This is a genomic window from Microbacterium imperiale (assembly GCF_017876655.1).
In the GTDB taxonomy this organism is placed as follows: domain Bacteria; phylum Actinomycetota; class Actinomycetes; order Actinomycetales; family Microbacteriaceae; genus Microbacterium; species Microbacterium imperiale.
Map to the genome: position 1 here is coordinate 2946782 of NZ_JAGIOK010000001.1, position 110707 is coordinate 3057488.

General features: G+C 69.1%; 120 protein-coding genes and 3 tRNA genes (2 of these 123 cut by a window edge). 57 read left to right on the forward strand and 66 right to left on the reverse strand.

Annotation, left to right across the window (positions count from 1 at the left end; translation table 11 throughout):
• Both JOF37_RS14190 and JOF37_RS14195 read right to left on the reverse strand, forming a co-directional pair.
• Nucleotides 1-201, reverse strand: the start of a protein-coding gene (locus tag JOF37_RS14190; RefSeq protein WP_210007410.1) for a Gfo/Idh/MocA family protein. 927 nt of this gene lie to the left of the window's left edge; 201 of the gene's 1128 nt are visible here — the first part of the coding sequence; its start codon is at nt 199-201; its stop codon lies off the left edge, out of view.
• Nucleotides 198-962 carry a sugar phosphate isomerase/epimerase family protein gene (locus tag JOF37_RS14195; protein WP_210007834.1) on the reverse strand — a complete coding sequence of 255 codons (765 nt, stop codon included), beginning with the start codon at nt 960-962 and terminating at the stop codon, nt 198-200. The genes JOF37_RS14190 and JOF37_RS14195 overlap by 4 nt, the downstream gene beginning before the upstream one ends.
• A gap of 164 nt (nt 963-1126) precedes the next feature.
• Between JOF37_RS14195 and JOF37_RS14200 the strand changes: the two genes are divergently transcribed.
• The 4 genes from JOF37_RS14200 to JOF37_RS14215 all read left to right on the forward strand — a co-directional run bounded on the left by JOF37_RS14200 (nt 1127) and on the right by JOF37_RS14215 (nt 5070).
• Nucleotides 1127-1729 (forward strand): TetR/AcrR family transcriptional regulator, encoded by a 603-nt coding sequence (locus JOF37_RS14200; RefSeq protein ID WP_210007411.1) that lies wholly within the window; start codon nt 1127-1129, stop codon nt 1727-1729.
• A gap of 52 nt (nt 1730-1781) precedes the next feature.
• Nucleotides 1782-2177, forward strand: coding sequence for a hypothetical protein (locus JOF37_RS14205; protein WP_210007412.1), 396 nt, complete (start codon nt 1782-1784; stop codon nt 2175-2177).
• Nucleotides 2178-2248: 71 nt separating this feature from the next.
• Nucleotides 2249-4453 (forward strand): MMPL family transporter, encoded by a 2205-nt coding sequence (locus JOF37_RS14210; protein WP_271174967.1) that lies wholly within the window; start codon nt 2249-2251, stop codon nt 4451-4453.
• 32 nt (nt 4454-4485) lie between these two features.
• Nucleotides 4486-5070 carry an isochorismatase family protein gene (locus tag JOF37_RS14215; protein ID WP_210007413.1) on the forward strand — a complete coding sequence of 195 codons (585 nt, stop codon included), beginning with the start codon at nt 4486-4488 and terminating at the stop codon, nt 5068-5070.
• A 2-nt stretch (nt 5071-5072) separates the two neighbouring features.
• On the opposite strand, the gene JOF37_RS14220 is transcribed toward JOF37_RS14215, so the two are convergent.
• From JOF37_RS14220 to JOF37_RS14240, 5 genes are all read right to left on the reverse strand, one after another.
• Nucleotides 5073-6608 carry a serine/threonine-protein kinase gene (locus JOF37_RS14220; RefSeq protein ID WP_210007414.1) on the reverse strand — a complete coding sequence of 512 codons (1536 nt, stop codon included), beginning with the start codon at nt 6606-6608 and terminating at the stop codon, nt 5073-5075.
• Nucleotides 6609-6716: 108 nt separating this feature from the next.
• Complete coding sequence (locus tag JOF37_RS14225) at nt 6717-8039, reverse strand: ABC transporter permease (protein ID WP_271174966.1); 1323 nt, start codon at nt 8037-8039, stop codon at nt 6717-6719.
• A complete protein-coding gene (locus JOF37_RS14230; RefSeq protein ID WP_210007415.1) occupies nt 8036-8761 on the reverse strand; it encodes an ABC transporter ATP-binding protein in 726 nt (241 codons plus the stop codon). The genes JOF37_RS14225 and JOF37_RS14230 overlap by 4 nt, the downstream gene beginning before the upstream one ends.
• A complete protein-coding gene (locus JOF37_RS14235; protein WP_210007416.1) occupies nt 8758-10356 on the reverse strand; it encodes a coiled-coil domain-containing protein in 1599 nt (532 codons plus the stop codon). The genes JOF37_RS14230 and JOF37_RS14235 overlap by 4 nt, the downstream gene beginning before the upstream one ends.
• The gene (locus tag JOF37_RS14240) at nt 10353-11201 is read right to left on the reverse strand and encodes a hypothetical protein (RefSeq protein ID WP_245338178.1); all 849 of its coding nucleotides are present in this window, start codon (nt 11199-11201) and stop codon (nt 10353-10355) included. The genes JOF37_RS14235 and JOF37_RS14240 overlap by 4 nt, the downstream gene beginning before the upstream one ends.
• A 451-nt stretch (nt 11202-11652) precedes the next feature.
• Between JOF37_RS14240 and JOF37_RS14245 the strand changes: the two genes are divergently transcribed.
• The 3 genes from JOF37_RS14245 (at nt 11653) to JOF37_RS14255 (ending at nt 13590) form a co-directional block, all read left to right on the forward strand.
• Entirely contained in the window at nt 11653-12204 is a 552-nt protein-coding gene (locus JOF37_RS14245) for a CGNR zinc finger domain-containing protein (protein ID WP_210007418.1), read from the forward strand.
• Nucleotides 12205-12249: 45 nt separating this feature from the next.
• Nucleotides 12250-13119: a WcbI family polysaccharide biosynthesis putative acetyltransferase gene (locus JOF37_RS14250; RefSeq protein WP_210007419.1), complete on the forward strand. Its 870-nt coding sequence runs from the start codon at nt 12250-12252 to the stop codon at nt 13117-13119.
• Between the two features lie 168 nt (nt 13120-13287).
• Nucleotides 13288-13590 carry a hypothetical protein gene (locus tag JOF37_RS14255; protein WP_210007420.1) on the forward strand — a complete coding sequence of 101 codons (303 nt, stop codon included), beginning with the start codon at nt 13288-13290 and terminating at the stop codon, nt 13588-13590.
• 38 nt (nt 13591-13628) lie between these two features.
• Here the strand turns inward: JOF37_RS14255 and JOF37_RS14260 are convergent, their stop codons facing one another.
• Nucleotides 13629-14297: a TetR family transcriptional regulator gene (locus JOF37_RS14260; RefSeq protein ID WP_210007421.1), complete on the reverse strand. Its 669-nt coding sequence runs from the start codon at nt 14295-14297 to the stop codon at nt 13629-13631.
• A 53-nt stretch (nt 14298-14350) separates the two neighbouring features.
• On the opposite strand from JOF37_RS14260, the gene JOF37_RS14265 reads away from it, so the two are divergent.
• Nucleotides 14351-15838 carry an MDR family MFS transporter gene (locus JOF37_RS14265; RefSeq protein WP_372445471.1) on the forward strand — a complete coding sequence of 496 codons (1488 nt, stop codon included), beginning with the start codon at nt 14351-14353 and terminating at the stop codon, nt 15836-15838.
• A gap of 76 nt (nt 15839-15914) precedes the next feature.
• Here JOF37_RS14265 and JOF37_RS14270 read toward each other — a convergent pair whose 3' ends face one another.
• Entirely contained in the window at nt 15915-16946 is a 1032-nt protein-coding gene (locus tag JOF37_RS14270) for an NADP-dependent oxidoreductase (RefSeq protein WP_210007422.1), read from the reverse strand.
• 79 nt (nt 16947-17025) lie between these two features.
• Nucleotides 17026-17415, reverse strand: coding sequence for a DUF1304 domain-containing protein (locus tag JOF37_RS14275; RefSeq protein WP_210007423.1), 390 nt, complete (start codon nt 17413-17415; stop codon nt 17026-17028).
• A gap of 92 nt (nt 17416-17507) precedes the next feature.
• Between JOF37_RS14275 and JOF37_RS14280 the strand changes: the two genes are divergently transcribed.
• The 4 genes from JOF37_RS14280 to JOF37_RS14295 all read left to right on the forward strand — a co-directional run bounded on the left by JOF37_RS14280 (nt 17508) and on the right by JOF37_RS14295 (nt 21664).
• Complete coding sequence (locus JOF37_RS14280; protein WP_210007424.1) at nt 17508-18098, forward strand: TetR/AcrR family transcriptional regulator; 591 nt, start codon at nt 17508-17510, stop codon at nt 18096-18098.
• Between the two features lie 109 nt (nt 18099-18207).
• Nucleotides 18208-19107 (forward strand): SDR family oxidoreductase, encoded by a 900-nt coding sequence (locus JOF37_RS14285; RefSeq protein ID WP_210007425.1) that lies wholly within the window; start codon nt 18208-18210, stop codon nt 19105-19107.
• Nucleotides 19104-20120, forward strand: a complete 1017-nt coding sequence (locus JOF37_RS15815; RefSeq protein ID WP_210007426.1) for a gluconate 2-dehydrogenase subunit 3 family protein — start codon at nt 19104-19106, stop codon at nt 20118-20120. Before JOF37_RS14285 ends, JOF37_RS15815 begins: the two co-directional genes overlap by 4 nt.
• Complete coding sequence (locus JOF37_RS14295; RefSeq protein ID WP_210007427.1) at nt 20117-21664, forward strand: GMC family oxidoreductase; 1548 nt, start codon at nt 20117-20119, stop codon at nt 21662-21664. The genes JOF37_RS15815 and JOF37_RS14295 overlap by 4 nt, the downstream gene beginning before the upstream one ends.
• Nucleotides 21665-21685: 21 nt before the next feature.
• Here JOF37_RS14295 and JOF37_RS14300 read toward each other — a convergent pair whose 3' ends face one another.
• From JOF37_RS14300 to JOF37_RS14310, 3 genes are read right to left on the reverse strand one after another with little or no spacing between them, the layout of a single operon-like run.
• The gene (locus tag JOF37_RS14300; RefSeq protein ID WP_210007428.1) at nt 21686-23203 is read right to left on the reverse strand and encodes a tripartite tricarboxylate transporter permease; all 1518 of its coding nucleotides are present in this window, start codon (nt 23201-23203) and stop codon (nt 21686-21688) included.
• Nucleotides 23204-23206: 3 nt separating this feature from the next.
• Nucleotides 23207-23788 (reverse strand): tripartite tricarboxylate transporter TctB family protein, encoded by a 582-nt coding sequence (locus JOF37_RS14305; RefSeq protein ID WP_210007429.1) that lies wholly within the window; start codon nt 23786-23788, stop codon nt 23207-23209.
• Nucleotides 23785-24807 (reverse strand): tripartite tricarboxylate transporter substrate binding protein, encoded by a 1023-nt coding sequence (locus tag JOF37_RS14310; protein ID WP_210007430.1) that lies wholly within the window; start codon nt 24805-24807, stop codon nt 23785-23787. Before JOF37_RS14310 ends, JOF37_RS14305 begins: the two co-directional genes overlap by 4 nt.
• Before the next feature lie 160 nt (nt 24808-24967).
• On the opposite strand from JOF37_RS14310, the gene JOF37_RS14315 reads away from it, so the two are divergent.
• The 4 genes from JOF37_RS14315 to JOF37_RS14330 all read left to right on the forward strand — a co-directional run bounded on the left by JOF37_RS14315 (nt 24968) and on the right by JOF37_RS14330 (nt 28272).
• Nucleotides 24968-26242, forward strand: coding sequence for a sensor histidine kinase (locus tag JOF37_RS14315; RefSeq protein ID WP_245338179.1), 1275 nt, complete (start codon nt 24968-24970; stop codon nt 26240-26242).
• Nucleotides 26239-26997: a response regulator gene (locus tag JOF37_RS14320; RefSeq protein WP_210007432.1), complete on the forward strand. Its 759-nt coding sequence runs from the start codon at nt 26239-26241 to the stop codon at nt 26995-26997. Before JOF37_RS14315 ends, JOF37_RS14320 begins: the two co-directional genes overlap by 4 nt.
• Nucleotides 26998-27017: 20 nt before the next feature.
• Entirely contained in the window at nt 27018-27872 is an 855-nt protein-coding gene (locus JOF37_RS14325) for a PhzF family phenazine biosynthesis protein (protein ID WP_210007433.1), read from the forward strand.
• A 67-nt stretch (nt 27873-27939) separates the two neighbouring features.
• On the forward strand, nt 27940-28272 hold the full coding sequence (locus JOF37_RS14330; protein ID WP_210007434.1) for a hypothetical protein: 333 nt from the start codon (nt 27940-27942) through the stop codon (nt 28270-28272).
• A gap of 25 nt (nt 28273-28297) precedes the next feature.
• Here the strand turns inward: JOF37_RS14330 and JOF37_RS14335 are convergent, their stop codons facing one another.
• The 9 genes from JOF37_RS14335 to JOF37_RS14375 form a co-directional block, all read right to left on the reverse strand.
• Entirely contained in the window at nt 28298-28531 is a 234-nt protein-coding gene (locus tag JOF37_RS14335; protein WP_210007435.1) for a hypothetical protein, read from the reverse strand.
• A complete protein-coding gene (locus tag JOF37_RS14340; RefSeq protein ID WP_210007436.1) occupies nt 28528-28845 on the reverse strand; it encodes a hypothetical protein in 318 nt (105 codons plus the stop codon). The genes JOF37_RS14335 and JOF37_RS14340 overlap by 4 nt, the downstream gene beginning before the upstream one ends.
• Before the next feature lie 81 nt (nt 28846-28926).
• The gene (locus JOF37_RS14345; protein WP_210007437.1) at nt 28927-29271 is read right to left on the reverse strand and encodes a histone-like nucleoid-structuring protein Lsr2; all 345 of its coding nucleotides are present in this window, start codon (nt 29269-29271) and stop codon (nt 28927-28929) included.
• A gap of 80 nt (nt 29272-29351) precedes the next feature.
• Nucleotides 29352-31007 (reverse strand): catalase, encoded by a 1656-nt coding sequence (locus JOF37_RS14350; protein ID WP_210007438.1) that lies wholly within the window; start codon nt 31005-31007, stop codon nt 29352-29354.
• A 532-nt stretch (nt 31008-31539) separates the two neighbouring features.
• Nucleotides 31540-32901, reverse strand: a complete 1362-nt coding sequence (locus tag JOF37_RS14355; protein WP_210007439.1) for a hypothetical protein — start codon at nt 32899-32901, stop codon at nt 31540-31542.
• On the reverse strand, nt 32894-34630 hold the full coding sequence (locus tag JOF37_RS14360; protein ID WP_210007440.1) for a hypothetical protein: 1737 nt from the start codon (nt 34628-34630) through the stop codon (nt 32894-32896). Before JOF37_RS14360 ends, JOF37_RS14355 begins: the two co-directional genes overlap by 8 nt.
• Before the next feature lie 211 nt (nt 34631-34841).
• Nucleotides 34842-35042: a hypothetical protein gene (locus tag JOF37_RS14365; RefSeq protein WP_210007441.1), complete on the reverse strand. Its 201-nt coding sequence runs from the start codon at nt 35040-35042 to the stop codon at nt 34842-34844.
• 229 nt (nt 35043-35271) lie between these two features.
• A tRNA-Lys gene (locus JOF37_RS14370) sits at nt 35272-35344 on the reverse strand.
• 175 nt (nt 35345-35519) lie between these two features.
• The gene (locus JOF37_RS14375) at nt 35520-36185 is read right to left on the reverse strand and encodes a fasciclin domain-containing protein (RefSeq protein ID WP_210007442.1); all 666 of its coding nucleotides are present in this window, start codon (nt 36183-36185) and stop codon (nt 35520-35522) included.
• A 252-nt stretch (nt 36186-36437) separates the two neighbouring features.
• Between JOF37_RS14375 and sigK the strand changes: the two genes are divergently transcribed.
• The 4 genes from sigK (at nt 36438) to JOF37_RS14395 (ending at nt 39759) form a co-directional block, all read left to right on the forward strand.
• Nucleotides 36438-37037 carry an ECF RNA polymerase sigma factor SigK gene (gene sigK / locus JOF37_RS14380; protein ID WP_210007443.1) on the forward strand — a complete coding sequence of 200 codons (600 nt, stop codon included), beginning with the start codon at nt 36438-36440 and terminating at the stop codon, nt 37035-37037.
• Nucleotides 37034-37876, forward strand: a complete 843-nt coding sequence (locus tag JOF37_RS14385; RefSeq protein ID WP_210007444.1) for an anti-sigma factor — start codon at nt 37034-37036, stop codon at nt 37874-37876. The genes sigK and JOF37_RS14385 overlap by 4 nt, the downstream gene beginning before the upstream one ends.
• Before the next feature lie 134 nt (nt 37877-38010).
• Nucleotides 38011-38649, forward strand: coding sequence for a DNA-directed RNA polymerase subunit beta (locus JOF37_RS14390; protein WP_210007445.1), 639 nt, complete (start codon nt 38011-38013; stop codon nt 38647-38649).
• Nucleotides 38650-38874: 225 nt separating this feature from the next.
• Complete coding sequence (locus JOF37_RS14395) at nt 38875-39759, forward strand: aminodeoxychorismate lyase (protein WP_210007446.1); 885 nt, start codon at nt 38875-38877, stop codon at nt 39757-39759.
• Nucleotides 39760-39840: 81 nt separating this feature from the next.
• On the opposite strand, the gene pstB is transcribed toward JOF37_RS14395, so the two are convergent.
• From pstB to JOF37_RS14415, 4 genes are all read right to left on the reverse strand, one after another.
• On the reverse strand, nt 39841-40620 hold the full coding sequence (pstB, locus tag JOF37_RS14400; RefSeq protein ID WP_210007447.1) for a phosphate ABC transporter ATP-binding protein PstB: 780 nt from the start codon (nt 40618-40620) through the stop codon (nt 39841-39843).
• Between the two features lie 35 nt (nt 40621-40655).
• On the reverse strand, nt 40656-41762 hold the full coding sequence (gene pstA / locus JOF37_RS14405; protein ID WP_210007448.1) for a phosphate ABC transporter permease PstA: 1107 nt from the start codon (nt 41760-41762) through the stop codon (nt 40656-40658).
• Nucleotides 41762-42730 (reverse strand): phosphate ABC transporter permease subunit PstC, encoded by a 969-nt coding sequence (pstC, locus tag JOF37_RS14410; protein ID WP_210007449.1) that lies wholly within the window; start codon nt 42728-42730, stop codon nt 41762-41764. The genes pstA and pstC overlap by 1 nt, the downstream gene beginning before the upstream one ends.
• A gap of 79 nt (nt 42731-42809) precedes the next feature.
• A complete protein-coding gene (locus tag JOF37_RS14415; RefSeq protein WP_210007450.1) occupies nt 42810-43925 on the reverse strand; it encodes a phosphate ABC transporter substrate-binding protein PstS in 1116 nt (371 codons plus the stop codon).
• Between the two features lie 181 nt (nt 43926-44106).
• Here JOF37_RS14415 and JOF37_RS14420 point away from each other — a divergent pair, with 181 nt between their 5' ends.
• From JOF37_RS14420 to JOF37_RS14430, 3 genes are read left to right on the forward strand one after another with little or no spacing between them, the layout of a single operon-like run.
• Entirely contained in the window at nt 44107-44778 is a 672-nt protein-coding gene (locus JOF37_RS14420) for a Rho termination factor N-terminal domain-containing protein (protein ID WP_245338180.1), read from the forward strand.
• Nucleotides 44775-48764: a Pls/PosA family non-ribosomal peptide synthetase gene (locus tag JOF37_RS14425; protein WP_210007452.1), complete on the forward strand. Its 3990-nt coding sequence runs from the start codon at nt 44775-44777 to the stop codon at nt 48762-48764. The genes JOF37_RS14420 and JOF37_RS14425 overlap by 4 nt, the downstream gene beginning before the upstream one ends.
• The gene (locus JOF37_RS14430) at nt 48761-50062 is read left to right on the forward strand and encodes a M1 family metallopeptidase (protein ID WP_210007453.1); all 1302 of its coding nucleotides are present in this window, start codon (nt 48761-48763) and stop codon (nt 50060-50062) included. Before JOF37_RS14425 ends, JOF37_RS14430 begins: the two co-directional genes overlap by 4 nt.
• Here JOF37_RS14430 and JOF37_RS14435 read toward each other — a convergent pair.
• Genes JOF37_RS14435 through JOF37_RS14450 form a run of 4 tightly spaced genes read right to left on the reverse strand, consistent with a single transcriptional unit; the run spans nt 50013 to nt 54428 of the window.
• Nucleotides 50013-50576, reverse strand: a complete 564-nt coding sequence (locus JOF37_RS14435) for a 4'-phosphopantetheinyl transferase family protein (protein ID WP_210007454.1) — start codon at nt 50574-50576, stop codon at nt 50013-50015. The genes JOF37_RS14430 and JOF37_RS14435 overlap by 50 nt on opposite strands.
• Nucleotides 50576-51514 (reverse strand): NUDIX hydrolase, encoded by a 939-nt coding sequence (locus JOF37_RS14440; protein ID WP_210007455.1) that lies wholly within the window; start codon nt 51512-51514, stop codon nt 50576-50578. Before JOF37_RS14440 ends, JOF37_RS14435 begins: the two co-directional genes overlap by 1 nt.
• Nucleotides 51511-53679, reverse strand: a complete 2169-nt coding sequence (locus tag JOF37_RS14445; RefSeq protein ID WP_210007456.1) for an RNA degradosome polyphosphate kinase — start codon at nt 53677-53679, stop codon at nt 51511-51513. The genes JOF37_RS14440 and JOF37_RS14445 overlap by 4 nt, the downstream gene beginning before the upstream one ends.
• A 50-nt stretch (nt 53680-53729) precedes the next feature.
• A complete protein-coding gene (locus tag JOF37_RS14450) occupies nt 53730-54428 on the reverse strand; it encodes a winged helix-turn-helix domain-containing protein (protein ID WP_210007457.1) in 699 nt (232 codons plus the stop codon).
• A 109-nt stretch (nt 54429-54537) separates the two neighbouring features.
• Between JOF37_RS14450 and JOF37_RS14455 the strand changes: the two genes are divergently transcribed.
• From JOF37_RS14455 to JOF37_RS14480, 6 genes are all read left to right on the forward strand, one after another.
• On the forward strand, nt 54538-54828 hold the full coding sequence (locus tag JOF37_RS14455) for a hypothetical protein (protein WP_210007458.1): 291 nt from the start codon (nt 54538-54540) through the stop codon (nt 54826-54828).
• Between the two features lie 145 nt (nt 54829-54973).
• On the forward strand, nt 54974-55582 hold the full coding sequence (locus JOF37_RS14460) for a nitrobindin family protein (RefSeq protein WP_210007459.1): 609 nt from the start codon (nt 54974-54976) through the stop codon (nt 55580-55582).
• Complete coding sequence (gene ygfZ / locus JOF37_RS14465) at nt 55582-56670, forward strand: CAF17-like 4Fe-4S cluster assembly/insertion protein YgfZ (protein ID WP_210007460.1); 1089 nt, start codon at nt 55582-55584, stop codon at nt 56668-56670. Before JOF37_RS14460 ends, ygfZ begins: the two co-directional genes overlap by 1 nt.
• 34 nt (nt 56671-56704) lie before the next feature.
• Nucleotides 56705-57790, forward strand: coding sequence for an FUSC family protein (locus tag JOF37_RS14470; protein WP_271174963.1), 1086 nt, complete (start codon nt 56705-56707; stop codon nt 57788-57790).
• Between the two features lie 105 nt (nt 57791-57895).
• Nucleotides 57896-59107 carry an alcohol dehydrogenase catalytic domain-containing protein gene (locus JOF37_RS14475; RefSeq protein WP_210007462.1) on the forward strand — a complete coding sequence of 404 codons (1212 nt, stop codon included), beginning with the start codon at nt 57896-57898 and terminating at the stop codon, nt 59105-59107.
• Nucleotides 59108-59184: 77 nt separating this feature from the next.
• A complete protein-coding gene (locus JOF37_RS14480) occupies nt 59185-59862 on the forward strand; it encodes a HEAT repeat domain-containing protein (RefSeq protein ID WP_210007463.1) in 678 nt (225 codons plus the stop codon).
• A 6-nt stretch (nt 59863-59868) separates the two neighbouring features.
• Here JOF37_RS14480 and JOF37_RS14485 read toward each other — a convergent pair whose 3' ends face one another.
• The gene (locus JOF37_RS14485; protein WP_210007464.1) at nt 59869-60687 is read right to left on the reverse strand and encodes a class I SAM-dependent methyltransferase; all 819 of its coding nucleotides are present in this window, start codon (nt 60685-60687) and stop codon (nt 59869-59871) included.
• Nucleotides 60688-60727: 40 nt separating this feature from the next.
• On the opposite strand from JOF37_RS14485, the gene JOF37_RS14490 reads away from it, so the two are divergent.
• On the forward strand, nt 60728-61477 hold the full coding sequence (locus JOF37_RS14490) for a phosphoglyceromutase (protein WP_210007465.1): 750 nt from the start codon (nt 60728-60730) through the stop codon (nt 61475-61477).
• 63 nt (nt 61478-61540) lie between these two features.
• Here JOF37_RS14490 and phoU read toward each other — a convergent pair whose 3' ends face one another.
• Complete coding sequence (gene phoU, locus JOF37_RS14495) at nt 61541-62227, reverse strand: phosphate signaling complex protein PhoU (RefSeq protein WP_210007466.1); 687 nt, start codon at nt 62225-62227, stop codon at nt 61541-61543.
• A gap of 170 nt (nt 62228-62397) precedes the next feature.
• On the opposite strand from phoU, the gene JOF37_RS14500 reads away from it, so the two are divergent.
• Together JOF37_RS14500 and JOF37_RS14505 are read left to right on the forward strand one after the other, a co-directional pair.
• Entirely contained in the window at nt 62398-63603 is a 1206-nt protein-coding gene (locus JOF37_RS14500) for a sensor histidine kinase (protein WP_210007467.1), read from the forward strand.
• The gene (locus tag JOF37_RS14505) at nt 63600-64283 is read left to right on the forward strand and encodes a response regulator (protein ID WP_210007468.1); all 684 of its coding nucleotides are present in this window, start codon (nt 63600-63602) and stop codon (nt 64281-64283) included. The genes JOF37_RS14500 and JOF37_RS14505 overlap by 4 nt, the downstream gene beginning before the upstream one ends.
• A gap of 67 nt (nt 64284-64350) precedes the next feature.
• Here the strand turns inward: JOF37_RS14505 and JOF37_RS14510 are convergent, their stop codons facing one another.
• Nucleotides 64351-64821: a cupin domain-containing protein gene (locus JOF37_RS14510; protein ID WP_210007469.1), complete on the reverse strand. Its 471-nt coding sequence runs from the start codon at nt 64819-64821 to the stop codon at nt 64351-64353.
• A gap of 155 nt (nt 64822-64976) precedes the next feature.
• On the opposite strand from JOF37_RS14510, the gene JOF37_RS14515 reads away from it, so the two are divergent.
• Complete coding sequence (locus JOF37_RS14515) at nt 64977-65459, forward strand: CarD family transcriptional regulator (RefSeq protein ID WP_023954865.1); 483 nt, start codon at nt 64977-64979, stop codon at nt 65457-65459.
• A gap of 22 nt (nt 65460-65481) precedes the next feature.
• On the forward strand, nt 65482-66660 hold the full coding sequence (gene ispD / locus JOF37_RS14520; RefSeq protein WP_210007470.1) for a 2-C-methyl-D-erythritol 4-phosphate cytidylyltransferase: 1179 nt from the start codon (nt 65482-65484) through the stop codon (nt 66658-66660).
• 85 nt (nt 66661-66745) lie between these two features.
• Here ispD and JOF37_RS14525 read toward each other — a convergent pair whose 3' ends face one another.
• Nucleotides 66746-67237 carry a GNAT family N-acetyltransferase gene (locus tag JOF37_RS14525; RefSeq protein ID WP_210007471.1) on the reverse strand — a complete coding sequence of 164 codons (492 nt, stop codon included), beginning with the start codon at nt 67235-67237 and terminating at the stop codon, nt 66746-66748.
• 1 nt (nt 67238) lies between these two features.
• Nucleotides 67239-68168, reverse strand: a complete 930-nt coding sequence (locus JOF37_RS14530) for a DMT family transporter (RefSeq protein WP_210007472.1) — start codon at nt 68166-68168, stop codon at nt 67239-67241.
• A 73-nt stretch (nt 68169-68241) separates the two neighbouring features.
• Between JOF37_RS14530 and cysS the strand changes: the two genes are divergently transcribed.
• The 4 genes from cysS (at nt 68242) to JOF37_RS14550 (ending at nt 73938) form a co-directional block, all read left to right on the forward strand.
• Entirely contained in the window at nt 68242-69651 is a 1410-nt protein-coding gene (gene cysS / locus JOF37_RS14535) for a cysteine--tRNA ligase (RefSeq protein WP_210007473.1), read from the forward strand.
• Nucleotides 69644-70633, forward strand: a complete 990-nt coding sequence (rlmB, locus tag JOF37_RS14540) for a 23S rRNA (guanosine(2251)-2'-O)-methyltransferase RlmB (RefSeq protein WP_210007474.1) — start codon at nt 69644-69646, stop codon at nt 70631-70633. The genes cysS and rlmB overlap by 8 nt, the downstream gene beginning before the upstream one ends.
• Before the next feature lie 141 nt (nt 70634-70774).
• Complete coding sequence (locus tag JOF37_RS14545; protein ID WP_245338818.1) at nt 70775-73246, forward strand: glycogen/starch/alpha-glucan phosphorylase; 2472 nt, start codon at nt 70775-70777, stop codon at nt 73244-73246.
• Nucleotides 73247-73299: 53 nt separating this feature from the next.
• Nucleotides 73300-73938, forward strand: a complete 639-nt coding sequence (locus JOF37_RS14550) for an NAD(P)-dependent oxidoreductase (protein ID WP_210007475.1) — start codon at nt 73300-73302, stop codon at nt 73936-73938.
• Between the two features lie 30 nt (nt 73939-73968).
• On the opposite strand, the gene JOF37_RS14555 is transcribed toward JOF37_RS14550, so the two are convergent.
• Both JOF37_RS14555 and JOF37_RS14560 read right to left on the reverse strand, forming a co-directional pair.
• Complete coding sequence (locus JOF37_RS14555; RefSeq protein ID WP_210007476.1) at nt 73969-75276, reverse strand: DUF4032 domain-containing protein; 1308 nt, start codon at nt 75274-75276, stop codon at nt 73969-73971.
• Between the two features lie 83 nt (nt 75277-75359).
• Entirely contained in the window at nt 75360-76463 is a 1104-nt protein-coding gene (locus JOF37_RS14560) for an ABC transporter ATP-binding protein (protein ID WP_210007477.1), read from the reverse strand.
• Nucleotides 76464-76723: 260 nt separating this feature from the next.
• On the opposite strand from JOF37_RS14560, the gene JOF37_RS14565 reads away from it, so the two are divergent.
• The 3 genes from JOF37_RS14565 (at nt 76724) to JOF37_RS14575 (ending at nt 79504) form a co-directional block, all read left to right on the forward strand.
• Nucleotides 76724-77692: a DsbA family protein gene (locus JOF37_RS14565; RefSeq protein WP_210007478.1), complete on the forward strand. Its 969-nt coding sequence runs from the start codon at nt 76724-76726 to the stop codon at nt 77690-77692.
• A gap of 179 nt (nt 77693-77871) precedes the next feature.
• Complete coding sequence (locus JOF37_RS14570) at nt 77872-78249, forward strand: hypothetical protein (RefSeq protein ID WP_210007479.1); 378 nt, start codon at nt 77872-77874, stop codon at nt 78247-78249.
• A 316-nt stretch (nt 78250-78565) separates the two neighbouring features.
• Nucleotides 78566-79504, forward strand: coding sequence for a hypothetical protein (locus JOF37_RS14575; RefSeq protein WP_210007480.1), 939 nt, complete (start codon nt 78566-78568; stop codon nt 79502-79504).
• Here JOF37_RS14575 and JOF37_RS15830 read toward each other — a convergent pair.
• Genes JOF37_RS15830 through JOF37_RS14590 form a run of 3 tightly spaced genes read right to left on the reverse strand, consistent with a single transcriptional unit; the run spans nt 79501 to nt 80515 of the window.
• Nucleotides 79501-79767, reverse strand: coding sequence for a helix-turn-helix domain-containing protein (locus tag JOF37_RS15830; protein ID WP_210007481.1), 267 nt, complete (start codon nt 79765-79767; stop codon nt 79501-79503). The two genes, JOF37_RS14575 and JOF37_RS15830, sit on opposite strands and share 4 nt — an antisense overlap.
• Entirely contained in the window at nt 79764-80306 is a 543-nt protein-coding gene (locus JOF37_RS14585; protein ID WP_210007482.1) for a hypothetical protein, read from the reverse strand. The genes JOF37_RS15830 and JOF37_RS14585 overlap by 4 nt, the downstream gene beginning before the upstream one ends.
• An 8-nt stretch (nt 80307-80314) precedes the next feature.
• Nucleotides 80315-80515, reverse strand: coding sequence for a hypothetical protein (locus JOF37_RS14590; RefSeq protein ID WP_210007483.1), 201 nt, complete (start codon nt 80513-80515; stop codon nt 80315-80317).
• A 482-nt stretch (nt 80516-80997) separates the two neighbouring features.
• Here JOF37_RS14590 and JOF37_RS14595 point away from each other — a divergent pair, with 482 nt between their 5' ends.
• Together JOF37_RS14595 and JOF37_RS14600 are read left to right on the forward strand one after the other, a co-directional pair.
• Nucleotides 80998-81387, forward strand: a complete 390-nt coding sequence (locus JOF37_RS14595) for a hypothetical protein (protein ID WP_210007484.1) — start codon at nt 80998-81000, stop codon at nt 81385-81387.
• Between the two features lie 9 nt (nt 81388-81396).
• The gene (locus tag JOF37_RS14600) at nt 81397-82110 is read left to right on the forward strand and encodes a DUF8453 domain-containing protein (RefSeq protein WP_210007485.1); all 714 of its coding nucleotides are present in this window, start codon (nt 81397-81399) and stop codon (nt 82108-82110) included.
• Between the two features lie 333 nt (nt 82111-82443).
• Here JOF37_RS14600 and JOF37_RS14605 read toward each other — a convergent pair whose 3' ends face one another.
• The 17 genes from JOF37_RS14605 to JOF37_RS14685 form a co-directional block, all read right to left on the reverse strand.
• On the reverse strand, nt 82444-85170 hold the full coding sequence (locus JOF37_RS14605; protein WP_210007486.1) for a phage tail tape measure protein: 2727 nt from the start codon (nt 85168-85170) through the stop codon (nt 82444-82446).
• Nucleotides 85163-85651: a hypothetical protein gene (locus JOF37_RS14610; protein WP_210007487.1), complete on the reverse strand. Its 489-nt coding sequence runs from the start codon at nt 85649-85651 to the stop codon at nt 85163-85165. Before JOF37_RS14610 ends, JOF37_RS14605 begins: the two co-directional genes overlap by 8 nt.
• Nucleotides 85638-85853: a hypothetical protein gene (locus JOF37_RS14615; RefSeq protein WP_210007488.1), complete on the reverse strand. Its 216-nt coding sequence runs from the start codon at nt 85851-85853 to the stop codon at nt 85638-85640. Before JOF37_RS14615 ends, JOF37_RS14610 begins: the two co-directional genes overlap by 14 nt.
• A 268-nt stretch (nt 85854-86121) precedes the next feature.
• Nucleotides 86122-86775, reverse strand: coding sequence for a hypothetical protein (locus JOF37_RS14620; RefSeq protein ID WP_210007489.1), 654 nt, complete (start codon nt 86773-86775; stop codon nt 86122-86124).
• A gap of 13 nt (nt 86776-86788) precedes the next feature.
• The gene (locus JOF37_RS14625; RefSeq protein WP_210007490.1) at nt 86789-87160 is read right to left on the reverse strand and encodes a hypothetical protein; all 372 of its coding nucleotides are present in this window, start codon (nt 87158-87160) and stop codon (nt 86789-86791) included.
• Nucleotides 87157-87396, reverse strand: a complete 240-nt coding sequence (locus tag JOF37_RS14630; RefSeq protein WP_210007491.1) for a hypothetical protein — start codon at nt 87394-87396, stop codon at nt 87157-87159. Before JOF37_RS14630 ends, JOF37_RS14625 begins: the two co-directional genes overlap by 4 nt.
• Nucleotides 87397-87426: 30 nt before the next feature.
• Nucleotides 87427-87693 carry a WhiB family transcriptional regulator gene (locus JOF37_RS15835; protein ID WP_210007492.1) on the reverse strand — a complete coding sequence of 89 codons (267 nt, stop codon included), beginning with the start codon at nt 87691-87693 and terminating at the stop codon, nt 87427-87429.
• A complete protein-coding gene (locus JOF37_RS15840) occupies nt 87690-88097 on the reverse strand; it encodes a helix-turn-helix domain-containing protein (protein ID WP_372445476.1) in 408 nt (135 codons plus the stop codon). The genes JOF37_RS15835 and JOF37_RS15840 overlap by 4 nt, the downstream gene beginning before the upstream one ends.
• Nucleotides 88098-88481: 384 nt before the next feature.
• Nucleotides 88482-89405 carry a hypothetical protein gene (locus tag JOF37_RS14645; RefSeq protein WP_210007494.1) on the reverse strand — a complete coding sequence of 308 codons (924 nt, stop codon included), beginning with the start codon at nt 89403-89405 and terminating at the stop codon, nt 88482-88484.
• A 29-nt stretch (nt 89406-89434) separates the two neighbouring features.
• Nucleotides 89435-89506, reverse strand: a tRNA-Arg gene (locus JOF37_RS14650).
• Nucleotides 89507-89576: 70 nt separating this feature from the next.
• A complete protein-coding gene (locus tag JOF37_RS14655) occupies nt 89577-90428 on the reverse strand; it encodes a MarR family transcriptional regulator (RefSeq protein WP_210007495.1) in 852 nt (283 codons plus the stop codon).
• Between the two features lie 129 nt (nt 90429-90557).
• Nucleotides 90558-90875: a hypothetical protein gene (locus tag JOF37_RS14660; RefSeq protein ID WP_210007496.1), complete on the reverse strand. Its 318-nt coding sequence runs from the start codon at nt 90873-90875 to the stop codon at nt 90558-90560.
• A complete protein-coding gene (locus JOF37_RS14665; protein WP_210007497.1) occupies nt 90872-91141 on the reverse strand; it encodes a hypothetical protein in 270 nt (89 codons plus the stop codon). Before JOF37_RS14665 ends, JOF37_RS14660 begins: the two co-directional genes overlap by 4 nt.
• Nucleotides 91138-91701 (reverse strand): hypothetical protein, encoded by a 564-nt coding sequence (locus tag JOF37_RS14670; protein WP_210007498.1) that lies wholly within the window; start codon nt 91699-91701, stop codon nt 91138-91140. Before JOF37_RS14670 ends, JOF37_RS14665 begins: the two co-directional genes overlap by 4 nt.
• Nucleotides 91698-92156 (reverse strand): hypothetical protein, encoded by a 459-nt coding sequence (locus JOF37_RS14675; protein WP_210007499.1) that lies wholly within the window; start codon nt 92154-92156, stop codon nt 91698-91700. The genes JOF37_RS14670 and JOF37_RS14675 overlap by 4 nt, the downstream gene beginning before the upstream one ends.
• A gap of 145 nt (nt 92157-92301) precedes the next feature.
• Nucleotides 92302-92616 (reverse strand): hypothetical protein, encoded by a 315-nt coding sequence (locus JOF37_RS14680; RefSeq protein ID WP_210007500.1) that lies wholly within the window; start codon nt 92614-92616, stop codon nt 92302-92304.
• A 2-nt stretch (nt 92617-92618) separates the two neighbouring features.
• Entirely contained in the window at nt 92619-92840 is a 222-nt protein-coding gene (locus JOF37_RS14685; protein ID WP_210007501.1) for a helix-turn-helix transcriptional regulator, read from the reverse strand.
• 125 nt (nt 92841-92965) lie between these two features.
• On the opposite strand from JOF37_RS14685, the gene JOF37_RS14690 reads away from it, so the two are divergent.
• From JOF37_RS14690 to JOF37_RS14715, 6 genes are all read left to right on the forward strand, one after another.
• Entirely contained in the window at nt 92966-93523 is a 558-nt protein-coding gene (locus JOF37_RS14690) for a helix-turn-helix domain-containing protein (RefSeq protein ID WP_210007502.1), read from the forward strand.
• Nucleotides 93524-93694: 171 nt separating this feature from the next.
• Nucleotides 93695-94669 carry a tyrosine-type recombinase/integrase gene (locus JOF37_RS14695; protein WP_210007503.1) on the forward strand — a complete coding sequence of 325 codons (975 nt, stop codon included), beginning with the start codon at nt 93695-93697 and terminating at the stop codon, nt 94667-94669.
• A 76-nt stretch (nt 94670-94745) separates the two neighbouring features.
• Nucleotides 94746-94818 (forward strand) — tRNA-Thr (locus tag JOF37_RS14700).
• 123 nt (nt 94819-94941) lie between these two features.
• Nucleotides 94942-95232, forward strand: coding sequence for a helix-turn-helix domain-containing protein (locus JOF37_RS15845; protein ID WP_210007504.1), 291 nt, complete (start codon nt 94942-94944; stop codon nt 95230-95232).
• A gap of 4 nt (nt 95233-95236) precedes the next feature.
• On the forward strand, nt 95237-95725 hold the full coding sequence (locus JOF37_RS14710; RefSeq protein ID WP_210007505.1) for a hypothetical protein: 489 nt from the start codon (nt 95237-95239) through the stop codon (nt 95723-95725).
• A gap of 9 nt (nt 95726-95734) precedes the next feature.
• Nucleotides 95735-96040 (forward strand): helix-turn-helix domain-containing protein, encoded by a 306-nt coding sequence (locus JOF37_RS14715; RefSeq protein ID WP_210007506.1) that lies wholly within the window; start codon nt 95735-95737, stop codon nt 96038-96040.
• Here JOF37_RS14715 and JOF37_RS14720 read toward each other — a convergent pair.
• Nucleotides 96021-96557, reverse strand: a complete 537-nt coding sequence (locus JOF37_RS14720) for a nitroreductase family protein (RefSeq protein ID WP_210007507.1) — start codon at nt 96555-96557, stop codon at nt 96021-96023. The genes JOF37_RS14715 and JOF37_RS14720 overlap by 20 nt on opposite strands.
• Complete coding sequence (msrB, locus tag JOF37_RS14725) at nt 96554-96961, reverse strand: peptide-methionine (R)-S-oxide reductase MsrB (protein ID WP_210007508.1); 408 nt, start codon at nt 96959-96961, stop codon at nt 96554-96556. The genes JOF37_RS14720 and msrB overlap by 4 nt, the downstream gene beginning before the upstream one ends.
• Before the next feature lie 66 nt (nt 96962-97027).
• On the opposite strand from msrB, the gene JOF37_RS14730 reads away from it, so the two are divergent.
• From JOF37_RS14730 to groL, 5 genes are all read left to right on the forward strand, one after another.
• Nucleotides 97028-98023, forward strand: coding sequence for a DUF2332 domain-containing protein (locus tag JOF37_RS14730; protein ID WP_210007509.1), 996 nt, complete (start codon nt 97028-97030; stop codon nt 98021-98023).
• Nucleotides 98024-98032: 9 nt separating this feature from the next.
• Nucleotides 98033-98275, forward strand: a complete 243-nt coding sequence (locus tag JOF37_RS14735) for a DUF3263 domain-containing protein (RefSeq protein ID WP_210007510.1) — start codon at nt 98033-98035, stop codon at nt 98273-98275.
• Nucleotides 98276-98304: 29 nt separating this feature from the next.
• Nucleotides 98305-98889: a LytR C-terminal domain-containing protein gene (locus JOF37_RS14740; RefSeq protein ID WP_210007511.1), complete on the forward strand. Its 585-nt coding sequence runs from the start codon at nt 98305-98307 to the stop codon at nt 98887-98889.
• A 121-nt stretch (nt 98890-99010) separates the two neighbouring features.
• Nucleotides 99011-99214 carry a cold-shock protein gene (locus JOF37_RS14745; protein ID WP_210007512.1) on the forward strand — a complete coding sequence of 68 codons (204 nt, stop codon included), beginning with the start codon at nt 99011-99013 and terminating at the stop codon, nt 99212-99214.
• Between the two features lie 181 nt (nt 99215-99395).
• Nucleotides 99396-101015, forward strand: coding sequence for a chaperonin GroEL (groL, locus tag JOF37_RS14750; protein ID WP_210007513.1), 1620 nt, complete (start codon nt 99396-99398; stop codon nt 101013-101015).
• A gap of 59 nt (nt 101016-101074) precedes the next feature.
• Here the strand turns inward: groL and JOF37_RS14755 are convergent, their stop codons facing one another.
• The 3 genes from JOF37_RS14755 to JOF37_RS14765 form a co-directional block, all read right to left on the reverse strand.
• Nucleotides 101075-101362: a WXG100 family type VII secretion target gene (locus JOF37_RS14755; RefSeq protein WP_210007514.1), complete on the reverse strand. Its 288-nt coding sequence runs from the start codon at nt 101360-101362 to the stop codon at nt 101075-101077.
• Between the two features lie 115 nt (nt 101363-101477).
• On the reverse strand, nt 101478-103169 hold the full coding sequence (locus JOF37_RS14760; protein WP_271174949.1) for a sensor histidine kinase: 1692 nt from the start codon (nt 103167-103169) through the stop codon (nt 101478-101480).
• Nucleotides 103170-103257: 88 nt separating this feature from the next.
• Nucleotides 103258-103950, reverse strand: a complete 693-nt coding sequence (locus JOF37_RS14765; RefSeq protein ID WP_210007515.1) for a response regulator transcription factor — start codon at nt 103948-103950, stop codon at nt 103258-103260.
• Nucleotides 103951-104038: 88 nt separating this feature from the next.
• Between JOF37_RS14765 and JOF37_RS14770 the strand changes: the two genes are divergently transcribed.
• Complete coding sequence (locus JOF37_RS14770; RefSeq protein ID WP_210007516.1) at nt 104039-105043, forward strand: CPBP family intramembrane glutamic endopeptidase; 1005 nt, start codon at nt 104039-104041, stop codon at nt 105041-105043.
• A gap of 24 nt (nt 105044-105067) precedes the next feature.
• Here JOF37_RS14770 and JOF37_RS14775 read toward each other — a convergent pair whose 3' ends face one another.
• From JOF37_RS14775 to JOF37_RS14785, 3 genes are all read right to left on the reverse strand, one after another.
• Complete coding sequence (locus tag JOF37_RS14775) at nt 105068-106711, reverse strand: DNA repair helicase XPB (protein ID WP_210007517.1); 1644 nt, start codon at nt 106709-106711, stop codon at nt 105068-105070.
• Nucleotides 106712-106782: 71 nt separating this feature from the next.
• Nucleotides 106783-108531, reverse strand: coding sequence for a helicase-associated domain-containing protein (locus JOF37_RS14780; RefSeq protein WP_210007518.1), 1749 nt, complete (start codon nt 108529-108531; stop codon nt 106783-106785).
• 1 nt (nt 108532) lies between these two features.
• Nucleotides 108533-108808: a multidrug ABC transporter ATPase gene (locus JOF37_RS14785; RefSeq protein ID WP_210007519.1), complete on the reverse strand. Its 276-nt coding sequence runs from the start codon at nt 108806-108808 to the stop codon at nt 108533-108535.
• A gap of 112 nt (nt 108809-108920) precedes the next feature.
• Between JOF37_RS14785 and JOF37_RS14790 the strand changes: the two genes are divergently transcribed.
• Both JOF37_RS14790 and JOF37_RS14795 read left to right on the forward strand, forming a co-directional pair.
• Entirely contained in the window at nt 108921-109304 is a 384-nt protein-coding gene (locus JOF37_RS14790; RefSeq protein WP_210007520.1) for a cold-shock protein, read from the forward strand.
• The gene (locus tag JOF37_RS14795; protein WP_210007521.1) at nt 109288-109986 is read left to right on the forward strand and encodes a DUF3027 domain-containing protein; all 699 of its coding nucleotides are present in this window, start codon (nt 109288-109290) and stop codon (nt 109984-109986) included. Before JOF37_RS14790 ends, JOF37_RS14795 begins: the two co-directional genes overlap by 17 nt.
• Before the next feature lie 75 nt (nt 109987-110061).
• Here the strand turns inward: JOF37_RS14795 and serC are convergent, their stop codons facing one another.
• Nucleotides 110062-110707, reverse strand: the 3' portion of a protein-coding gene (gene serC, locus JOF37_RS14800; RefSeq protein WP_210007522.1) for a phosphoserine transaminase. It continues 467 nt past the right edge of the window; the window shows 646 of its 1113 coding nt (coding positions 468-1113); its start codon lies beyond the right edge, outside the window; the stop codon is at nt 110062-110064.

A 110707-nucleotide genomic window follows, 5' to 3' on the forward strand; every position in this document is an offset into this window, starting at 1 on the left:
GTCCACATCGGGGTGCGCGAGCACGTCGTCGGTCGTGCCCCATTCGGCGACGCCGTGCTTCTCGGCCTGAGCCTTCGCGCGGTCGACGTCGAGGTCGCCGAGGATGACGACGCGCACGTCGGGGTACGAGCCGAGGTTCTCGAGGTAGGTGTCGCTGATGACGCCGACGCCGACGAAGCCGACTCCGACGGGGCCGGTCATGCGCTGACGCCGTTCTCGCGCAGGAACGCCAGGCTCGCGGCGACATCGGCGAAGACGTCACCGGGAGCGTGGTCGTACTCGACGACGGCGTACTTCAGTGCGGTCGCGGCGCGCAGTGATTCGGCGAGGGGGACGTCACCGCTGCCGGCGTGACGCTGGTCGAGGCTGTCCGAGCCGAACTGCTCGGCACCCGGAGCCCACGGGTTCGACGTCGGGACGACGCCGTCCTTGACGTGCACGGCGATGAGGCGGTCGCCGAGGGTCTTCACCAGGGCCGGGACGTCCTGCCCACCGGTCAGCGCCCAGAACAGGTCGAGCTCGAGCGTCACGCGCTCGTCGAGCAGCGAGACGAAGCGCTCGTACGCGCTCTGCGCGTCGAAGGACGCGATGAACTCCTGCGCGTGGTTGTGATAGCCCACGGTCAGGCCGAATCCGGCCGCGGTCTCGGCTGCGGCATTGAGGCGCTCGGCGATGTCGGCGACGCCGTCCTCGGTCAGCCAGCGCTCGGGCGCGACGAACGGATCGATCACGGTCGTGATGCCGATCGTCGCGGCGGCCTCGTAGACCACCTCGGGCGCGGGGGTCGGGATCGACCCGTCGGGCGTCCACAGCTCGTCGGTCAGCAGGGGAGCGTGTCCGGTCGGAGCGGTGAGACCCGCGGCATCCAGAGCCGCACGGATCTCGGTGGGACGCGAGACGAAGTCGAACGCCTCGACATGCGCGAACCCGATCTCGGCGAGCTTCGCCAGCGAGCCGGACATGTCGGCGGAGAACTCCTTCGCAAGCGAATAGAGCTGGACGGATGCCTGGACCTCAGTCACAGTCGACCTTCTTTCGTACGTCATCGTGCGGGGTGCCTGGTGGCGGCACGTCGTCACGCTAACACGGAATACATCCAGTTGGAGGTTTTTGTTAGAGTCGCGCTGTGAGCACCGACGATCGCGCAGCCGTGGGCCGACCCGGCGCCTATGCCAAGGGGGTCGCGCGGCGCCGCGAGATCCTCGACCGAGCGATCGAGGTGTTCCAGGAGCGCGGGCTGCAGGGCACGTCGCTGCGCCGCATCGCCGAGGCGATCGGCGTCTCGCATGCCGCGCTGCTGCACTACTTCGAATCCCGCGAGCAGCTGCTCGTCGCCGTCTACGAGCACGCCGAGGCGCAGCGCGACGCGCGTGACCGGCCGCCGTCCGCGACGGCAGTGGGCGTCATGACGCGGGCGGCCGTCGACAACGCCGAAGTGCCCGGGCTCGTCGAGCTGTACTCGACCCTCGTCGCCGGGGCGCTGGAGGCGGGCAGCGAGCACGGCAAGGCCTTCTTCACGGCGCGGTTCGAGCGCGTGCGCGCGCAGCTCACGCAGCGGCTGCGGGACGAGCAGAGCGCGGGCACCGTGCGCGATGACGTCCCGGCCGAGCAGCTCGCCGCTCTGCTGGTCGCGGCTTCGGACGGTCTGCAGATCCAGTGGCTGCTCGAGCCGTCGATCGAACTCGAGCGCACGTTGGCCTCGCTGAGCGTGCTGCTGCGACCGGCGTGACCCATACTGAGAGGATGCTGCGCGCGCCTCTCACCGTTCGCCGCCCGCGCGCATGACGACGGCACTCGACGCCGTGCTCGAGGTGTTCACGTGGATCGGGTTCGGGGGCGCCGTCGTCCTCGCGATCGCGCTGGTCGTGCTGTGGGCGAGCGACGGCACGTGGCTGCCGGCCGAAGCGATAGTCGACCACGACGGCGACGGCACGTGGGTGCGCTGGTTCGACGACGAGGGCGAGGCCAACAGTGCGCGCGTCGACGCCCACACGGCAGCGGAACTGGCGGACGTCGACCGGGCGCACATCTGGTTCCGTCATGGATGGCGCGGACGGATGCGGCTGACCCGCAGACCGCCGCTGCACCGCCCGCTGCTCGGGCTGACGTGGGGAGCGCTCGCGCTGGGCATCGTCTCGGTCGTGGTCTCGACGATCGTCCTCTTCGCGCGCGGCTGATCGCCCCCGCGGAGCATGCACTGCGTATGCCGGCTCTGGCGTACGTAGAGATTGCTAGATAAGCTATCTACGTGAAGAGCGAAACACGTGTGCCGCGCTGGCTGCGCCTCGGCATCCCCGCCCTGCTCGTACTGATCTGGCTCGTCGGCGGGACCGTGGGTGGTCCGTACTTCGGCCGTGTCGACGAGGTCGCGACCAACGACCAGTCGTCTTTCCTGCCGTCGAGCGCCGACGCGACGAAGGTGAATGAGCGCCTGACCGACTTCACCGGCGCCGAGGAGATCCCCGCCGTCGTCGTGGCGGCAGCCGATTCGCCGCTGGACGAGGCACAGCTCGCGGCGCTCGCCGAGCTCGGCACCGCCGTCGGCGAACTCGAGGGTGTGGGTGAGGTGTCACCTCCCATCCCCGCCGAGGATGGGCTCGCCGTGCAGCTGTTCGTCCCCATCGACGCCGCAGCGGACGTGGGCGAGATCGTCGGCGAGGTCCGGACGCTCGTCCAGGACGACGTCCCCGCGGGAGTGGATGCGTGGGTCACCGGTCCCGCCGGATTCACCGCGGACCTGGTCGAAGGCTTCCTCGGCATCGACGGGCTGCTCCTCGTCGTCGCGCTGGCCGCCGTCTTCGTGATCCTCGTCGTCGTGTACCGGTCGCCGCTGCTGCCGATCCTCGTGCTGCTGACGTCGGTGTTCGCGCTGTGCGTCGCACTGCTGACGGTGTGGTGGCTCGCGAAGGCCGAGGTCGTCGTGCTGAACGGCCAGGTGCAGGGCATCCTCTTCATCCTCGTCATCGGTGCCGCCACCGACTACGCCCTGCTGTACACGGCGCGCTACCGCGAGGCGATCGGCGCGGGGGCGAACCGATGGGATGCCGCGCTGCGGGCGTGGAAGGGATCGGTCGAGCCGATCCTCGCGTCGGGCGGCACGGTGATCGCGGGCCTGCTCTGCCTGCTGCTGAGCGACCTGGCCAGCAACAAGGCCCTCGGCCCGATCGCCTCGATCGGCATCGCGTTCTCGATGCTCTCGGCGCTGACGTTCCTGCCCGCACTGCTCGCCCTGTTCGGGCGGGCCGCGTTCTGGCCGTTCATCCCGCGCACGGGTGCCATCGACCTCCCCGACGATCCGGCCGCGCCGGTGCGCGGGATCTGGCCGCGGCTGGCCCGCTTCGTCGCCCGTCGCGCGCGACTCGTATGGATTGCGAGCACGGCGGTGCTGCTCATCGGCGCGGCCGGTGTGCTGCAGCTCAACGCCAACGGCGTCCCGTCGAGCGACCTCGTGCTGGGCGCGTCGGAAGCGCGCGACGGCCAGGCGGCGCTCGCCGAGCACTTCCCGGCCGGCTCCGGCAGCCCCGCCTCGATCATCGTTCCCGAGGATCGGCTCGCCGACGCTCTCGGCGTGCTCGAGGACAACCCCGGGATCGAGTCGATCACCGCGATCGCCGCCGACTCGCCCACCGGGCAGGTCTCCGTCGCGCTGCAGGACGGCGCCCCGGTGTTCACCGCGGCCGGCCCGCCCGGAGCGCCCGCCCCGTCGCCGACCGTGTCGGAGGGCGACGTCCTGCTGTCGGCGACCCTCACCGAGCCCGCCGATTCGCTCGAGGCGGAGCAGACCGTGCGCGACCTCCGTGCGACGTTCGCGGACGAGGTGCCGGGCGTGCTCGTCGGCGGTTCGACGGCCACGGACGTCGACACCAACGACACCTCGATCCGCGATCGGACGCTGATCATCCCGGTGATCCTCGTCGTCATCCTGGTCATCCTGATGCTGCTGCTGCGGTCGGTGCTCGCGCCGGTGCTGCTCATCCTCAGCACGATCCTGTCGTTCGGTACCGCACTCGGCGTCAGCGCGCTCGTGTTCAACCACGTGTTCGACTTCCCCGGGGCCGACCCCGCGGTGCCGTTGTACGGCTTCGTCTTCCTCGTCGCGCTGGGAGTGGACTACAACATCTTCCTGATGTCGCGGGTGCGCGAAGAGACGCTCACGCACGGTACACGCCGCGGTATCGCCCGCGGGCTCGTCGCCACCGGCGGCGTCATCACCTCGGCCGGTCTCGTGTTGGCGGCGACCTTCGCGGCGCTCGGCGTCATTCCGATCCTGTTCCTCGCTCAGATCGCGTTCATCGTCGCCTTCGGTGTGCTGCTCGACACCTTCGTCGTCCGGTCGCTACTTGTGCCCGCCCTCGCGCACGACATCGGGTCCGCCATCTGGTGGCCGTCGAAGCTGTGGCGGCGCGAGCGGGCCGAGCGCCGGAGCGTTCGGCCCGAGGGTCGACGCGACTGACGCACCCCAGCCGCCGGGCGTACCCTCGACCCATGACTCGTGCACTGTTCATCGTCGATGTCCAGAACGACTTCACGGAGGGAGGGGCGCTCGGCGTCTCCGGCGGCGACGCGGTCGCCGCCGCGATCACCCGTCACCTGCGCGCCCACGCCGACGACTACGCACTGATCGTCGCCTCGCGTGACTGGCACCACGCCGACCACGACAACGGCGGTCACTTCGCCGACGGCGAGCCCGACTTCGTCGACACGTGGCCCGTCCACTGCGTCGCCGACACCCCGGGGGCCGAGTACGACCCCGAGCTCGACACGCAGGCGATCACCCACCACGTGAAGAAGGGTCAAGGCATCCCCGCCTACTCGCTGTTCGAGGGCACGACGGATGCGGGTGAGTCGGTCGCCGAGTTGCTCACCGCGCACGGCGTGGTCGATGTCGACGTCGTCGGGCTCGCGACCGACTACTGCGTGCGGGCCTCGGCGCTCGACGCGCTCGCACACGGACGCCGGGTGCGCGTCCTGACCGATCTCGTCGCGGGTGTCGCGCCTGCCACGAGCGAGGCGGCCCTCGCCGAGCTGGCGCACGCGGGCGCGGAGCTCGCGACCGCCGAGGCGCGCTGACCTCAGCCCCCGTTGCGCGGCTTCCCGCCGCCGGGCTTGCCGTTGCCGTTGCCGTTGCCGTTCCCGCTGTTCGAACCCGGGCCCGAGCCGCTGTTCGATCCGGGCCCGTTGCCGTTGCCGCCCGGTCCCGCGGAACCGCCGGCGCCGACGTCCTCCGGCACGCTGACGGGTTCGGTGACCGGCTCGGCGGGCGCGGGCGGAGCGTCGACGACGACGGTCTCCTCGGTGCCCACGGCGTCGTCCGCGGATTCTTCGACGATCGGTGAGACGTCGGTCTCGACGACAGCCGGCGCGTCGGCCGGTTCGACGAGCGGGGTCTGCACGACCGGCGACTCGACCGGCGTGGTGGTCGAAGCCGTCTGCGGCTGAGCCAGGACGACGGATGCCGCGACGACCGCGGCCACGACCGCCGTCGCCACCCCGGTGACGAGAGCGAGCCGTCGCCGGCGCCGACGCTGGCGACGGCTGGCGGTGACACGGTCGGGAGCGGATGCTGCGGCCGCGGCGAGACTGGGGGAGACCAGGGTCGGGTTGGTGTCGGTGCGTGCGGCGGCGGTCGCCCGCGACGCGGTGACCGGGGCGCTGACACCGGCGGGCTGTGTCACCGGCCACGCGGCCGTGGCGAGGCCGGCCTGAGCGGCACGTCGCTCCTGCTCGGGGCGCGCGGCGAGTGCGTTCGACAGCGCCGCACGGACGCCGTCGCTCGGAATGCGCGCCATGACCTCGTGGGCGGTCGGACGATCGCACGGTTCGCGGGCGGTCATCTCGCACAGCAGATCGCGCCAGCGCGGATCCAGCCCGCCGGGGATCTCGGGATCGCGCGACAGACGCGCGAGGAGCTGTCCGCGGTTGCCCTCGGTGCCGGCGAAGGCCCGCTCGCCACTGGCGGCCTCGAGCAGCACGAGCCCGAGCGCATAGATGTCGGAGGCGGGTGCCGGATCGGCCCCGTGCAGCAGCTCGGGCGCGATATAGGCCGCTGTCCCGACGATGAGACTGGGCGAGGTCACGCGGTCGCTGTCCAGCAGGTGCGCGATGCCGAAGTCGGCGAGCTTGGCGCGCAGCGGCACCCCCAGCGCGGAGGAGCGCGCCAGGAGGATGTTGGAGGGTTTGACGTCGCGGTGCACGATGCCCGCGTCGTGGACGACGTGCAGCGCATCGGCGAGCTGCCCGCCGAGGGCCGAGAGCTCGCGGGCATCGAGGGGACCGTCGGCGATCCGGTCGGCGAGGGTGGTTCCGACGACGTGTTCCATGACGAGGAACCGCGGCTCGTGCGACAGGTGCGCGTCGAAGAGGGTGACGAGCCCGGGATGATTGAGCGACGCGAGCAGGCGCGTCTCGATGTCGGCTCGGTCGGCCGTCGCCTCGTCCGCCACGTCGGCTCGCAGCACCTTGACCGCGACGCGGCGGCCCAGGGCCTCGTCGTGCGCGAGGAACACCCGCGCCATCCCACCCGCACCGATGGGCTCGACGACCCGATAACGCGCGGCGAGCAGCGCACCCACGCCGACGGAATCGTCGCTCGCGGCTCGATCGTTCATCGTGCGTCCTCGTGCTCGGCCATCCCCACCCCGGGAAAACCGTAGACCCCCGGAATCGGTTCCGCCGCGGGCTGGCGCCCGGGCCCGACGCGCGCTATGCGTCGACGCTCAGGCGTTGCCTCGCAGTGCGACCACCGGTTCGATGCGCGAGGCGCGTCGCGCCGGGATGCCACCGGCAGCGAGACCGATCAGCGCCCCCAGCACGGTCCCCGCGACGGCGATCAGCGGGTCGAGCACGGGGGTCCACTGCTGCGCGACGGCGACGGCGAGCACGCCGAACACGCCCAATGCCGCGCCGATGAGACCGCCGAGCAGCCCGATGACGACCGACTCGACGACGAACTGGCCCGCGATCTGGCGACCGGTGGCTCCGAGCGCGCGGCGCAGGCCGATCTCTGCTGTGCGCTCGAGCACCGACAGCGTCGTGACATTCGCGATGCCGAGCCCGCCGGCGAGCAGCACGATGACGCCGAGGACGACGAAGACGACGTTGACGTCGCCCTGGACGTCACGAGCCAGGTCGGACCGGCCCTGCGGTGCACTCACCTCGAGGGTGTCTACGGCGTCGGGGGCGAGCGCGAGGGGTGCCTGCTCGCGCAGCTGCGGTCCGGTCCCGACTGTGATGTGTGCGATGGCATCGCCGGGGGCGCTCAGCCCGAAGTCGCTGCGCGCGGCGCCGGTGGGGATGACGACGGCGTCGACGAGCTCGGCGCGTCGCTCCATGTCGTCGAAGATGCCGACGACCGCGTAGGCGGTGCCGCCGATGAAGATGGACGGCTGGGTGTCGACGCGGTTGATCGACAGCCTTTCGGCAGCCCCCGCCCCGAGCAGCGCCACGCGGTCGCCACGGGCGTCGTGCCCCTCGTCGAAGCTCCGGCCGGTGACGATCGTTCCGCCGAGGGTGTCGAGGATCCCGCCGGAGGCGGCGAACAGTGCCGGGGGAGCAGCGGCGGCGACCGACGGGTCGTTGATCGGGACCGCCGTGATCGAGTTCTCGGGCGGCGTCACCGGGGCCAGTACAGCTGCCGCTTCGACGCCGACGAGATTCTCGAGCCGCTGCGGGGCGTCCCAGGGCAGGGATGCCGTCGCGACGCTCTTGCCGCCGCGCGCTTCGGCCTCGGCGGGCCCGATGCTCAGGTGGGTTGCCGCCGCGGCGTCGAACTGCCGTGCGATCTGCCCCGCGGCGGTCTGAGCGAAGCCGATGGTCGCCACGAGCGCACCGACGCCCAGCACGGTGCCGGCGATCGTCATGACGAGGCGACCCGGCCGCGAGCCGATGTCGACCGTCGCCTCCAGGACGAGGTCGCCGAAGCCGAACCGGTCGGCTCGCGGCACACGCTCGGCCTCGGCGACGGCCGTTGTGAGCGCGGCATCCGGGCGGTTGCGGCGCCGGGGCAGCCAACGCCGGAGCGCCCTCCGCGGCGCCGTCACGGGAGCTCGCTCATGCGACCGTCGGCGATTCGGATGCGCCGGGCGGCGCGATCGGCGACGTGCTGGTCGTGGGTGATGACGACGAAGGTCAGGCCGCCGGCGTGCAGCTCCTCGAACAGCGCCATGATGTCGGCCGTGGTGGCCTGGTCGAGGTTGCCGGTGGGCTCGTCGGCCAGAATCACGCGCGGCTGCGTCACGACCGCGCGGGCAACGGCGACGCGCTGGCGCTCGCCGCCCGAGAGCAGCCCGGGCAGGAAGTCGACCCGGTGACCCAACCCGACCCGCTCGAGGGCCTCGCGGGCCCGCGCGGGACGCTCGTCGCGCGGCATCCCGCTGTAGAGCATCGGCAGCATCACGTTCTCGAGCACCGTCCGACGGGGCATGAGATGGAACGCCTGGAACACGAAGCCCAGGCGGCGCGCGCGGACGGCGGCGCGCTCATCCTCGGTGTAGCCACCCGTCAGCTCGCCCGAGAGCCGGTACTCGCCGACGGTCGGGCGATCGAGCAAGCCGAGGATGTTGAGCATCGTCGACTTGCCCGACCCGCTGGGTCCGACGATCGAGACGTAGTCGCCGTCCGACACCGTCAGGTTGATGCCTTTCAGTGCCTGGACCTCCGGCGGACCGGGGAAGGATCGCGTCACATCGCGCAGCTCGATCACCGGCGGCACGGCGGCCCCGGCCCCGTCGGCTTCGAGCGCGACGGCGGTCGCCGCGGTCATCGGCCGACCACGACGAGATCGTCCTGCGTCAGCTCGCCCTCGATCGCCCGCACCTCGACCGCGCCGCCGGCCGACAGGCCCGTCTCGACGACGACCAGGCGCGTCCGGGCATCGGCGTCGCGCGGGTCACCCTCGACGACCTCGACACGCGTCTCGCCGCCCGGTCCCGCCGTCAGCGCGGCGGCGGGAACGCTGAGCACCTCGCCGGCGGTCGCGCCGACGGCGATGACCACCCGGACGTTGGACCCCTGCAACTGAGCGATCTGCTCCGCCGACAGCTCGGCGGGCTGAAGCGTCACCGTCCAGCGCGCCTGCCCGTCGGTGCCGGGGGAGACCTCGGTGACGGTCGCGGCGTGCTCGCCGCCGTCGGGCAGAGCGAACGTCGCGGTCGCTCCCGTCGTCAGCAGCTTGGCATCCGCCTCGGCGGCCGATCCGGTGAGCGCCACGGTGGCGCCCGACACGGTCATCGCGGCGCCCGCGAGGATGCTGCCGCGCTCGGCGGTCACAGCATCGACACGACGCGGGAGCTCGCTCAGGTAGAGCACCTCTCCGGCGGGGAGTGAGGGAAGAGCCTCCTGGCGTGCCCGCGTGAGATCGTCCTGCGCCTGCGTGAGCTGAGAGACGGCGGCATCCACGGCCGCTCGCTCGGCGGTCGTGTCGCGACCGGCGTTCAGCTGCTCGCGGCGCAGCTGCGCGAGGGCGAGCGCGTCTTCGGCGTCACCGATGGCGACGGTGTCGTCCGGCTGTGTCGTCCGCAGGCTCTCGAGCTGGCGCCGCGCGCTCGAGATGCCGTTGTCGGCTTCGCGGATCTCGACGGGTGAAGCGCCACCACGGGCGGCATCCAGCGCGCTGCGGGCGCTCGTGACCGCTTGCTCGGCGGAGCGGACGCCGTCCTGCGCCGCGCGCACGGCGCTCTCGCCGTCTTCCTCGCCCTCGGGTCCGGTGTACCCGACCGCGGCGTAGAGCGCCGTGACGGCGTTCGCCGCCTGCTCGTCGAATGACGCGTCAGCCGGGTCGCCCGCGTCGATGCCGACGGCGCGCATGGCCTGTTTGAACTGCACGACGTCCGGACCCGACACTCCGAAACGCAGCGTGCGGTACGCGGGCAGATCGCCCGGCAGGGTGATCACCGGGCGACCGGCGACCTCGAGTGCCACCGAGAGCGGCGACAGCTCGGCGCCGACCTCCGGCACCTGGCCGGTCACGACGGCCGGGCCCGAGATCGCCGAGGTGTCGATCTTCACCTCGACCGGGTCGGCGAAACCGACGTCGCCGCGGATCGTGACGTCGTTGCTCAACGCTCCGAAGGCGACCGGCACGGTCACGAGTCCGGGCGCGGGCGCGTCGTCTGCGGCGGCCGACGCGGCCGGCATCACGAAACGTCCGAGCAGCAGACCGCCCACCAGCGCGACGACCGCGACCGCCGCCGTCACCCACAGAGCCCGGTTGCGTGTGGCGACCGATCGCCATACGGCGAGCCGTCCGCCGCGCGTGGCCGCGCCTGTCGCTGTCGCGTCCGGATCGGCGTCGCCGATGAGTTCGTCGAAGGCGGCGTCTTCGGGCGACGCGGGCACGTCTGCTCGACCGTCGCTCACGAACGCGCCTGCTCAGCCGCCGCCTTCATCGCGTCGAGTTCCGCCTTGTGGTCCTCGATGAACGCCTCTTCCGCGGCGAACTGCGCCTTGTCGTAGGTCTCGCGGTAGTCGGTCTCCTCGCGGCAGTCGAGATCGGCCAGCGCGAGCTCGACCTCGCGCTCGTGCACCGCGTCGAACTGCGCCTCGTCGGGGCCGGTCTCGGGCGAGCTCTCGTCGTAGAGGGCGTTGAGTTCGTCGTAGACGGAGTTCTGGGCGTCGGACTGCGTCGCGAATCCGGGGTAGCCGGCTCCGTCCATGCATGCCGACCAGGCACGGTCGAGCTCTGCGATCTCGGGCAACGACGCGGCCTCCTCGTAGAAGGTGTTGATGGCGTCCATGACGTCGGCGAACTCGTCCGACTGCAGCGGGTCGTCGCCGCCGATCTCGTGGCTCGCCCACCCGCTGCATCCGGCGGTCTGCCAGTCGTACTCGTACGAGCCGTCCTCCGACATCTCCTCCTCGCTGGGAGCCGGTCCGTAGAGGGCCTCGTAGAAGGCCGTCTGCTCCGACTCCGACAGGCTGCTGATGTACTCGGCGTTGGGATCGCTCGTGACCTCCTCCGGCGCGGGCTCCTCATCGGCGCCGGGGTACTCGACGGCACCGTAGCCCCACTGGGACACGAACTCGCGATCGTCCGGCTTCCACTCCTCGCCGGATTCGAACGACACGCTCGCGGTCGGCATCGGCACGTACTCGAAGCCCTCGTCCTGCATGCACTGCGCCATGAGCTCTTCGCGCTGCTTGTCTTCGGCGGCGTACTTCGCCTCCTGCTCCTCCGGACTGAGGTCGCCACCGGAGATGGCCATGAAGTACTCGTTGAGCGGCGAGACCTTCTCAGCCGATGAGCCGGCGTCCGCGCCGGTGCAACCCGCCAGGACAAGGACCGCACCGACCATCGCCGGCGCCGTCCATCGAAGTGTGTTCCGGTGCACCTGCAACCCCCTTGAAATGAAGAACGCGCTCAGGCTATGGCGCGGGCGGGAGCGGCCGAATCATCCAAGAGGATGACGTTTGCGAGAAATCCCGGGATCGATGACGGCGCTCATCGCGGTGGGGGGCACCGTGCTGGCCGGCTGCAGATCGACCCGACGGACACCGCACTGCCCGCAGCGAACGTAGCGGACCACGCCCGCGGTGGTGCGATGGGCGGATTCGGTGGCCCACCCGTGGTCGTGTGCGCGGGGAGCGGCATCGGAGTCAGCGCCTGTCTGAGCGGGGGAGAAGGTGGTCATGCCCCGATCGTGCTGTAATGCCGTTATGCAGCTCAACCCTTACGGCGAGTACGCCGTCCTGCTCGCGGCATCCCTCGCCAACGATTGGCCGGCGGACCGCGACGGGATCGTCGCGCGGACCTACGAACACGGGATGACGGCCGTGTACGCGCCGGCGGAGGCCTCCGACCATGCACGTACCCGCGCCGTCATCGACGCGTGGCTCGGGATCGTCGACGCCGACACCGAGGCCCAGCGCGCGCGCCTGCTGAACGACCAGATGGCGGCGGCGACGGCGTACCCGCGACTGACCGATCATGACGGTGCCTGGCACCTGCACTATCGCGACGACGATCAGCGACTCCCGCAGGTGTTGCGCGCGGTCATCGCGGTCGGGACGGCGCTGCACGTGACCACGCGGGGGATGCGCCGGCTCGCGCGATGCGCGGCGGGAGGGGCCGCCGGAGATCCCTGCCGCAACGTCGTCGTCGACGTGACGCGCAACGGCCGGCAGCGCTACTGCTCGGTCCGGTGCGCGAACCGCGACGGCGTGCGCCGGCACCGCGCTCGCGCCGCCATAGCGCATCGCGACGGCTGACGACAAACGCCCTCGCCGGCCGCGACGACCCGTCACAGTGGAGAGGTGTCCAGCGCGCCGACTCCTTTCCGTGACTCCCCGCTGCCCGACGGATTCGGCCTCGTCGTCGGGAACTGCCAAGCCGAGACGATGCGGATCCTCCTGCACGCCGACGATCGGCCGACCGTCCGCGTTCCGCCCGTCCACGAGATGGATGCCGCCGGCACCGAGCGCCTGCACGAGCTGCTGCCGCGGGCGTCGTTCCTCGTCGCCCAGCCGGTGCGCGAGGACTACCACGGCCTGCCGCTGGGCACGCGGCAGCTCGCAGCGGCGCTGTCTCGCCACGCGCGGCTCGTGACATTTCCCGTCGTCCGCTACACCGGCCTGCACCCGTTCCAGGCCGCTCTGCACGTCTCGGGCATCGACGAGGTCCCACCGGTCGTGGCCTATCACGACGTTCGCACGCTGGCCGCGGTTGCCGGGCTGCCCGTCGCGCCGCGCCTGACGCGGCGCGCGGTCGAGCAGGTCGCGGCGGATTCGCTCGACGAGCTGCGGCGGCGTGAGCAGTCGATCGACGTGGCGGCATCCGATCTGCTGCAGCCGACCTCGGGCGAGGTGATGCGCACGGTGAACCATCCCGGGAACGCGGTCTGGATGCCGCTGGCGCAGCGGGTCCTCGAAGCGCTCGGCGACGCGGGGATGCCGACCGATCCCGGGCGCCCGTTGCTCGACGCCGTGCGGGCGCCGCTGGAGGAGTGGGTGGTCGACGCGTGGGGGCTGCCCGATGAGCCGCGGGCGCGCTGGCGAGCGGACGGAGTCGAGATCGAGCCCGAGCTCGTCGCGGCTGCTCACCGGGAGTGGTACCTCGCGCATCCGGCGTTCGTGGACGCGGCGGTCCGTCGTCTGCGTCGAACGCTCGGTCGCTGGCGGTTGTGAGCCCTCCCGCCCCGGTGCCCGGACCCCGTGCTAGCGTTGAAGGGTCCTCCGGGGCTCGTGCGTCGTTCGTCTGGCTCACCGTCGAGCAGATCGTCTGACGCGATCACTGGTTCATCCAGCCCCCATCTTCATGCGCACGCATCCGTGCGCCCCCGTTCTAAGGCACTCGTGCTCTCCACGCTTTCTTCTTCCGCGCCCGCTCTCGTCTGGCGGCAGGCCGACGCTGACTTCTACGTCGCAACCCTCGACGGCCAGTACGCCGGGTTCGTCACGACCGGCTCGGTGCCGGCCACCTTCGATGCTGAGAGCGGCCACGGCGCCGACCTCGGCGCGCACACCTCGCCCGAGGCCGCGGCCGCCGCCGTTGCCGACGCAGCTGCGCCCGCGCGCAGCGCCCCGTCACGCACGCGCCGGCGATCCGCGCGAACCGCGGCACCCCGTCCGCGACGCCATTCCTACGACCGTCACTGAGCCTCCCGGCTCGCTCGTGCCGGCGGCGGCGCCACGGCTCACTCGTACGTCGGAGGAGCGCTCTCGAGGTCACGGGCGATCGCGGCGACGCCGCGACGCATCTCGAGGTAGATCTCCCGCACGCTCGCTCTCTCGTTGAGCTCGGCGCGCCGCACCCACTCGTCGATCGTCAGGCGCAGCACGAGAGCGAGGGTCGACACGGCTGCGCGCGAAGCGATCACGTCGGCATCGGCCCCGGCGGCGTCGACGGCGGCATCCGTCAGCTGCTCGACCTGCTCGGCCTCGTTGCGCAGCGCGAGCGCCAGGAGCGAGGGCTCCGCGCCGACGATCCGGCGCACACGCAGGGCGCGGATGTGCTCGTCGGGGTGTGCGTCGAAGCGGTCGAGCAGGTTCAGCCAGCTGAGCTCGATACCCTCGACCACCGATGCGCCGGCGCGGACCGCCGCGATCGCATCGCTGACGACGCGGGCGGAATCGTCCGCGCTCGCGAAGACGGCTGCCTCCTTGGTGGGGAAGTACCGGAAGAACGTCCGCTGCGACGTGCCCGCCCGGCGTGCGATGTCGTCGACGGTCGTGCCGTGGACCCCGCGCTCCTCGAACAGCTCGAGAGCGGCATCCGACAGCTCTCGCTGCGTCTCGAGGCGCCGGCGCTCACGCAGTCCGGCGGGATGAGTGTGGGCGGGGGAGTCCTCGCGGTCGCGCTCCATGCAGGAATTGTCGCACAATGCCTTCGTGTCAGTCACTGCCATATAATTGATCAGTGACCCTCGAACAGCAGCATCCCGAAACGCAATCGGTTCCCATCAACTCCGCCGTCGTGACCCCCGCCGTCCGCACCGGCCCCGTCATCGCGCTGCTCGTGGCATCCGCGTTCGTGGTGATCCTGAACGAGACGATCATGGGCGTCGCGCTGCCGCGTCTCATGGTCGACCTCGACATCACCGCCGCCACCGCGCAGTGGCTGACGACCGGCTTCCTGCTGACGATGGCGATCGTCATCCCGCTGACCGGGTATCTGCTGGCGCGCTTCCCCCTGCGTCGCATCTACTTCACGGCGATGTCGCTGTTCACGTTGGGCACGCTCATCGCCGCCCTCGCGCCCGGGTTCGAAGTGCTGCTCGCGGGACGCGTGGTGCAGGCCTCGGGCACGGCGATCATGATGCCGCTGCTGATGACGACGGTGCTCAACGTCGTGGAGCCCTCTCGCCGCGGCCGGATGATGGGCGTCATCAGCATCGTCATCGCCGTAGCGCCGGCGATCGGCCCGACGGTGTCGGGTCTGATCCTCTCGGTGCTCGACTGGCGCTGGATGTTCTGGCTCGTCCTCCCGATCGCGGTGCTCGCCCTCTCGCTCGGCGCCGTCTGGGTGCGTAACGTCACGCAGACCCGCGAGGCGCGGTTCGACGTCGCCTCGGTCGTGCTTTCGGCACTCGGCTTCGGCGGCCTGATCTTCGGGCTCAGCTCGATCGGCGAGTCCGCCTCGGGTCATGCGCCCATCCCGGTGTGGATCCCGCTCGTCGTGGGCGCCCTCTCGCTCGCCGCCTTCGTGGCGCGTCAGCTCGCCCTGCAGAAGTCCGATGCCGCCCTGCTGGACCTGCGCACGTTCCGGTCGCGCGCGTTCAGCCTCGCCGTCGTCCTGGTCGTCATCGTGATGTCGGCTCTGTTCGGCTCGCTCATCCTGCTGCCGTTGTACCTGCAGCAGGTACTCGGGCTCGACACCCTGACGGTGGGACTCATGCTGCTTCCCGGCGGCGTGCTCATGGGGGTGATCGCCCCGATCGTCGGTGCGCTGTTCGACCGTTTCGGGCCGACCCCGCTCGTCATCCCGGGCATGATCGTCGCCGCCGGCGCGCTGTGGGGCATGACGACGTTCGGCACCGATACGCCGGTCGCCTGGATCATCGCGGTGCACATGACTCTCAACCTCGGTCTCGGCTGCGTCTTCACGCCGCTGCTGACCTCGGCGCTCGGATCGCTGCCGTCGCGGCTCTACTCCCACGGCAGCGCGACGGTGAGCACTCTGCAGCAGGTCGCGGGTGCCGCGGGCACGGCGCTGTTCATCACCCTGATGTCGGTCGGCGCGGCCACGGCGGCCACCGAAGGGGCGGATGCCGTCGCGGCGACGGCCAGCGGCGTGCACACGGCCTTCCTGACGGGCGCGATCATCGCCACCGCCGCAGTCCTGCTCACGTTCTTCGTGCGCAAGCCGGCTCCGGCCGAAGGCGCCCCGCCGGTCGTGGCCCACTGACCGGCTGACCGGACTGGAACGACGAACAGGGGCGAGGTGCCGATGCACCCCGCCCCTGTTCGTCTGCCCCCGCGGGTCAGCCCTCGTTGCCCCCATGCATGACCCGCACGAGCATCTTGCCCGTGTTGGCGCCGCGCATCATCGCCAGGAAGGCGTCGACGGTGTTCTCGATGCCGTCGACGACGGTCTCGTCGTAGGCGATCTCGCCCTCCGCGAACCAGGCGGTCATTCTCTCGGTGAACTCCGGCGAGAGGTGCAGGTAGGCGGCCAGGGTGAAGCCGGTAGCCGTGAGACTGCGGGTGATCATCCTGGCCATGTTGTCGGGGCCGGGCGTCTTCTCGGTGGTGTTGTACCCGGCGATCGCGCCGCACAAGGCGAGGCGCCCACCGGTGTTCATGACGTCGAGCGCCGCCTCGAGGTGGTCGCCCCCGACGTTGTCGAAGAACACGTCGACCCCGTCGGGTGCGTGCGCCGGCAGCTGCTCGCGAACGGGAGCGTCCTTGTAATTGAACGCCGCGTCGTAGCCGTACTTCTCGGTGAGCAGCGCGACCTTCTCGGCCGATCCTGCTGAGCCGATGACGCGGCCCGCGCCGAGCAGCTTGGCGATCTGGCCGACGGCCGTCCCGACGGCGCCGGCGGCTCCCGACACGAAGACCGTCTCGCCCGGCTTCAGGTTCGCGATCGCAGTGAGTCCGACGTAGGCGGTCAGGCCCGTCATGCCGAGGATGTGCAGCCGCAGCGAGAGGGGGAGCCCGGGAACGTCGGGGACCGGGCGGAAGCTCGAGGCATCGGCCTGCACCACATCCGTCCAACCGTGCTGGTGCAGCACGACCGTGCCGACGGGCAGGTCGTCCGCGGCGCTCTGGACGACGCGGCCGATCGCGCCTCCCGCGATCACGTCGCCCAGGGCGAAGGGCGGGATGTAGCTGGGGACATCGTTCATCCGACCGCGCATGTACGGGTCCACCGAGACGTACTCGTTCGCGACGCGCACCTCGCCCGGGGCGAGCGGGTCGAGCTCGACGCGTTCGATCGCGAAATCGTCGGGCGTCGGCCACCCCTCGGGACGGCGTGCGAGCCGGATCTGCGTGCTCGTCTCGTGAGTCATGGTTCTCCTTCGTGAGGGTCGGTGACGGATGCCGTCGGCTCGATCCGAGCCGCGGACAACATGCGCGGGTGGCGCGGGGTCAGAGGGCGAGGCCGAGGATGAGGGCCACGACGCCGAGCGCGGGGATCACGCCCTGCTTGAGCGCCGCGGATGCCTTCGACGGATCGGACAGCAGCAGCACGAGGCTTGCCGCGACCATCGACCCCGCGCCGGTGAAGACGAGCGTCGCTCCGATCGCGAGCTCGCCGACCGCGACGAAGACGATGCCGGCGAACACGGCGATCGCAAGGAACAGGTTGTAGAAGCCCTGGTTGAAAGCGAGGGCTTTCTGCGATTCGGCCTCGGCGACGGTGCCCGTACCGAAGGTCGCGCGAGCCCGCTCGCTCGTCCAGGCGAGGGACTCGAGATAGAAGATGTAGACGTGCACGAGGGCTGCGAGACCCGCGAGCGCGAGACCGAGGATGATCACGAGCTGTTCCTTCCGGCGGCTGGCACCGCAATTCTGTATCGTTCGGTTCAATATATACTGAACCGAACGATACACAAAAGGGGTGATGTCCCATGGGGCGGACGCAGGCGTATGACCGTGGCGAGGTCGTCCGCGCCGCTCGTGGCGTCTTCTGGGAGCAGGGGTTCGACGGCGCACCGCTGCCGGAGCTCGAGCGCGTCACCGGGCTCAACCGGTCGAGCATCTACCACGCGTTCGGTTCGAAGCGGGGGCTGTTCGACGCCGCCGTCCAGAGCTACCTCGACGAGATCGTGCGACCCCGGCTGGCTCCGCTGACCGGCTCTGCCGTAGCGCCCGCCGCGATCGAGGATTATCTGAGGGGGCTGCGCAACGCGCTCGGACGCTCGCGTTCTCTCCCCGGTTCGAGCGGCTGCCTGCTCGTGAACTCGGCCGCCGCCCCGATCGGGAGGGATGACGCTGTCGCCCAGGTGGTCTCCGACTACCGCGCCGAGCTGCGCGCCGCCTTCGGCCGGGGCGTCGTGGCGCGCCGTCCTGACCTTTCCGCCGGCGATGCGGCCACGCTGGCCGACGCCTGCACCGGTCTCGTGATCTCGGCGTTCGCCCTCGTCCGCGTCGACACCGCTGGTGCTGTCGACGCCATCGGGACCGCGATCGCGCTCGTGGCGGGATCGCCGCGATCCTGAACGCGCTGCCCTCATCCGCGATGCGCGCTCGGACGCAGCGCTTTACGCCTCTTCCTTGACTTTTGGCAAGCGTTCGCGGTGAGAATTCGCGACGCTTACCGTGAGCCGCGTGCAGCAGAGCGATCAGTACGACTTCGACAACCCCGTGACCCGATACGAGCGGGTCGAACCGCCGGTGCAGCATCAGCCCGAGCCCGGTGTGCAGGCCGACATGCAGCCCGTCCCCGACCTCGGCGAAGAGACCTACCGGGGTTCCGGTCGGCTCTTCGGTCGCAAGGCACTGATCACCGGTGGAGACTCCGGTATCGGCGGCGCGACGGCGATCGCCTTCGCTCGCGAGGGTGCGGACGTGGTCATCGTCCATCTGCCCGCCGAGCAGCGGGACGCCGACCGCATCCTGGGCCTCATCGCCGACGCCGGCGTCCGCGGACACGCCATCGCCGCCGATATCTCGGATGCCGCCGCGTGCCGATCGCTCGTCGCCGAAGCGGCCGAGTTCCTCGGTGGCATCGACATCCTCGTCAACAACGCCGGCAAGCAGGTCGCCGTCGAGCGGCTCGAAGACCTCTCGGACGAGCAGTTCGCAGCAACGTTCCACACCAACGTGTTCGCCAACTTCTGGATCACGAAAGCAGCGCTGCCGCACCTGTCGGCGGGCGCCTCGATCATCAACACGGCGTCTCTCGAGGCGTACAAGCCGGCGCCGGACCGCGTCGACTACGCCGCCACCAAGGCGGCGGTCAACAATCTGTCGAAGGGTCTGGCGCAGCAGCTCGCGCCCCGCGGCATCCGGGTCAACGTCGTCGCCCCTGGACCGGTGTGGTCGGCGCTGCAGGTCAGCCAGGGCGTGTCGGACGAGCAGATGCGCGCCTTCGATGATGAGAGCACCTACCAGCGGGCCGGGCAGCCGGCCGAGATCGCACCGGCGTTCGTCTTCCTCGCCTCGGCAGAGTCGAGCTACGTCTCGGGCGAGACCCTCAACGTCAACGGGGGCATGGTCACTCCGTGAGCGCGAGATCTTTCGCGGTCGTCTCGCTACGCGGTGACGTACCGGGGCTCGACGACGCCCTCGACGAGGCGTCCACCGCCGCGGCAGATGCCGTCGGCCCGTTTCGTGTGGTCGTCGCCTCGGCGACGGACGCCGGTGAGGTCCTCTCCGCGATCGCCGAAGCCGAGATCCACACGCCGTGGGTGCTCGTCGGCAACGCCGTCCAGCACGAGCTGATCGCGACGATCGTCGACTGCGCGCTCGACGGCGCGATCGGTGTGTTCGGGCTGGCCGGCGTCGTCGTCGTCGACGGGCCGGTTCCCGGTGCCGTGCGCGAGCGTGAGGTCCCCGCAGACGCCACCACCGCCGATGATCTCGCGGCCGCCGTCCGCCGCCTCGCCGCTGGCGTCGCCGATCGATCGCCGCGCGTGCCCGAGGCCTGGGCGCGCGTCATCGCCTCGTCTCGCACCGACGTCGCGGTACGGGCGACCCTCGCCCGTCGAGCGCTCGCCGACGACCCGGAGTACTCGCCACGGTCGCTCACGCCCGCGCAGCTGGCGCTCCTGCGGCAGGTGGCCCGCCGCGTGATGCCCCAGGGCGACGGTGCCGCGATGGATCTCGCCGCGCGCCTGGACCGCATGGTCGCCGCGGGGGAGAGCGACGGGTGGCGCCCCACCGGCATGTCGACGGACGAAGAGGCCTACCGCGCTGGTCTCGACGCGCTCGCGGCGATCTGGAAGCGCGGCTCGGCTGCGCAGGACGAGGTCATCCGCGAGGTCATCGCCGGCACGGCGGCATCCGGTTCCGTGCTCACGCCCGGCCAGCTGAGTCTGTGGTTCGAGGACGCCCGCAACGACCTCGCTCGCGCGTGGCTGTCGCACCCCGCATCCCTCGCGCGGGTCGGCTACAGCGGCTTCGCCACCGGTGGCACCGGACCCGAGCCCGCCGGGTACCTCGTGCTCGCGGCCGGCCAGCGCGAGGAATGGGAACCCGACGAGCTCGGCCGCCTGCAGGAAAGAGGAGACGCAGCATGAACCTCACCGAGATGCGTACGTACGACCTCGACGAGGTCGTGGATGTCGTCGTCGTGGGCACCGGCGCCGGGGGCGGACCCCTGCTCAGCCGGCTCGCCGAGCGCGGCCTGCGCGTCGTCGCCCTCGAAGCCGGACCCAACCTCGAGCTCGACCAGTTCACACCGGATGAGCGCGAGGCGACCCGCATCAACTGGATGTCGGACCGCTTCAGCGGCGGTGATGCCCCGACAGCGTTCGGCCCGAACAACAGCGGGTGGGGCGTCGGCGGTGGAACCCTGCACTGGGGAGCCTTTACGCCGCGCCCCGACCGGCGCGATCTGTCGCTGCGAACCGAGACCGGGCAGGGGCGCGACTGGCCCGTCGACTACGACGAGCTCATCGGCTACGTCGCCGAGGTCGAGCGCTTCATCGGAGTGAGCGGCCCGACCCCGTACCCCTGGGATCCGCAGCGCGAGTACCTCGACGGACCGACGCGGCGCAACGCCCCGGCCGACCTGGTGCTGCAAGGCTGTGAGCGCCTCGGCATCACGGCCACCGACGCGCCGGCGGCGATCATCACGCGAGACCGCGACCAGCCGCACTACGGGCTGCGCAAGGCGAGCATCGACGTCGGCGGCATCCACCAGGGCGACCGGTTCGGCTACAAGGCGACCACCGCCATCACCTATCTGCCCGTCGCGGTCGCGCACGGCGCCGAGATCCGGCCCGACTCGATGGTGCACCGGATCGAACAGGATGCCGCCGGCGCGGTGACCGCGGTCGTCTACCTGCACGAGGGCGTCGAGTACCGACAGCGTTGCGCCGCGCTCGTCCTCGCCGGCGGCGGGATCGAGACTCCGCGACTGCTGCTGAACACCGGGCTCGCGAACTCGAGCGGTCAGGTGGGACGCAACTTCCTCGCCCACGGCGGCGTGCAGGTGTGGGGGCGCTTCGACGAGTCGGTCCGCGGGTACCGGGGCTACCCGTCGGCCGCGATCACCGAGGACTTCGTGCGCCCCGACGGCGTGGACTTCGCCGGGGGCTACCTCATCCAGAGCCTCGGGGTGATGCCGCTGACCTACGCCACCTCGCTCGTGCGCGGGGGCGGGCTGTGGGGAGCGGACCTCATGGCGGCGCTGGACGCCTGGCAGAACTCGGCCGGCATCGGGATCAACGGCGAGTGCCTGCCGTCGGAGCGCAATCTGCTGGTGCTGTCGGACGACACCGACGAGTGGGGCATTCCGCGCGCCGAGATCAGCTTCTCACCGGGTGAGAACGAGAAGGCGATCGATGCTCACGCGGTGGACGTCATGACCCGCATCCTCGAGGCGGCCGGTGCGCGCGAGACGCGGGTGCTCGCCCGCACGGCGCACACCATCGGCACGTGCCGCATGAGCATCGACCCGGATGACGGGGTGGTCGATCCCGAGGGGCGGTCGCACGACATCCCGAACATGTGGATCTGCGACAACTCGACGTTCCCCAGCGCGCTGTCGGCGAACCCCGGCCTCACGCAGATGGCGATGTCGCTGCGGACGGCCGATCGGATGCTGGCATCACGGTGATCGGCCGCCCGCAGCGGGGCGTCAGCCGGTGACGGCCTGGCGCTCGCGTTTGCGGGCCACCACCCGGTTGCGAACGGAGAGCACCAGAACGATCGCGAGCAGCGCGTAGAGCACGATCGTGATGGGGCTCTGGACGAGCACCGAGAAGTCGCCGTTCGAGCTCATCGCGGCGTCGCGCAGGCTCGTCTCGGCCAGAGGCCCGAGCACCATGCCGATGATGAGCGGCGCGAGCGGGAAGTCCATCGCCCGCATGAGGAACCCGAGCAGCCCGATGCCCAGCAGCATCAGCAGGTCGAACGTCGAGCCCGAGGTGGCGTAGATGCCGAGCGCACAGAACACCGTGATGCCGGCGTAGAGGTACGGGCGCGGGATGAGCAGCAGCTTCGCCCACAGCATCGCGAACGGCAGGTTCAGGATGAGCAGCACGATCATCGCGATGAAGAAGCTCGCCAGCAGCGACCAGACCAGGTCGGGCGCGCGGTCGAACAGCAGCGGCCCCGGCTGCAGACCGTACTGCCGGAAGGCGGCGAGCATGATGGCGGCCGTCGCCGAGATCGGCAGGCCCAGGGCGAGCAGGGCGCCCATCGCCATGCCGGTCGTGGAGTTTCCGGCCGCCTCGGGCGCGGCGAGACCGCGGATCGCGCCGGTGCCGAAGCGCGGGTGCTTGCGCCGCGCGTCGAGGCGCTTTTCGAGCCCGTAGGCCAGGAACGTCGGGATCTCGGATCCGCCCGCCGGCACGACGCCGAACGGCAGGCCGATGGCGGTGCCGCGAGCCCACGCCGGGGCCGCTTCCTTGAGCTCTCGGCGCGAGAGCCACGGGCGTCCCGTCGGCTTGATGAGCCCCTTCGTCGAGGTGTGGCGCTCGAGGCACGCGACGTAGATGACCTCGCCGAGGGCGAGGATCGCGACCGTCACGGTCACGAGCGAGATGCCGTCGAACAGGTTCGGGGAGTCCATCGTGAACCGCGGCGCACCCGAGACTCCGTCGATGCCGATCACCGCGATGCCGAGGCCGATGAACAGCGCCGTGAGTCCCTTGACGACGTTGTCGGTGACGACCGACGACGTTGCGGCGAAGGCGAACACGGCCAGGGCGAAGAACTCGGCGGGACCGAAGCGGCTCGAGAAGTCCGCGAGCGCCGGGGCGAGGAAGACCACGACCACCGACGCGACGAAGCCGCCGATGAACGCGCCGATCGCCGCGGTCGCGAGCGCTTGTGCGGCCCGACCGTTGAGCGCCATCTTGTGACCCTCGAAGGTCGAGGCGATCGCCGACGCCTGACCGGGGGTGTTCATGAGGATGCCCATGGTCGAGTCGCCGAACAGGCCGCCGAAGTAGACCCCGGCGAACATGATGAACGCGGCGGTCGGGTCGAGCGAGAAGGTGATCGGCAGCAGCAGGGCGACGGCCATCGACGAGCCGAGACCGGGGAGCACGCCGACGGCGGTCCCGAGGAGGCATCCGATGAGCACCCACAGGAGGTTGGCAGGGGTGAGGGCGCCGGCGAAGCCTTCGCCGAGGAGCTGGAGGACGTCCATGGGTCAGAAACCTCCGAGGATGCCGGACGGGAGCGGCATCCCGAGCAGCATGTCGAAACCGATGTAGGCCAGTGAGCTCACCGTCAGGCCGACCAAGAGGCTCACCAGCGGCTTGCGCGAGCCGAACCCTCGGGCGACGCACCAGAACAGCAGACCGGCGGCGATGATCCAGCCGAGGATGTCGAGCAGGAAGGCGAAGGCGAAGAAGGGCAGCACGACCCACGCCAGCGATCGCACGTCGACCCGCACCGGACGGGGGGAGGCGTCGCCGTCGGTCGCGATGGTCGCGGTCGTCGGCGTGGACGTCCGCTCGCGCATCTCCTTGACAGCCGACACGACGAGCGCGGCGGCGAAGACGTACAGGCCCGCGGCGATGATCGCCGGGAAGAACTGCGGGCCGGGGAAGACCGTGCCCGCGGGTACCTTCATCGTGATGATGCCCACCACGAGGTAGGTGGCGAACGCCGCCACGACGGCGGGCATGGTGAGGCCCTTGAGCAGCGCGGCGGCGCCCGGGCCGGAAACGAGCCGCAGCCGGTCTCCGACGACGGCCGAGGTGGCGGTCGGGTTGGCGGGGAACGTCATAGTCCCATCTCCTCGTACAGGTTGCGGATGCGCTGTTCCTCGTCCTCGAGGAACGTGTCGAGCTCGTCGCCCGTGATGACGCGTTCGGTCCAGCGGTATCGTTCGATCGCGTCCTGCCACTCCGGCGTGGCGACCGAATCGAGGACGAGCTGGGTGAGCCCGTCGACATCGTCGTCGCTCAGGCCGGCGGGAGCGGCCAGCATGCGCCAGTTCGTCAGTGAGATGTCGTAGCCCTGCTCGGCCGCCGTCGGGATCTCGATCCCGTCGATCGGCTCTTCCGCCACGAGGGCGAGCGCGCGCAGGCGCCCGGCTTCGATCTGGTCGATGTTGTCGGGGTAGCCGCCGGTCGCCGCCTTCGCCGTGCCATTGAGCAGCGCCTGGATCGCCTCGCCGCCGCCGTCGGACGAGATGTAGGTCGTGTCGACGGGATCGATGCCGGCCGCCAGGGCGAGGTCGGTCACGACGAGTTGGTCGAACGATCCGCCGCCCGTCCACGGGATCGACTTCGGGTCCTCCCGCCACGGCGCGACGAGGTCGTCGAGCGTCTCGTACGGCGAATCCGCGGGGACGACGATGACGTCGTACTCCTCGACGATCACCGCGAGCGGCGTGACGTCGTCGAGCGTCGCGGCGGAGTCGAACTGGATCGTCGCGGCGAGCAGGCCGGTGCCGCCGACGAGCATGTTGCCGGGGTGGCCGTCGAGGGCCGAGACGTTGCCGAGGGCGATCGTGCCGCCCGCGCCCGGCATGTTCACGACCTGCACGTTGTTCACGAGCCCGTTGGCCTTCTGCGCCTGCTGCAGCTCGCGGGCCACGCCGTCCCAACCGCCGCCCGCGGCTGCCGGGGCGATGATCGTCATCGAGGCGTTGATATCCTCGCCGGTCGCCGCCGACGAGATCGAGCCGAAGCTCGCCACACCGATCGCCGCCGCCGCGATCGCCCCGCCGATGACCCGCGCTGCCGTTCTGCGTCCGGCCGAGGCGGGCCGCGCGTCCGTATCCGTCGCGTTCTGCGTCATGATCACTCCGTTCGCGCAGACGTCGTCGTCTGCGGGATCGAATTAGGATGGCACCTCGTCGCGCTGACCCGACGATCGTCGCGATTTGTTCTCATTGATGCGTATGCGGGATGCCGACGCGGCCGTTCTCCACGAGGAAGTGACCAGGATGCCGATCAGGATGAGACCGTCTGCGGTGCGTCTCGTCATGCTCGTCGCACCCTCGGTGATCACGATCGCGGCGCTGTCGGCGACCGCGGGGGTGGCGCTTGCGCTGCAGGAGCGAACGATCCGCGCGGCGACGACCGAACGGGTGCTCGAGGTCGCGTCGAGCCTGGCGGAGCTGCCCGAGGTCCGGGACGCGGTGGCGACCGCGGGCGCGGCCGGAACCCCCGATGATCTCGCGGACGCGTCCGACCTCGCGGGCGCTACGGCGGTGCTGCAGCCGATCGCTCGACTCGTCGGCGAAGCGGCCGGGGTCTACTACGTCGTGATCACCGACGATGAGGGTGTGCGCATCACGCATCCGCTCGCGTCGGAACGCGGCGTGCAGGTCGAGACTGCCAACGCGTCGGTGCTCGCCGGCGAGACGTTCGTGGGAACCGAGGTCGGGTCGTCGGGGCCGTCGCTGCGCGCGAAGGTCCCGGTGCGCGACGCCTCGGGCGAGCCGATCGGCATGGTCGCCGTCGGGGTGCTGGAGTCGCAGATCGCGAGCGAGCTCGACGAGGCTCTGAGCGCGCTGCGGCCGTGGGCGATCGGCGCGCTCGTCGTCGCGACCCTCGCCGGCTCGGTGGTGACCGCGGTGGTCGAGCGACGCTTCCGCCGGCTCGACGTCATCGCCGCCGAGCACGCGCAGATGCGGCGGACGACCGCGGCCCTGCGCGAGCAATCGCACGAGTTCCGCACGCGTCTGCATGTCATCCACGGCCTCGTCTCGCGTGGCCAGGGGCCGCAGGCGCTCGGCTACATCGAAGAGATCGTGCCGGTGCGCCGGGCTGAGGGCGAGTTCGAAGCGCGGGACGACGAGCGCGACGACCGCCCGATCGCCGCGGCGACGGTGCGGGCGGTGCAGGCCGAGCTGCTCGACCTCGGCGCCCGAGCGGAGTTCGACCTCGACCTCGCCGCCGACCTCGACGAGGGCCTCGTCTCGATCGTGACGAACCTCTGCCGCAATGCCGCGGAAGCCGGTGCCACGGTCGTCGCGTGCGCGCTGCGCACCGAGGGTGAGCGTGTGATCGGGTCGGTCGAGGATGACGGCCCCGGCGTCGACCCCAGCATCGCGGGGCGCATCTTCTCGCCCGGGTTCTCGTCGAAGCACGACGCCTCGGGGTTCGGGCGGGGCCTCGGACTCGACGTCGTCCGGCGCATCGTCACCGCGCGCGGCGGCTCGATCGAGGTGGGTGCGTCGTCGCTCGGCGGAGCGCGATTCGCGTTCGATCTGGCGGTGGCCCCGTGACCCCCGGCACCCGCGTTCTGATCGCCGACGACGACCGCGGCGCCCGCGCCCTGCACGCCGGGTTCGTCGCGGACGTGCCGGGGTTCCGGGTAGTCGGCACGGCCGATAGCGGCGAGGCGGCGCTCGAGCGCATCCGCGGCGGCGTCGACCTCGTTCTACTCGACATGCGGCTGCCCGGGATCAGCGGCATCGAGGTCCTGCACCGCCTGCGCACGCTGGAGCAGGGCGGGCCCGACGTGCTCGTGATCAGCTCGTCGCAGGATCAGACCACGGTGCGGCAGGCGCTCGCCGGGCAGGTGGTGGGCTACCTCGTCAAACCGTTCACGTTCGCGGCGCTGCGAGAGCGGCTCGAGCGCTACGCCGCCGACCGCGAGCGCCGGGTGGCCGACGAGCGCGACCGGCCGCTGGCGCAGAGCGAGATCGACCGGTTGCTGTCGACGGGCACGATCCGAACCGCCCCGGCGACCTCCTTGCGCGACGGCCGCGGCGCGGGAGGTACGGTCTCGGCGGGCAGCGCCGCCGCGCTGCCGAAGGGGCTCGCCGCGCCCACGCTCGCGCAGGTGGTCGCCGCCCTCGACCCCGTCGTCGCCTTGACCGGTGCCGAGGTGGCCGCGGCCTGCGGCATCTCGCGCGCCACCGCGAACCGGTACCTGACGCACCTCGTCGACACCGGCGTCATCCACCTCTCGCACCGCTACGGCAAGCGCGGCCGACCCCAGGTGCTGTACCGACTCGCGCCGTCGCCCGAGCGCTGAACCGGGCATAACCTGAACGGATGAGCACGCCCGAGGTCCTGCGATACGCCGCCTTCACGTCCCGTCCCGACGGTGGCAATCCCGCGGGGATCGTCTTGGATGCCGCCGGGCTCGACGCCGCGACCATGCAGCGCATCGCCGCCGAGGTCGATGAAGCCGAGACGGCGTTCCTCACGGGGACGACCGCCGACGGCGCGCACACGGTGCGGTACTTCTCGCCGATCGCCGAGGTGCCCTTCTGCGGACACGCCACGGTCGCCACCGCGGTCGCGCTCGCCGAGCGGGGACGCGTCGCGGATGACGGTGCGGTCCGGTTCGACACCCCCGTCGGCGTCGTCGCCATAGCGGTCACGCGTGATGACGACGGCATCCGTGCGTCTTTCACGAGCATCGAGCCGTCGGTGCGCGAGCTCGACGACGCAGACCTCGACGCGATCTTCGACCTGCTCGGGCTGACGCGCGATGACCTCGACCCCGAGCTGCCGCCGCGCCTGGCGAACACCGGGAACACGCACCCGGTCATCGTGCTGCGCGACCACGAGACGTTCGACGGGTTCACGTTCGACCCCGACGCCGTGCGGGCGCTGCTGGACGACCGCGGATGGCCCGCGACGATCACGGTCGCCCACCGGGCGGCATCCGATCGGTTCCACGCGCGCAACCTCTTTCCGGTGGGGCGCATCACCGAAGACCCCGCGACCGGTTCCGCCGCGGCCTCGTTCGGCGCCTACCTGCGGGCGCTCGGGGCGGTCGCCGTGCCGTCGACCGTGGTCATCGAGCAGGGCGGGCATGTCGGGCGACCGGGGGAATTGACCGTCGAGATTCCCGAGAGCGGCGGGATCACCGTGTCGGGGTACGCCGTCCGCATGCCGTGACCGTTTGAGCCGGATGGTGCGCCGGCGACGGTGGATGCTGCGGCGCCGATGTGGTTGCATCGAGCGGATGGAGCTGTCGTGGTTGTGGTTGCTGCCGGTCGCCGCCGGATCGGCGATGCAGGTGGCGTCGGTGTTCTGGTTCGAACGGATCCGCCCCGGGGTGCCGTATCCGCTCTGGACGTTCGTGAGTCGTGAGCCGGGCCGCGTGCGTGCGCTGCGGGTCGGCGGTGCCGCGCTCATCGTCTTCGCGGCGGTGATGCTGGTGCTGTCCCGCGGAGCCCTATGGTTCGCGACGCCGATCGTTGTGGCCGTGGCCTTCGTGCCGATGGTCGTCGCGATCTACGTGGTGAACGGCAGGTTCACCCGGCGCGGCGCTCCCGGCGCCGAAGCGACCGACTGACCGCTGAGCACCCCGCTTCGGGACCTCAGTCCGAGGTCGCGTCGTCGTCTGTCTGGTGCCGTCGGTTCGCGTCGACCGCGGCGCCCAGCACGATCCCGGCAAGCAGGCCGATTCCTCCGCCGAGGGCGATGTTGTCGAACACCAGCATGCCGATCGCGCTGCCGAGGGGGAGACCGAGGGCGATGCCGATCGCGAGGGCGTTCACGCCCCCGCCGCCGCTATCACGTTCGCTCTCGTGCGAGTTCTCATCCGCGCTCATCCACTGACCTCTTCTTTCACCGGGGGAGGAGTCGCCGACCTGCGGCCGAGCAGGAACGACAGCGCGAGCAGTCCGATCACGGCAACGGTCATTCCGGCCCACATCGGCGGCGAGACGACGGTGCCCCTCGCTTGGAAGTAGGCCGCCGCCGCCAGCGGCTGGTACGCGAACCACCCGAACGAAGCTTGGGGCTTCGTGATCAAGGCGTCGAACAGGACCATCAGGATGCCGCCCGTGGTCACGGCTGCGGCGATCCACCAGAGAACGCGCGGAATGCGCGGACGCGGAGCAGGTGACGTGGTGCCATCGGTCATGGGTTTCCTTCGTTATGCCCGGCAGACGCGGAATGGCTCAGGCCTGGAGGTGCCTGAGCCATTCCTGAGATCGGGTTGCGGTTAGTTCGCCGCCCGATAAGCGTCGATCACGGATGCCGGAATGCGGCCGCGCTCGTTGACGGTGTGACCATTCGCGCGCGCCCACTCACGGACGGCGCCGAGGTCGAGATCACTCTTGGCTGCGCGAGACGGACGCGAACGCGTGGCATTTCCGTTCGCACGGATGGAGCGGGCGACGTCCACGAAAGGCTCGAGCGCCTTGTAGAACTTCTCGGCGTTCTCGTCGGAGAGGTCGATCTCGTATGCGCGACCTTCGATCGAGAACGTGATCTGCTTTCCTTCACCGTCCTCGAGCACAGTGCCGTCGAGGTCATCGATGAGTTGCGTGATTTGTTTGCGGGCCATGAACGCCATGTTAACGCCTCAGCCGCGTTCCGCCTCATCGATTTCCCCAACCGCTATTCCTTGTCGTGCGTGGCAAACGCTCAGACCATCTGCGCCCGCGCATTCGGAACGCAATGCGTCATCTTCAGACCGGCCACGTCGCGGGGGCCGTTGTGACCGAGGTTCCGCAGTCGCTCGAGCTCGTCTTCGCTGAGCGTCTGCGACTGCAGGGGCGGCAGATCCTTGACCTCGTCCAGCCCGATACCGAGCCCCTCGCCGACGCGGCGCCCGAGGTCGTCCTCCACCAGGTAGAAGTGCCAGAGCATGCGCTCCTGCACGGGACGCGCGGCCTGTCCGATCAAGTCGATGAAATTGGCGACCAGGTCATCGCGCTCCCAGTCCTCCATCAGCAGGTAGCGCTGACCGGCCTGCGTATAGTCGTTCGTGCGGGGAATGCGCTTTCGCGTCAGGCGGCCGGAGATCTCGGGTCCCTGCTCGTCGTGCGTGGGGTATTGCGCTTCGCGCAGGCCACCGGTGATCGAGGGCTCGTAGTTTACGTGCGGGTTCTCGCCGCCGTTGTCGACGTGATAGGCCATCTGCCCGTCGCGCAGGTTCGTCGCCACCGACGCGTTCTTCGGCGAATTGACCGGCAGCTGCAGGTAATTCGGGCCGACGCGGTAGCGCTGGGTGTCGGAGTACGAGAACGTGCGGCCGACGAGCATCTTGTCGTCCGAGAAGTCGAGTCCGTCCACCAGCACGCCCGTGCCGAACGAGATCTGCTCGTTCTCGGCGAAGAAGTTCGAGACGTTGCGGTTCAGCACCATCTTCCCGACGGTGCGCGGCGGGAATTCGTTCTCGGGCCAGAGCTTCGTGTCATCGAGCGGGTCGAAATCGAGCTCGGGGTGATCGTGGTCGTCCATCATCTGAACCTGCAGTTCCCACTCGGGGTACTCGCCGCGCTCGATCGCCTCGTACGCGTCCTTCGATGCGTGGCCGAGGTCGCCGGCCTGGACGGCAGCGGCATCCGCTTCGGTCATCGAGCTGACGCCCACCGACGGGATCCAGTGGTACTTCACGAGCTTGGTCTCGCCCTGCTCATTCACCCACTTGTAGGTGTTGACGCCGAACCCCTGCTGCGTGCGGTAGTTCGCCGGGATGCCACGAGGGCTGAACAGGTTGACGAGCATGTGCATCGATTCGGGCGTCTGCGACATGAAGTCGAAGATGCGCGCGGGCTCCTGGCGGAAGGTGATGGGGTCGGGCTTGAGCGAGTGGATGACGTCGGGGAACTTGATCGCGTCGCGGATGAAGAAGACGCCGAGGTTGTTGCCGACGAGGTCCCAGTTGCCGTCCTCGGTGTAGAACTTCACGGCGAAGCCTCGCGGGTCGCGAGCGGCCTCGGACGAATCGCGTCCGCCGATCACCGTGGAGAAGCGCACAGCGACATCCGTGCGCTTGCCGGCTTCCTGGAAGAGCTTCGCGCGCGTGAACTGCGCGATGGGCTCGTCGCCCCACATGCCCGTCGCCTCGAAGTAGCCGAATGCGACGAAGCCGCGCGCGTGCACGACGCGCTCGGGGATGCGCTCACGGTCGAAGTGGCTGATCTTCTCGAGGAAGTGGTAGTTCTCGAGCGTCGCCGGTCCGCGCGCCCCCACCGTTCGCTGGTTCTGGTTGTCGTAAACGGGGTGTCCCTGCCGGGTGGTCAGCTCCTGGCGGTCGTCGCCCTCAGCAGGCCCCTGGCTCGATACATCGGTCATCGCGTCCTCCGTATGGTTCGCATGTCGTCGGAACGGCCGACGCTACGGGGGAGTGGGACGGGGCGGAAGGGGGTTGCGGGGCTATCGGCGTTTGTCAGTCCCGCCCTGGTCCGCGAAGTCGGGTTCAGCGCGCAGAGCGTCGGCTATCTGTTCTTCTGGTCGCGGCGCGACGGTCTCATCAGCCTCGAGCTCAGGAACGCTCGGCTCATCCGCAGCCGGGATGTGGTGGTCAGAAGTGTTGTCGTACGACACGGCGGATCCTTCGGTCGGTGCACTGCCGAGCGTATGTCGAGTCGAGGCAGGCATCGTGAGCATGGAGATTGCTGCGTGGCCAAGGGCGGTTGCGTTGTGTACTAGCGTTCCGACTTCTTCGGAGGCTGAGAGTTCCGACGCTGCTCCAAGGCGGGCCCCGTGGGGCTCGAGCTCCCGCAGGCAGGTTTCAGGCGCGGCCCTCGCTTTCAAGACCGCAGATGTCCGCGGATCACTGATGTCCCACCCGCCCCACATGATGCTGACACAGTGATCGGTGCTCTTAGGGCTCTCTGACCCGTGAGCGAGCGCCGCCCAACAGCAGCCTGGAGACTACGCTCACGGCGTAGTTGACGTCGCCTCTGGTGAGGTCTTCGACGCCGCCTCCGTGGACCAGTGCGTTCCGGTACCCGCGCGTTCGTGCGATCACGTTGCGATCTCCGCTAGAGACCCGGACGCCGTCCAGCGAAGCTTGATGCCAGATCCGTTCCTGCAGGGAGCTTGAGTTGAGCTGAGCGATAGCGAACTCGACTCGACGACTTTGATCGTCGGTTAGGCCATCGACGGCTCGCTTTCTCAGCGCGCGAAGTTCGTGCTTTTGGAATGACGGCTGACGCCGCACATCGGCGGCGTAGTACTCGAGTGCTTCCCAGATCGCCGAAACGCGAGTTGCGATCGGCAACTGCTCGTCTGCGGCACGGCGGAACGCGGCGAAACTCTGCGAGCTACGTTCATCGGTGGGAGCAGAAGGCGCTGCCTGTATCGTTCTGTCAAGCTGTGCCTCTCCCGCTCGCACCGGGTTGCGAAGGTCCCTAGCCCATGACCGTCCGCTCTGCATGCCCGTGACGATCGCGACAGATGACTGGCGCAGAAAGCCTCGCACATCGTCCCTCCGGAATGATGCGGGAGTGCCGTCGCTGCGTACGGACGCTCCATTGCGCATCAGCACGAGGAGCCAATCGAGTGCGCGACGGATCACAGATACTCCCTCTTCCTCTGCGTCAGACATCCAAGTGACATTCGAAACATGCGTGACCGCTATAGCCTTGGCTCCTCGGTACAGGGCCGCGAGCTCATCGACGGCGTTGGTTTGGCCTGTAAACCGGTGCAGCAAGCCTTCCGGCATCGGCAGGAGTCGGACCGAAGGGTTGAGCGTCAGAGCCGACTCGATGTCGCAGTCCAACACCGGCACGGCAACTTCGAACAGCTCCGCCGTCGGTTGTAGCTCCTTGCCAAGCTTCACACGGTCACGCGAGAATCCGGCTCCTCTGACCTGCATATTGATGAGGTCAGGCGCGCCGACTCGCGACAGTGCGAACGGGCTGACGCCATACTCGCGGAACTCGCTGACGCTGAAGACGTCGAGGATGAGAGCATCGTCTTGGGTTTCTGCCGCTGTTATGGTTCCGCCGAAGTAGGGCTCCTCAGAGCCCGGCCGAAGTACGGCAACGTCCGCCAGGTAGTCGAATTGTGGGAACGGTCCACCAGTCAGTGTCAGGCGCGCATGCGGAAGACGGTCCTCCTCAAATACGACAATGTTCGAGGCGAACTCGGAGACGTCCGTCTCACCGATTCGAACAGTGAACCTCGGCTGGAAAAATCGGCTGCGGAGGTGCGCGTCTGGGCGTTTCCAATTTTCAGTCATTGGGGTCGTCGGGCGCTCGAAGACGGATCTCGTTAGCGGTCATCGCAATGCTGAGGGTTTCAACGAAAGTGATAGCGAGTGGGCTCGTCACGGAAATGGGCTGCGCCGTCTTTGCCGCAGCGTTCAGAACATCTTGAACTCGAGGCAACGCGGCGATTAGCTGCTCGACAGCTGCCTGTCGCCGGGGCGAGCGTCCCGGGATGTCACGATCGACCCACGAATCGAAGGCGTAGCTGGCATACATTAGCGCCGCTTCCGGCAGGCCGCACTCGATAGCACGCGTCGCGCAATCGAGCCAGAGGTGCGCAGCGGGTGTTTGCAGGTGGTCAGGAATACCGAGACCAGTTCCCGCTTGCCCCGATGCGCCAATCGACTGCACCGTTCGGAGGAGCAGATGCGCGGCATCGCGAACTGTCGCGAATCCTCCTGAACTCCACCAGGCTGACAGACTGGCGGTTTCGTTCTCGATGACGAGTTGACGTTCCGATGGTTCCGCGAGCACGCGCAAGGTCCCCGAGAGTCGATCGATCGCAGCGAGATACGCCATGACGGGCGCACGCGCGTCGTCACCTCGTATTCTCGCGACCTCGTCTGTCGCCAGCGGCCAGGTAATGACGACGGTGTCGTCGGCACTGCCGAGCTTGCTCCATTCGGCGGCGATGAGCGCGTACCACTGCTGCAGGTCCGCTGCGATGGTTTCGTCTCTGACGGTTTCCGATAAGGCTGCTGACCACCTCTGCTCCGTCATCAGGGAGAGTCGCATTGCTGCCAAGAAGAGACCGGCTGGATCGATGGCGCTCCAGTCCGGTTCGAGGGTGGATGGATCCGGCCCGACTGGGTCATCCTCAGAATGGTTCGCCCGCCCGCTCGGCTCTTCCATGGGGATATTAACGGCTCGCAAGTCGTCTGGTTCGGTGTGCGGTTGAATCACCGCAGACTTTGAGTCTGACTCTGGTTCTTGGCGAGGTGCTGCGCGCGAAGCGCGTTCCAGCGATATTGACAGCAACGGGAGGACGTCCAAGGAAAGGTCTCGCATCTGGATGGGGCGTTGTCCATCTTTGACCTCACCCAGGCGGAGAAGGATAGGACGGCCAAGACCGACCTCGGCCGCGAGCCTCTTCACGGTGACCACGGCACTAGAGATCGACTCAGAGAAGACTCGGAGTAGACACGTCTGATGTGCTTCGGCTGCGGACAGAAAGCGCTGCAGCACTCGGTCGAGTTCCTGATCCGCGACCTCTCGCAGGCCGAGCCATTCGCAAGCTGCCTGAGTGAGAACAGCGATTTTCTGCGTCTGACCGATACTCACGCTTCTCGTGGTTATCTCGACCAGTGGGACGGGTTCCACCAGCGCCCGGTCACGCATGCCTTCGGAAAGTCCCGTCCAATCGGAAGTGTCCTCAAGGGAGACCCGGTGAGCGATCGCAGACACTTCAACCGGTGCGATTGCGAGCTGTTCGGAGAACGCAGTCAGGGCTCGTAGCATCGAGAACATCGACTGATTGAGAAGCGCCAGCTTTGGCGGCGAAGTTGCGGGCGGCGGGGGCATGGCGTCCCACGCTTCTAAGACGTCGTTCCAACGCGAGCCGTTGGTGACCCAATGGATCAAGCGGAGTGCCGCATCCACATGTCGCACTTCCTCGCTCGTGACAGGGCGCGTGTCCCTGATCGAGTGGTTATGACCGTCGTCCACCGCGGATCCGAGCGACCAGCCTTCAAACTCGTCCATGACGTACCCCCGCCAACGGATTGTAATGGTCAAACGTCGACTCGCGGCTGGCCTTGAGGCTGCAGACCCTCGTCGCCGCCGAGGGCAACTCGCGGCCCCCACCGATCCCGCCTGGTGCGCCGCGCTCGCGCGACAGTGATTCTCGCTCGACGCAAAAAGGTGAGGTTGACGAGCTTGTGCATGTCGTGCGTCCGTTGTCGCGTCGTTCCAATCAGATCAAATCGAACCGTGCCCAGCTCGTCGAGCGATGGCTGGAGGCGAAGCGGGTGCCGCGCTCTCGGCTTACGTCCTCGCGCCGCTCGAACCGCAGGCGCGGTAGCTGTCGCGACCCACCGAACCGGATGATCTTGACGAGGATGACCGGGCGATCGCGCTGCAGCACGAGCTGGCAGTGATCGACCCGCACCTTCATTAGCGCCGGACTGCTAACGGCCTCAGTCGCGTGGAGGCCGAGGCGTTGAACATCGACCTTCTTGCCGCGAACGCGGTGGCGAACGGACCGACGCTCAAGCTGTATCGGGGGTCGATTCAGCGTCGTCGACCTGCGCCGGTGCGCTGAGGGCGATAGCGGCATCAGGCGGCATCGCTGATTGCGAGTTGCTTGAGCCGGGATTACGCGGGGTCTCGACGCTGCTCCAAGGTGGGCCCCGTGGGGCTCGAACCCACGACCCGCGGATTAAAAGTCCGATGCTCTACCGACTGAGCTAGAGGCCCTGAGCTTCCCAGCTTAGTGGCCGTCGCGGTGCGGGCGAGCCGCGACGGCACCTCGAACCGCAGGCATCCGTCCGAACACGACGAAGCCGCCGGTGTGCTCGCACCGGCGGCTTCGCCTCGGCCACGGAGTCAACCGAGGCCGTGCCGCGGGAACCCCTCACCGCGGCTGTTCGGGTCACATCGGGGGCATCAGCACCGTGTCGATGAGGTAAACCGTGGCGTTGGCGGTCTCGACGCCACCGCAGATGACAGCCGCGCTGTCGTTGATCATGATGTTGTCGCCCGAGCCGGTCACGGTGACCTCGGCGCCGTTGACGGTGGCGTGGGTGCCCTCGATCTCGTCGGGAGCGATCTGGCCGGGAACGACGTGGTAGGTGAGGATCGACGTCAGGGTCTCCGAGTCGGTCTTCAGCGACTCGATGGTGGCGGGGTCGATCTTGGCGAAGGCGTCATCGACCGGCGCGAAGACGGTGAACTCGTCACCGTTCAGCGTGTCGACGAGGTTGACGTCGGGGTTGAGCTGGCCGCTGACGGCCGAGACGAGCGTGGTGAGCAGCGGGTTGTTGGATGCCGCAACCGCAACCGGGTCCTGCGACATGCCCTCGACCGAACCGGCGCCCGAGGGGACAGCCTCGGCGTAGTCGGCACAGCCGGGGCCGACGAGGTTGGCGGCGGGGTCCATGGTGGCGTCGGGGGAGGCCGACTCCATGGGTGCCGACGAGGGCGACGTGGTCTCTTCGGTCATCGTCTCGCCCGAGCTGGACGAGCAGGCCGACAGCGCGAGCGCTCCGGCGAAGCCGAGGGCCAGGGCAGCAGTGAACTTCTTCTTGGTGCTGAGCATGATTGCCTCCGTGTGTCTCCGCCGTGGGTCCGTCCCCGGCGTCGAGGGTTCTTCGGAGACCCCCGCGGAACGGATCGGAAAAAAGTTGAGAATCTCGAAAGACGAGCTTCCAGCAATCCGAAACGGGTCTGCTGAGCGAAGGACGAGGCAACACGAACGAACATCGGAGACGGGGCCGGCCCGCGCACCGCGGCAGGTAGAGAAGCGGTAACAGGTCGGCGCGGGATCCGGGAACGGGCCGGGTGATACGGCATGCTTATGACGATGGTCATCGATGGAATGGACGTGCCCGAGGACGGGCCGTCGACGGATCACGTGGCGGAGCTGCTCCAGCGCTGCGCCGACGGTGACCACAGCGCTTTCGCCCGCCTGTACGACATGCTCTCTGCCCGCGTGTTCGGCCTCATCCTGCGCGTGCTCGTCGATCGGGCTCAGAGTGAAGAGGTGCTGCAAGAGGTCTTTCTCGAAGTGTGGCAATCCGCTTCGTCGTTCGCTCCGAAGAAGGGGAAAGGAAGATCGTGGGTTCTCACGATCGCCCACCGCCGAGCGGTCGACCGAGTCAGATCGTCGCAGGCGAGCAGCGATCGCGATGTGCGTGCGGGATACCGCGATATGGCGTCGCAGCCCGAAGGCGTCGCCGAACAAGTGGAGCTTCGCATCGAAGGACGGCGCGTCGCTCGGGCTCTCAGCTCTCTACCCGAGGCGCAACGAGAGGCCATCACCCTCGCCTATTACGGGGGTTACAGTCAAAGCGAGATCGCAGCGCTGGTAGGAGCGCCACTCGGAACGATCAAGACGCGGATGCGAGACGGCCTGTCTCGGCTGCGCACTGCAATGGGGGTGACATCGTGAACGAACAGGGATTCGCCGAACTCTCGGCCGGGTATGCCCTCGGCGCGCTGTCGCCGGAAGACGAAATCGCCTACCGCGAAGCGCTGGACGCACACCCCGAGTGGCTCTCCCTCGCCGACGACGATGCCCGCGCGGCATCCTTCCTCGCCGAGGGTGTCGAAGAAGTGACCCCGTCGGCCGACATCCGTGCCAGCCTGATGGCCCGCATCGGAGCACCCGGCGCCGTCGCGCCCGCATCCGTGCGCGGCGCAGAGAGCGCAGCCGACCCGGATGCCGCTGACGCCGGCGACGAGTTGAGCGACGACGACCCGCGTGCGGAAGCGACCGCTCACCCCGTCGGCTCGCCCGTGACCGAGCAGATCCAGATGGTGCAGCGGCGTAACTGGACGCGCAGCCTGTTCGCCCTCACCGCGTCGATCGCGTTGCTGGTCGGCATCGGCTGGGGCGTCGGCACGCTGACCGAGGGCATGCGGGCACCGAGTGCCGAGAGCGTGCTCGCGCAGATCGAGCGATCCGGCGACGCGCATTCGAACACGGCCCAGCTCGCCGACGGCGGCGAGGCGACCGTCCACTGGTCTCCGAGCGTCGAAGGCGTCGTACTCGTCGCCGACGGCCTGCCCGAGATCGCCGACGACCAGTCGTACGAGGCCTGGTTCGTCCGCGGCTCCGCTCCGATCCCTGCAGGAGCGTTCGAGTCCAGCGACGGCTCGGCCGCGTTGCTGCTCGAGGGCGAGATGCAGCCCGACGACGTCATCGCCCTGACCATCGAACAGAGCGGCGGATCGCCGAGCGGGCTGCCGACCACCGACCCGATCGTCGCCATCCCGACGAGCGCCTGACTGCCCACCCCGTTATTCGGCAGCGGAACGGCCGGCCCCGACGAGGGCCGGCCGTTCTGTCGTTCGTGTTCGCCCGTCGCGAGCGGTCCCGCTCGGCCGGCCGGTGCGGGCCGCGTCTCGCTTAGCCTGGAATGATGACGGACGGATCCCGGGACTACCACAAGCCGGTTCGACGACCCGCCGACGAGTTCGACCGGCACTTCGCCGGTGAGGATCCGGCCGAGGTCTCACGCGTCGCTCACGCGACCGCGGGCGCCCTGCTGTCGCGGGTGCGCGAGGACCCGAGCGAGGCCGTCGTCGAGCGGCTTGTGGGCTTCACCGCGCAGCACGGCATCGACACGGTCGCCGAGCTGTGGTCTCGGTCGCCGGCGAAGTCGCTGCCGGGCGCGCTGTGGCGGCTGTACCTGCTGCAGCTGATGATCCATCGCGATCCTCGCACCGCCGCTCTGCTCTACGAGCGCGGGCGCACGACGCTGCGCTCGGCCGACGAGGTCATCGCTGGTGCACCGACGCCGGCCGGACCGGAGGAGCTTGTCGCCCTCATCGACATCATCTTGCGGGGCGCTTTCCGCGGCGACTTCGCGGTCGCCCTCGAGCGCGCGGCCGCCTTCTGCCGCGTGCAGGCGGCGGGAGCGACGTCGGTCGCGGATGACCACGACGCGAGCGAGCCCGACCGGTCGACGGTCCTGACCGCACGCGCCCTGCGGCTGAGCACCTACGCCGAAGACCTCGGCTCGTGCGCGGGCCTCTGGCGGCGTGAAGCGCTGACCTGACCCGGGGGAGTAGCGCTGCTTCGGCTCGCACCGTCCGGAGAAAAGAAAAGTGCCGGACCGCAGAACGCCTCTCGGCGCGTGGCCGCTCGCGGCGGCTGAAGATGGAGCCCGGGGTTACTGCGGCCCGGCACATACAGTCTAACCGAGGCTCAGCGCAGGACATTCCCGTGGTGGACAATCCGGATGTCGTGCGTCTGGGCACGGCCGGGGTCGTAGGCTCGGCGCATGGCACTGCGATTCGCGCTGATGATCGATCCGCTCGCGGCGGACCAGACCGCTCCCGACCTGGCGACGACCTTCACGGCCGTCGATCCCGCGGCTCCCGCCCTGACCGTCGGTGAGCTCAGCACACAGCGCGGCGACGGCATCTTCGAGTCCATCGGCGTGGTGGGCGGCCACCCGCAGGAGGTCGAAGCCCACCTGGAACGCCTCGTGCATTCGGCGCGCCTGTGCGACCTTCCCGAGCCCAACGTGGCGCAGTGGCGAGCGGCGGTCGCCATCGCGGCATCCGAGTGTGGCGAGGGGGAGGGCGTCGTCAAGCTCATCCTCAGCCGCGGTGTCGAGCATGGGCCGACACCGACCGCATGGGCGACCGCCGCGACCGCCGCCGACTTCAGCCTGGCCCGCACGGAGGGCATCCGCGTCGTCACTCTCGACCGCGGGTACGCCATCGATGCGCCGGCGCGTGCGCCGTGGCTGCTGCTCGGCGCGAAGACGCTGTCGTACGCCGTGAACATGGCCGCGTTGCGTGAGGCTCACCGGCGCGACGCCGACGACGCGGTGTTCCTGAGCTCTGACGGTTTCGTGCTCGAAGCGCCGACGGCGTCGCTGATCCTCCAGCGCGGCGACACGTTCATCACCCCCGCGCCTAACGGCGCCATCCTGCACGGAACGACGCAGCTGAGCCTCTTCGAGCACCTCGCGGCGCGCGGCTTCGAGACCGCGTACGAGACGATCCCGGTCGATGAGCTGCGCCGAGCGGATGCCGCGTGGCTCGTGTCGAGCGTGCGCCTGGCGGCGCCGATCCGTCAGCTCGACGGCGCCGACCTGACCGTGGACGCCGAGTTCACGGCATCCCTCAACGACTACCTGCTCTCGCCCCGCGACTGACCCGGGGGAAGCCGCGCCGGAAACGACGACGCGCCGGGCGAGGGAGGCCTCGCACCGGCGCGTCGCGCGTTCAGGGGTGGGTCACCCGAAGCGGCCCGAGACGTAGTCCTCGGTCGCCTGCACGGACGGGGTGGTGAAGATCGACGTCGTGTCGTCGTACTCGATGAGCTTGCCCGGCTTGCCGGTGCCGGCGATGTTGAAGAACGCGGTCTTGTCGGAGACGCGCGATGCCTGCTGCATGTTGTGCGTGACGATGACGATCGTGTACTCGCTCTTGAGCTCTTCGATCAGCTCCTCGATCGCGAAGGTCGAGATCGGGTCGAGGGCCGAGCAGGGCTCGTCCATCAGCAGGACGTCGGGCGAGACGGCGATCGCGCGGGCGATGCACAGACGCTGCTGCTGACCGCCCGACAGGCCCGAGCCGGGCTTCTCGAGCCGGTCCTTGACCTCGTTCCACAGGTTGGCGCCGCGCAGCGACTTCTCGACCAGGGCGTCGGCGTCGGACTTCGAGATGCGCTTGTTGTTCAGCTTCACGCCGGCCAGCACGTTCTCGCGGATCGACATCGTGGGGAAGGGGTTGGGGCGCTGGAAGACCATGCCGATCTGCCGGCGCACGAGCACCGGGTCGACGCCGGGGCCGTACAGGTCGTCGCCGTCGAGCAGCACGCTGCCCTCGACACGACCACCCGGGATGACCTCGTGCATGCGGTTCAGGGTGCGCAGGAAGGTGGACTTGCCACAGCCGGACGGACCGATGAAGGCCGTGACGCTGCGGGGCTCGATGTGCAGCGAGACGCCTTCGACGGCCAGGAAGTCGCTGTAGTAGACGTTGAGGTCGTTGACCTCGATGCTCTTGGACACTGGTTGTTTCCTCTAACTGGCTTCGGGTTGCCGGGTCAGCGACCGAACTTGGGGGCGAACCGCTTCGCGACGAATCGCGCGACGAGGTTCAGCACCATGACGATGATGATCAGGGTGAGGGCACCGGCCCAGGCCCGCTGCATGGCGGCCTCGATGTTGGTGCCCGGGTTCTGGAACTGGTCGAAGACGAACACCGGCAGCGTCATCATCGGCTGCGAGGTGAGGTCCATGTTGAGCGAGTTCGTGAAGCCCGCGGTGAGCAGCAGGGGCGCCGTCTCACCGATGACGCGCGAGATCGACAGCATGATGCCGGTCGTGATGCCGGCGATCGAGGTAGGCAGCACGACCTTGAGGATCGTGAGCCACTTCGGCACGCCCAGCGCGTACGACGCCTCGCGCAGCTCGTTGGGAACCAGCCGCAGCATCTCTTCGCTCGAGCGCACGACGACCGGGATCATCAGCACCGACAGAGCCAGCGCGCCCATGAGGCCGGTGTTGTTGCCGGGACCGATGATCAGGGCGACCAGCGCGACGATGAACAGACCGGCGACGATCGAGGGGATGCCGGTCATGACGTCGACGAAAAACGTGATGGCCTTCGCCAGCCGGCCGCGGCCGTACTCCACGAGGTAGATCGAGGTCATGAGGCCGATCGGCACCGAGATCAGCGCGGCGACGGCCGTGATGAGGAGCGTGCCCCAGATCGCGTGCAGTGCGCCGCCGCCCTCGCCCACGACGCTGCGCATGGTCCAGCTGAAGAACGTCGCGTCGAAGCGCGAGAGTCCGTTGACGACGACGGTGTACAGCAGCGACACCAGGGGCAGCAGCACGATGAGGAACGCGATGCTGACCACGACGGTGGCGAGGCGGTTCACGGCGTGACGGCGCGACTCGACGATGGCCGAGAGGGTCACGAGCCCGATCGCGAAGATCACGGCGGCGACCAGGGCCGCGCCGGCGATGTTGAAGTCAGCGAGGTCGTTGCCGAGGTTCAGGACCGTGAAGATCAGGATGCTGATGAGTGCGCTGATGCCGAGCAAGGCCCACGGCATCCAGACCGGCAGGCGTCCCGCGGTCAGCGAGGACTGGCCTGAGCGGGCCGCGCCGGACGGGCGCGGCGGGCGAACGGCGGTGGTGGTCATCAGTTCGCTCCAGAGAACTCGGCGCGGCGGTTGACGATCCACCGGGCGATGGCGTTGACGGCGAAGGTCACGATGAACAGGATCAGACCCGTCGCGATGAGGACGTTCGTGCCGGTCCCGTAGGCCTCACCGAAGTTGAGGGCGATGTTCGCGGGGATCGGGGTGGGGTTGCTCGAGGTGAGCACCTGGAAGCTGACGACGCCCGTGGCCGAAAGCACCATCGTCACTGCCATGGTCTCGCCGAGCGCGCGCCCGAGGGCGAGCATCGCGGCCGACACCATGCCGCCGCGACCGAACGGGAAGACGCTCATGCGGATCATCTCCCAGCGCGTGGCGCCGAGGGCGAGCGCGGCCTCTTCGTGCAGCTTCGGGGTCTGCAGGAAGACCTCGCGGCAGATGGCGGTCATGATCGGCAGGATCATGACCGCGAGCACGAGGGATGCCGTCAGGATCGTGCGACCGGTCGGCGAAGGCTGACCCGAGAACACGACGATCCAGCCGCCGCGCTCGTTGAGCTCGACGTAGAACGGCTGCAGGATCCGCGAGAACACCAGCGCGCCCCACAGGCCGTAGACGACCGAGGGGATGGCGGCGAGCAGGTCGACGACGTAGCCGATGATCGAGGCCAGCCGGCGCGGCGCGTAGTGCGAGATGAAGAGGGCGACGCCGATGCTCAGGGGTGCCGCGACCAGCAGCGCCATGAACGACGCCCAGATGGTGCCAAAGACGAACGGCCAGACGTACTGCAGGAAGGGCGTTCCATTGAGGAACTGCGTGCCTTCCGGGTCTGCGGTGAGCGCGGGGATGCTCTGCGCGATGAGGAAGAAGGTGACGGCGGCCAGGACCGCCAGGATGACGATACCGGCGCCGAGCGCGGTACCGGAGAAGGCGACGTCACCGGGACGCTTCTTCGCCTTCGTCGTGACCGGCGCCGAGGTCTCGGCAGCCGGGGGAGCTGAGGTGGTCATCTTCTCCTCTGTGATTCGTTATCTCCGCGCGAAGCCGGGTGGCGCCGAAACTGGCACCACCCGGCTCGCATGGGGTGTCTTACTCAGCGGTGCCGATCAGGGCGATGGCCTCCGTGACCTGCGAGCGCAGGTCCTCCGACAGCGGAGCGGAGCCCGCGGCCTCGGCGGCAGCGTTCTGGCCGTCTTCGCTGGCGACGTACTCGAAGTAGCTGCGGACGATGTCGGCGGTCGCCTCGTCCTCGTACTGCTCGCACGCGATGAGGTAGCTCACCAGAGCGATCGGGTAGGCGCCCGCGGGAGCGGCGGCCGGGTCGATCTCGAAGACGAGGTCGCCCGCGCCACGGCCCTCGGCCAGCGGCGACGCGGCGACGAGCTGCGCGGCGGCCTCTGCCGAGAACGGAACGAACTCCTCGCCGACGCCGACCGCGACGGTGCCGAAGTCACCGGCGCGCGAAGCGTCGATGTAGCCGATCGTGCCCTCACCGGCGCCGACAGCGGACTCGACGCCCGACGTCTGCTGAGCCGACTCGGAGCGCGTGGTCGAGACGGGCCACTCGTCGCCGTCCTCGTAGGGCCATGCCTCGGGGGCGACCGACGCGAGGTACTCGGTGAAGGTGCCGGTGGTGCCCGACGCGTCGCCGCGGTAGACGGGCGTGATGTTCGTCGAGGGCAGCTCGGCGTCGGGGTTCAGCTCGGCGATGGCCGGGTCGTTCCAGGTCGCGATCTTCTCGTCGAAGATCTGCGCGATCACGTCGGGGGTGAGGTTCAGGGTCTCAACGCCCGGGAGGTTGAAGACGACGGCGACCGGCGAGATGTACGCCGGGATCTCGACGATGTCGGGGGTGACGCAGCTGCCGAACTGGCCGGCGGCGAGCTCCTCCTCGTTGAACGCGCGGTCGGAGCCGATGAAGGCGCTCGAGCCGGCGATGAAGTTCTCGCGGCCGGTGCCCGAACCGGTCGGCTGGTAGTTGATGGTCACGCCGCCGTTAGCGTTCTGGAACTCGGCGGTCCAGGCCTGCTGCGCCGCACCCTGCGACGAGGCGCCGGTCGCGTTGACGGTGCCCGACAGGTTCGAGGCTGCGTCGCCCGAAGCGTCGCCACCCGGGGCGGGCTCGTTGGCGGGGCTGCACGCGGTCAGTGCGAGAGCGGCGACGGCGCCGAGGGCGCCGATCTGGGCGAAACGGGAAAGCTTCACGCTGTGATTCCTTCGGGATAAGGGACTGCCCCTGGTGCAGGGCACGTGGAGACCGTAGAGACCGTCCCTTACGAGAGTGCGCTGTCGGGGTGAACAGAAGGTGAACGGCATCCGTGCGACCGGCGTGAGGGATGCCGCCGAGCGCGCAAGCCGTTCACCTGAGGGCACTACGGTGTGCGCCATGTCGAAGAGTGCGAAGCAGGAACGCGCGGCACGCGAGGCGGTCGACGAGACCGCGGCGGCCGCGAAGAGCGCGAAGAAGACGGCGAAGAAACTTCCCAAGAAAATCGCCCGACCGCTGAACGCCGCCATCGACGACGCCCGCGACGCCGCCGACGTGTCGAAGAAGAAGGTGCGCTCATCGCCGAAGAAGGTCGCCAAGCGGGCGCGCGCCGCCGCTGCGCGTCTCGAGAAGGCGGTCGCGACGGCGGTGCAGCGTGCGGCCGAGAAGGCGCGCCTGCGCGAACAGGCTGAGCAGGCCGACGCAGCCGCTCGCCGCGCCGAAGACGAGGCGGCAGCCGCCAAGGCGGAGTCGAAGGCACGCCGCCGCGCTGCAGCGGAGGCCGAGAAAGCCGCCGCCCGTGCCGAGCTCGCCGCCCGCGAAGCGGACGACGAACTGGCGGCTGCGCTGGGCGAGCCGGGTGCGGACGCCCCCGAGGACACTCCCGACAGCCACGGCGTGACCGATCCGCTCGATGACTCCGCGCCGTCCGTGCGGGCGGTCGACGATCTGGACGCACCGCTGTCGGCTCTCACCGTGGCACAGCTGCGGGAGCGGGCGCGCGAGGCGGGTCTGACGGGCTACTCGCGCTTGCCGAAGGCGCAGCTCGTCGAGCGGCTCTCCGGACGGTGACGGCCACGGTGCAGCGCGCGCTCGACCGGCGCGCCGAGACTCCGCCCGAACGCACACTGCTCGATGTCCTGCGGGCGACGACCGAGCGTCATCCCGAGGCCTCGGCCCTCGATGACGGATCGGGGGCGCTGAGCTTTCGCGAACTGATGGCGCGGGTGGGTGGCCTCGCCGCTCGCCTGCACGAGGCCGGTGTGCGGCGCGGCGACCGCATCGGCATCCGGATGCCGTCCGGTTCGAAGGAGCTGTACCTCTCGATCCTCGGCGTGCTCGCAGCGGGGGCGGCGTACGTGCCCGTCGACGCGGACGACCCGGACGAGCGCGCACGCCTGGTCTTCGGCGAAGCAGCTGTGCGCGGCATCATCGGCGGCACCGGGGAGTATGTGCCCGCCGAGACCGCGGCCGCGGCCGACCGAGCCGGTGACGCGAATAGCCATGACGCGGATGCCGGTGATGCGGCATCCGACGGCCGGGGTGCGCTGTTCGCGGGAGAGGCGCCCCACCCGTCGACGCATGCGGTCGTGACCGTGCCGCAGCCGCGACCCGACGACGACGCGTGGGTCATCTTCACCTCCGGCTCGACCGGCGTGCCCAAGGGCGTGGCGGTGTCGCACCGCTCCGCCGCCGCGTTCGTCGACGCCGAGGCGCGGCTGTTCGTGCAGGCCGCACCGCTCGGTCCCGGCGACCGCGTGCTCGCGGGGCTGTCGGTGGCTTTCGATGCGTCGTGCGAGGAGATGTGGCTCGCGTGGCGTCATGGCGCATGCCTCGTGCCCGCGCCGCGTTCGCTCGTGCGCTCGGGGGAGGACCTGGCGCCGTGGCTGCTGCGCCAGGGCATCACCGTGGTCTCGACGGTCCCGACGCTCGCGGCGATGTGGCCGCCCGCCCTCATCGAGAATGTCCGGCTGCTCATCTTCGGCGGCGAGGCCTGCCCACCCGAGCTGGCGGCGCGGCTGGCCTCGGACGACCGCGAGGTCTGGAACACCTACGGCCCGACCGAGGCGACGGTCGTGGCGTGCGCTGCGCCCCTGACGGGCAGCGGGCCGGTGCGCATCGGCCTGCCCCTCGACGGCTGGGCGCTCGCCGTCGTCGACCGGGAGGGCGCGCCGGTGGCCGAAGGCGGGGTCGGCGAGCTCATCATCGGCGGCGTCGGGCTCGCGCGTTACCTCGACCCGGCGAAGGACGCCGAGAAGTACGCGCCGATGCCTTCACTCGGGTGGGAACGCGCGTACCGCTCGGGCGACCTCGTGCGGTTCGAGAGCGCGGGGCTGCTGTTCCAGGGGCGCGCCGACGACCAGGTCAAGGTCGGGGGACGTCGCATCGAGCTCGGCGAGGTCGAGTCGGCCCTGCAAGATCTGCCGGGCGTCTCGGGCGCGGCCGCCGCGGTCCGCACGACGGATGCCGGTGTGCCGATCCTCGTCGGCTATCTCGCGGCGCCGCCCGATTTCGACCGCCTCGCCGCGCGTGCCGCGCTCGCTGAGCGTCTTCCCGCCCCGATGGTGCCGGTGCTCGCCGTCGTCGACGATCTGCCGGTCCGCACCAGCGGCAAGGTCGACCGTGCGGCGCTGCCGTGGCCGCTGCCGGTGCTCGAGGACGCGCACGCCGATCTGACACCGGCCGAAGCGTGGCTCGCGCAGCAGTGGCAGGCGGTCCTGGGTCTGCCGGTGCCGGGGCCGAAGGCCGACTTCTTCGACCTCGGCGGCGGATCGCTCGCCGCGGCCCAGCTGGTCTCGCTCATCCGCGCTCGTGTGCCGGAGTTCTCGGTCGCCGACATCTACGACCTGCCGCGCCTGGGGGCGATGGCCCGGGCCCTCGGACCGCTTCCGGCCGCCGAGGCCGCGGCCGGCTACCACCGCCCCGAGCCCACGCCCCGCCGCACCCAGTGGGCCCAGACGCTGCTCGGGGTGCCGCCGTTCATCCTGTCGGGGGTGCGCTGGCTGTTGTACCTGCTGACCGCGGCGGCGATCCTGCGCACCAGCCCGGGCTTCGAGGTGCTGCCCGCGGTGCCGTGGCCCGTGCTCGTGGCGGGACTCGTCGTGTTCGCGACGCCGTTCGGGCGGATGGCGATCGCCGTCGTCGCCGCCCGCGTGCTGCTGAGCGGCCTGCGCGCGGGGGACTACCCGCGAGGCGGCGCGACCCACCTCCGCCTGTGGCTCGCCGAGCAGGTCGCCGACCAGATCGACGCCGTGGGCCTCGCGGGGGCGCCGTGGGCGACCCTGTACGCGCGGGCGCTCGGCGCGAAGATCGGACCCGGCGTCGACCTGCACAGCCTGCCGCCGGTGACGGGCATGCTCGAGATCGGCGAGGGAGCGGCCATCGAGCCGGAGGTCGATCTCAGCGGCTACTGGATCGACGGCGACGTCGTCCGCATCGGCGGCATCCGGATCGGCGCGGAAGCGAGCATCGGGGCGCGCAGCACGCTCGCTCCCGGCACCAAGATCGGCCGGCGGGCGGAGATCGCCCCGGGCTCGGCGGTGTTCGGCCGGGTCCGCGCGGACCAGACCTGGGCGGGGTCGCCCGCGGTGCGCGTCGGCGGCACCGCGGAGGACTGGCCGCGTCACCGGGCACCCGCGGCGAAGCGCTGGCTGTGGGCCTACGCCGTCGGCGCCGCCGCGCTGGCGTTGCTGCCGATCGCCTCGTTCGCCGTCGGTGGCCTGGTGCTCGCGCAGGGCATCCGGGGCGCGGAGACACTGGGTGACGCACTCGTCGGATCGTTCGCATGGCTGGTGCCGGCCGTCGTCACGACGGGCCTGGTGTTCGCGTCATCGGTGATCCTGCTCGTGCGTCTGCTGAGCATCGGGCTCACCGAGGGGGTTCACGCCGTCCGCAGCCGGGTCGGGTGGCAGGCCTGGGCGACCGAGCGCCTGCTCGACTCGGCACGGACGGTGCTGTTCCCGATCTACTCGAGCCTCGCGACACCTGTCTGGTTGCGACTGCTGGGCGCGCGCGTGGGCCGCGACGTCGAGGCATCGACGGTCCTGCTGCTGCCGGCGATGACGCGCATCGAAGACGGAGCGTTCCTCGCCGACGACACGATGGTCGCCTCGTACGAGCTGCACGGCGGCTGGATGCGCATCGGACCCGTCCGCATCGGACGCCGCGCGTTCCTGGGCAACTCGGGCATGGCCGCCCCCGGGCACCGTGTACCGCGCGACGGTCTGGTCGCGGTGCTGTCGGCCGCGCCGGCCAAGGCGAAGGCCGGAACGTCGTGGCTGGGCTCACCGGCCGTGCGCCTGCGCCGGCTCGCCTCGGACGCGGACGAGAGCCGCACCTACCGTCCGCCGGCCCGCCTGCGCGTGGCCCGGGCGCTGTGGGAGCTCGGCCGCATCGTGCCGGTCGTCGTCACCTGCGCGGTGGGGCTGCTCGTGCTCTTCGCGCTCGCCGCGCTCACCGCGTGGGCGGGACCGGTCGTCGCCCTGCTGCTGTCGGGCGTGGTCATGCTCGCGGCCGGAGCCGTCGCTGCCGCGATCACGGTCGCGGCGAAGTGGATCATCGTCGGGCCGATCCGTCGCGGCGAGCAGCCGCTGTGGTCGTCGTTCGTCTGGCGCACCGAGGTGTCCGACACCTTCACCGAGATGGTGGCCGCGCCCTGGTTCGCCCGGGCGGCGGCCGGCACTCCGGCCCTCGCGGTCTGGCTGCGGGCTCTCGGGGCGCGCATCGGGCGCGGCGTGTGGTGCGACAGCTACTGGCTGCCCGAGCCCGACTTGGTCGAGCTCGGCGACGGATCCACGGTCAACCGCGGGTGCGTCGTGCAGACCCACCTGTTCCATGATCGAATCATGAGCATGGATGCCGTTCGCCTCGAACCCGGCGCGACGCTCGGGCCCCACAGCGTGATCCTTCCCGCTGCGACGATCGGTGCGCACGCGACGGTCGGTCCCGCGTCTCTCGTCATGCGGGGCGAGAGCGTGCCGGTCGGCTCGCGCTGGAGCGGCAACCCCATCGGCCCCTGGCGTGCGGTCACCGTCCGCGCCTACCAGTCGACGTCGTGACGGCCGCCGCCGCGACCGATCCCTACGCTCCGCAATCGGGGGACGGCTCGTACGACGTCGAGGCCTACGATCTCGACCTGACCTACCGTGTGCGCACCAACCGATTGTCGGGCGTAGCCGTCATCGACGCGGTGGCGCGCGAAGACATCTCGGCCGTTCACGTCGACCTCGTCGGGCTCCGCGTCGAGCGGGTCGAGGTCGACGGTGCGCGGGTGCGCACGACGCGGCAGGGTCCGCGTCGGTTGCGCATCGGACTGCCGAGCGAGGTCGTCGCGGGCGATCGGTTCCGCCTGCGCATCGCCTACGCCGGTGCGCCGGCTCCACGACGCTCGCGCTGGGGCGCGATCGGGTGGGAGGAGCTGACCGACGGCGCGCTCGTCGCCGGTCAGCCCACCGGCGCCCCCACCTGGTTCCCGTGCAACGACAGGCCCGACGCCCGCGCGCCGATGCGTCTGACCGTCTCGACCGACGCCGACTACGCCGTGGTCGCGACCGGCGTCACGGCGCCCCCAGTGCGGTCTGGGGCGCTGCGCACCTGGACCTTCACGTCGAGCGTGCCGGTCGCGACGTACCTCGCGGCGGTGCACATCGGCCACTACGTCGACCAGCTGCTCGCGGGCCTGGTGCCCGTGCGCGTGGCCTTCCCGGTCGAGCACCGCGCCGCCGTGCAGCGGGCCTTCGCGCCGGTCCCCGCGATGCTCGACCTGTTCGGCGACCTCTTCGGGCCCTACCCGCAAGAGACGTGCGCGCTCGTGGTGACAGGCGACGAGCTGGAGATACCGCTCGAGGCTCAGGGCCTCGCCGTCTTCGGCGTGAATCACCTCGTCCCCGACGAGCAGCGGCTCATCGCGCACGAGCTGGCGCACCAGTGGTTCGGCAACAGCGTCGGCATCGCGGCCTGGCGCGACATCTGGCTCAACGAGGGCTTCGCCTGCTACGCCGAGTGGCTGTGGTCCGAGCGCGCGGGGGGTCCCACCGCCGCGCAGTGCGCAGCCGAGCATCACGCGCGGCTCGCCGCCCTTCCGCACGACCTGCTGCTGCGCGATCCCGGACCCGACCTCATGTTCGACGACCGCGTGTACAAGCGGGGCGCGCTCGCCCTGCATGCGCTGCGGTCGACGATGGGCGATGCCCCGTTCTTCGACCTCGTGCGCGCGTGGACGCAGCGTCACCGACACGCCCTCGTGAGCACGGACGACTTCCGAGAGCTCGTCGTCGAGCGGGCCGGCGAGCCGGCGGCATCCGTTCTCAGCGCATGGATCGATCGGATGCCGCTTCCGCCGCTGTCGCCAGGCTGATCACGAGCTCGGCGGGGCCCGCGACCTCCTGGATGCGCAGCGCTCCCGGCCGTCCGGGCACGTGCGCGAGCCAGTCGTCGCCGACGGGGATGAGTCGCACGGTAGCGGGATCGACGCGCAGACCCCGGCCGTCCGCCTTGAGCGCAGCCTCGACGCGCGTCCAGGTCGCGGCATCCGCCTTGTCGTCGCCCAGCGCGGTGCGCAGGCGGAGCCGTGCCGCGGGGTCGAGCGCGCGGAGTTCCGCATCGATCGCGAAGGCCCCGCGGCCCGCAGCGGTGGCGGCGATCGCCCACCCGCCCGCGTAGCTGACCGACACCGCGACGTCGACCGGCGCGCCGGCGTCGGTCGCCCGCGCCGGACCGTGCGCTCCGCCACACCGCGGACACACCCGTCCGATGCGGGGGACCCGGATGCCGCGATCCCGCAGCGACGCGATGAGCAGCTCGTCGGCGATGCGACGCCGGTCCTCACCCGGAGTCACGCGACGCCAGCGCACATCGGGTGCTGCGAGCATCAGACGGGGGTCAGATGCGTCTCGATCGCGACGATGCCGGCGCCGGGATTTGTTCGCGGCAAATGCACGACCGAGAACGCGCCGGTCTCGAGCGCGGAAGCGCTGCCGAGGTACGACCCGCGCAGAGTGCCGGTCGCGAGCGCCATCTCGCTGAGCAGGTCGGGGAGCACGGGGCCGTGCGTGCACAGCACGACGGGCTTGCGGGCTCGGACGCGTTCGCCGACGACGCCACGGACATCGGCCTGGCCCTGCTCCCACGCGTCCTGCGAGAGCGCGCGGGACCGATCGACCCGCTTGCTGATCGCGGCCGCGAGCGGCGCGACGGTGCGCAGGCACCGCTGGGCGTCGGACGAGACGATGCGGCGCACGCCGAAGGCGATCAGCGGACCGACGATCGCGTGCGCCTGCTTCTTGCCGCGCGGTGACAGCGGACGCGCGGCATCCTCACCGTCCCAGTCGTCGCGCGAGACAGCTTTGCCGTGGCGCAGGGCGATGAGGGGGAAGGTGTCGATGGCCTGCTCGTCGACCAGACGCACGAACTCGTCGAGGATCTCGATGTCGACCGGGTAGCTCAGTCGGCTGCGCGCCTTCTTCAGCCCCATCCACTCGAGCGCCGCGATCTCTTTGTTCGGCACGAACGACGACACCCGGATCGCCAGCTCGGTCGCCTCGGCGGCCCAGTAGTGGACGATCTTCTGCTTCTTGCTCGGCAGGCGATACTTCGAGACGCCGACGGGCGGTCCGAGCCGGACGGCGATGCCTGTCTCTTCACGGATCTCGCGCACCGCCGTCTCGGCGAGCATCTCACCGGGCTCGACCTTGCCCTTGGGCAGCGTCAGGTCGCGGTACTTCGTGCGGTGGATGATGAGCACCTTGACCTTGCCGTCGACCCACCGCCAGACGACGCCCCCGGCCGCGTACACCGCGGTGTCGGTCATCGCACCGCCCGGGCCCGGCGCCGGCGCTGCACCTGCGCCATCGTGCGGTCCTGGAGGTCGACGAGCGGCTTGCCGTCCTCGTCGAACGCGTGCCGCGTCCAGACACCGCCGTCGCCGAGGTGCCACGAGCTCGTCGCGTCGCTCATCGCGAGGTCGAACAGCGTCGTGAGCTCCTTGACGTGGGCGGGCGCGATGACGCGCACCAGAGCCTCGACCCGGCGGTCGAGGTTGCGGTGCATCATGTCGGCACTGCCGATGAAGGCCACCGGGTCACCGTCGTTGTCGAAGGCGAAGATGCGCGAGTGCTCGAGGTAGCGGCCCAGGATCGAGCGGACGGTGATGTTGTCGGTGACACCGGGGAGGTCGGTGCGCAGCGAGCAGATGCCGCGCACCCATACGTCAACGCGCACGCCGGCCTGGCTCGCGCGGTACAGCGCGTCGATGATCTGCTCGTCGACCATCGAGTTGACCTTGATGCGGATGTGTGCCGGCTTGCCGTCCAGCGCGTTGCGGCGCTCGGCCTCGATGTGACGCAGCAGCCCCTTCCGCAGGTGCAGGGGGGCGACCAGCAGTCGCTTGAACTTCTTCTCGATCGCGTAGCCGCTGAGCTCGTTGAACAGGCGGGTGAGGTCGCGGCCCACCTGTTCGTCGCTCGTGAACAGGCCGAAATCCTCGTAGAGGCGACTGGTCTTGGGGTTGTAGTTGCCCGTGCCGATGTGGCTGTAACTGCGGAGCGCGCCGTCCTCTTCGCGGATGACGTGCAGCAGCTTGCAGTGGGTCTTGAGTCCGACCAGGCCGTAGACGACGTGGACGCCCGCCTTCTCGAGCTTGCGCGCCCACACGATGTTCGCCGCCTCGTCGAAGCGGGCCTTCACCTCGACCAGGGCGAGCACCTGCTTGCCGCGCTCTGCGGCGTCGATCAGCGCCTGCACGATGGGGCTGTCGCCCGAGGTGCGGTAGAGCGTCTGCTTGATCGCCAGCACATGCGGGTCGCGCGCCGCCTGCTCGAGGAACGCCACGACGCTCGTCGTGAACGACTCGTAGGGGTGGTGCACGAGCACGTCACCGGCGCGGATGGCGCCGAAGAAGTCGGTGCGGCCGTTCTGCTCGGCCGGCTGGAACGCCGTCGCCGTCGTGGGCACGTGCGGCTTGTACCGCAACTCGGGGCGGTCGATGCGCGACAGGTCGAACAGGCCGCGAAGATCGAGCAGACCGGGAAGGCGGTAGACCTCCTGGTCGGTGATGTCGAGCTCGCCCAGCAGCAGGTCGAGGGTCACGTCATCCATGTCCTCGGTGACCTCGAGGCGGATCGGCGGGCCGAACCGGCGACGCAGCAGCTCCGCTTCGAGGGCCTGGATGAGGTTCTCGGTCTCGTCCTCCTCGATCACCACGTCCTCGTTGCGGGTGAGGCGGAAGGTGTGGTGCTGCAGGATCTCCATCCCGGGGAAGAGGTCCTCGAGGTTGTTGGCGATCAGATGCTCGAGCGGCAGGTACCGCTTGACGCTGGTGCCGGTGTTGAGCTCGACGAAGCGCGGCAGCATCGGCGGCACCTTCAGACGCGCGAACTCCTGCCGGCCCGTCTTGGCGTTGCGGATGCGGATGGCGAGGTTGAGCGACAGGCCCGAGATGTAGGGGAACGGGTGCGCCGGGTCGACCGCCAGCGGCATCAGGACGGGGAAGACCTGAGCCTGGAAGTAGTCGTAGAGCCGGCCGCGCTCGGAATCGTCGAGATCCTCCCAGCCGACGATCTCGATACCCGCCTCCGCGAGCGCGGGCTGCACCATGTCGCCCCAGACGCTGGCGTGCCGCAGCTGCAGGGCGTGCGCCTCGGACGAGATGTCGGAGAGCACCTCCTGCGGCGCGCGCCCGACGTTGGTGGGCACCGCGAGGCCGGTGACGATGCGGCGCTTGAGGCCGGCGACCCGCACCATGAAGAACTCGTCGAGGTTGCTGGCGAAGATGGCGAGGAAGTTCGCGCGCTCGAGCACCGGCAGCGTCGGGTCTTCGGCCAGCTCGAGCACACGCTGGTTGAACGCCAGCCAGCTCAGCTCGCGATCGGTGTAGCGGTGGTCGGGCAGCTCCGCGTCGACGTCCTCGACGGCCGGGTCGAAGTCGTCGTCGTCTGCGTCTCCCAGACCGGAGTCCAGCGCCTCGGTGTCGATCATCCCCTCATCATGGCAGTCTCGCGTGTCCTGCCGGTGAACGGGAGGGCGCGTCAGCTGGGCGCGGTCTCGCTCGCGGCGGGCAGCTGGTCCTCTTCGTACACGTTGAAGCGGTATCCGACGTTGCGGACGGTGCCGATGAGCTGCTCGAGGTCGCCGAGCTTCGCGCGCAGACGCCGGACGTGCACGTCGACGGTGCGCGTGCCGCCGAAGTAGTCGTATCCCCACACCTCGCTCAGCAGCTGCTCGCGCGTGAAGACGCGGGAGGGGTGCGTCGCGAAGAAGTGCAGGAGCTGGAACTCCTTGTACGTCAGGTCGAGCGGGCGACCGTGCACCTTCGCCGAGTACGACGACTCGTCGATCGTGATGCCCGAGGTCTGGATGCGGCTCGACACCTGCTCCTTGCTGACGCGTCCGACCGCGAGTCGCACCCGTGCGTCGACCTCGGCCGGGCCGGCCGTGGCCAGGATCACGTCGTCGACGCCCCAGTCGGTCGAGACCGCGGTGAGACCGCCCTCGGTGACGATGAGGACCAGGGGTGCGTCGATGCCGGTGGTGCCGAGGATCTTGCACAGCGACTTCGCGCCGACGAGGTCGAGTCGGGCGTCGATGAAGATGACGTCGGCGCTCGGGGCGTTGACGAGCTGCGCGGGTTCAGCGGGGATCTGGCGCACGCGGTGGCTCAGCAGCTCGAGCGCAGGAAGCGCGAGGCCACCGCCGTGCGTGGAACTCAGGACGAGAAGCTGTGCCAACGGGGATTCCTCCGGGAGCGGCCGGGACGTGACCTCATCTTAGGGTCTCGGTTCGCACCCGCTGCGCGCTCGCGTCGCGTCCGAGCGCCTGCTGGTCCACAATGGACGGGTGACAGCACCCGATCTCGCTCCGCCGCGCACCGTCGGCGGCGTCATCGCCGTCTGGGTCGTGGCCGCGCTCGCCGCGGTCGTGGTGGGGGTGTTCGCGCCGCCCGAGACGCGCGCGCTGTGGATGCCCGTCGCGCTGGGCGGATGCCTCATCGTGGCGTTCTGCGTGCAGCTCGCCCTCGGCCGCTCGCGAGGCTTCATCGAGCGCATGTCGGCGAGCGTGCTCGGAGCGCTGCTGGTCATGGGCTTCATCGGGATCGGCTTCGGCCTGTCGTCGCTGGTCGCCGTCTGACAGCGCGCGCGGGCGTAGAGTAAGGGCATGGATCTCCTCGCGCTCGAAATCTTCTACGTGGGCCTGCTCGGACTCGCGTCGCTTGCGATCGTGTTCGTCTCGGCCGTCGTGGTGAAGAACCTCTACCGCGGCCAGCGCTGACGTCGTGCTCGAGCTGCCCACCGATCTTCCGGCGGACCTCGTCCCCCTCTCGTGGCTGATCGGCGTCTGGGAGGGTTCGGGCGTCATCGACTACGAGACGGCGGCCGGCCATGTCTCGGGCGAGTTCGCCCACCGCGTGAGCTTCAGCCACGACGGCGGCGACTATCTGAACTACTCGGCGACCGCGTGGCTGCTCGACGACGCCGGAGCGGCGACGCAAGCGCTCGTGGCCGAGAGTGGCTTCTGGCGATTGGCGCGGCCCGCCGCTGACGCCGACGCCGGGCCGGCGCTGCTGCCGGCGGCTGCCCCTGCGGCGCAGCCGCGCACCGTCGACGACGTCGAGGCGCTGCGCAATGCCGAAGGCGGGTTCGACATCGAGGTCGCACTCGTCCACTCCGACGGGGTGAGCGAGCTGTACCTCGGCCAGGTCCGCGGGCCGCGCATCGACATCGCGACGGATGCCGTCGTCCGTACGGCCGGCGCGAAGGAGTACACCGCCGCCACCCGGATGTACGGGCTGGTCGACGGCCACCTGCTGTGGGCCTGGGACATCGCCGCGCTCGGCGGCGAGCTCGCCTCGCATGCGTCGGCGCGCTTGGCCCGGGCCGAGTGATGCTCGGCGCGGCCGATGTCTTCGCCGGGGTCGCCGGCGCCGTGCACGACGATCGCGGTCTGCTGCACGTCGGCAACCCGCTGCGCGAGCAGCAGCTGCTCGAACGCGGTGCCGCCCTCGCCGCCCTCGGCGACCGCGCGGTCGTGACGGTCGCGGGACCGGACCGCCTCAGCTGGCTCGACTCGCTGACCTCGCAGGCGGTGGCGGGACTGCAGCCGGGGGAGAGCACCGAACTGCTCGTGCTCGACCCGAACGGGCGCGTCGAGCACGCGGCATCCGTGGTCGACGACGGCGAGACGACCTGGCTCATCACCGACGCCGATCGCGTCGCGGCGCTGACGACGTGGCTGACGCGGATGCGGTTCCGACTGCGCGTCGAGATCACCGATCGTTCGGCTGAGACGGCGGTCGTGGGTGGCGCGACCTCGGCAGTCGCCGACCTGACCGCCCGAGCGGTCTGGCGCGACCCGTGGCCCGACGTGACGGTCGGCGGCTGGGGCTACGCGGCGAGCGAGGGGCACCCGGCCACCGGGCGCGACTGGGCGGAGGCCGTCGTCGACACCTCGGAGCTCGAGCGCCTGGCAGCGCAGGTGCGAGCGGGTGAGCGGGCGATCGCGGGACGCCTGGCCGCCGATGCGCTGCGCATCGCGGCATGGCGACCCCGGCCGAGCGCCGAGGCCGACGGGATGACGCTGCCGCACGAGGTCGATTGGCTGCGCACCGCCGTGCACCTGTCGAAGGGCTGCTACCGCGGACAGGAGACGGTCGCGAAGGTGCACAACCTGGGCCACCCGCCGCGCCGGCTCGTCGCGCTGCAGCTCGACGGCAGCGACGCCGTGCTTCCGGAGCCGGGTGCGAGCGTGCACCACGGCGATGACGAGGTGGGTCGGATCACCTCGGTCGCCCGTCACTTCGAGCAGGGGCCGATCGCGCTGGCCCTCGTGAAGCGGTCGGTGCCCGTCGACGCGCCGCTGGTCGTGCAGGTCGACGACGAGGCGGTCGCGGCCGTTCAGGAGACCGTCGTCCCGCCCACCGCCGGTCGCGAAGCCGCGCCCCCGCGACTGCCCCGACTCAGCCGCCGCACCTGACGTGTCGCCCGAGCGTCCCGACGAGCCGGCGGCGGTGACGGCACCGATCGCCACCGGCTGGCGTGCGCGCGTACGCCCGCAACGCGGCCTCAACCGCATGCGCGAGTCGGTGCCCGCGGTCGTCCAGATCGTCGTCGCCGCCTCGGCCGCCTACGCATTCGCGCACCTCGTGCTGGGGCACACGGCGCCCCTGCTGGCCGCGACGGTGACGATCTCGAGCCTCGGTCTGGTCCGGGATGCACGGCCCCGTCGCGTGCTCGAGACCGTCGTCGGAATGCTCGTCGGCATCCTCGTGTCCGAGCTGATCGTGCTGGTGGTCGGATCGGGCACGTGGCAGCTGGCGCTCGCACTGCTGGCGACGCTGCTGACCGCGCGCTTGCTCTCGGCGCAGCCGACCTTCGCCATCTCGGCGGCCATCCAATCGGTCATCGTCATCGCGATCCCCGGCAGCATGCCCTTCCTGCGCCTCGTCGACGGCGGGGTCGGGGCGGTGGCCGCGCTCCTCGCGACGGCGCTCCTGCCACGGCGCCCGCTGCGCGAGGTGTCCCGTGCCGGTCATGAGCTGTTCGCCGCATTCGGCGGCGCTGCGTCGACGGTCATCCAGGCCCTGCGGCGGGGCGACCGTGTGCGCGCCGACCGCGGACTCGAGAAGGCGCGTGCGCTGCAGCCCATGGTCGACGACTGGTCCACCTCCCTCGAGTCCGGGCTGGCCGTCGCGCGCATCTCGCCCTTCCTGCGTCGGCAGCGCACCGAGCTCGAGCGGCAGGACCGGATGCGCGCGTCGCTCGACCTCGCCACCCGCAACCTGCGGGTCATCGCGCGGCGCGTCGTGTACGCGCTCGACGACCGCCAACCGCGTCCGATCGCGGCCGATCTGCTGGCTCAGATCGCGCGCGGCGCCGACCTGCTCGCCCAGTCCATCGACGACATCGCGCTCGAGCCGGTCGCGCTCGAGTCGCTGCGCGCAGTGGCGGCTCGGCTCGACCCGCGGGCGCTGGCTCCCGAGTCGTCGCTCGGTGACCAGAACGTCATCGCGGCGCTGCGTCCGCTCGTGGTCGACCTCCTCACCGCGGCGGGGATGCCGCCCGCCGAGGCGCGCGCCACGATGCCGCGGATCTGAGCCGGCGACCCGCACGGTACGTCGCGCGATGCGATCGCGCAAGGCGGTCGAGTGTGGCCGGACGGGTGCCTAGCGTTGCCGTATCCCACGACGCGAGGAGAGGTCATGAAGGCTGTTGTATGGCACGGTATCGGCGACATCCGGCTCGACGAGGTGGCCGATCCGCGGATCGAGGACGGACATGACGCGATCGTCCGCATCACGCGCAGCGCCATCTGCGGCACCGACCTCCACTTCATCCGCGGCACGATGTCGGGCATGAAAGAGGGGACGATCCTCGGGCACGAAGCCGTGGGCATCGTCACCGAGGTCGGCGAACACGTGCGCGGCTTCCAGCCCGGCGACCGCGTCGTGATCAACTCCACCATGTCCTGCGGCGCGTGCCGGTACTGCCGTGAGGGTCACACCGCGCAGTGCGACGTCGCCAATCCGAACGGACCCGAGGCCGGCACCTGCTTCTTCGGCGGTCCCGAGACGACCGGTCCCGTCAACGGCCTCCAGGCCGAGTATGCGCGCATCCCCTGGGCGCAGAACACGATGACCAAGCTCCCCGACGCGATCACGGACGACCAGGCCATCCTGCTCTCCGACATCTTCCCGACGGCGTGGTTCGGGGCGCAGCTGGCGGGCGTCAGCCGCGGCGACATCGTCGTCGTGCTGGGGGCCGGCATCGTGGGCCAATTCGCGGTGGCCTCCGCCTTCAAGCAGGGCGCCGGTCGGGTGATCGTCGTCGACGGCATCGCCGACCGCCTCGACCGTGCCCGTGCCCTCGGCGCCGAGGTGGTGAACTTCAACGACGACGACCCGGTCGAGGCCGTCATGAACCTGACCAACGCCATCGGCGCCGACTGCGTCATCGACGCGGTCGGCATCGACGCCGAGCGTCCGAAGTCCGGGCCCGCCGCGGTCGACGGCGAGGACGGGAAGGCGTTCGACGAGGAGGTGCAGCAGGTGGCACCCGAGGCCGATCCGGACGGCGACCTCTGGCGCCCGGGAGACGGCCCCTCGCAGGCGTCCCGTTGGGCGGTGGAGATGGTCGCGAAGTACGGGCGCATCGGCATCATCGGCGTGTACTCGCCCCTGGCGGAGGTGTACCCGATCGGTGCGGCGATGAACAAGAACCTCACCATCCGCATGGGCAACTGCGACCACCACAGCGTGACGCCGCCGCTCATCGACATGGTCGCCGCGGGCGTCTTCGATCCCGCGGCGCTCATCACCGAGCACGAGCCGATCGACGACGCGATCGCGGCGTACGAGGCCTTCGACCGTCGCGAGCCGGGCTGGATCAAGGTCGCCCTCAGCACGGGCGCCTGACCGCACGTTCTCCTCGATCTCGGCCCTCGCCTCGCGTCGATGTGCGACGCTGGCGGGGGAGCACGAAGGGGAGGGCGATGAGCGAGCAGACCGAGGAGACGGCGTCCGGGCGGCTGCGGACCGCCCTGAACGCGGGCGATGGCTCGAGTCGGGTGCAGAGCGCCCTGGCGGCCGGGACGTACCCGCGTCCCGAGTACGTCGCGGTGCTGGTGGAGCAGTGCGCCCATGAGCCGGACTTCACGGTGCGCGAGACCCTCACGTGGGCGTTGACCCGCCAGGACCGCGACACGGCCGTGGCGTCGCTGCTGCCGGAACTGCGCTCGGTGCTGCCGCAGGCGCGGCGACAGGCTCTGCATACCCTGTCGAAGATCGGTGATCCGCGAGCTTGGCCCGCGATCACGACCGCGCTGCTGCACGATGACGACCCGGAGGTGGCGCAGACGGCGTGGCGCACCGCCGCCGGGCTCGCGCCGGATGAAGCGAAACCGGCCCTCGCCGACGAGCTCGCGGTCCACTTCGGCGCCGGCACGGAAGATCTGCGGCGAAGCCTCACCCGCGCCTTCCTCATGATCGGTTCCGCCGGCCGGCGCGCCGTCGACGCGGCGGCCGCCTCGGATGACTGGGACGTGCGCGTCCACGCGCTCGCCACCGACCACCTCTTCGCCCATCCCGACGACGGATTCGCCTCGGCGATCGCGGCCGCGCGACGGTCCGCCGCTCGCCGTGACGCCGCGGACTGGGACGAACAGGCCTGATCCGCCTCAGCGGGGCGCGACGGACTCCCACGGCAGGGTGAGCTCGCCGAGCCGCCACCGCGCCCGCGGGCCCAGGTCGAGGCCCCGTCCGTGCAGTGCCGCGAGGGCCGTGCGCCACCGCTGCACCGGCCCGAAGGACGCGGCCGACGCGGCGCGCGTCCACTCGTTCTCGAGCGCCGCGAGCACGTCATGGATGCGCTCGCCGGGCACGTTGCGGTGGATGAGGGCCTTCGGCAGGCGTTCGGCGGCGATGCCGGGCGTCGCCAGGTCCGCGAGGCGCAGCGAGATCGTCAGGGTCCGGGGCACCGCGCCGGGTCCGACCTGGACCCACGTGCTGATGCGGCCGATCTCGTCGCAGGTCCCCTCGACGAGCATCCCGTCCGGTGCGAGTCGCCCGGCCATGCGGGCCCACGCCGCGGCGACATCCGCTTCGTCGTACTGACGCAGCACGTTGAAGGCGCGGATGACCGCGGGTCGCCGGTTACCCGCGACCGGCACCTCGAAGCCGCCGCGGGCGAAAGACACCCGGGCGTCGGGAGCGAAACCCGTGCGACCCCGCCGCACCTCGAGCAACTGCTGGCCGGCACGCGCGACGCGCTCGGGGTCGATCTCGAGCCCGAGCACCTCGACGTCCGGACGGGTCGGACGCAGCCGCGCCTCGAGCTCCAGCGCCGTGACCCCGCTCGCGCCGTATCCCAGATCGACGACCAGGGGGTCGGCGCACCGGCGGAGGATCGGATGCCGCGCGATCCACCGATCGACGCGTCGCAGGCGGTTCGTGTTCGTGGTGCCACGGGTGGCCTGCCCGATATGTCCCGGGGCCATACCCCCATGATCGCAGGCCTCGGCTCGATAGACTCGGAGCATGACTGCGCCGTACACGCTGATCCTCCTCCGCCACGGGCAGAGCGAGTGGAACAAGTCCAACCAGTTCACCGGCTGGGTCGACGTCCGACTGACCGAGCAGGGCAAGGCCGAGGCCCACCGCGGTGGCGAGCTTCTCGCCGAGGCCGGCCTGCTTCCCGACGTGCTGTACACGTCGGTCCTGAGCCGCGCCATCCAGACGGCGCAGATCGCGCTCGACGCCGCCGACCGCCTGTGGATCCCGGTCAAGCGCTCGTGGCGCCTGAACGAGCGCCACTACGGCGCTCTGCAGGGCAAGGACAAGGCGCAGACCCTCGAGGAGTTCGGCAACGAGCAGTTCATGCTGTGGCGCCGCTCGTTCGACGTGCCGCCGCCGCCGCTCGCCGACGACGACCAGTACAGCCAGGTCGACGACCCCCGTTACGCAGGCATCGACGGCGAGGTGCCCCGCACCGAGTCGCTCAAGCTCGTGATCGACCGTCTGCTGCCGTACTGGGAGTCCGACATCGCCGACGACCTGCGCTCGGGCAAGACGGTGCTCGTGACGGCCCACGGCAACTCGCTCCGCGCGCTCGTCAAGCAGCTCGAGGGCATCAGCGACGACGACATCGCCGAGCTGAACATCCCCACCGGCATCCCGCTGGTCTACAAGCTCGACGAGAACCTGCAGCCGCTCGGACCGGGGGAGTACCTCGACCCCGAGGCCGCAGCAGCAGGTGCGGCCGCCGTCGCGAACCAGGGCAAGGCCTGACGCAGACGACAGAAGAGGGGCGGTGCCGATCGGCACCGCCCCTCTTCGCGTTCCGGATGCCGCTCAGACGCCGGCGTCGCCCACGATGACGTTGATCGTCTCGGTGTCGGGGCGCCACTCGCCCGTCGCGAGGTAGGCGACGCGCTTGCCGACGGTCACGGCGTGGTCGGCAAAGCGCTCGTGGTAGCGGCTGGCGAGGGTCGCGTCGACGGTCGCGGCCGCCTCGCCCTGCCAGTTCTCGCTGAGCACCTTCTCGAAGACGCTCAGGTGCAGGTCGTCGAGCTGGTCGTCGAGGCCGCGCAGCGTCTCGACGAGCGCGAGGTCTTGCGTGCGCAGCAGCTCGGTGAGGGTCCGTGCGACCTCGACGTCGACCTCGCCCATGCGGGTGAAGGTGCCCTTGAGGCCCTTCGGGATGGCGCGCTCGGGGAAGCGCATGCGCGTCAGCTGCGCGATGTGCTCGGCGATGTCGCCCATGCGCTCGAGCGACGCGCTGGTGCGCAGCGCGGCGACGACGATGCGCAGGTCGCGTGCGACCGGCTGCTGGCGGGCGAGGATCTCGATCGCCGACTCGTCGATCGCGACGGCCTTCTCATCGATGATGGCGTCCGCGTCGATGACCTCTTCGGCCAGCGTGATGTCGCTGGTGCCGAACGCGCGGGTGGCCTTCTCGATCGCGACGGTCACCAGCTCGGAGATCTCGACCAGGCGAGCCTGGACGTCCTCGAGGGACTGGTGGAAAACTTCGCGCATCGGGGCACCTTTCCTTCTTGCGGGACAGCACGACACCGCACTCACGGCGACGCGATTGTCGCTCGACAAGGTTAACGAACGGTGCCGGACCGATGAACATCCCTTCGTCGTACTCGGTGATCGCCTCCCGTGCGACAGTGCGCGGTTGAACGGCGTCTTAATCTGGAGGAATGAACCCGACGCAGCTGGCGCTCGTCGCCCTGCTCGCCGGGGCCGTCGTCGGGCTTCTCATCGCGGGCCTCGTGTTCGCCGCCCTGCGCGCGCGAGACAACGCCCGCGCCGCGGCGGACGGGGACGTCCCGCCCGGGGCTCGCCAGGTCCTGGCCGCGCTCGACGAGGCCGCGCTCATCGTCGACGCCTCGTTCGTCATCGTCGCGACCTCGCCGTCGGCGGAGCTGTTCGGCCTGCGCGAAGGCGAGGCGATCCCCGGCGACGAACTGCGAGAGCTGCTGCGTTCCTCGCGCGGCGTCTCGCATTCCGAGACGGGCACACTGCGGCTGCGGCGTGGGGTGGCGCCCGCCGAACCGCGCCTCATCGTCGCCCGTGCCAGCGGCATCACGCCGCGGCTGACCCTGGTGCTCGTGCGCGACATCACCGAGCGCGAGCGGCTCGCCGAGATGCGCCGCGACTTCGTCGCGAACACCAGCCACGAGCTCAAGACGCCCGTGGGTGCGGTGACGCTGCTGGCCGAGGCCATCGAGTCGGCCGCGGACGACCCCGATCAGGTGCGCTCGTTCGCCACCCGGCTGAGCGCCGAGGCGACACGGCTCGGCAACCTCACGTCGCGGATCATGAGCCTGTCGCGACTGCAGTCCTCCGACGAGCTGACCGAGCTGCGCGACGTCGCGATCGACGAGGTCATCACCTCGGCCGTCGAGACCCACGCGATCGCCGCCGAGTCGGCGGGTGTCACGCTCGTGCGCGGCGGCGACCGCGGCCTGTACGTCCGGGGCGATGTGCAGGTGCTGAGCGAGGCGGTCGGCAACCTGATCGCCAACGCCATCGCATACTCCCCGCCGGCGAGTCAGGTCGGGGTGGGGGTTCGCGGACTCACCGATGCGGTCGAGATCGCGGTGAGCGACCGCGGCATCGGCATCCCCGAGAGCGATCAACAGCGCGTGTTCGAACGCTTCTACCGCGCCGACCAGGCGCGGTCGCGCCGCACCGGCGGGACGGGCCTGGGGCTGTCGATCGTCAAGCACGCCGTCCAACGCCACGGGGGCGAGGTGCAGCTCTGGTCGCGTCCCGGGCGCGGATCCACCTTCACGATCCGCCTGCCCGCCATCGCCGCCCCCGACGGCACACCGGCCCCCAAGAAGACCAAGAAGAAGATCGCCCGGGCGCTCCCCGCTCGGACGAAGGGAGACGCACCATGACCCGTGTTCTGCTCGTCGAGGATGAGCCCGACCTCGCCGACCCGCTGGCGTACCTGCTGCGCCGCGAGGGTTTCGAGGTCGAGATCGCCGAGGACGGCCCCGCCGCTCTCGAGGCGTTCGAATCGCGCGGGGCGGACATCGTCCTGCTCGACCTGATGCTGCCCGGCATGCCCGGCACAGAGGTGTGCCGCATCATCCGCACGACCTCGAAGATCCCGATCATCATGCTGACGGCGAAGGACTCCGAGGTCGACATCGTCGTCGGACTCGAGCTCGGAGCCGACGACTACGTCACGAAGCCGTACTCGTCCCGCGAGCTGCTGGCCCGCATGCGCGCGGTGCTCCGCCGGTCCGCCACCGCCGAGGTCGACGTCGACGAGCGGGTCCTCGCCGGTGGCCGGGTCACGATCGACCTCGACCGCCACACGGTGGCCGTCGACGGCGGCGAGATCAACATGCCGCTCAAGGAGTTCGAGCTGCTCGAGGTGCTCATGCGCAACGCCGGTCGCGTGATGACGCGGGGCCAGCTCATCGACCGCGTCTGGGGGAGCGACTACTTCGGCGACACCAAGACGCTCGACGTCCACATCAAGCGCATCCGTTCCCGCATCGAGGCCGACCCCGGCCAGCCGACGATGCTGCTCACCGTCCGCGGCCTGGGTTACCGCTTCGAGGCCTGACGGCATCCGTCACGACGAGAGGCCCGACGCTGTGCGCCGGGCCTCTCGTGTCGCTGGTGAGCGGAGCTCAGTCGACCAGCGGAACGAACTCGGTGTAGTACGGCAGCGTGCCGTCCAGGACGGGCACCTCGGTGCGCACGCCCTCGCCGTCGCCCGACTGGAACGACATCGACACCGTCGCGCCGGGCTTGGTGTCGATTCCCTCGAACAGGATCGGCTCGTCGCCGTCGACCCCGAGGCTGATCCGCTCGCGTGCCGGAACGCGCAGGGTGGTGGTCTCGTCACCGACACCGAAGACGAGCGTCTGCGCCTCGTCGGTGTCGTTGACGATCGCGGCGAGGAAGTTGCCGGCGGTGCCGTCCTCGTCGGCGACGATCATCGCGTTGCGGATGTCGATCGGGCCCGAGCGGGGGATGTTCACGCCATCGGACGCGGAGTAGTCGATGGTCGTCGCCTGAGGCGAGATCATGCTGCATCCGGTGGCCCCCAGGGTCAGGGCGGCGGCCACGGCAATCGAAGCGACGATTCGCAGTTTCACGGATCCTCCAGGCAGGCAGACGGCGTCTTGAGCAGTCTACGGGTGTGCCCGCCCCTCCGCGGACCGACTCGGCGTCGACGTCGGGCGCAGTCGACCGCGAACCTTACTGTATGCCCCCTGTGGTATCCTGGATGTTGCCGAAGGGACATAACTCCATGCTTTTTGAGGTTGGCGAAACCGTCGTCTACCCCCACCACGGGGCAGCCACGATCATCGAGGTCAAGGACCGGATCATCAAGGGCGAGACGAAGAAATACCTGAAGCTCAACGTCACGCAGGGCGATCTGATCATCGAGGTCCCGGCCGACAACGTCGATCTCGTCGGCGTCCGCGACGTCATCGGCAAGGACGGCCTCGAGCGCGTCTTCGACGTGCTGCGCGCTCCCTTCACCGAGGAGCCGACCAACTGGTCGCGCCGGTACAAGGCCAACCTCGAGAAGCTCGCCTCCGGCGATGTCATCAAGGTCAGCGAGGTCGTCCGCGACCTCTGGCGTCGTGACCAGGACCGCGGGCTGTCGGCGGGCGAGAAGCGCATGCTCGCGAAGGCGCGGCAGATCCTCGTCTCCGAGATCGCGCTGGCGCTGAAGGCCGACGAAGACCACGCCTCGGGCGTGCTCGACGAGGTCCTCGCCTCCTGATCGCCGCGGGGCTCACCCGGTCGTGAACATCATCTCGGTGCCGCGAGTCGCGGTCATCGTCGTCGCTGCGGGCTCCGGAACGCGGCTCGGCGCCTCTGCGCCGAAGGCGTTCGTCGGCATCGACGAGCACTCGATCCTCCGCCATGCCCTGGGCTCGGTGGCATCCGCGCCGTCGGCGCAGGTCGTCATCGTCGTCCCGGCCGGCCGGGAGGGCGACGCGCGAACCGAAGCCGAGGCCGCGTTCGGAGACCGGATCGACCTCGTCTCCGTCGTCACGGGGGGCGAGACGCGTCAGCGCTCGGTCGCCGCCGGTCTGGCCGCCCTATGGGCCGATGTCGAATGCGTGCTCGTGCACGACGCGGCGCGTGCGCTCACGCCGCGCGCGGTGTTCTCGCGCGTCATCGACGAAGTGATGCGTTCGCATGTGGGCGTCATCCCGGCGCTTCCCGTCGTCGACACGCTGAAGCGCGTGGACGGCGGGGTCGTGGCCGCCGCGGTGGATCGCTCGTCGCTGGTCGCGGCGCAGACTCCGCAGGGCTTCCCGCGCGAGACCCTGACGGCCGCCTATGCCGGTGCGGTGGACGAGCACACCGACGACGCCGCTCTGTTCGCGGCAGCCGGGCATCGCGTCGTCACCGTCGCCGGCGACGACCTCGCCTTCAAGATCACGACGCCCGCCGACCTCGATCGCGCCCGGCATCTGCTGGAGCGCTCGCGCCCGGCATCCCGTGTGCCGCGGATCGGGACGGGTACCGACGTCCACGCCTTCGGCGGCGACGGCACGCTGCGGCTCGCGGGCCTGGAATGGCCGGGCGAGCCCGGGCTGCGAGGGCACTCCGACGGTGACGCGGTCGCGCACGCGATCGTCGACGCCGTGCTGGCCGCCGCGGGACTCGGTGACATCGGCACGCACTTCGGGGTCGATCGGCCCGAGTATGCCGGCGCGACGGGGGAGGTCTTCCTGCGCCGCGTCCGGGAGCTCGTGGCGCGGGCGGGCTACGCGATCGGCAACGTCTCGGTGCAGGTGCAGGCCAACCGTCCGCGCATGGCGGGCCGGCGCGCCGAGGCCGAGGCCGTGCTGTCCGCCGCCCTCGGCGCACCCGTCGCCGTCTCGGCGACGACGACCGACGGGCTCGGTTTCACCGGCGCGGGCGAGGGTGTTTCAGCCACCGCCGTCGCGCTCGTCTACGCGCTGCGCTGAGCTCGGCCCGCCGCGGCATCCGCTTTGGGCGCACTTCCGTGCGATGAGCGCACGTCGAGCTGCGCCCGGTTCGCCGAGCTGCGCCTCATCGCGAGGACGCGGCGTCGGTATCGATCGCCCGGGTCATGAACACCGACAGCGGATCGGGGCGATAGTCGGCGAACGGGGCGCAGGGGACGAATCCGGCTCGCTCGTACATCGAACGGGCCGCGACGAAGTCGGGCCCCGATCCGGTCTCGAGCCAGAGACTGCGGATGCCGGCGGCGCGGGCCTCACGCTCGAGGTGTGTCAGCATCGCGCGGCCGATGCCGCGGCCGAGGAAGGCGTCGGCGACCCGCATCGACTTGAGCTCCGCACGGTCGGCGTCGAAGGTCTTGAACGCGCCGACGGCCGCGATGTCGCCGTTCAGCCAGGCGGAGTACACGCGGACCGACGGATGCCGCAGCGCCGACAGGTCGAGCGCGTGGACGCTCTCGACCGGTGTGTTGGCGAGCATGCCCGCGAGGTGCGCCGCGATCAGCCGGCGGGTGGGCTCACCGGTCAGGTCATCGCGGACGATCGACAGCTCGGGCTCCATGTCAGGCCTCTCGGGGTGTCGGGACGCTTCGGGGTGCGGAGCGCGCGGTCACGGCGAGCAGGACGAGCCCGGCGGCGAGCACCGCGAGTCCCACCATCGCAAGCGGAGCGAGGCGCTCACCCAGGAGTGCGACACCGAGCAGACTCGCCGTCAGCGGTTCCGCGAGCGTGAGTGTCGCGGCCGTCGCAGCGCTGAGGCCGCCGAGGCCCCAGGTGAAGAGGGCGTAGGCGACCGCGACCGTCGCGAGCCCGAGCCACAGCGCCATCGCCCAGCCTCGGGGCTGCGCCAGCCAGGCCATGTCGGTCATCGGCAGCATCGCGATGCCGCAGACGGCAGCGCCGACGCCCATGGCGCCCGACACCGTGAAAGCGTCCCAGCCACCCGCGATGAGGCGCCGCTGCGCGTTGGCGATGACGGCGAACGCACCGCCGGCCCCGAGCGAGCCGAGGACGCCGAGGCCATCGGCACCGGCCGATCCGCCCCCCGCGATCGCCAGCAGAGCGACGCCCACCGTGGCGAGGGCGGTCGCGACCAGCCACGGCGACGTGGGACGCCGGCGCGTCAGCATCCATTCGAGCAGTCCCGCCAGCACGGGCGCCGACCCCAGCGCGATGACCGTCCCGACGGCGACGCCGTTGCGCGCCGTCCCGAGGAAGAACAGCGGCTGGTACAGCGCGAGGCACAGGCCGGTCAGGGCCATCAGCGCCAGCGCGCGCCCGCCGCCCGTCGGGCCCGGCACGCCGGCTGCCGACCGGGCGCGCTGGCGACGCGAGCCCGCGACGAGGCCGACGAGCCCGAGCGCGGCGCCGCCGACGACGAGGCGCGCCGCGCCCACGCCGAGGGGAGTGGTGTCGTCCGGGCCGAGTGCCTGCGCGGTGCCGGTGGTGCCGAAGAGCACGGCCGCGACGAGGACGGCGATCACGAACGGCATCCTTCAGTTGTACCGCCTCGGCCGCGCGGCGCGTGCCCGCGGGGCTGCGGCGGCCCGCCGGTAGGATTATGCGGTGACCGTTCGGCTTTACGACACTCGCGCGCAGGCGCTGCGCGACTTCGCGCCCCGCGACGCGTCGAACGTCACGATGTACGTCTGCGGCCCGACGGTGCAGTCGGGCCCGCACATCGGCCACGTCCGCGCCGCCGTCGGCTTCGACATCCTGCGCCGGTGGCTCACGCACCGCTTCGGTCGCGTGACCTTCGTGCGCAACGTCACCGACATCGACGACAAGATCCTCGCCAACGCCACCGAGCGCGAGCCGTGGTGGGCGCTGGCCTACCGTATCGAGCTCGAGTTCACACGTGCCTACGCGGCGGTGGGGGTGCTGGCTCCGACGTACGAGCCGCGCGCCACGGCATCCGTCCCGCAGATGATCGAGCTCATCGAGACGCTCATCGAGCGCGGTCACGCGTACGCGGCGCCCGACGGCTCGGGTGACGTCTACTTCGACGTACGGTCCTGGTCCGAGTACGGCTCGCTGACGCGGCAGTCGCTCGACGCCATGGAGGCCGCCGCCGACGCCGATCCCCGTGGCAAGCGCGACCCCCGCGACTTCGCGCTGTGGAAGGGCGCCAAGGCCGACGAGCCCGTCGACGCATCGTGGGTGTCGCCGTGGGGCCGCGGACGACCCGGATGGCACATCGAGTGCTCGGCGATGAGCCGGCGCTACCTCGGCCCCGAGTTCGACATCCACGGCGGCGGGCTCGACCTGCGGTTCCCGCACCACGAGAACGAGCTGGCGCAGTCCACAGCGGCCGGTGACGCCTTCGCCCGGTACTGGGTGCACAACGGCCTGGTCACCGTGGGCGACCAGAAGATGTCGAAGTCGCTCGGCAACTTCCTGCTCGCCGACGACGTGCTCGCGGAGCGCGACCCTCTCGTCGTGCGATACGCGCTGGGCGCCGCGCACTACCGCTCGAACCTCGACCTGAGCCCCGCCAGTTTCGACGAGGCCGAAGCCGCGCTCGACCGCATCCGCTCCTTCCAGCAGCGCGTGGCCCGGGCGGTGCCGGACGCGACCGGCGGCGAGACCGCGTCGGTTCCTGACGCCTTCGCCGCTGCGATGGACGACGACCTGGGCGTGCCCCAGGCGCTCGCGGTCGTGCACGAGACCGTGCGCGCCGGGAACACCGCCATCGACGCCGGAGACACGGATGCCGCGGCTGCGGCCGCTCGTTCGGTCGCGGCAATGCTCGACGTCCTCGGGCTCGAGGTCGCGTCGCCGGCCGGCGCCCTCTCGCCGGCAGCCGAGACCGCGGCGCTCGACGCCCTCGTGCGCACCATGATCGACCAGCGCGCCGACGCGCGCGCCACCAAGGACTGGGCGACGGCCGATCGCATCCGCGACGCGATCGCGGCGGCCGGCATCGTCCTCGAAGACGGTCCCGAGGGGACCCATTGGAGTGTGAACCGTGGCTAAGCCAGGAAACCCGTCCGCCGGACGCGGCAAGAAGAAGGGCCCGACCAAGGGCACCGGCGGCAAGAACCGTCGCTCGCTCGAGGGTCGCGGGCCGACCCCGAAGGCCGAGGACCGCGCCTGGCACCCCGCCGGCAAGCGCAAGGCCGCCCAGGAACGGTTCATCGCCGCCGGCGGCAAGGTGTCGCAGCGTCCGAGCGGTGGCAACCGTGCTCCCAAGGCGAAGGCGGGCGATGACACCGAGACGGTGACGGGCCGCAACAGCGTGCTCGAGGCGCTCCGCGCCAAGATCCCCGCGACGGCGTTCTACATCGCCCAGCGCGTCGAGATGGACGACCGCGTCAAGGAGATGCTGTCGATCGCCACGAACCGCAACATCCCGGTGCTCGAGGTCACGCGCCAGGAGCTCGACCGCATGGCCGGCTTCGACGGCGTGCACCAGGGCGTCGCGATCAAGGTGCCGCCGTACGAGTACGCCCACCCGCAGGACCTGCTCGAGCAGGTCATCGATCGCGGCGAGACCCCGCTGTTCGTCGCGCTCGACAGCGTGACCGACCCGCGCAACCTGGGCGCGATCATGCGTTCGGCGGCCGCGTTCGGCGGCCACGGTGTCATCATCCCGCAGCGCCGCTCGGCGGGTGTGAACTCCGCCGCGTGGAAGACCAGCGCGGGCGCGGCCGCCCGCATCCCCGTCGCGATCGCGCCGAACCTGACGACGACGCTCAAAGAGTTCAAGAAGCAGGGCGTGTTCGTGCTCGGCCTCGACGGTGACGGCGACGTGGCGCTGCCGGCGCTGCAGCTGGCCGACCGTCCCGTGGCGATCGTCGTCGGGTCCGAGGGCAAGGGCCTGTCGCGACTGGTCACCGAGACGTGCGACCAGGTCGTGTCGATTCCGATCTCGGCCGCCACCGAATCGCTCAACGCCGGCATCGCCGCGTCGGTCGCGCTGTATCAGGTCGCGACCATTCGTGCCGCTCAGGAGTGAGTCCGGGTCGTCGCGCCGGGACGGTCTGATGACCTTCCTGTAAATTCCGGCTGCCCGCGCGCCGGGGACCGGACAGGACGCGGTGCCATTGGGTAGTTTCGAACCGTGTCCGAGAACGACAAGACTCCTGCCCCCCGTCCGCTGACGGCGACGCATCCGCTGGCTCTGGCCCCGGTGAGCTCACCGCCGGCCACCGTTGACGGCTTCGTGCGCGAGTTCCTGGTCAATCTGAACCTCGAACGCGGCGTCGCACTGTCGTCGGCCACCGAGACCGACAAGTACCTGGCACTGGCGTCGACCGTGCGCGACTACCTCGTCGCGCGCTGGCTCGAGGACCAGCGGAGGCAGCGCGCCGACCAGAGCAAGGCCGTCTGCTACCTCTCGGCCGAGTACCTGCTCGGACGCCAGCTCGACAACAACCTCCTGGCATCGGGCCTGACCGACATTGCGACCCAGGCCCTCGCGGCGTGCGGCATCGACATCGACTCGATGCGTGCTCACGAGGTCGAGCCGGGCCTCGGCAACGGCGGTCTCGGGCGTCTGGCGGCGTGCTTCATCGATTCGCTCGCCACCCTGAGCGTGCCGAGCATCGGCTACGGCATCCGCTACGAGTACGGCATCTTCCGGCAGGTGTTCCGCGACGGTCAGCAGATCGAGAAGCCCGACGCCTGGCTGGCGCTCGGCTCGCCGTGGGAGTTCCGTCACCCCGAGGCAGCGCAGACGGTGTCGTTCGCCGGACACACCGAGACGTACGACGACGACGGCGTGCTGCGCTCGCGCTGGGTGCCGGCGTGGAGCGTTCGGGCGGTGCCCTACAACTACATGGTCCCGGGCTATCAGAACGGCCGCGTCAACACGCTTCGCCTGTGGAGCGCCGAGGCTACGAAGGCCTTCGACCTGCGCACGTTCAACAGCGGCGACTACGTCGAGGCGGTGCGCGCGCAGACCTTCGCCGAGAACATCTCGAAGGTGCTCTACCCCGAGGACTCCACCCCGCAGGGCAAGGAGCTGCGCCTGCAGCAGCAGTACTTCTTCGTCGCGGCGTCCATCGCCGACTACATGTCGAAGGTGCTGCCCGAGGACTTCGATCTGACGAAGCTGCCCGATCGCGTGATCTTCCAGCTCAACGACACGCATCCCGTCATCGCGGTTCCCGAGATGATGCGGGTGCTGGTCGACGAGCGCAAGCTCGACTGGGATGCCGCGTGGGCCATCACCCAGAAGTGCTTCGCGTACACGTGCCACACGCTTCTGCCCGAGGCGCTGGAGGTCTGGTCGGTCGATCTGCTGGGACGCCTGCTGCCGCGTCACCTCGAGATCATCTACCGCATCAACGACGAGTTCCTCCTCGCGGTGCGCGAGCGCTTCGGCGACGACGAACGCCGTCTGCGCGACATGTCGATCATCTCGGAGAACCCCGCGTCGGTGCGCATGGCGTACCTCGCGACGGTCGCGGGCGCGAAGGTCAACGGCGTCGCGGAGCTGCACTCGCAGCTGCTGCGCGAGAAGGTGCTGCACGACTTCGACGAGATGATGCCCGAGAAGTTCACGAACGTCACGAACGGCGTGACGCCGCGCCGGTTCATGCGCCTGGCCAACCCCGAGCTCTCCGAGCTCATCACCGCGGCGCTCGGCACCGGCTGGCTCACCGACCTCGAGCGGTTGCGCGAGCTCGAGTCGTACGCCGAGGACGCCGACTTCCGTGCCGCCTTCGCCGGCGTGAAGGCCGCCAACAAGCGCCGCCTGAACGAGGTGCTGCTCGCCCGCGACGGCTTCGCGATCGCCGACGACCACCTGCTCGACGTGATGGTCAAGCGCCTGCACGAGTACAAGCGGCAGATGCTCAAGGTGCTGCACATCGTGACCCTCTACGAGCGGGTCGTGTCGGGCCGGGTCGCGGCGTCCGACCTGCAGCCGCGCACCTTCATCTTCGGAGCCAAGGCGGCGCCCGGGTACGCGATGGCCAAGCGGGTCATCCACCTCATCAACGCCGTCGGCTCGGTCGTCAACAGCGACCCGCGCCTCGAGGGCCGCCTGAAGGTCGTCTTCCCGCCGAACTACAACGTCACGCTCGCCGAGCGCGTGATCCCGGCCGCCGACCTGTCGGAGCAGATCTCGCTCGCAGGCAAGGAGGCGTCGGGCACCGGCAACATGAAGTTCGCCCTCAACGGCGCGCTCACGATCGGCACCGACGACGGCGCGAACGTCGAGATCCGCGAGCTCGTGGGCGACGACAACTTCTTCCTCTTCGGCATGAGCGAGCCCGAGGTCGAGGAGCTCTGGGCGCGGGGTTATCGCCCGGGCGAGTTCGCCCAGGCCGACGACGAACTGCGCCGAGCCCTCGATCTCATCTCGTCTGGCGTCTTCTCGGGCGGCGACCGCTCGACGTTCGAGCCGATCGTCTCGAACCTGCTCTACGACGACCGCTTCATGGTGCTGGCCGACTACACGTCGTACATCGCCGCCCAGGAGCGTGTGGATGCCGCTTACGCCGACCGCGACGCCTGGACGCGATCGGCCATCCTCAACGTCGCCCGGACGGGCTTCTTCTCGTCCGACCGATCCATCCGCGACTACATCGACCGCATCTGGCACGCTCAGCCCGTGCGCTGACCGCGGCCGCAGCCGCATCCGTCAGCCGGGGAACAGCCAACGAAGGGAACGCCATGGCTCGCATCGCCGTCATCGGAGGCACCGGATACGCCGGCAGCCACATCGTCGCCGAGGCCGTCTCGCGCGGTCACACCGCCGTCTCGGTGGCACGGAAGCTGCCGGCCGACCGCGTCGACGGCGCCACGTACATCGAGGGCACGCTGCTCGACGTTCCGGCGCTCGTCGAGCAGCTCGACGGGGTGGATGTCGTCGTCTTGGCCGTCGCTCCGCGCGGCGACATGCAGGGGCAGGTGCGGCCGAACACGGCGCTGCTGGTGACGGCACTGCCCGAGAACGTCCGTGTCGGGGTCGTCGGCGGTGCCGGTGGCAGTCTCGTCGCCCCCGGGGGCCCGCGACTGATCGACAGCGGCTTCCCCGAGGAGTTCAAGGACGAGGCGCTCGAGGCGATCGGGGTCCTCGAGGACCTGCAGGCTGACGCCACCGGACGCGACTGGTTCTTCATCCATCCCGCCGGCGGCTTCGGCTCGTTCAACCCGGGCGAGCGCACGGGCAGCTACCGGGACGGGGGAGACGTGCTCGTCACCGACGAGAACGGCGACTCGTTCATCTCGGGCCCCGATTTCGCGATCGCGGTGCTCGACGAGATCGAGAACCCGCGGCACGTCCGCGAGCGGTTCACCGTCGGCTACTGAGCCGCCGCAGCGATCGCGGCTGGCGCGATCTCAGACCAGGTCGCGCCAGTCGACGGTGCTCTCGTCGTCGTCTTCGACCGGAACGGCGTCGGTGACGATCGGCACCGACATCGTCTCGGTCGGCGGACCCATGACGGTCGCCTCGTCGCGCCGATGGCGGAGGACGTTCTCGACGTAGGACGAGAGCACCTCGGCGAGGGGCACGGAACGGCCCTCGGTCTGCGACAGGTACCACCGGTGCTCGAGCACCTGGTGGAAGAGCTCAGCCGGCTCGAGCTTGGCTCGCAGGTCCCACGGCACGGAGAGCACGACCGGCTCGAACACGCGGGTGAGCCACTCGTGCGCGACCATCTCCTCGTTCGACCCGAGCCGCGAGACGCGGGCGCTGAACTCGTCGAGGTCGTTCAGCAGGCGCCGAGCCTGGTTCTCCTCGACATCCAGTCCCGTCAGACGCAGCAGGCGGCGCTGATGGTGCCCCGCATCGACGACCTTCGGCTGGATCGACACGCGTGTGCCGTCGGCTGCGGCGTCGATCGACATCTCGCCGATGTCGAAGCCGAGCGAGTTGAGCTTCTGCACACGCTCGGTGATGCGCCACGACTCGTTGGCCGAGAACGTCTCCTGGTCGGTCAGCGCCGCCCACAGCGAGTGATACGACGACATGATGCCGTCGGCGATGGCCACGGCATCCACCCCGCCCTCGAGCCGCCCTCCGGCCTCGAGGTCCATGATCTCGCCCGCGATGTTCGTCCGTGCGATGTCGAGGTCGTGCATCCGCTGTCCTCGCGTCAGTGCGCGCTCGTGGAGCTCGCCGGTCTCGGCGTCGACGAGGTAGGCGGCGAAGGCGCCGGCATCCCGTCGGAAGAGCGTGTTCGACAGCGACACGTCGCCCCAGAAGAAGCCGACGTTGTGCAGGCGCACGAGCAGCACCGCGAGGGCGTCGACGAGGCGCGTGGCGGTGTCGGGGCGGAGGACCTGCGTGAACAGCGCCCGGTAGGGGAGCGAGAACTTCAGGTGCGCGGTGACGAGAGCCGCCGGCAGCTCCTCGCCGTTCTCGTCGCGCCGGCCGTCGATCACGGCGACCCGCTCGACGCACGGCACATCCAGGCGCTGCAGCGACCCGAGCATCTCGTACTCGCGACGCGCCATCGTCGCGGTCGTCTCCTTGATGGCGACCACGCGCCCCGACAGGTTCGCGAAGCGCACCAGGTGGCGCGAGATGCCCTTCGGCAGATACACGATGTCGGGGGTCGACCAGTCGGCCAGCGTCGTGGACCAGGGCAGGGCGAGCAGGCCCGGATCGACGCTGCTGGCTGTGATCGAGAGCGAGGAGCGCACGGGTTCTCCGATCGGGTGGGGGCACAGAGCTGCGGCGCGGGCGACCGATGGCCACCCGCGCCGCAGCGTATGAAGATACCGGATCAGGCCGAGGCGATGGCCTTGTCGTTCAGACGGTCGCCGGTCTCGAGGTCGAACGCGTGGACGTGGCCGGGCTTGGCGGCAAGCGTCACGGTCTGGCCCGCGTTCGGGTGGTTGCGGCCGTCGACGCGCGCGACGATGTCGACGCGCTTGCCGCTGACATCGGTGTGGCCGTAGAGGTAGCCGTCAGCGCCGAGCTCTTCGACCAGGTCGACCTGCACGGGCAGGCCGCGGCCGTCGGCGGGGCCGACCTCGATGTCCTCGGGACGCACGCCCACGGTGACCTGGCTGCCGTGCGCACGACCGACGGTGTCGCGGTCGAGCGGGACGACCTCCGAACCGAAGCGGACGCCGCCGTCGGCGAGGTCTGCCGGGAAGAGGTTCATCGCCGGCGAGCCGATGAAGCCGGCGACGAACACGTTGTTCGGCTTCTCGTACAGGTCGCGGGGCGTGCCCACCTGCTGCAGGAGGCCGTCCTTGAGCACCGCGATGCGGTCGCCCATCGTGAGCGCCTCGGTCTGGTCGTGCGTGACGTAGACCGTGGTGACGCCCAGGCGACGCTGCAGCGACGCGATCTGGGTGCGCGTCTGGACGCGGAGCTTGGCGTCGAGGTTCGACAGCGGCTCGTCCATGAGGAACACCTGGGGCTGACGCACGATGGCGCGACCCATGGCGACACGCTGACGCTGACCACCCGAGAGGGCCTTCGGCTTGCGGGTCAGGTACTGCTCCAGGTCGAGCAGCTTGGCGGCCTCGAGCACGCGCTGAGCGCGCTCTTCCTTGCCGACGCCGGCGATCTTCAGGGCGAAGCCCATGTTCTCGGCGACGGTCATGTGCGGGTACAGCGCGTAGTTCTGGAAGACCATCGCGATGTCACGGTCCTTCGGCGGGACGTCGGTGACGTCGCGGTCGCCGATGCGGATGCTGCCCGAGTTGACCTCTTCGAGACCGGCGAGCATGCGCAGCGAGGTGGACTTACCGCAGCCGGAGGGGCCGACCAGGACGAGGAACTCGCCGTCGCCCACCTCGAGGTTGAGCTTGTCGACCGCGGGACGGGTGCCCCCGGGGTACAGGCGGGTTGCGTTGTCGAAAGTGACGGACGCCATCGTTTCTTCTCCTTCACCGGCAGGTACGTGCCGGACGATCCGTTGTGAATGGAACGGGGTCGCCCCCGTACGCCCATCGTTGGACGCGATCTCAGTATGGCACGCGCGCGAGCGGAATGAGCGCGCGGACGCCCGCCGCGGATGCGCCGCCACGCGAAGTGCTCTGGGCTTTCCCAGACTGGCTGATTACCATCGACTGACTCGTGAAGCCCGCGACGAGTCCTCGCGCGGCCCTCATCCTTTTCGTTCTCCGAGGTTTCATGTCTTCTGACGACACCCACGACGCGCCCGAATCGCCGGCGGTCACCGACCGCCGTGAAGCGGTTCGCGAGAAGGCGCTCCAGGTTCACACGCGCCAGTCCCGGGCCCGCATCGCGCGCCGCTCGGGCCTCGGCCTGCTGGCTGTCGGCGCCGTCGCCACAGCCGCCGTCATGGTGACGATGACGGTCTCGGGCGCGACCAGTCAGCCGCAACTCCAGCCGGCGACCTCGTCGCGCGACGGCTTCGTCGTGGCGGATGTCGTCACGGGATCGATCGCGACCGACATCGAGGCGCAGGCCGAAGCTCCGGCCGAGCCGGCGGAGTCGACCGAAGCCGCTGAACCCGCCGAGGGACTGCCGGCTCCGACGGCGACGGCGCAGCCCCCCGTCGAGATCCGCGTCTACGTCGACTACCTCTCCGCCGGTGCGCGCGAGTGGCAGCTGGCCAACTCGCAGCAGCTGACGTCGTGGGTCGACGACGGCGCCGTCACCCTCAGCTACTACCCGGTCGCCATGCTCACCGCGAAGTCGAACGGCACGAAGTACTCGCTCCGTGCTGCCAGCGCGGCAGCATGCGTCGCGACGCACTCGCCCGACGCGTTCTACGCGTTCAACAACGAACTGCTCACCCGTCAGCCGGACGTCGACACCGACGGCTTCTCGGACACGCAGCTGGCCGACATGGCGCTGGCCTCCGGTGTCGACTCGACCAAGGTGATTCGCGAGTGCATCGAGTCGGGCTCGTACGCAGCGTGGGCCAAAGCCGCCACCGAGCGCGCGGTCGCCGGCATCCCCGACACGGACGGCCTCTCGCTGACCGGCACGCCGATGGTCCTGGTGAACGGCAAGCAGTACATCGGCGACCTGGCCGATCCCGCGGAGTTCTCGCAGTTCGTGCTCACCACGGCGAGCGACGCGTACTACCGGTCGGCCCCGACTCCCACCCCGACGCCGACGCCCGCGTCCTGAGCCCAGCCGGTTCGCGCCCCCGTCACGTCACCGATCGCCGCGTCATCCGCTTTGCGCGGTTGCGGTGCGGGACGAGCGCGTCCCGAGTGATAATCTCGACGCCGCGATGGCCCCGCCCGCCCCGCCGCGTCGTGTTGTGCGCTTCCCGCGCGCGCAGCCTTTCCCAGAGAGACACCACCGTGCCCTTCCACAGCAAGAAGACCCTGGAACACTGGGTCGCGGAGTTCATCGAATCGCGCGGCGCCGGCGACGAGGTGCGTGTGGCCGTGCAGGACGGGTCGGATGGCGCGGACACCGGTCTCGTCCTGGTCCCGCTCGAACACGCCCCGAACGCGGTCTACATCGAGCCGACCGGTGAGGCTGACGACCTCAGCTGGTCGGTCTCGATCGAGCCCCATGACCAGACGCTCGTGCTGTCGAGCTTCGAGCTGAACGCGCTGACTCACGAGCTGCTGATCGCCGCGGAGCTGTGCGCCTACCTGCAGGAGAAGTCCCTCGGCCACTACGAGCCCGACGGCGCCCCCGACCCGACCGGCACCTCCGCCAGTGCGGGCTAACCCTCGCGGCGAGGTCAGGGCTTCAGCCTGCACGCTCTAGACTCGATTCGGAAGTGCCGTGCCGCGGGGTACGGCTCTCGTCCCGCGCGACGGGGCTTGCCGACTTGGCGCAATTGGTAGCGCACCGTACTTGTAATACCGGAAACGGTTGTTTCCCGTCATTCCGCGGAGTTGCGTAGCGTTCCGTTTGGTACGCGTTTCCGGGCTAGAACGTTTCCCGTCATTCCTGCTCATTCCGGGGAATGTGCGGAGTAAATGCGGAGTAGCGCACTAGCGCTCGTTGTTTCTCGCACCGGTGACGGCGCACGCTTGACTGATGGATGAGCTGAGCGAGATCGGCCGGCGCGCGAGCGAAGTCGGGATCCGCATCCCGGATCAATACCCCACCCACGCCGACGTCGGTCGGGAGTGGTTGTGGTGGCACGTCGAGAAGCGACGTTGGCGACGCGTCGAGCTGCTCGAGGTAGCCGAGGGCAAGCCGAAGCGCGTGAAGGTACAGCATCTTGATCCGGACATGGCGGCACGGGCCGCTTGGTCGCCGATAGGGCGGTGCAGGATTCCGTGGGATCAGCGCGACGTTTACATCGAGTCGGTCGATAGCTGGTCGCGCGCTGTGGGCCATCCCTTCGACGATGATGAACGCGACGCGGCGATCGAGGTGTTCCTTGCGGTCGTGACAGAGGAGATCGCGTTCCTGGGGTACAAGCCGGGTGGCACCCTCGAGCTGAAGGATCCGCAGCGGCTCTCGGCTATGGCTGGTATCGCCGTCGCGGAGCTCCTCGGGCACCCTGACACCTACCGCGACGCAGACGGATGGCTGATTCCGTGGCCGGTCACGAAGCGGGTCGCGATGTCCCTTGCTCAGCAAGATCCGCTTCGATTCGTGCGTGCGATCGCGCACGAGGAGCAGCAGACGCGGCCAGAGATCGAGGCTCTCATCGAGGGCGAGATCGCCGGCGGCCGCGACGAGCTCAAGTGGATGACGGACGAGGAGAAAGAGGAGGTCGTGCGAAAGTCGTTCGAGAGGACGGCTGGTCGGCGAGCAATCCTCCTGAGTTGGGTCGGTGGTACGCGTCCCTCTCTAGGGCAGGAGTACCGGCGGCTGCAGGGGCGGTACCGAGAACTGGCACGGCTTGCTGCAGACGCCGTCCCGGAGTTGCGCTCGAGGCGGACGCAGACTTCGGCGGCGTTGGCAGACCGTATCGAGTCGGTAGTGACGGCCGGCCAGCGCCTTCCCGATGTCAGCGACGTCTAGGGCGTTCGACCCCTGGCCCATCGACGTTCCCAACCCTGCCTGGTTGCGGCCGTCCTGGGCGACTGGTGCCACGGGTCAGGGTGAGGCTCGGCCTTCTGGCGGACGCTCTCGAGCACTTCGGTAACGATGAAGCGCCACCGGTTGCTGATCTTGAGGGCTGGTATGACTCCGGAGCGCGCCCACCGGTAGATGGTGTCCGGGCTGACCGAAAGCACTCGAGACATCTCGAGGACGTCGACTGTCGCTTCGCGCTGGGGATTCATGACTCGTCAGGCTGGCCTGAGTCTCCGTGCCAGGTGCGGTGCAGGACGTGAAGCTGTTTGCTCTTGGTGAGAACGTCCATCCAGTCATCCCGAGCTGGATCGATGCCAGATTCGATCACCCATTCCACGGCTTCCTCGAAGGTCATTCGAGGCACCGGTCGATGAGCCCTAGCCCCGCCGGCACCTGGTATTGCCATGTGCAGGTGAGGGCGCGTCTCATGGCTGTCGCCCACAGGGTGCCAGTGCATGGCCCACAGGACCTCGTCAGCGACGCTCAGAGAGTAGATGTACTCCAGGGTCGTGACGCGCCAGCCAGTTTCGTGCGGAACGAACCGGTACTTCATCGCCGCCCGGAAGCAGTAGCCGCCCGGGAAGACCATCCCAGCGCCTAGGCGGCCGAGATTCCATGCGTGATCCTTATGTACGTTGTACGCACCGCCGTTTGAGAACGTGATCTTGGCAAGGCCCAGGCAGGCCACCGCCGCTTCGAGTGGCTCGACGAACGCGCGATGGGCTTCCGCAGGCGTTCTTCCGGGCATTCGGAGTCTCAGCGGGCGAAGGGAGCCAGCGTCACCAAGTGCAGCACGTCGACGTCGTCGCTACCGTTATATGCGCCCTCGTCCACGTTGTGAAGAAACTCATCGAGCGAGATGCCGAGGCGGTCACCCACGAGACGCGCCATGGCCTCGCGAGACTCATCCGCGTCCAGCTCCTCGCTAGCCGTCACAGTGATCTCGATGATGCTCATGCTTGCCTCCTTTCTTTCCTCCTGCACAAGATAGTGCGGGGGTCAGACATCTCCCATGGTGCCACAGGTGGGATGGCTGCGGCCTGATCGCGCGACAGCAGAACGTACCAATGTCGGCGTAGGATGGCAGCTTCTCGGCCGGAGGAAGGATCCCGGCCATGCGATCACCGCTCACCGCCGAGATGCAGTTAGACGTGACTCTCTCCGCGATCTGCTCTCGCAACCGTTACACGACGGACCCAGCCGCCGTGATCCGCGAGCTCGTCGCGGCGGCGGGGGATCGCGTCGACATCCTCGCTCGGGTCGCCGGCACGTGGGCTGGTTACTTCGAGACGCGCGAGACGAGCGCGATCGTGACCGCTCTACGCGGCATACCCGGCGCTGACCGGTGGGTAGCGGAGGGGCGTCGGCGTCGAGGGATACCAACGCACGGTGCGCCCATGAGCAGGGCCGATGTCTCTGCCGGTGGATAGGCTGCGGGCATGAAACGCGCTGAGGCCGTCGCCGTCGCTCTTACCCTCATCTTGCTTGCGGGATGCTCGAGCACCGGCACGCGTGATGCAGACTCGGTCTCGCCCTCTGCCGCCGTCTCAAGCCCGGCTGCCAACATTGCACCAAACGACATCGACTCTGTGGAAACTGCGAGCCAATGGGCGCAGGACCTCGACGATTCGGCCATAGGGGCGCAGGTCGCGGAGGGCATCGAACGGATCCTTCCCCTCGTGCACGAGTCCGGTGTGCCCACGATCGATGCGAACCGGATTAGCCGGGACCTACTCAGCCTGCAGATCGACGTTCTGGATTCTCCGGATACGGCTACCTCGAGACTGCCCGAACTGATCGGGCTGATCGACGAGCTCGCCGCTAGCTGAGACCAGTCGATGATGACGTCTCAACTAGAGGTCCTGCACTTTGTCGGCTTATGGTGGCGGATCGAGGGGTTCCCCACCGCGAGCGAATGGCAGGCGGTCGCAGCGGTGTTGACCCTCGTTGTGGCTGCCACTGCAGCCATCGTCGCACTCAGTCAGCTTCGCCAGGGGCGTCACCAACTGCGTCTGTCCGCAGAGGCGAATCTGCGCGCTGCGGAGGCCGCCGAATCCGAAGCGAGACCGTACATCTCGGTGCGATTCGATCTGCGGGTCATCCCCGGTGCCCGTCCGAAGGATCCTCGCCACACGGGGGTGCTCTTCGTCGTGATCGAGTGCGTGGGTCGGACACCGGCGCGCGAAATCTCGCTCACCGTCTCGCCAGCCTTCGAGACGAGCGGGGAAGGACGACCCGGCACCGCCGAGGAGGATCCGGCGATGGTCGCGTTGTCGGAGGTCTTCTCGGGTGAACCGGTGATCGGAATGCTGCACCCTGGACAACAGCTCGACTACATTCTCGATTACACCGCCAACGTAGTCGGTAGCGAGGAGCTTCCCCAGCGGTACGAAGTGACAGCCACCTACTCCGATGCCACTGGCATCCGTCGCTACACCGAGCCACACATCCTTGATCTACGCCCGTGGCGATTCTCGATCGCGGAACCCACAGCAATCGACGTCATCGCTCGGCAGATGCGCAGGGTGAACGAGAACCTCGAGCGCGGCTGACGCGCTCCGGCCTAGCCGCCGGGCTCCGACTCTGATTCGCTTTCGTGAGTCAGAGACGCTACCAGCGCTTGGATGATGGCTTCAGCTTCTGACCCGAACTCATTTCGAAGCGCATGGGCAACGTTGCTCACCAACTCTCGTACCACGTTGAGGGTCGGGTCCAACTCCCCGTCACGCCATGGGTCGCTCACCATTTCTTGATACGCAGCGCGGAAAACGTCGTTCGAGCGGCTCAACGCAGCGGCGACCATACGTGCCGCACGAAGCTCGTCCACTGGCCTGGATCCCGGCTGTCTCGCACCATTCATGAGATCATCCTCGCCCAAACGTTCGTCACACCCGCCGGCCCCCTCTGAATGACGATGTCAAACCGGTCACGGCATCTACTGACGACGCGTCTGCCACGGATTTAACCCGTCCGAGCAGGTAGTCACCGGTGAACGGGTTCTCGACATAGACGACGGGGCTGGCAGCCGGCGCGACCGTTTGAATGCCTAGGCGATTCCCCGCCTCCTGCCAGATCCCGATGTTCCGATCCCGCTGATCCGGCTTCCCCGAGATATATGCCTCCCAGACGGTCTCCGGCTCAGCGAACTTATGGATTGCGGCTGGTCTGGCGCTGTAAATGCCGGTCTGGACGATGCCGCCATCAGCGAACGCGCGGGAGTGGTCGTAGAGGTTCCCGTTCGCAGACGCGCCAACAATCGCTCCGAGGCCACCTACGTTCGCACTGAGGGTCACGGTCTTGCCGGATGGTATTGCGTTGATCGCCGCCAGGAACCGCTCAACCCGCTGCTGTGCTGATGCGGTCTCCCCGATGACCTGAAACTCCTTCTCGGGGGGAATCGCGTAGATCTTGTCAGCAAGGCTCTGCGCTTCCTCGGCGGTGTAACCGAGATCCTGAGCGCGACGGATCAGATCCTCACGGCCATTGATGAGCGCCTGGCGGAACTCATCGGTGTTTTGCGACGCGTTGTACTGTGCCTGTGCCGCGTCTTGTGACTTCGATGCCAGGTCGACGAGCATGTCGAGGTTGTTGCGGCCCGCTTCGGTCCCCTGATCGAGAGTGATCGAGTAACCTTCCTGCCCCTCACGCGCACGGGCGATCGTGTCGTCCACGTTCGCCAGGGCGTTCTGGTACTCGATGTTCGAGATGATCGCGTCCTGACCGACCCCGTTCGCTTCGTTGATGGTGTCGATCAGCTGGTTCAGCTGGTCGTTCAAGCCGCCAGCTTGGTCCGCGGCTTCGAGGTAGGCGTCTGCGGCTGTCTTGGTGACCTCCGCAGCTACCTCTGTGACGCTGTTCTTCTGCTCGTTAAGGCGTATGGCGTCTTCGATCGATCGGTTCTCGCCGAGCACTGCTTCGGTGAGGACAGTAGACGCGGAGGACACATCGCCCAGGGAGATACCGAGACGGTCCGCCATCTCCTGAGCGGCCTCCGTCTGCCCCTCCCCGGCCGCTAGAACCCCCTGCAGTTCCTTGAGCGCATCGACGTTGCCCGTGGCCGCATCAGTGACCGTAGTGAGAGAGATGCCGAGCTTCTCCGCTGCGTCGTATGCCGACCCGCGAGAGATCCACAACCACGACTGCTCAGCGGCCAGGTTCTCCTTTGCGAAGTCTCTAGACGCGTTCGTCAGGTTGTTGGTGCCCTCCTCGAGAGTGTCCGCATAGGCCCGCGCGCGCGCCTGCGCTTCCGCATGCCGCTTAGCGAGCTCGCCCACGATCGCGAACAGACCCCCGAGAGCAAGGCCGGCAATGCCAGCCCCGGCCGCAACACGGCCGATCGACATGCCCGAAGCATCCAGCGTGGCCTTCATCTCTAGGAACTTCGGCACGGCCGAGAATGCAGCACCGCCGAAGAGGGTCACGGCCGCAGTGCCACCAGCGACGGCGAGCACCGCATCCTGTACCGGCTCGGGAAGGTCGTTGTAGACGTCGATGAGGCCGGTGATCGACTGCACCAACCCGCGCAGCGTGTCATTTGCGGCAGCACCGGTCTGAATGAGCGCAGCGTCCATCGCCCCGCTCAGCGCTTCAAGATCGCCGTTCAGGTTGTCGAGGCGGTCACGCGCCGTTGCCGCCGCATACCCGCTGTCATCCACGGCTGCGGTCCATTCCTGAACACCCTTCGCGCCGGCACGGTACAGCGCGGTCGCCGCCGTCACAGTTTCCCGCCCGAAGATGATGCCCAGAGAAGCGTCTCGCGAGGCGCCATCCATGTTGGAGTAAGCCCCTGACAGTTGCTGTGCGGCATTCTCGAGACCTAGGAAGTTGCCCTGCGAGTCGTACAGAGTCAGACCCAGCCGCTCAATCTCCTTCCGCGCCTGAGACGACGGAGACGTCAGCGACGAGAGGACGCCACGAAGCGACGTACCCGCTTGCTCGCCGATGATGCCCTGCTGCGCGAACAGCGCCAGGACACCCGTCGTCTCTTCGAGCGAGACACCCATCGACGCGGCCACCGGACCCACGAACTTCAGACCGTTAGCGAGATCGTCGACGGAACCCATAGCCTTGCCAGCACCCGCAGCCAGGACATCGGCGACGTGAGCCGCGTCGTCCCCCGACAGACCGAATTGGTTCAGCGCGGTGGATGTGACCTCAGCTGCACGTGCCACGTCCAGCTCACCCGCCGCTGCCAGATCCAGAGCCCCCGCCAGCCCACCCGCCAGGATGTCCGCCGTAGAAACACCGGCCTTCGCCAACTCCTCGATAGCCCCAGCCGCCTCCTCAGCGGAATACACCGTCGAGGATCCAGCATCGATTGCCGCGTCCCGCAGAAGATCCATGTTCGCGGAGGTCTCGTGCGTCGCCGCCTTAACGTTCGACATCGCCGCATCGAAGTCGGCGAACCGCTTCACCGCCACGGCCACACCAGCAGCCATGAGACCGCCCGCCACCATGCCGGCGCGCCCCAGAGCATCGAATGACTCGCGCGCCTGCGCCAGCTTCTCGGCCTCCGAGCCCACCTTCCGGGTCGACTGGGCCGCTTCCTGCATCGCCTTGTTGTACTCAGCGACCTTCACGCTGAGCCGTACCGCGACTGTCCGCTCAGCCATCTGCGGTTCCCTTCTCTCTGCGCTCGACTCGCAGGTGCTGCAACATCTGCATCGGCTTCCCAACGTGCATCCACCACAGAGCCGAGACGACGTCAGCGCGTGACGGCGCGTCCATGAGCTGCCAGATCTGCGCCCACTGCTCTGGGGTTGGGTGGTCTCCTGCCACGGTCACCGCTTCTCCGGGCCACGATTCGACGAGCTCATCGCTGTTGCACGACAACTTCGCGTCGATGGTGTGACCGGGACGGGGATTCGTGCGCGTACGCGCAACCCAGTCGTCTCCCCGAATTTCCGTGACGATGATCTCTGCCGTCTCCTCGCCGAACGTCACCTCAAACGAGATGGTGTCCATCGGCCTGTTCCGAGCTTTCTCGATCAGCGCCTCAAGCCGCTCAGACAGTCGCGACGGAGCCCGCTGTACCGCCTGCGGATCCTCGGACGGTTTCCCGTCAATCAGCGCCTGGATGTCAGTGCTCGCCATATCCGTCCTCCATAGTCCGAGCAGTCGCCCGCCTCAGCGCTTCGTCATCGGCTTCGGTCCACTCCGTCGATGTCTGTCGCGCCAACGCCCGACGCACCTCCATCTCCTTCTGGGACGGTGCACGGTTCGCGTATTCCTGCAGCAGCCACCGCTGCGCCTCATCGCGACCAAGCGGTCCTCTTCGAACGTTCTCTTCAGTCACGCGTTACTCCTATCGGCAGGGGTGCGGGGAGGGCCTGGAACACCTCGAGCGGTTGACCACCGGGAAGGCGACCCTTCTCTCCCCGCAGAAAAATCGGGGTGCGGGAGTGGCCTCAGAGGGCCCATACCCGAACCGCCGGAGGGGGGAACTTTCGGTCTGTCAGGTTCAAAATGTTCGGGGAGTCGGAAAACCTTTGACCCGACAGACCGAAAGTTCCCCCCTCCGGCGGTTCGCGCTGGTCGGGGCTGAGGGAGGGGGACCACGCCCCTCATGCCGCCCCCGACTCGCCCCACATCTGCCCCTCGTTGGGCTGTTCCTCTGCGGCGATGCGCTCGAGCGTGGCGTCGGTGTGCCGTCCCAGTTCCTGCGGCTTCATGAGGCTGTACGCCGAGGTTGCGTTGAACTGAACGTCGGGGTCGGTCTGGAAGTGGACGACGTCTGCAAGATCCTTGAGGGTGCCGGCCACGTCGGGGTTGTCCGCGTTATACTGGCTGATGACGCGATCCCAGCCGGCGCTGAGTGCGCGGCTGATGAGGGCTGTCTGCAAGGTGGTGTCTCCGGCGAGCTTGGCCGTGTGCATCATGTTGAGGGCCTTGGCCTGGTCCTTCTCGGTGAGCGCCGATGCCCGGTCCTGCGCGTCGCGGTAGGCGATGATTGCGCTCGGGTCGTTGCTGAACTGGCCGAACATCTTCCGCTCTAGCTCGGCGCGGGTGTTCTCCAGTGCTTCTCGTTCCTGACGGTCGAGGTCGCGGAGTGTGCGGCTTGCGGAGAGGTAGCGTTTCGCGAGCTCGGCGTTCTTACCGGTGCTCGACAGTCGCTCATCCGCGCGGATGCTCGCGACCCATTCGCGGTGGTTTGCTTGAGTCGCGGCTGCGGTGTCGCGGAGCTTGTTGAGCTTGTTGTTGAGCGAGCTGAGTGCCATGTGTTGTTCTCCTTCAGGTGCTGCGGTTGCCTGCGATGTAGCTGCGTGCGTCGTCGTCTCGGATGAGCCAGGTTGGGTTCTTGATTGCGGGTAGTCGTCCTTCCTGGCAATCGAGTCGGACGGTGCGTTCTGCGCGTCTCGTGGCTCGCGACACTTGCCTGACCGTCCAGTAATCACGCTCCTCTGATGCCGTGTCTCGCCGCGATTCTTTGCCACGGTCGGCAGGCGAGTGGAAAGCGCAGATCGACATCTCCGTGAGGATCTGTCCGAGGCGTGTGGTGCTGCCGGCTCGCGCTCGGTTCTCGCGGATGCGCAAAGGGCCGTAGATGATGCGCATGTCCGCCGGGGAGAGGATGATCGAGCCCTCTTCGATGCGTTGGGTCATCGGCCCTCGCTGTTCATGGGCTCGGTGATGATGACGAGCACGCGATCTCCTCGCACCTGGAGGAACACTTGCCAGCCTTCGACCGCGAACCAGGCGAGGTCGCGAACCGCTGTTGTGGCGAGGAAAGGCGTTCGGTAGCGCCACTGCTTGAGTCCATCGCGCAGCGTCTGTGTCTCGTCTCGTGCCCAGGGGGTTTCGGTGATGCCGTGCTCAGCGAGGAATGAGAGCGGGTTCATTGCAGCTGTTCTCCGTGTTGTTAGGTTGGCTCAGTCAGCGGCTTCGTGCGCCTGTCTGCGGGGTTTGTAGACGCTCCCTGCCCAGACACCCGCGGGCGGCTTAGCGGCCTTCCCGTACGAGGCGCAGAGGGCGTAGAGAGGGCAGCGGCGGCAGACGGCGCGTAGTTCGCTGAGCTCGTTCGGCTGATAGTCGATTGCGTCGCGGATGAATCGCGGATCGTCGGCGCACCTGGGAGGGTGATGCTCGATCGCTACGTTCAGACGGCGGTACTCGTCCGCTCCGCGCTTTTCCTTCACGGGGTGCTTCGGGGGTTACGCGGATACGGTGTGAGTGACGCGAGTAACTTGCTTTGGTCGACTCGGAGGAGTTTTGGGCCGAACCGTCTTCCGACGATCAGCCGGTCTCGGATCCGTCGTCGAACGGTGTTGGCCGATACGCCGAGTAGTGCTGCAGCCTGCTCAATCGAGATCCAGCCTTCGGGAATCTGCACGTTGATCTCCTTGTCCGGGAAACACAAAACCCCCGGCCAGGCAGGCACGGGGGAGGGATGGGTGTTGTAGGTGGCTGGCACATGCGCCAGTAAACGGGCACGAAAAAACCCACCGGGTGTATCCCAGTGGGTTGAGGTGTTGCTGTAGCGGAAGCGTATCAGCCAGTTGTCTCGTTGTCTCGATATATGCGACTCACAGTCTCGAGGCACAACTGTTCCAAGCGGCTACTACGTTACTCCTGTGCTCCGACACTCGCTGACGCGGCGGCTGGTGTGTCGAGATCCCACCGCGAGTGGGCATGCTGAACCGAGGCACGAACAACGTTATCAGCGGCAACCGATGTGGCCGCGTGCGAGGGGCGCGTGTCCCGGAAAAGGAAAACCCGCCAGTTCCGATCAACATCGGAGGGCGGGGGCAAAGTGGGTAGGAGGTTCGATCCTCGGTTTTACCGTCTCACATTTGACACATTTTCGGTAGAGGGACACGCGCAACGCCCCGATCCCGCTTCGAAAAAACGGGACCGAGGCGCATGCAGAATGTGGGTGGCTATCCCCGGCGGTACTGGTGGGTCGAAGGGGAGTACCCGGCAGGGGCTAGGAGAACGCCGCTTCGACGGCTCGGGTCACCGCGGCATCGTCACGCTTCTTTTCGGCCGTCTCTCGGGACGTGAGAGCGCCTTGGCTGGGTGTGGTGTCGGAACCGACGGGCAGGAGTGAGCGTGCGGGCTGCTCGGGGATCTCGGGCAGTGTGCCGTCGATCAGTTCGGCGTGACCGTCGCGGACCGTGCGTGCGAGGTTCGTTGGGTTGATCTCGCGACTTGTGAGGATGTGGCCGGCGGGCTTGCCGCCGAGGGGCCGGGTGAGCTTGACGCGCACGATATGCGCTCGCTCGCTGTCTCGCTGGTCAAGGCGCGTGAGCGTCGCGGGGTCGAGAAGCTGTGAGCGTGCGTCTCGTGTGTGCGGGTTGACGGCGTGGGCGACGTAAGCGGCGGGGGTCCGCAGTGCGGAGATGTGATTGCCGCCAATGGTCAGGGTGGTGCCGGCCGTTGCTGAGGTGTAGATCTTCACCTCTTCGTCGCCGATAGTGAGGCCCTGGTCAGGCACGCCGAGATCGCGCAGCTTGTTGACCCAACCGAGGATCGCGGCGTTGCGCTTGTTGTTGACTTCTCGGATGTTCTGCAGAGCGGTGTCGAGCTGCGCAAATGCTGCGGTCAGGTCGTCGGCCTTGAGCGCCGAATCGCCCATGAGCGCGGTGATTGCTGTGTGGATGTCAGGGTCGGGAGCGAGGCTCTTTCGTTCCCGGTCTGCTGCGGCGTGTACGGCGTCGGAGCGGAGCTTGGCGAGGTCGTAGTCGGCCTGGACGTTTTTGAGGTCGCGTCCGCTCATCTGCCCGGTTAGCGCCGCCTGCTGAGCGTTCTCGAGCTGTGTCGCGGCAGCGCTGAGTTCTTCGGCTGCGGTGGCTGCCGCGAGGGTCTTCGGGGTCTCGATCGTGATGGTCGGGGTCTTTGCCTTCGTCATCGTGTTTCCTTTCATCGGTTGGTCTTGCGTCCCCCAGGCAGGATTCGAACCTGCGGCCGGCCGTTTAGAAAGCGGATGCTCTTCCACTGAGCTACTGAGGGTCTTGGGGGTACGTGGTGAGCCGTACCCCCGGGGTGAAGAGAAGAGAGGGTGTTGGGTGGAACTGGTTGTTTAGAAGTTGCTGCCTACGGGCAGTTCGAGCTGCCACGGTCTGACGTCGCAGTGTTTGCACGTGTTGTCGGGAAGTAGATCGTGGTTGCCTTCTTCGCAGTCGCGCGCGTGCTGCTGGTCTTGTGCGGCCAGTCGTGCAACGAGCGCCATGTTCTCGTCGTCGCGGCTTCGGGGCTTTGGTGCGTGGAGACGGGGGATGGGTAGGTCATCGTTCCAACGCTCTTGACGTAGCCACGGAGCGAGACCCGGAACGAAGTGGATCTCGGTGACGCTGAGTGCGTAGGCCTGTCCGAACCGCTCGATGTCGTGAGCTAGATCTTTGGCTGAGCGACGCTTCGCTGCCCTGCTGAATACCTCGCGCGCGACCTTCTTCGCGTCCTTCTTGGGCCACGACTTCCACGCCTGTTCGAAGAGTTCATCCTCCTGTCGAAGTTGTTCCTGCTGGTCTCTCCTAGGAGTTGGCACCTTCAGGGGTGCCAAGTTATCCCCAGAGTTGGCACCCTCAGGGGTGCCATTTACCTGTGCATAAGTTGGCACCCTAATGGCCCGTGTAGGTGCCAACTTTGGGGGCGGGTTTGGCGTGAAATACTCGGGCAGTACGCGGTAGTTCGCGGCCTTCCCGCGGCCTGATTCGAACGTCACAAGGCGCTGCGATGACAGCCGCTCGAGAGCTACGCGTGTGGACTTCCGCGACAGTCCCGCCTGGTCCGCGATGTCGGTCTGAGTGACGCCTGAGACGATCGAGTCTTCGCCTGCGAGCGCGATCAGGACGACGATGACCCTGAGATCACCGCCGGCCAGCTTCGCCCGGGCAAGTGCTCCGTTCGTGACGAATTGCTTCGGAAACCGCATCAGCTCGTGCGGCCCTGTCGCTGTGTCTGCTTGCTGACGATTCGGTCTCCTCTGCGGTTCGGGGTTGCGGGTGTGGTGGTGCGGGTCGAACTATTCACTTGTGGGTCTCCCTGTGTTGAGAGGGGCTTGTTACGCCGGGAGGGACGCGTGCCACTGGGTGAGCGCGTCATCTATCTGGTCGACGATGGATCGGAGGTCTCGCAGCTCTTCCTGGATCCGATGGCCTAGGTCTGCGGAGGTAGCGGCTTGGATGCGCCATTCCAGCTCATCGAGTAGGACCACCCAGCCCTGCCCGGGCCGCTGATCGGCCCAGACGCGGACTGAGCTCGCTCCCGCGCGTGCCGTGACGATCTCGCCGTAGTGCCCTTCCTCTTCGGCTGTGTGCTCACGGTCGGTCTCGACGCACCACGAGTAGGTGGCGCATCCGCTGGTGTTGGTGGCTGTCATGCCGCATCCCGCCTCTCCGAAAGGGCCTCTTTGATTGCGGCGGGCACCATCTCGGGAAGGTCGTGCAGCGTCCGCTCTACGGCGGCACGTTGCAGGTCTAGGACGCGCCACGCGTCCCGGGCCGCTGCGGTGAGCGATTCGAGCCGGTAGAACTCGTCGAGCGCCGCTGCGGTCAGATCAGCGAGTCGATCTGCGTCCGCTTCGAGCGCGAGACGGATCGGCATGGTTGAGACGAGAGGCGGTGCGGGGAGGTCGATGATGCTCACGCCGCGACCTCCGCTTCTGTCTCGTAACCGCACAGCCACCGGAACGCGCTTGCGATCGTGCCTTCATGGGCGACATACCCGAGCGGGTCGATCAGCTGCATGTGGTCGCCGCGTGCCCGTACTCGGAGGTCACTCTTTCCGGCCCAATTGCGGAGCTTGGGGATCGAGCGGCGGTGGCCGATCTCGTCGGGCGCGAGCTGAACGAGCAGGTGTCGTTTCTCGTCGGAGAGGACTACCTGCCAGGTGCCCAGGGACACCCGCAGAGTGACCGTCTCCTCGCCTGTGAGCGCCCACCGCCACGTAGCCACGTTGATCGTGCTCACCCGGGGAAGCGGCGTCACGTTGACCCGATACTCAAGCGACGGCGATTGCTTGTAGTCCATGCTGTGGATCTCGTCGATGTAGACGCGCTCCCCGTTGGGGATGACGTTGCGGCAGTCGAGGACGAGCGTCGCGTGCCCCATAGTGTGCAACGTGTCTTGCGCGGTCTCCATGAGGGTCGCCCGCTGGTTGATGACGTCTTGTACGGCCGTCAGGGCGGCACTGAGTGCCGGGGTCACTTCTGGTCCGCCTTGAGCATCGCGGCGACGTCTTCGAGGCGCCACAGCATGTACCCGGTGATGTTCGAGACGATGTGCGGGGCCTTGAAGAGATCAGCCACATTCATGCCGGGGAAAGCGTCCGAGACGGCTTCCATGCTGACGTACCCCTCGCAACGCTGCAGTAGTTTCTCAGCCGCTTTCAGGTCCGCGGTGAACTTGCCGACGCTCTCGAGGTCCGCGAAAAACTCACGGGTGTCCAACTCGATGAACCATCCCTGGTTCGTTGCGTTGCCGGGGGTCACTTCCTTCCGCACGGCGATGTCGTAGCAAACTGCCTCGTGGAAGTCGCGGTTGACGGTGACGCGGTACGCCTCGTGGTAGTCGTCAGGCTCGTGTACCTGCCCGAACTCGACGCAAAGCGTCTCGGTGCAGGTGGTCATCTGGCGTGCGGGTGCGTTCTGTGTCATACTCATGACAGATCGGTCCTTTCGTAGTGGTTGGGGGCGATTCTGAAACCCGGCCGGCCAGCCGGGTTTTTCCCTTTGTGGGGAGCGTTCGAGGACGATGTCTCGGTAGTGACGAGATATCGTGTGCGGGTCGTTTCGGGCGGGGCGTGGGTCAAGCGATCACCCACCGGGTCGATCGGCGTCCGTGCTTCGATCGGCCAGGCTCAGCGCCTGCACGCACGAGTCCGCGATGCACGAGTTCGGCTGTGCGGGTGCGGATCGACTGATCCGTCGCAAACGGCACGCTCTCGGTCGTCGCTGCCCGCTTGCCGTAGGCGTCGATCAACTCGTCGTGCGTCATTGCACCGTGCTCGGTGAGAAGAGACACGATGATGGCATGGACTCGGGCCAGCGTTGCCGGATGCTGCGAGGCTGACGCTTCGATCGAGTAGCCGTCGAGGACTGCGGCGCGCGCTCGGGACGTCATGCTTAGGCTGCCTTTTCGAGCCAGGCGAGCACGTCCTCGCGGCGGTATCTGACGTTGCGCTTGCCCACGCGGGTGACCTTCGGCCCGTCGTGAACCATCGCCCACTTTGCCAGTGTGCTGACGCTGACCTGTGTGAACGCGGCCACCTGTGCGCGGGTCGCGATGGGGGGAAGCTCTGCCGGTTCGGTGTCGGCGGGGCGGGTTGCGGTGTCGAGGATGGACATCTGTGGCCTTTCAGATCTGCACTGAAACTACTTTCTATGCAGATCGTAGATCGTTCCGTCTCGTTCCGCAAGAATGAAAGCGGAGTGTCCTCATATCTGGGAGCGGTTTGTGGGAGAATCAAGGTATGACGACTGACCGAACTGAGCTGCTGGACATCCGCTACGGCGAGCGGCTGCGCGCCCTCCGCGAGCAGAAGGGCATGACTCAGGCTGAGCTTGTCGACCGGCTCAAGGCGGCGGGTGTCGGGTACATGAATGCCTCGACGCTGTCCCGGATCGAAGCCGGTACACGCCCGGTTCGGCTGGTTGAGGCGCAGTTCATCGGGCACATCTTCGCTGTCAGCCTCGAGAGCATGATGTCTGAGCTTGAAGCCCTGTCCTTTTACGAACTCTCGGCCCGACGTGGCAGAGAGGCTTTCGTACGGTTCCGTAAGTCGGTCGCGGACGTGGTGCAGTGGAAGCTTGACCTCTCGGCACATCTGCCGCACCTGCGCAGCCTCCTCGACGAAACCGACGAGCCTGCGGTCAGGACAGTCATCGAAGAGACGATCCAGAACGTTGAGAGCTTCATCGAGATCGATCTTGAAGACGAGTTGCGCGGCCTCGACAAAGAGGTGCGCGAGACCCACGAACGACAGGACACGTCCACAGCAGGCCGTTTCCTCAACTCGACGAGAAGGTAGAACGTGGCCCGACCCCGAACCCCGCTCAGTAGCTACGGCAGTGTGCGCGTCCAAGCTGTGCAGTATCCCGCGGACGGGTCGAGGCGGAACCTTGAAGTAGTACCGGACGCTGACAGGCGGCGTCATACGCTCTGGCGTGCGCGCACTCGCTACCGCTCGGAAGACGGCAAGTTGCGGCAGATCGAGCGCCTTGGACCGTCGCCGGCGAAAGCGGAAGCGGCGCTCAAGGAAGCGCTGCTGCACGTACAGATGTCGGCCGCGAAAGAGATCAAGCGGGAGACCCGGATCAGCGACCTTGGAGAGCGGTTCCTCATCGCGAAGTCGGGTCGCTCGCCGCGGACTGTCGAGACCTACACGCGCAGCGTCCGCAAGATCATCGTCCCGCGCATCGGTGACCTGGCCGTGTCGGAAGCGACGACGGAACGACTGCAGCGCTTCATCGAGCTCGTAGCGGCAGAGAACGGCCCGGGAGAGGCCAAGAAAGCGCGTGCGGTGCTGTCGGGCATGATGGGTCTCGCGACCCGCTCAGACGCGCTCAAGACGAACCCCGTTAGAGAGCTCGCCGCGATCGAGGGTGGTGGCACTGGTGCCACGGCCGTGCCCCTTTCGGTTCTGCCCAACCTGCTCGAGACGGTGCGCGCTGACAAGCAACTAGCGGCGCAGGACATGGTTGACCTGATCGCCTTCGTCGCTGGAACCGGAGTGCGAATCTCCGAGGCGCTGGGGTTGGACTGGACCGACGTCGAACTCGACACCGGAGCGGTCACTATCCGCAAGTCGAAGACGGAAGCGGGAGAGCGGACCATCGTCGTGCCGGCTGCTGTTGCCGATGTCCTCCGGCGGCGAGCGGTCGGTCCCCGTCACCCGGTCATCGTGTTCCCTACGCCGCTCGGTAAGCGCCGCGACCGTCACAACACTTCCGGGATCTGGGCGGACGCTCGCGAACGGCTCTCTCTCGGGCCGTACACGTTCCACAGCTTTCGCAAGACGGTCGCAACCGCACTCGATCAGGCGGGCCTGACGCCCCGGGACATTGCCGAGTACCTAGGACACGCTGACCCGTCGCTCACGATGTCGGTTTACATGTCCAAGACGGTCGGCGGTAGTCGAGCGGCCAACGCCCTAGACTCGGTACTGAGCGAATGAATCTGCGGAGTTTGTGCGGAGACGGCTACAACCGAACCGTGTAGGCTCAGTGCAGAAGCCCGGGATTCCGGGGCTTGCCGACTTGGCGCAATTGGTAGCGCACCGTACTTGTAATACGGGGGTTACGGGTTCGAGTCCCGTAGTCGGCTCAGTAAGTGCCAGGTCAGAAGCGCTTCCAATGTGTTACGGCAGCGTCTGTCAGCGGTCCTGTCACCGTTTACTCACCGTTTTCAGCGTTGCCAGATCCGTCAACGAATGGCTATGATCGGGTCATGGGGGAAGCCGTCAGTGCTGCAGCTGCACTTCGAGAGATACGTCGTCGTCAGGGACTGTCGCTCCGATCGGCGGCCGCGGAGTTAGGCATTGCGCCATCGCACCTGTCTCGAATCGAGCGCGGCGAGCGGTCAGTCGCTGACTCGACTGCACAGCGAATGTCGAATTACTACTCAGTGTCGGCCGAAGTCATAGATCTCGTGCGGGGTCAAATCCCTGCCGATGTGATTGCGATCCTTCGAGAGCATCCCGAGGAGCTTGATCACCTGCGGGCACGGTACCGCGGCTAACCCGATGAGCAGAGCAAATAATCCGTGGATTGATCTACTCATGGCGCAGGGAGTGGGCGATTATCGCCTTATCTCCTGTGTCGGAACTGGTGGCTTCGGGTTCGTCTTTGGTGCCGAGCATACTGACTCCGGAGCGCGCTTCGCCGTAAAAGTACTCGACCCTCAAGTTGGCACAGAGCATGTCGTCGATTTCGAGAACGAGGGTGTGCTCTTGAGCCTTTTGACTGCATGTGACGGGGTCATCAATTACGTCGAGAGCGGCAGCGACAGTGTAGAGCTGACCGCCAACGGAATTAACGTTTCGGTGCCTATCCGATTCCACGTCCTTGCGTTAGCCTCAGGTTCGGTCAACGAGTTGGTCGAGGATCCCGGTGCACGGGCGGACATGGCTCGTGGCGATGTGGCGGCTGAGGGGACCAGGGGCGGGAGTCTTTCCAGTGGGCACGTGCCAAGTTTGGCGCGCCTCTTGCCATCTGGCAAACCTTGGCCATAGGGTTGCCATATGGCAGGCACTCTGTTAAGCGCTCGAGTAGCTCGAACGGTGCGGGCGGTGCTCGCCCAGAAGCGTCTGACGCAGGAGTGGCTGTCCGAGGCCAGCGGCATCCCGATGCGCACGCTGGCCCGCCGCCTGCACGTGCGGCATCCGAGCCCGATGTCGATCGAAGAGCTCGCCGAGATCGCCGCGGCGCTCGACGTCGACATGGTCGACCTGCTGCCGAGCCTCGACCAGCCGCAGCCGGTGCGCCCGCGTTCGGCCCCGACCGGCGTGGCAGCGGGGCCGACGGGCTTCAGGGCATCCGCGAAATGAACGCTTCGGCGTCGATCGCCTTGCGGCGGCCGGAGTCGCGGTCCAGCGGCTTGCCGCCCACGTAGAGCCAGCCGAGCAGCTCTTCCCGCTTGCCGAGCTTGTGCGCCTTCGCGATGGGCTTCGACCGGGTGGCCGAACCTGTGCGCCAGAAGACGCCCCAGCCCGCTTCGTCGAGCAGCAGGCTCACCATGTGCGCGACACCGGAGGCGACGGCCTCCTGCTCCCAGCGCGGAACCTTGCTCTTCTTGCTGTAGCTCGCGACGACCGCGATGAGCAGAGGTGCCCGCAGGGGCTTCGTCGAGACGCCGCGCTTGCCCTCGGCCTTATTGAGCGCGCGACCCAGCCGCAGCCGGTCATCGCCGCGCAGCTCGATCAGTCGCCACGGGCGCAGAGACGAGTGGTCGGCCACGCGGCCCGCCGCCGACACGATGCGCACGAGCTCGTCGTGCGACGGCGCCTCGTCGGTGACGCGTGACCACGAGCGCCGTGCGCGCGCCGCCTCGTACGCGCTGGTCACTTCTCCGTCTCGGGGGTGAAGGACAGCGACAGGGAGTTCATGCAGTAGCGGTCGCCCGTGGGGGTGCCGAAACCGTCGGGGAAGACGTGGCCCAGGTGCGAGCCGCAGTTCGCGCAGCGCACCTCGGTGCGGACCATGCCGTGCGATCGGTCCTCGATCAGCTCGACGGCCTCCGGGCGCACCGACTCGTAGAAGCTGGGCCACCCGCAGTGCGAGTCGAACTTGGTGCCGCTCTGGAAGAGCTCGGCGCCGCACGCGGCACACGTGTAGAGGCCGGCGCGGCTCTCGTCGAGGAGCTCGCCCGTCCATGCACGCTCGGTACCGGCCTGCCGCAGCACGGCGTACTGCTCAGGGCTCAGCTCGGCGCGCCACTGCTCGTCGGTCTTGTTCACGGAATAAGTCATGTCTGCTCCTTCGCCTCGTCCTATTCAACTCGACGATCGCCGTGGGTGTTCCCGCAGAATGGCTCCATGCCCGATGAACTCGCCGCCGTCGCCGAGCGATACCGGCGCTTCGCTGCCCTCGAAGCGCCGGGGCGATCGCAGCTCTACGCCTCGTGGGCCGACCGGGTCGCGGACGATCCGTCGTTGCAGGCGATGCTCGCGCGGCTGCCGGGCACCCGCCGGCAGCCCCCGCTGGTCTTCGCGGTGACCCGTCTGCTGGGATCGGGGGACGTGGCCGCCGACGCGTGGGCAGAGTGGATGCGCGACAACGCCGACGCCGTGGTGGCCGAGTGCCTCGCGCGGTCGGTGCAGACCAACGAGCCGCTGCGCTGCGCCGCGCTCCTTCCCGCCCTGCGCCGGATCGACGGACCCATCGCGCTGCTCGAGGTCGGCGCGAGCGCCGGTCTGTGCCTCTACCCGGATCGGTACTCCTACCGATATGCGGGTGCGCACGCGGAGGTGCGCGTCGACCCGCAGACGGGTCCCTCGACGGTGGAACTCGTCTGCGACGTCCGGGGCGAGCGGATGCCGTCCGTGCGTTCGCCCGAGGTCGTCTGGCGAGCCGGCATCGATCTGAACCCGCTCGATGTGCAGAACCCGCGCGACGTGGACTGGCTCGCGCAGCTCGTGTGGCCGGGGGAGGCCGGCCGTGCCGAACGGATCCGCGCGGCGGCGGCGATCGCGGCCGGTGATCCGCCGCTGATGGCTGCGGGGGACGCCGCCGTGCTGCTGCCCGAGATCGCGGCGCAGGCTCCGTCCGATGCGACGCTCGTCGTGACGACCCCCGGCGTGCTCGCCCACATCCCGCGCGCGGCGCGGGGAGAGGTGATCTGGGCGGCGCAGTCGGCGGGCCGGTGGATCACGATCGACGACCCGGGACTGCACGACGGATGGCGGGGTGGATCGCCGACCGCGTGGGGTGAGGGGTTCGCGGTCGCCCTCGACGGCGACATCCTCGCTGCCGCCGATCCGCTCGGGCGCTGGTGGGAGTGGCGTCCCGGTTCCGGCGCTATCCGGTCGTAGCGTGGAGGTGTGCCTCTCTCTGACCGTGACCGTTCGATCCTCGACTTCGAGGCGCGCTGGACCGGGCACAGCGGGGCGAAGGAAGAGGCCGTCCGCGCCGAGCTCGGGCTGACGCCGGCGCGCTACTACCAGCTGCTGGGCCGCCTCGTCGACTCGGCCGAGGCGGTCGCGTACGACCCGATGCTCGTGCACCGGCTGCGCCGGCTCCGCGCCTCCGGACGTCGGGCGGGCGCCGGGCGCGCGGCCATGTGACGCGAAGATTCGCCAGATAGCATTCGACCGTGCCGACAACGACCTACCCGAAGGACCGCTTCGACGAGCTGCCCGCTGACACCGTGCGCGTGGGTGCGCACCGCGCCGAGAACCCGCGTCTGCGGCCCGGCCTCGTGCTGTTCTGGTCGGCGGTGGCGGTACTCGTCCTGATCGCCGTGGGCGTTCTCGGCACCCTTCTCATCTCCGGACGGATCTCGATCTTCCCCTCGGGGTCGACATCGACGCCCGCAGCCCAAGCGCCGGCAGACGCAGCACCCGTCGTCGACACGTCGTATCCGGTGCTCATCCTCAATGCCACCGCCGAGCGTGGGCTCGCGAACGCGATCGCCGAGACGGTGATCGGCGCGGGATGGAGCTCCGAGTCGGTCAACGCCGGTGAGGCGGGTTCTCAGGACTTCGCGACCACGACGATCTACTACCCGTCGCCGGAGGACGAGGGTGCGGCGCGAGGCCTGGCCGAGGTCATCGGCGGGGCCAACCTCGAGATGAGCGACGCCTACCCCGGGCCGGTGGACGCCGACGGGAACCCCGGCACCCAGCTCACCGTGGTGGTCGGCGCGGATCGCGCCGGGGGCGGCGGCACCGCCGGCTGAGCGTGTGTGTTTCACGCTCGTGAACTTCTCGATGCGGACGTGTCAACAGTGCTGAGAACGGCCGGATTCGGCGGAAAGCCCTGCATACGATGACGCTGTCGCACAGCATCAGGAGATTCGCATGACACAGGGAACCGTCAAGTGGTTCAACGCCGAGAAGGGCTTCGGCTTCATCACGATGGCTGAAGGCCAGGATGTCTTCGTCCACTACTCCAACATCGAGATGAACGGATTCCGCGTGCTCGAAGAGGGGCAAGCGGTGGAGTTCACCGTGGGAACCGGCCAGAAGGGCCCTCAGGCGGAATCGGTCCGTCCCCTCGTCTGAGCCGACGCTCATCTCCCATACGAAAGAGCGCGCCGCGATCGCGGCGCGCTCTTTCGTCGCTCCCGACACCGGGCGCGACGCGGCTTGCACTCCCCATGGTCGAGTGCCAGAATGGCTTTAGCACTCGCATTCGTCGAGTGCTAAAGACTGTTCTCCACCGTCCGGGAGGGACGACACACACATGGCAAAGATCATCGCTTTCGACGAGGAGGCCCGCCGCGGCCTCGAGCGCGGCCTGAACACGCTGGCCGACGCCGTCAAGGTGACGCTCGGCCCCCGCGGTCGCAACGTCGTGCTCGAGAAGAAGTGGGGCGCCCCCACCATCACGAACGATGGCGTCTCGATCGCCAAGGAGATCGAGCTCGACGACCCGTACGAGAAGATCGGCGCGGAGCTCGTCAAGGAGGTCGCCAAGAAGACGGACGACGTCGCTGGTGACGGCACCACGACCGCGACCGTCCTCGCCCAGGCGCTCGTTCGCGAGGGCCTGCGCAACGTCGCCGCCGGCGCCGACCCCATCTCGCTCAAGAAGGGCATCGAGAAGGCCGTCAAGGCCATCACCGACCAGCTCCTCGCTGACGCCAAGGAGGTCGAGTCCAAGGAGCAGATCGCTGCGACCGCCTCGATCTCGGCCGCTGACCCGTCGATCGGCGAGCTCATCGCCGAGGCCATCGACAAGGTCGGCAAGGAGGGTGTCGTCACCGTCGAGGAGTCGAACACCTTCGGCACCGAGCTCGAGCTCACCGAGGGCATGCGCTTCGACAAGGGCTACCTCAACCCCTACTTCGTCACGGACCCGGAGCGCCAGGAGGCTGTCTTCGAGGACCCGTACATCCTCATCGCGAACCAGAAGATCTCGAACATCAAGGACCTTCTGCCCATCGTCGACAAGGTGATCCAGGAGGGCAAGGAGCTCCTCATCATCGCCGAGGACGTCGAGGGCGAGGCTCTCGCGACGCTCGTGCTGAACAAGATCCGCGGCATCTTCAAGTCGGCTGCCGTCAAGGCTCCCGGCTTCGGCGACCGCCGCAAGGCTCAGCTGCAGGACATCGCGATCCTCACCGGTGGTCAGGTCATCACCGAAGAGGTCGGCCTCAAGCTCGAGAACGCCACGGTCGACCTGCTCGGCCGCGCTCGCAAGGTCATCATCACCAAGGACGAGACCACGATCGTCGAGGGCGCCGGTGACTCGGCTCAGCTCGAGGGTCGCGTCACGCAGATCCGTCGCGAGATCGAGAACACCGATAGCGACTACGACCGCGAGAAGCTGCAGGAGCGCCTCGCCAAGCTCGCCGGTGGCGTCGCCGTCATCAAGGCGGGCGCGGCCACGGAGGTCGAGCTCAAGGAGCGCAAGCACCGCATCGAGGACGCCGTCCGCAACGCGAAGGCCGCCGTCGAAGAGGGTGTCGTCGCCGGTGGTGGCGTCGCGCTCATCCAGGCCGGCAAGAACGCCTTCAACGGCCTCGAGCTGACCGGTGACGAGGCGACCGGTGCCAACATCGTGCGCGTCGCGATCGAGGCTCCGCTCAAGCAGATCGCGCTGAACGCCGGTCTCGAGCCGGGCGTCGTCGCCAACAAGGTCGCTGAGCTCGAGATCGGCCACGGCCTCAACGCCGCGACCGGCGAGTACGGTGACCTGTTCGCACAGGGCATCATCGACCCCGCCAAGGTCACGCGTTCGGCTCTGCAGAACGCCGCGTCGATCGCCGGCCTGTTCCTCACGACCGAGGCGGTCGTGGCGGACAAGCCCGAGAAGACCCCGGCTCCCGCGGGTGACCCCACGGGTGGCATGGACTTCTGATCCATACGCAGAACGGCCCCTCCTTCGGGAGGGGCCGTTTCGCGTTCCGGGGCTCGGTGTCAGCGGAACATGCCGGCCGCGGCGGACTCGGCGTGCAGGTACTGCTGGCCCGCGGCATCCAGGGCGGCTCCGATGTCGGTCAGCGCCGTCTCGACCTCGCGCTGGGCCGCCCGCCAGCGTTCGACGACCGATTGAAACGCGACCGCCGCACCGCCCGTCCACGACGACTGCAGCTGGGTGAGCTGTGCCATCATGGCGCCGGTGTCGGCCTCGAGGCGTCCCGACGTCGCTCGGATGGCGGCGGTGGCCGACGTGACGGCGTCGCTGTCGATGGAGAAGATGGCCATGAGTGCTCCTTCGTTGTGGTGCGCCCAGGCTAGGGACGCCGAGCCCCGCCATCCGGCGCTCTCTCGCTGGCGGGGGACAACGCCCCCGCGACACCCGTAGGGGAGGAGCGTCGGGTCAGGCCTGGTCGTCACGGAGTCGCGGCAGCGGCTGCGTCTCGATCCAGAGGTGCTCCGCCGCCTCGCGCCGGTCGGCGAGGGGCAACGACACCCGGAAGGTCGCGCCTCCACCCGGGGTGTTCTGCACGTCGATCGAGCCGTGCAGGGCCTCGACGATCGATGCGACGATCGACAGCCCGAGCCCGGAGCCCCCGGTCTCGCGCGTGCGCGACGTGTCGGCTCGCCAGAAGCGCTGGAAGATCTTCTCGCGCAGCTGCTCGGGGATGCCTTCGCCGTGGTCGATCACCGAGATCCAGCCCATCCGCGTGTGCCGGTCGAGGCCGACGGCGATCTCGATCGGGGTGCCCTCGGGGCTGTACCGGCGTGCGTTGCCGATGAGGTTGGCCACGACCTGGCGGATGCGGTTCTCATCGCCCAGGACGACGGGCACGAGCGGCGGCTCGGCCGGGTGGACGAGCGGCGGGTCGCCCGCCGGCTGCTCGCGATCGCGCTGCTCGCCGGAGCGCTGATCGGCGGAGCGCTGCTCGGCGCGGCGGTCGTCGCGTGGTCGCCGGCGCAGGCGGGGCAGGCTCGGCCCGCCGCGGCCGCGACCGCTGCCGGGACGCTTCCGCCCGTTCGCGGCCTCGGGCTCGGTCGGTAGCTCCAGCGTCAGCGCGTCGTCGGAGAACTCGATGACCGAGACCTCGCGCTCGGGAGCGGCGGCACGCGTGTCGAGCGCGGCGTCGCGTGCGATGGGACGCAGGTCGACCGGGGCGATCGCGAGGTCGCGGCGCTCGTCGAGGCGGGCGAGGGCGAGCAGGTCTTCGACCAGCCCGCTCATGCGGACGGCCTCCTTCTCGATGCGTTCCATCGACTGCGCCGTGTGCTCGGCGTCGGTGATGGCTCCCATGCGGTAGAGCTCGGCGTAGCCGCGCACGGTGACGAGGGGAGTGCGCAGCTCGTGGCTGGCGTCGCCGATGAAGCGGCGCATCTGCTGCACCGTCGCGTCCCGCTGGGCCAGGGCGGTGTCGATCCGGTCGAGCATCGCGTTGATCGCGATCTTGAGGCGTCCGACCTCGGTGCCGGGGGAGATGTCGCCCATCCGCTGGCTGAGGTCGCCGGCGGCGATGGTCATGGCGGTGTTCTCGACCTCACCGAGGCTGCGGAAGGTGAGCGTGACGAGCCAGCGGGTGCCGAGCGCGCCCGCGAGGAGGATCAGCGCCGCGATGATCGTGTAGATGCTGATGAAGTTCGTCACCGTCTGCGTGACAGCCGTCAGCGGCAGCGCGACGAGCTGGGTGTAGCTTTCCCGCGACCCTTCGGGCTGCAGCACGTCGACGCTGGCGTGGAAGGTGCCCGAGCCCTCACGTGCGGGGATCTCGAACGGCTCGGTGCCCTTCACGACGGTCTTGTCGAGCGTGAACGTGGTCGGCAGGTCGGGCTTGGGGAACTCCGGGCCGCCGGCGACCGAGAGCAGCTGACCCTCGGGGCTGTACACGGCCACGACGAAGGTCGTCGGGGGTGCGGTCGTGCTCGCTTCGAACGAGGCGATCCCGTCGTCGACGGTGACCTCCATCACCGAGCTCGCGAGATCGGTCGGAGCCAGCGACCGCAGGCTCTGATCGAGCGCTGACACCTGTGCGTTCCGCAGGAAGATCATCGTGCCCACGCCCGCGGCGATGAGACCCATCGCGAGCAAGGTGACGATCACACCCGTCACCTTGGTGCGCAGGCTGATGCCGCGCCACCATCGGGTGACGCTGTCGTTCGCGGCGTCGGTCAGGCTGCTGCTCCGTCGATCACGCCGACTTGTCGGCTTTGAGCATGTAGCCGAAGCCGCGCTTGGTCTGGATCAGCGGCTCGGAGGAGTGCGGGTCGATCTTGCGCCGCAGGTACGAGATGTAGCTCTCGACGATGCCGGCGTCGCCGTTGAAGTCGTACTCCCACACGTGATCGAGGATCTGCGCCTTGCTCAGCACGCGGTTGGGGTTGAGCATGAGGTAGCGCAGCAGCTTGAACTCCGTCGGCGACAGGTCGATCGAGGCGTCGCCGACCTGCACGTCGTGCGTGTCCTGGTCCATCGTCAGCTCACCCGCGCGGATGATCGACTCCTCGTCGGCCTGCATCGTGCGCCGGAGGATGGCCTGGATGCGCGCCACGATCTCGTCGAGGCTGAACGGCTTGGTGACGTAGTCGTCACCGCCCGCGTTGAGGCCCTCGATCTTGTCCTCGGTCTCGTCCTTCGCGGTGAGGAAGAGGATGGGGGCCGTGTAGCCCGCGCCCCGCAGGCGCTTGGTCACGCTGAAGCCGTTCATGTCGGGGAGCATGACGTCGAGCACGATCAGATCGGGCTCCTCTTCGAGCACGGCCGAGATGGTCTGTGCGCCGTTGCCGACGGCGCGGACCTGGTAGCCGGCGAACTTCAGCCCGGTGATCAGCAGGTCACGGATGTTCGGTTCGTCGTCCACGACGAGGATGCGCGGTGCTGTCATAGGCCCATACTGGCACCGGAATCCATCGGTTTGCTGGATATCGCTCCGCCGGGCGTCGCCGTGCTAGGCCACGGGGGAGGATGGGGACATGCCGCGTCCGATCGACTCCGACCGTCTCGCATTCCATCGACTCGTCTTCGCGCGGCGCCGCCACGGCTGGTGGACGCCGCTCGCGGTCGGGGGTCTCGGGCTCGTCATCTACGTCGTCTTCCTCCTGCTGCTGGCGCTCGCGGGCGTGGCCGCGGCCCTGTCGAACCCCGACGCGGCTCGCGCGCTCGAAGCCGTCCTCGCGGACGGCGGCTCGCTGGATGTGACGTCGCCGCTGTCGCTCGCCGTCGGGCTGGGCAGCGTCGCCCTGATGCTGCCCGCCTACCTGCTGGCATCGCTCGTGGTGAACGGGCGGCGACTGGGCTTCGCCTCGGCGGTCTACGGCCGACTGCGCTGGCGGTGGATGCTGGTGTGCGGCGGGCTCGCGGTCGCCACAGCCGTCGTCGTCACCCTCGTCACCGCCCTGCTCCCAGCCGAGGCGTCGGCAGCGCCGCTCCCGGCTCCGGCGGGAGCGGCGCTGTGGATCAGCCTGCTCGTGGTCGTCCTGCTCGTTCCGGTGCAGGCGACCGCGGAGGAGTACGTCTTTCGCGGGTACCTCATGCAGGCCATCGGGCGGTGGCTGCGGCATCCGTTGTTCGCCATCCTGCTGCCGGTTCCGCTGTTCGTCATCGGCCACCTGTACGACCCGGTCGGCCAGGCCGCCGTCGGACTCTTCGCCGTGGCGGCGGGCTGGCTCGCGTGGCGCACCGGCGGGCTCGAGGCCGCCATCGCGCTGCACATCGTCAACAATCTGCTGGCGTTCCTGCTGGGGCTGCTCGAGCTGTCCGACCCGGCGGCGACGGATGTCGGGTGGGTGAGCTTCGCGACATCCGTGCTGCTGATGGCGGTGTACTGCGCCGCGGTCGAGCTCGTCCTGCGTCGCCGGCCCATCGTGCGCACCTATGCGTTGCCGCGGGCACCGCTGCCGCCGACGGTCTCCATGCCGACGCCGACGGCGACCGTGCCGCTGCCCGGCGAGCCGACGCCCGACCTGACGCGTCCCTGACCGCGGCTCCCGGCCCGGCGCGGGTCAGGCGGCGGCGAGCGTCTCGGCGTCGAGGATCGTGTAGCTGTAGCCCTGCTCGGCGAGGAACCGCTGACGGTTCTGGGCGAAGTCCTGATCGACGGTGTCGCGCGCGATCAAGGTGTAGAAGCTCGCCGTATGCCCGTTCGACTTCGGACGCAGCAGGCGGCCCAGACGCTGCGCCTCTTCCTGCCGCGACCCGAACGATCCCGACACCTGGATGGCGACCGACGCGTCGGGCAGGTCGATCGAGAAGTTGGCGACCTTCGAGACGATGAGCACGGGGATCTCGCCCGTGCGGAAGGCCTCGTACAGCTCCTCGCGCTCGTCGACCGGGGTCGAGCCCGTGATCTTCGGAGCGCCCAGGGCGTCGGAGAGCACGTCGATCTGGTCGAGGTACTGTCCGATGACGAGGATCTGCTCGCCGGTGTGCTTCGCGACGAGATCGCGGACGACGCCGATCTTCGCGTGCGCGGTGGCCGCCAGACGGTAGCGCTCGTCATCGGCGGATGCAGCGTACTCGAGCCGATCGGAGGCGGGCAGGTCGACGCGCACCTCGTAGCAGACCGCGGGGGAGATGAAGCCCTGGGCCTCGATCTCCTTCCACGGGGCGTCGAAACGCTTGGGGCCGATGAGGCTGAAGACGTCGCCCTCGCGTCCGTCCTCGCGCACGAGCGTCGCGGTCAGGCCGAGGCGGCGGCGGGCCTGCAGATCAGCGGTGAGCTTGAACACCGGCGCCGGCAGCAGGTGCACTTCGTCGTAGACGACGAGGCCCCAGTCGAGAGCATCGAGCAGGGCCAGGTGCGCGTACTCGCCCTTCCGCTTGGCCGTGAGGATCTGGTAGGTCGCGATCGTGACCGGCTTGACCTCCTTCGACTGCCCGGAGTACTCGCCGATCTCCTCGGGGGTCAGGCTCGTGCGCTTGAGCAGCTCGTTGCGCCACTGCCGCGCGCTTACCGTGTTCGTGACGAGGATGAGCGTCGTCGTCTTCGTGTCGGCCATCGCCGCCGCTCCGACGAGCGTCTTGCCGGCGCCGCAGGGGAGCACGACCACCCCCGAACCGCCCTCGGTGAAGATGTCGACCGCTTTGCGCTGGTACGGGCGCAGGGTCCAGCCGTCCTCGTGGAGCTCGATCTCGTGGGGCGTTCCGGGTGTGAAGCCCGCGAGGTCCTCGGCCGGCCAGCCGATCTTGAGCAGCTCCTGCTTGATCTGCCCGCGCGCCCACGCGTCGACGACGTAGGTGTCGGGGGTCGGGTGCCCCAGCAGCAGTGGCTGGATGCGCTTGTTCTTGGTGACCTCGGCGAGCACGGCGGCATCCGTCGATCGCAGGATCAGGGTGCCCTCGTCGTCGCGCTCGATGACGAGCCGGCCGTAGCGCGTGACCGTCTCGCGGATGTCGGTCGACACCGAGGGCGGCACCGGGAAGCGCGACCAGCGGTCGAGGGTGGCGAGCATGTCGTCGGCGGTGTGACCGGCGGCGCGGGCGTTCCAGAGCCCCAGGCGCGTGATCCGGTACGTGTGGATGTGCTCGGGGGCGCGCTCCAGCTCCGCGAAGATCGCGAGCTCGTGCCGGGCGTCCTCGGCGCTGGGGTGGGCGACTTCGAGCAGTACGGTGCGGTCGCTCTGGACGATCAGGGGGCCATCAGCCATAACGAGCAATCGTACCGGTGCCGCGCGTCATCGGGTCCGACAGGTGGGGACGGCGGGGTGCGGGTTCGGGGTCAGACGACGCGCGCCGACACGATGCTCGAGACGGGGAGGGTCCGCTCGACGTCCGACGCGCGATCGCGTCCCCGCAGCCGGCCGCCGCCGAGCCCCGTGGCCTCGAGCGAGAAGTCACGCGTCGAGCCGTCCGGCAGGCGCACGCTGACGGCGACGACCGCGCGCGCCTTGACCGCGTGCTCGAGCTCGCGCCCGAGCCAGGCGGTATCGGCGTCGCCCGCGGCGTGCGCGGCCCGCAGCCGTGCGATCAGGGCGCGGTGACCGGCGTCCGCGCTGTCGATGCCGGCGCCGTCGGCCGGGTCGGCGAGCTGGGCGCGATCGAGGATGCGGACCTGCCCGTCCTCGTCCACGGCCGCGACGGGGTAACGCGCGTCGCTGAGCATCCAGAAGACTGCGTCGACCGAGCTGCGGCTCACCAGGCGGTCGCCCTCGGCGATGAGCCCGAGGGGCCGGAGGGCCTGGTCGACCGCCAGCGTGTCGAGGGCGCCGGGGTCGGTCGCCGTCACCTGCGTGCGCCCCGAGGCGTCGAGGCCGACGCGCACTCGGCCATGGCGACGGGCCGCGCGCTCCAGCTCGTACGCGAGGGGCTGCGGCAGGCCGGTCAGCGAGATGCCCGTGAGGAACTCCGTCAGCGACGCGGCATCCTCACCCGCGGCGAGTGCCGCGCCGATCGACTCGGCCGAGAAGCGGTAGGTGGATGCCTGTGCGCGTGACTCCCGACGCGCGGCGCGGCGCAGTCGCGCGTCGATCGCCGGCTCGAGGGGTCCGGGGGCGATAGCGGTGAGGTCGTTCTGCAGGAAGATGCGGTCGACCTCGCCGGGCAGATGCTGCTGCAGCGCCGCGTCGTCGACATCGCCGCCGGCTTCCATCGGGGCGGCCCACGACGGAGCCCGACCCGCGCGGTCGACCAGGGCCCACAGCTGCCACTGCGCGATGAGCCGGCGAGCACGTGCGTCCCACGACGGATCGAGCGGGTACGCCTGTGGCCAGGTGCGCAGCGGCATCCATCCGCCCGTGGGCGCGCGCAGCGCTGCCGGCAACGCCTCGCGCAGCGCTCGCGCGGTGCTCGACCACCGGTCGACGGTGGTGCGTGAGAGCCAGGTGTTCCCCGCGGTTGTGACGCGCCATTCGCGGCCCACCGGCGCGAGGAGTCCGGAGTCGAGGCCGATCGCGATGACGAGGTCGGCGGTCTCGGCGTCCGGCACGGCTCCCGCCTCGATCAGGCGGCGGCGGTCGCCCGCCCCGAGAGTGCCGGCACCCGTGCGACCGAGCGGCGCCGGCGCCGTCAGCAGCAGGACATCGGCCAGCGACGACAGCGCCGTGAACGCGCGCTCGGCGAGCTGGGCGTCGTCTTCTTCGCCGGCATCCGTCCGGGCAGGCGCACCGGCGTCTGCATCCACATCCGACGCGCCGGGACGCGGCAGGTCGGCCCAGACGTTCGCCACCCCTCCGTACGGCTCGCCCGAGGGTGCCGTGAACCCGAGCGCCGTCAACGCCGCACGTTGCTTGCCCTCGGGCACGGGCCGGTTCGAGGCGATGGCCTCATCCAGCGCCTCGACGAGGAGGCGCGGCAGCGACGGTGCTGCCTTCGCGACGGTAGCCGGGTCGAGCAGTGCTTCGGCGGCGTCGAAGAAGTCGGACCACGCGGCATCCGGCGCGATCCGCCGCGCGCGCAGCAGGGCGATCAGCGCGTCGTCGTCCGCCGCAGCGAGCCAGCTCGCCAGAGCGCGGGCGTCGACCGGGGTCATGTCACCGACCCTTGTTGGCCCGGCCCCGTCGGATGAACGTCATGATGAGCACGGTCAGCAGCAGGGCGAAGGCGAGCGGTGGGGCGATCCAGACGATCGCGCTGACGGTGGGCCAGGCTCCCGAGGCGAAGTCGGCCTGCTCGAGGCCTGTCGCCGTGCCGATGATGATCGAGAAGAAGCAGACGATCGCGAGAACCAGCAATCCCAGCGACATGAACGCGAGGATGCGGTCGATGCGGCGGACCGGAAGGTCGTCGCTCGGGCTGGGGGTGCTCATCCGCATCAGCGTAGCGGCTCGCGGTGGTGCCGTAGTCTGGATGTCGGGGCGCATCAGGTCCCGGCATTCCGTTCTGCCCGCGAAAGCGCGGCCGTGACAGCGAGGTACGCACATGCCCACCGGCAAGGTCAGGTTCTACGACGACGAGAAGGGGTTCGGCTTCATCTCCGCAGATGACGGCCAGGACGTCTTCCTGCACGCCACGGCCCTCCCGGCGGGCACGACGTCGCTCAAGCCCGGCACCCGGCTCGAGTTCGGCGTCGCCGACGGCAAGCGCGGTCTGCAGGCTCTCGCCGTCCGTGTCCTCGAGGCGCCGGTGAGCTTGAGCAAGCGCAACCGCAAGCCCGCCGACGACATGGCGATCATCGTCGAGGACCTCGTGAAGCTCCTCGACGGCATCGGTGCCGATCTGCGCCGTGGCCGCTACCCCAGCTCGGGCCACGGCAAGAAGATCGCCGCGGTGCTGCGCAAGGTCGCCGATGACCTCGACGCCTGAGTCGTTCGACGACGCGTCGTCGACCCCCGAGCCCGAGGCCGAGATCTCGAGCGCGCCCGCTCCGGATGAGCGGCTGCTGACCGCCCACGATCTGGCTCGCGCCGCGCTCGCCGAGGTGACCCCCGAGGCCACGGTCGGCGATCCCGTCGACTATGTCATCGAAGCCGACGGCGTCATCTCGCTGCGCTTCGCCAACCGTCTGCCCGGCTACCCGGGCTGGCTGTGGACCGTCAGCGTCGCGGTCGTGCCGGACTCCGAGCCGACCGTGCTCGAGGTCGAGCTGCTGCCCGCGACCGGAGCCCTGCTCGCACCCGAGTGGGTGCCGTGGGCGGTTCGCCTCGCCGAGTACCAGGCAGCTCAGGCGGCGGCCGAGGACGCCGGCGACGACGACCTCGATGACGACGAGCTCGACACCGACGACCTGGACGACGACGAGGACGACCTCGACGAGGACGACTCGGACGAGGACGGCTTCGACGGCGCGGCCACGGCCGTCACGCACGCGGGAGATGTCGACGGCGTCGACATCGACGAACTCGATGCGGGCGACGAGGACGACGACTCGGACGACGAGGACGAAGACGACGAGGACGACGACTCGGACGAGGATGACTCGGATGACGAGGACGAGTTCGACGAGTCGGACGACCCGGCTCACGACGAGGCCCCGAACGAGCGCTGACCACTCACCTCCTGACGAACACAGAAGGGATGCCGCGCGGTGCGGCATCCCTTTCGTGTTTCGCGGTTCGAGGCGTCAGAGGCGCTCGATCGTGTAGTCGATGCACTTGATCAGCTGACGCACGTCCTCGGGCTCGATCGAGACGAAGGTCGCCACGCGCAGCTGGTTGCGGCCGAGCTTGCGGTAGGGCTCGGTGTCGACGATCCCGTTGCCGCGCAGGCTCTTGGCGACGGCGGCCGCGTCGACGGTGTCGTCAAAGTCGATCGTGACGACGACGGGGGAGCGGTCAGCCGGGTCGGCGACGAAGGGCGTGGCGTGCTCGGACGCCTCGGCCCACTCGTACAGCGCCGACGACGACTCGGCGGTGCGGTCGGCGGCCCACTGCAGCCCGCCGTTGCTCAGGATCCACTCGAGCTGCTTGTCGAGCAGGTACAGCGTCGAGACCGCGGGGGTGTTGAGCGTCTGGTTCAGGCGCGAGTTGTCGAGCGCGTTCTTCAGGCTCAGGAACTCGGGGATGTACCGTCCGGATGCCGCGACGCGCTCGATGCGCTCGATCGCGGCGGGCGAGACGGCGGCGAACCAGATGCCGCCGTCCGAACCGAGGTTCTTCTGCGGCGCGAAGTAGTAGACGTCGCACTGCGACACCGAGAAGTCGATGCCGCCCGCGGCGCTCGTCGCGTCGATCACGGTGAGGGCGCCGTCGTCGCCCGCGACGCGGCGG

Coding starts and splice junctions, on each gene's coding strand:
- JOF37_RS14195 (WP_210007834.1), bottom strand. CDS start 962: ATGTCCGGCTCGCTGGCGAAGCTCGCCGAGATCGGGTTCGCGCATGTC.
- JOF37_RS14205 (WP_210007412.1), top strand. CDS start 1,782: ATGACGACGGCACTCGACGCCGTGCTCGAGGTGTTCACGTGGATCGGG.
- JOF37_RS14215 (WP_210007413.1), top strand. CDS start 4,486: ATGACTCGTGCACTGTTCATCGTCGATGTCCAGAACGACTTCACGGAG.
- JOF37_RS14220 (WP_210007414.1), bottom strand. CDS start 6,608: ATGAACGATCGAGCCGCGAGCGACGATTCCGTCGGCGTGGGTGCGCTG.
- JOF37_RS14230 (WP_210007415.1), bottom strand. CDS start 8,761: ATGACCGCGGCGACCGCCGTCGCGCTCGAAGCCGACGGGGCCGGGGCC.
- JOF37_RS14240 (WP_245338178.1), bottom strand. CDS start 11,201: ATGGCCATCTCCGGTGGCGACCTCAGTCCGGAGGAGCAGGAGGCGAAG.
- JOF37_RS14245 (WP_210007418.1), top strand. CDS start 11,653: ATGCAGCTCAACCCTTACGGCGAGTACGCCGTCCTGCTCGCGGCATCC.
- JOF37_RS14260 (WP_210007421.1), bottom strand. CDS start 14,297: ATGGAGCGCGACCGCGAGGACTCCCCCGCCCACACTCATCCCGCCGGA.
- JOF37_RS14270 (WP_210007422.1), bottom strand. CDS start 16,946: ATGACTCACGAGACGAGCACGCAGATCCGGCTCGCACGCCGTCCCGAG.
- JOF37_RS14280 (WP_210007424.1), top strand. CDS start 17,508: ATGGGGCGGACGCAGGCGTATGACCGTGGCGAGGTCGTCCGCGCCGCT.
- JOF37_RS14295 (WP_210007427.1), top strand. CDS start 20,117: ATGAACCTCACCGAGATGCGTACGTACGACCTCGACGAGGTCGTGGAT.
- JOF37_RS14300 (WP_210007428.1), bottom strand. CDS start 23,203: ATGGACGTCCTCCAGCTCCTCGGCGAAGGCTTCGCCGGCGCCCTCACC.
- JOF37_RS14305 (WP_210007429.1), bottom strand. CDS start 23,788: ATGACGTTCCCCGCCAACCCGACCGCCACCTCGGCCGTCGTCGGAGAC.
- JOF37_RS14310 (WP_210007430.1), bottom strand. CDS start 24,807: ATGACGCAGAACGCGACGGATACGGACGCGCGGCCCGCCTCGGCCGGA.
- JOF37_RS14315 (WP_245338179.1), top strand. CDS start 24,968: ATGAGACCGTCTGCGGTGCGTCTCGTCATGCTCGTCGCACCCTCGGTG.
- JOF37_RS14325 (WP_210007433.1), top strand. CDS start 27,018: ATGAGCACGCCCGAGGTCCTGCGATACGCCGCCTTCACGTCCCGTCCC.
- JOF37_RS14330 (WP_210007434.1), top strand. CDS start 27,940: ATGGAGCTGTCGTGGTTGTGGTTGCTGCCGGTCGCCGCCGGATCGGCG.
- JOF37_RS14335 (WP_210007435.1), bottom strand. CDS start 28,531: ATGAGCGCGGATGAGAACTCGCACGAGAGCGAACGTGATAGCGGCGGC.
- JOF37_RS14340 (WP_210007436.1), bottom strand. CDS start 28,845: ATGACCGATGGCACCACGTCACCTGCTCCGCGTCCGCGCATTCCGCGC.
- JOF37_RS14345 (WP_210007437.1), bottom strand. CDS start 29,271: ATGGCCCGCAAACAAATCACGCAACTCATCGATGACCTCGACGGCACT.
- JOF37_RS14350 (WP_210007438.1), bottom strand. CDS start 31,007: ATGACCGATGTATCGAGCCAGGGGCCTGCTGAGGGCGACGACCGCCAG.
- JOF37_RS14355 (WP_210007439.1), bottom strand. CDS start 32,901: ATGACTGAAAATTGGAAACGCCCAGACGCGCACCTCCGCAGCCGATTT.
- JOF37_RS14360 (WP_210007440.1), bottom strand. CDS start 34,630: ATGGACGAGTTTGAAGGCTGGTCGCTCGGATCCGCGGTGGACGACGGT.
- JOF37_RS14365 (WP_210007441.1), bottom strand. CDS start 35,042: ATGAAGGTGCGGGTCGATCACTGCCAGCTCGTGCTGCAGCGCGATCGC.
- JOF37_RS14375 (WP_210007442.1), bottom strand. CDS start 36,185: ATGCTCAGCACCAAGAAGAAGTTCACTGCTGCCCTGGCCCTCGGCTTC.
- sigK (WP_210007443.1), top strand. CDS start 36,438: ATGCTTATGACGATGGTCATCGATGGAATGGACGTGCCCGAGGACGGG.
- JOF37_RS14390 (WP_210007445.1), top strand. CDS start 38,011: ATGACGGACGGATCCCGGGACTACCACAAGCCGGTTCGACGACCCGCC.
- JOF37_RS14395 (WP_210007446.1), top strand. CDS start 38,875: ATGGCACTGCGATTCGCGCTGATGATCGATCCGCTCGCGGCGGACCAG.
- pstA (WP_210007448.1), bottom strand. CDS start 41,762: ATGACCACCACCGCCGTTCGCCCGCCGCGCCCGTCCGGCGCGGCCCGC.
- pstC (WP_210007449.1), bottom strand. CDS start 42,730: ATGACCACCTCAGCTCCCCCGGCTGCCGAGACCTCGGCGCCGGTCACG.
- JOF37_RS14420 (WP_245338180.1), top strand. CDS start 44,107: ATGTCGAAGAGTGCGAAGCAGGAACGCGCGGCACGCGAGGCGGTCGAC.
- JOF37_RS14435 (WP_210007454.1), bottom strand. CDS start 50,576: ATGCTCGCAGCACCCGATGTGCGCTGGCGTCGCGTGACTCCGGGTGAG.
- JOF37_RS14440 (WP_210007455.1), bottom strand. CDS start 51,514: ATGACCGACACCGCGGTGTACGCGGCCGGGGGCGTCGTCTGGCGGTGG.
- JOF37_RS14445 (WP_210007456.1), bottom strand. CDS start 53,679: ATGATCGACACCGAGGCGCTGGACTCCGGTCTGGGAGACGCAGACGAC.
- ygfZ (WP_210007460.1), top strand. CDS start 55,582: ATGCTCGGCGCGGCCGATGTCTTCGCCGGGGTCGCCGGCGCCGTGCAC.
- JOF37_RS14475 (WP_210007462.1), top strand. CDS start 57,896: ATGAAGGCTGTTGTATGGCACGGTATCGGCGACATCCGGCTCGACGAG.
- JOF37_RS14480 (WP_210007463.1), top strand. CDS start 59,185: ATGAGCGAGCAGACCGAGGAGACGGCGTCCGGGCGGCTGCGGACCGCC.
- JOF37_RS14485 (WP_210007464.1), bottom strand. CDS start 60,687: ATGGCCCCGGGACATATCGGGCAGGCCACCCGTGGCACCACGAACACG.
- JOF37_RS14490 (WP_210007465.1), top strand. CDS start 60,728: ATGACTGCGCCGTACACGCTGATCCTCCTCCGCCACGGGCAGAGCGAG.
- phoU (WP_210007466.1), bottom strand. CDS start 62,227: ATGCGCGAAGTTTTCCACCAGTCCCTCGAGGACGTCCAGGCTCGCCTG.
- JOF37_RS14500 (WP_210007467.1), top strand. CDS start 62,398: ATGAACCCGACGCAGCTGGCGCTCGTCGCCCTGCTCGCCGGGGCCGTC.
- JOF37_RS14505 (WP_210007468.1), top strand. CDS start 63,600: ATGACCCGTGTTCTGCTCGTCGAGGATGAGCCCGACCTCGCCGACCCG.
- JOF37_RS14515 (WP_023954865.1), top strand. CDS start 64,977: ATGCTTTTTGAGGTTGGCGAAACCGTCGTCTACCCCCACCACGGGGCA.
- JOF37_RS14525 (WP_210007471.1), bottom strand. CDS start 67,237: ATGGAGCCCGAGCTGTCGATCGTCCGCGATGACCTGACCGGTGAGCCC.
- JOF37_RS14530 (WP_210007472.1), bottom strand. CDS start 68,168: ATGCCGTTCGTGATCGCCGTCCTCGTCGCGGCCGTGCTCTTCGGCACC.
- JOF37_RS14550 (WP_210007475.1), top strand. CDS start 73,300: ATGGCTCGCATCGCCGTCATCGGAGGCACCGGATACGCCGGCAGCCAC.
- JOF37_RS14560 (WP_210007477.1), bottom strand. CDS start 76,463: ATGGCGTCCGTCACTTTCGACAACGCAACCCGCCTGTACCCCGGGGGC.
- JOF37_RS14565 (WP_210007478.1), top strand. CDS start 76,724: ATGTCTTCTGACGACACCCACGACGCGCCCGAATCGCCGGCGGTCACC.
- JOF37_RS14575 (WP_210007480.1), top strand. CDS start 78,566: ATGGATGAGCTGAGCGAGATCGGCCGGCGCGCGAGCGAAGTCGGGATC.
- JOF37_RS15830 (WP_210007481.1), bottom strand. CDS start 79,767: ATGAATCCCCAGCGCGAAGCGACAGTCGACGTCCTCGAGATGTCTCGA.
- JOF37_RS14585 (WP_210007482.1), bottom strand. CDS start 80,306: ATGCCCGGAAGAACGCCTGCGGAAGCCCATCGCGCGTTCGTCGAGCCA.
- JOF37_RS14590 (WP_210007483.1), bottom strand. CDS start 80,515: ATGAGCATCATCGAGATCACTGTGACGGCTAGCGAGGAGCTGGACGCG.
- JOF37_RS14595 (WP_210007484.1), top strand. CDS start 80,998: ATGAAACGCGCTGAGGCCGTCGCCGTCGCTCTTACCCTCATCTTGCTT.
- JOF37_RS14600 (WP_210007485.1), top strand. CDS start 81,397: ATGATGACGTCTCAACTAGAGGTCCTGCACTTTGTCGGCTTATGGTGG.
- JOF37_RS14605 (WP_210007486.1), bottom strand. CDS start 85,170: ATGGCTGAGCGGACAGTCGCGGTACGGCTCAGCGTGAAGGTCGCTGAG.
- JOF37_RS14610 (WP_210007487.1), bottom strand. CDS start 85,651: ATGGCGAGCACTGACATCCAGGCGCTGATTGACGGGAAACCGTCCGAG.
- JOF37_RS14620 (WP_210007489.1), bottom strand. CDS start 86,775: ATGGCACTCAGCTCGCTCAACAACAAGCTCAACAAGCTCCGCGACACC.
- JOF37_RS14625 (WP_210007490.1), bottom strand. CDS start 87,160: ATGACCCAACGCATCGAAGAGGGCTCGATCATCCTCTCCCCGGCGGAC.
- JOF37_RS14630 (WP_210007491.1), bottom strand. CDS start 87,396: ATGAACCCGCTCTCATTCCTCGCTGAGCACGGCATCACCGAAACCCCC.
- JOF37_RS14645 (WP_210007494.1), bottom strand. CDS start 89,405: ATGACGAAGGCAAAGACCCCGACCATCACGATCGAGACCCCGAAGACC.
- JOF37_RS14655 (WP_210007495.1), bottom strand. CDS start 90,428: ATGCGGTTTCCGAAGCAATTCGTCACGAACGGAGCACTTGCCCGGGCG.
- JOF37_RS14660 (WP_210007496.1), bottom strand. CDS start 90,875: ATGACAGCCACCAACACCAGCGGATGCGCCACCTACTCGTGGTGCGTC.
- JOF37_RS14675 (WP_210007499.1), bottom strand. CDS start 92,156: ATGAGTATGACACAGAACGCACCCGCACGCCAGATGACCACCTGCACC.
- JOF37_RS14680 (WP_210007500.1), bottom strand. CDS start 92,616: ATGACGTCCCGAGCGCGCGCCGCAGTCCTCGACGGCTACTCGATCGAA.
- JOF37_RS14685 (WP_210007501.1), bottom strand. CDS start 92,840: ATGTCCATCCTCGACACCGCAACCCGCCCCGCCGACACCGAACCGGCA.
- JOF37_RS14690 (WP_210007502.1), top strand. CDS start 92,966: ATGACGACTGACCGAACTGAGCTGCTGGACATCCGCTACGGCGAGCGG.
- JOF37_RS15845 (WP_210007504.1), top strand. CDS start 94,942: ATGGGGGAAGCCGTCAGTGCTGCAGCTGCACTTCGAGAGATACGTCGT.
- JOF37_RS14710 (WP_210007505.1), top strand. CDS start 95,237: ATGAGCAGAGCAAATAATCCGTGGATTGATCTACTCATGGCGCAGGGA.
- JOF37_RS14715 (WP_210007506.1), top strand. CDS start 95,735: ATGGCAGGCACTCTGTTAAGCGCTCGAGTAGCTCGAACGGTGCGGGCG.
- msrB (WP_210007508.1), bottom strand. CDS start 96,961: ATGACTTATTCCGTGAACAAGACCGACGAGCAGTGGCGCGCCGAGCTG.
- JOF37_RS14730 (WP_210007509.1), top strand. CDS start 97,028: ATGCCCGATGAACTCGCCGCCGTCGCCGAGCGATACCGGCGCTTCGCT.
- JOF37_RS14745 (WP_210007512.1), top strand. CDS start 99,011: ATGACACAGGGAACCGTCAAGTGGTTCAACGCCGAGAAGGGCTTCGGC.
- groL (WP_210007513.1), top strand. CDS start 99,396: ATGGCAAAGATCATCGCTTTCGACGAGGAGGCCCGCCGCGGCCTCGAG.
- JOF37_RS14755 (WP_210007514.1), bottom strand. CDS start 101,362: ATGGCCATCTTCTCCATCGACAGCGACGCCGTCACGTCGGCCACCGCC.
- JOF37_RS14765 (WP_210007515.1), bottom strand. CDS start 103,950: ATGACAGCACCGCGCATCCTCGTCGTGGACGACGAACCGAACATCCGT.
- JOF37_RS14770 (WP_210007516.1), top strand. CDS start 104,039: ATGCCGCGTCCGATCGACTCCGACCGTCTCGCATTCCATCGACTCGTC.
- JOF37_RS14775 (WP_210007517.1), bottom strand. CDS start 106,711: ATGGCTGATGGCCCCCTGATCGTCCAGAGCGACCGCACCGTACTGCTC.
- JOF37_RS14780 (WP_210007518.1), bottom strand. CDS start 108,531: ATGACCCCGGTCGACGCCCGCGCTCTGGCGAGCTGGCTCGCTGCGGCG.
- JOF37_RS14785 (WP_210007519.1), bottom strand. CDS start 108,808: ATGAGCACCCCCAGCCCGAGCGACGACCTTCCGGTCCGCCGCATCGAC.
- JOF37_RS14790 (WP_210007520.1), top strand. CDS start 108,921: ATGCCCACCGGCAAGGTCAGGTTCTACGACGACGAGAAGGGGTTCGGC.
- JOF37_RS14795 (WP_210007521.1), top strand. CDS start 109,288: ATGACCTCGACGCCTGAGTCGTTCGACGACGCGTCGTCGACCCCCGAG.